Source organism: Acinetobacter sp. CAU_H_78 (assembly GCF_058599365.1).
Genome location: NZ_CM178652.1, coordinates 1,494,791 through 1,610,133 on the forward strand (window position 1 = coordinate 1,494,791; position 115,343 = coordinate 1,610,133).

The 115,343-nt window shown below is 41.0% G+C and carries 112 protein-coding genes and 5 pseudogenes (2 of these 117 running past the window's edge); 51 read left to right on the forward strand and 66 right to left on the reverse strand.

The genetic code is table 11. The features are described from left to right. On the reverse strand, nucleotides 1-681 hold the 5' portion of the coding sequence (locus AC4MCD_RS07275) for an MFS transporter (protein WP_419364326.1). 618 nt of this gene lie to the left of the window's left edge; 681 of the gene's 1,299 nt are visible here — the first part of the coding sequence; its start codon is at nucleotides 679-681; its stop codon lies off the left edge, out of view. Between the two features lie 452 nt (nucleotides 682-1,133). Between AC4MCD_RS07275 and AC4MCD_RS07280 the strand changes: the two genes are divergently transcribed. Genes AC4MCD_RS07280 through AC4MCD_RS07290 form a run of 3 tightly spaced genes read left to right on the forward strand, consistent with a single transcriptional unit; the run spans nucleotide 1,134 to nucleotide 4,667 of the window. Continuing rightward, nucleotides 1,134-1,907: an enoyl-CoA hydratase gene (locus AC4MCD_RS07280; protein WP_004785705.1), complete on the forward strand. Its 774-nt coding sequence runs from the start codon at nucleotides 1,134-1,136 to the stop codon at nucleotides 1,905-1,907. A 2-nt stretch (nucleotides 1,908-1,909) separates the two neighbouring features. Next, nucleotides 1,910-3,430, forward strand: a complete 1,521-nt coding sequence (locus AC4MCD_RS07285) for a 3-hydroxyacyl-CoA dehydrogenase (protein WP_491876808.1) — start codon at nucleotides 1,910-1,912, stop codon at nucleotides 3,428-3,430. A 25-nt stretch (nucleotides 3,431-3,455) separates the two neighbouring features. Further along, nucleotides 3,456-4,667 carry a 3-oxoadipyl-CoA thiolase gene (locus AC4MCD_RS07290; protein WP_104473213.1) on the forward strand — a complete coding sequence of 404 codons (1,212 nt, stop codon included), beginning with the start codon at nucleotides 3,456-3,458 and terminating at the stop codon, nucleotides 4,665-4,667. Nucleotides 4,668-4,788: 121 nt separating this feature from the next. Here AC4MCD_RS07290 and AC4MCD_RS07295 read toward each other — a convergent pair whose 3' ends face one another. Next, nucleotides 4,789-5,226, reverse strand: coding sequence for a PaaI family thioesterase (locus AC4MCD_RS07295; protein WP_491876809.1), 438 nt, complete (start codon nucleotides 5,224-5,226; stop codon nucleotides 4,789-4,791). A gap of 110 nt (nucleotides 5,227-5,336) precedes the next feature. On the opposite strand from AC4MCD_RS07295, the gene AC4MCD_RS07300 reads away from it, so the two are divergent. From AC4MCD_RS07300 to AC4MCD_RS07335, 8 genes are all read left to right on the forward strand, one after another. After that, nucleotides 5,337-6,092 (forward strand): class II aldolase/adducin family protein, encoded by a 756-nt coding sequence (locus AC4MCD_RS07300; protein WP_034704084.1) that lies wholly within the window; start codon nucleotides 5,337-5,339, stop codon nucleotides 6,090-6,092. Then, a complete protein-coding gene (locus AC4MCD_RS07305) occupies nucleotides 6,089-7,012 on the forward strand; it encodes a 2-hydroxyacid dehydrogenase (protein ID WP_491876810.1) in 924 nt (307 codons plus the stop codon). The genes AC4MCD_RS07300 and AC4MCD_RS07305 overlap by 4 nt, the downstream gene beginning before the upstream one ends. Before the next feature lie 37 nt (nucleotides 7,013-7,049). After that, nucleotides 7,050-7,838, forward strand: a complete 789-nt coding sequence (locus AC4MCD_RS07310; protein ID WP_491876811.1) for an enoyl-CoA hydratase-related protein — start codon at nucleotides 7,050-7,052, stop codon at nucleotides 7,836-7,838. A gap of 11 nt (nucleotides 7,839-7,849) precedes the next feature. Continuing rightward, complete coding sequence (locus AC4MCD_RS07315; protein ID WP_491876812.1) at nucleotides 7,850-8,830, forward strand: NAD(P)H-dependent flavin oxidoreductase; 981 nt, start codon at nucleotides 7,850-7,852, stop codon at nucleotides 8,828-8,830. Nucleotides 8,831-9,037: 207 nt separating this feature from the next. Next, nucleotides 9,038-10,840, forward strand: a complete 1,803-nt coding sequence (locus tag AC4MCD_RS07320) for an acyl-CoA dehydrogenase C-terminal domain-containing protein (RefSeq protein WP_491876813.1) — start codon at nucleotides 9,038-9,040, stop codon at nucleotides 10,838-10,840. A 135-nt stretch (nucleotides 10,841-10,975) separates the two neighbouring features. Then, nucleotides 10,976-11,815, forward strand: coding sequence for an alpha/beta fold hydrolase (locus AC4MCD_RS07325; RefSeq protein WP_491876814.1), 840 nt, complete (start codon nucleotides 10,976-10,978; stop codon nucleotides 11,813-11,815). A 15-nt stretch (nucleotides 11,816-11,830) separates the two neighbouring features. Further along, nucleotides 11,831-13,327, forward strand: coding sequence for a flavin-containing monooxygenase (locus tag AC4MCD_RS07330; RefSeq protein WP_491876815.1), 1,497 nt, complete (start codon nucleotides 11,831-11,833; stop codon nucleotides 13,325-13,327). A gap of 77 nt (nucleotides 13,328-13,404) precedes the next feature. Then, a complete protein-coding gene (locus AC4MCD_RS07335) occupies nucleotides 13,405-15,087 on the forward strand; it encodes an AMP-binding protein (protein ID WP_491876816.1) in 1,683 nt (560 codons plus the stop codon). A gap of 58 nt (nucleotides 15,088-15,145) precedes the next feature. Here the strand turns inward: AC4MCD_RS07335 and AC4MCD_RS07340 are convergent. Both AC4MCD_RS07340 and AC4MCD_RS07345 read right to left on the reverse strand, forming a co-directional pair. Further along, nucleotides 15,146-15,331 (reverse strand): annotated as a pseudogene (locus AC4MCD_RS07340) (IS4 family transposase); the annotation flags it as partial. After that, nucleotides 15,320-15,526, reverse strand: a pseudogene (locus AC4MCD_RS07345) (SDR family NAD(P)-dependent oxidoreductase); the annotation flags it as partial. The pseudogenes AC4MCD_RS07340 and AC4MCD_RS07345, both read right to left, overlap by 12 nt. Before the next feature lie 2 nt (nucleotides 15,527-15,528). On the opposite strand from AC4MCD_RS07345, the pseudogene AC4MCD_RS07350 reads away from it, so the two are divergent. Both AC4MCD_RS07350 and AC4MCD_RS07355 read left to right on the forward strand, forming a co-directional pair. Beyond that, nucleotides 15,529-16,167: pseudogene (locus AC4MCD_RS07350) on the forward strand (ABC transporter permease); the annotation flags it as partial. Continuing rightward, entirely contained in the window at nucleotides 16,160-16,891 is a 732-nt protein-coding gene (locus AC4MCD_RS07355; RefSeq protein WP_491876817.1) for an ABC transporter ATP-binding protein, read from the forward strand. The pseudogene AC4MCD_RS07350 and the gene AC4MCD_RS07355, both read left to right, overlap by 8 nt. Nucleotides 16,892-16,954: 63 nt before the next feature. Here the strand turns inward: AC4MCD_RS07355 and AC4MCD_RS07360 are convergent, their stop codons facing one another. Beyond that, a complete protein-coding gene (locus tag AC4MCD_RS07360; protein WP_491876818.1) occupies nucleotides 16,955-17,266 on the reverse strand; it encodes a metalloregulator ArsR/SmtB family transcription factor in 312 nt (103 codons plus the stop codon). A gap of 98 nt (nucleotides 17,267-17,364) precedes the next feature. Between AC4MCD_RS07360 and AC4MCD_RS07365 the strand changes: the two genes are divergently transcribed. The 6 genes from AC4MCD_RS07365 to AC4MCD_RS07390 all read left to right on the forward strand — a co-directional run bounded on the left by AC4MCD_RS07365 (nucleotide 17,365) and on the right by AC4MCD_RS07390 (nucleotide 22,429). Next, nucleotides 17,365-17,781: a YeeE/YedE family protein gene (locus tag AC4MCD_RS07365; RefSeq protein ID WP_491875824.1), complete on the forward strand. Its 417-nt coding sequence runs from the start codon at nucleotides 17,365-17,367 to the stop codon at nucleotides 17,779-17,781. Beyond that, nucleotides 17,782-18,198 carry a DUF6691 family protein gene (locus AC4MCD_RS07370; RefSeq protein WP_419364280.1) on the forward strand — a complete coding sequence of 139 codons (417 nt, stop codon included), beginning with the start codon at nucleotides 17,782-17,784 and terminating at the stop codon, nucleotides 18,196-18,198. It begins immediately after the preceding gene. Nucleotides 18,199-18,200: 2 nt separating this feature from the next. Beyond that, nucleotides 18,201-19,076, forward strand: coding sequence for an MBL fold metallo-hydrolase (locus AC4MCD_RS07375; RefSeq protein WP_419364278.1), 876 nt, complete (start codon nucleotides 18,201-18,203; stop codon nucleotides 19,074-19,076). A 118-nt stretch (nucleotides 19,077-19,194) separates the two neighbouring features. Next, nucleotides 19,195-19,620 (forward strand): hypothetical protein, encoded by a 426-nt coding sequence (locus AC4MCD_RS07380; RefSeq protein ID WP_419364276.1) that lies wholly within the window; start codon nucleotides 19,195-19,197, stop codon nucleotides 19,618-19,620. A gap of 39 nt (nucleotides 19,621-19,659) precedes the next feature. After that, on the forward strand, nucleotides 19,660-21,549 hold the full coding sequence (locus tag AC4MCD_RS07385; protein WP_419364274.1) for a copper resistance system multicopper oxidase: 1,890 nt from the start codon (nucleotides 19,660-19,662) through the stop codon (nucleotides 21,547-21,549). Further along, nucleotides 21,536-22,429: a copper resistance protein B gene (locus AC4MCD_RS07390; RefSeq protein ID WP_491875825.1), complete on the forward strand. Its 894-nt coding sequence runs from the start codon at nucleotides 21,536-21,538 to the stop codon at nucleotides 22,427-22,429. Before AC4MCD_RS07385 ends, AC4MCD_RS07390 begins: the two co-directional genes overlap by 14 nt. A gap of 104 nt (nucleotides 22,430-22,533) precedes the next feature. Here AC4MCD_RS07390 and AC4MCD_RS07395 read toward each other — a convergent pair whose 3' ends face one another. The 6 genes from AC4MCD_RS07395 to cynS all read right to left on the reverse strand — a co-directional run bounded on the left by AC4MCD_RS07395 (nucleotide 22,534) and on the right by cynS (nucleotide 28,341). Beyond that, on the reverse strand, nucleotides 22,534-22,818 hold the full coding sequence (locus AC4MCD_RS07395) for a hypothetical protein (protein ID WP_491875826.1): 285 nt from the start codon (nucleotides 22,816-22,818) through the stop codon (nucleotides 22,534-22,536). After that, entirely contained in the window at nucleotides 22,815-24,374 is a 1,560-nt protein-coding gene (locus AC4MCD_RS07400) for a PepSY-associated TM helix domain-containing protein (RefSeq protein ID WP_491875827.1), read from the reverse strand. The genes AC4MCD_RS07395 and AC4MCD_RS07400 overlap by 4 nt, the downstream gene beginning before the upstream one ends. Nucleotides 24,375-24,377: 3 nt before the next feature. Next, nucleotides 24,378-24,656 carry a hypothetical protein gene (locus AC4MCD_RS07405; RefSeq protein WP_491875828.1) on the reverse strand — a complete coding sequence of 93 codons (279 nt, stop codon included), beginning with the start codon at nucleotides 24,654-24,656 and terminating at the stop codon, nucleotides 24,378-24,380. A gap of 45 nt (nucleotides 24,657-24,701) precedes the next feature. Then, complete coding sequence (locus AC4MCD_RS07410) at nucleotides 24,702-25,313, reverse strand: DUF4198 domain-containing protein (RefSeq protein WP_491875829.1); 612 nt, start codon at nucleotides 25,311-25,313, stop codon at nucleotides 24,702-24,704. 72 nt (nucleotides 25,314-25,385) lie between these two features. Beyond that, on the reverse strand, nucleotides 25,386-27,542 hold the full coding sequence (locus AC4MCD_RS07415) for a TonB-dependent siderophore receptor (RefSeq protein ID WP_491875830.1): 2,157 nt from the start codon (nucleotides 27,540-27,542) through the stop codon (nucleotides 25,386-25,388). A gap of 349 nt (nucleotides 27,543-27,891) precedes the next feature. Further along, the gene (gene cynS, locus AC4MCD_RS07420; RefSeq protein WP_491875831.1) at nucleotides 27,892-28,341 is read right to left on the reverse strand and encodes a cyanase; all 450 of its coding nucleotides are present in this window, start codon (nucleotides 28,339-28,341) and stop codon (nucleotides 27,892-27,894) included. A gap of 280 nt (nucleotides 28,342-28,621) precedes the next feature. Here cynS and AC4MCD_RS07425 point away from each other — a divergent pair, with 280 nt between their 5' ends. The 7 genes from AC4MCD_RS07425 (at nucleotide 28,622) to AC4MCD_RS07455 (ending at nucleotide 36,779) form a co-directional block, all read left to right on the forward strand. Beyond that, complete coding sequence (locus AC4MCD_RS07425) at nucleotides 28,622-29,431, forward strand: formate/nitrite transporter family protein (RefSeq protein ID WP_104426134.1); 810 nt, start codon at nucleotides 28,622-28,624, stop codon at nucleotides 29,429-29,431. A 52-nt stretch (nucleotides 29,432-29,483) separates the two neighbouring features. Continuing rightward, on the forward strand, nucleotides 29,484-31,208 hold the full coding sequence (locus AC4MCD_RS07430) for a bifunctional protein-serine/threonine kinase/phosphatase (protein WP_491875832.1): 1,725 nt from the start codon (nucleotides 29,484-29,486) through the stop codon (nucleotides 31,206-31,208). Nucleotides 31,209-31,385: 177 nt separating this feature from the next. After that, nucleotides 31,386-32,702: a PQQ-dependent sugar dehydrogenase gene (locus tag AC4MCD_RS07435; RefSeq protein WP_491875833.1), complete on the forward strand. Its 1,317-nt coding sequence runs from the start codon at nucleotides 31,386-31,388 to the stop codon at nucleotides 32,700-32,702. A 447-nt stretch (nucleotides 32,703-33,149) separates the two neighbouring features. Beyond that, nucleotides 33,150-33,842 (forward strand): metallophosphoesterase, encoded by a 693-nt coding sequence (locus AC4MCD_RS07440; protein WP_419364257.1) that lies wholly within the window; start codon nucleotides 33,150-33,152, stop codon nucleotides 33,840-33,842. A gap of 285 nt (nucleotides 33,843-34,127) precedes the next feature. After that, nucleotides 34,128-35,126, forward strand: coding sequence for a putative oxygenase MesX (locus tag AC4MCD_RS07445; protein WP_491875834.1), 999 nt, complete (start codon nucleotides 34,128-34,130; stop codon nucleotides 35,124-35,126). Between the two features lie 42 nt (nucleotides 35,127-35,168). Next, nucleotides 35,169-36,197: a methionine synthase gene (locus AC4MCD_RS07450; RefSeq protein ID WP_491875835.1), complete on the forward strand. Its 1,029-nt coding sequence runs from the start codon at nucleotides 35,169-35,171 to the stop codon at nucleotides 36,195-36,197. A gap of 87 nt (nucleotides 36,198-36,284) precedes the next feature. After that, the gene (locus AC4MCD_RS07455; RefSeq protein ID WP_491875836.1) at nucleotides 36,285-36,779 is read left to right on the forward strand and encodes a flavin reductase; all 495 of its coding nucleotides are present in this window, start codon (nucleotides 36,285-36,287) and stop codon (nucleotides 36,777-36,779) included. Between the two features lie 65 nt (nucleotides 36,780-36,844). Here the strand turns inward: AC4MCD_RS07455 and AC4MCD_RS07460 are convergent, their stop codons facing one another. After that, the gene (locus tag AC4MCD_RS07460) at nucleotides 36,845-37,543 is read right to left on the reverse strand and encodes a DUF1826 domain-containing protein (RefSeq protein ID WP_491875837.1); all 699 of its coding nucleotides are present in this window, start codon (nucleotides 37,541-37,543) and stop codon (nucleotides 36,845-36,847) included. A gap of 225 nt (nucleotides 37,544-37,768) precedes the next feature. On the opposite strand from AC4MCD_RS07460, the pseudogene AC4MCD_RS07465 reads away from it, so the two are divergent. Beyond that, nucleotides 37,769-38,233: pseudogene (locus AC4MCD_RS07465) on the forward strand (IS5-like element IS17 family transposase); the annotation flags it as partial. A 168-nt stretch (nucleotides 38,234-38,401) separates the two neighbouring features. Continuing rightward, nucleotides 38,402-39,262 carry an alpha/beta hydrolase gene (locus AC4MCD_RS07470; RefSeq protein ID WP_491875838.1) on the forward strand — a complete coding sequence of 287 codons (861 nt, stop codon included), beginning with the start codon at nucleotides 38,402-38,404 and terminating at the stop codon, nucleotides 39,260-39,262. Between the two features lie 119 nt (nucleotides 39,263-39,381). Here the strand turns inward: AC4MCD_RS07470 and AC4MCD_RS07475 are convergent, their stop codons facing one another. Continuing rightward, complete coding sequence (locus AC4MCD_RS07475; RefSeq protein WP_491875839.1) at nucleotides 39,382-40,302, reverse strand: alpha/beta hydrolase; 921 nt, start codon at nucleotides 40,300-40,302, stop codon at nucleotides 39,382-39,384. 250 nt (nucleotides 40,303-40,552) lie between these two features. Here AC4MCD_RS07475 and AC4MCD_RS07480 point away from each other — a divergent pair, with 250 nt between their 5' ends. Together AC4MCD_RS07480 and AC4MCD_RS07485 are read left to right on the forward strand one after the other, a co-directional pair. Continuing rightward, nucleotides 40,553-41,089, forward strand: a complete 537-nt coding sequence (locus AC4MCD_RS07480; protein ID WP_491875840.1) for a TetR/AcrR family transcriptional regulator — start codon at nucleotides 40,553-40,555, stop codon at nucleotides 41,087-41,089. A gap of 532 nt (nucleotides 41,090-41,621) precedes the next feature. Beyond that, a complete protein-coding gene (locus AC4MCD_RS07485; protein WP_491875841.1) occupies nucleotides 41,622-42,956 on the forward strand; it encodes an ISNCY family transposase in 1,335 nt (444 codons plus the stop codon). Between the two features lie 178 nt (nucleotides 42,957-43,134). On the opposite strand, the gene AC4MCD_RS07490 is transcribed toward AC4MCD_RS07485, so the two are convergent. The 3 genes from AC4MCD_RS07490 to AC4MCD_RS07500 form a co-directional block, all read right to left on the reverse strand. Beyond that, on the reverse strand, nucleotides 43,135-45,249 hold the full coding sequence (locus AC4MCD_RS07490; RefSeq protein WP_491875842.1) for a TonB-dependent receptor domain-containing protein: 2,115 nt from the start codon (nucleotides 45,247-45,249) through the stop codon (nucleotides 43,135-43,137). A gap of 232 nt (nucleotides 45,250-45,481) precedes the next feature. Further along, complete coding sequence (locus AC4MCD_RS07495) at nucleotides 45,482-47,884, reverse strand: glucose/quinate/shikimate family membrane-bound PQQ-dependent dehydrogenase (RefSeq protein ID WP_491875843.1); 2,403 nt, start codon at nucleotides 47,882-47,884, stop codon at nucleotides 45,482-45,484. Nucleotides 47,885-48,050: 166 nt separating this feature from the next. Then, the gene (locus AC4MCD_RS07500; protein WP_419365178.1) at nucleotides 48,051-49,298 is read right to left on the reverse strand and encodes a carbohydrate porin; all 1,248 of its coding nucleotides are present in this window, start codon (nucleotides 49,296-49,298) and stop codon (nucleotides 48,051-48,053) included. Nucleotides 49,299-50,109: 811 nt separating this feature from the next. Here AC4MCD_RS07500 and AC4MCD_RS07505 point away from each other — a divergent pair. Continuing rightward, the gene (locus tag AC4MCD_RS07505; protein WP_034706654.1) at nucleotides 50,110-50,709 is read left to right on the forward strand and encodes a hypothetical protein; all 600 of its coding nucleotides are present in this window, start codon (nucleotides 50,110-50,112) and stop codon (nucleotides 50,707-50,709) included. A 36-nt stretch (nucleotides 50,710-50,745) separates the two neighbouring features. Here AC4MCD_RS07505 and AC4MCD_RS07510 read toward each other — a convergent pair whose 3' ends face one another. From AC4MCD_RS07510 to AC4MCD_RS07540, 7 genes are all read right to left on the reverse strand, one after another. After that, the gene (locus AC4MCD_RS07510; protein WP_491875844.1) at nucleotides 50,746-52,113 is read right to left on the reverse strand and encodes an amidohydrolase family protein; all 1,368 of its coding nucleotides are present in this window, start codon (nucleotides 52,111-52,113) and stop codon (nucleotides 50,746-50,748) included. A gap of 25 nt (nucleotides 52,114-52,138) precedes the next feature. Beyond that, the gene (locus tag AC4MCD_RS07515) at nucleotides 52,139-53,059 is read right to left on the reverse strand and encodes an ABC transporter permease (RefSeq protein WP_491875845.1); all 921 of its coding nucleotides are present in this window, start codon (nucleotides 53,057-53,059) and stop codon (nucleotides 52,139-52,141) included. A gap of 24 nt (nucleotides 53,060-53,083) precedes the next feature. After that, complete coding sequence (locus AC4MCD_RS07520; protein WP_491875846.1) at nucleotides 53,084-54,178, reverse strand: ABC transporter permease; 1,095 nt, start codon at nucleotides 54,176-54,178, stop codon at nucleotides 53,084-53,086. A 15-nt stretch (nucleotides 54,179-54,193) separates the two neighbouring features. Next, nucleotides 54,194-55,795 carry an ABC transporter ATP-binding protein gene (locus tag AC4MCD_RS07525; RefSeq protein ID WP_419374854.1) on the reverse strand — a complete coding sequence of 534 codons (1,602 nt, stop codon included), beginning with the start codon at nucleotides 55,793-55,795 and terminating at the stop codon, nucleotides 54,194-54,196. A gap of 111 nt (nucleotides 55,796-55,906) precedes the next feature. Next, a complete protein-coding gene (locus tag AC4MCD_RS07530) occupies nucleotides 55,907-57,007 on the reverse strand; it encodes a BMP family ABC transporter substrate-binding protein (protein WP_180053304.1) in 1,101 nt (366 codons plus the stop codon). A 620-nt stretch (nucleotides 57,008-57,627) separates the two neighbouring features. Then, nucleotides 57,628-58,113 (reverse strand): nucleoside deaminase, encoded by a 486-nt coding sequence (locus AC4MCD_RS07535; protein ID WP_159123033.1) that lies wholly within the window; start codon nucleotides 58,111-58,113, stop codon nucleotides 57,628-57,630. Nucleotides 58,114-58,236: 123 nt separating this feature from the next. Next, on the reverse strand, nucleotides 58,237-59,292 hold the full coding sequence (locus AC4MCD_RS07540) for a Rieske 2Fe-2S domain-containing protein (protein WP_491875847.1): 1,056 nt from the start codon (nucleotides 59,290-59,292) through the stop codon (nucleotides 58,237-58,239). Between the two features lie 281 nt (nucleotides 59,293-59,573). On the opposite strand from AC4MCD_RS07540, the gene AC4MCD_RS07545 reads away from it, so the two are divergent. Then, nucleotides 59,574-60,515 carry a LysR family transcriptional regulator gene (locus AC4MCD_RS07545; RefSeq protein WP_491875848.1) on the forward strand — a complete coding sequence of 314 codons (942 nt, stop codon included), beginning with the start codon at nucleotides 59,574-59,576 and terminating at the stop codon, nucleotides 60,513-60,515. 39 nt (nucleotides 60,516-60,554) lie between these two features. Next, entirely contained in the window at nucleotides 60,555-61,907 is a 1,353-nt protein-coding gene (locus AC4MCD_RS07550; RefSeq protein WP_491875849.1) for an 8-oxoguanine deaminase, read from the forward strand. Nucleotides 61,908-61,993: 86 nt separating this feature from the next. Here the strand turns inward: AC4MCD_RS07550 and hpxO are convergent, their stop codons facing one another. Further along, nucleotides 61,994-63,151, reverse strand: a complete 1,158-nt coding sequence (hpxO, locus tag AC4MCD_RS07555) for an FAD-dependent urate hydroxylase HpxO (protein WP_419365197.1) — start codon at nucleotides 63,149-63,151, stop codon at nucleotides 61,994-61,996. A 213-nt stretch (nucleotides 63,152-63,364) separates the two neighbouring features. Between hpxO and alc the strand changes: the two genes are divergently transcribed. Together alc and AC4MCD_RS07565 are read left to right on the forward strand one after the other, a co-directional pair. Continuing rightward, on the forward strand, nucleotides 63,365-64,369 hold the full coding sequence (gene alc, locus AC4MCD_RS07560) for an allantoicase (protein WP_491875850.1): 1,005 nt from the start codon (nucleotides 63,365-63,367) through the stop codon (nucleotides 64,367-64,369). A gap of 12 nt (nucleotides 64,370-64,381) precedes the next feature. After that, a complete protein-coding gene (locus tag AC4MCD_RS07565; RefSeq protein WP_491875851.1) occupies nucleotides 64,382-64,879 on the forward strand; it encodes an ureidoglycolate lyase in 498 nt (165 codons plus the stop codon). Between the two features lie 54 nt (nucleotides 64,880-64,933). Here the strand turns inward: AC4MCD_RS07565 and AC4MCD_RS07570 are convergent, their stop codons facing one another. From AC4MCD_RS07570 to ureE, 15 genes and pseudogenes are all read right to left on the reverse strand, one after another. Continuing rightward, nucleotides 64,934-65,647, reverse strand: coding sequence for an outer membrane protein OmpK (locus AC4MCD_RS07570; protein ID WP_491875852.1), 714 nt, complete (start codon nucleotides 65,645-65,647; stop codon nucleotides 64,934-64,936). 122 nt (nucleotides 65,648-65,769) lie between these two features. Next, on the reverse strand, nucleotides 65,770-67,125 hold the full coding sequence (locus AC4MCD_RS07575) for a nucleobase:cation symporter-2 family protein (RefSeq protein WP_491875853.1): 1,356 nt from the start codon (nucleotides 67,123-67,125) through the stop codon (nucleotides 65,770-65,772). A gap of 33 nt (nucleotides 67,126-67,158) precedes the next feature. Then, nucleotides 67,159-67,479, reverse strand: a complete 321-nt coding sequence (gene uraH, locus AC4MCD_RS07580; RefSeq protein ID WP_005235589.1) for a hydroxyisourate hydrolase — start codon at nucleotides 67,477-67,479, stop codon at nucleotides 67,159-67,161. Then, a complete protein-coding gene (uraD, locus tag AC4MCD_RS07585; protein WP_419365207.1) occupies nucleotides 67,476-67,979 on the reverse strand; it encodes a 2-oxo-4-hydroxy-4-carboxy-5-ureidoimidazoline decarboxylase in 504 nt (167 codons plus the stop codon). Before uraD ends, uraH begins: the two co-directional genes overlap by 4 nt. 141 nt (nucleotides 67,980-68,120) lie before the next feature. Next, on the reverse strand, nucleotides 68,121-69,086 hold the full coding sequence (puuE, locus tag AC4MCD_RS07590; protein WP_491875854.1) for an allantoinase PuuE: 966 nt from the start codon (nucleotides 69,084-69,086) through the stop codon (nucleotides 68,121-68,123). An 85-nt stretch (nucleotides 69,087-69,171) separates the two neighbouring features. Continuing rightward, nucleotides 69,172-69,993, reverse strand: a complete 822-nt coding sequence (locus tag AC4MCD_RS07595) for a DUF2971 domain-containing protein (RefSeq protein WP_491875855.1) — start codon at nucleotides 69,991-69,993, stop codon at nucleotides 69,172-69,174. A gap of 175 nt (nucleotides 69,994-70,168) precedes the next feature. After that, nucleotides 70,169-71,237, reverse strand: a pseudogene (locus AC4MCD_RS07600) (IS3 family transposase). A gap of 158 nt (nucleotides 71,238-71,395) precedes the next feature. Further along, nucleotides 71,396-73,096, reverse strand: coding sequence for an urease subunit alpha (ureC, locus tag AC4MCD_RS07605; protein WP_491875856.1), 1,701 nt, complete (start codon nucleotides 73,094-73,096; stop codon nucleotides 71,396-71,398). Between the two features lie 33 nt (nucleotides 73,097-73,129). After that, nucleotides 73,130-73,441, reverse strand: coding sequence for an urease subunit beta (locus tag AC4MCD_RS07610; RefSeq protein ID WP_179992540.1), 312 nt, complete (start codon nucleotides 73,439-73,441; stop codon nucleotides 73,130-73,132). A gap of 9 nt (nucleotides 73,442-73,450) precedes the next feature. Further along, nucleotides 73,451-73,753: an urease subunit gamma gene (gene ureA / locus AC4MCD_RS07615; RefSeq protein WP_395526097.1), complete on the reverse strand. Its 303-nt coding sequence runs from the start codon at nucleotides 73,751-73,753 to the stop codon at nucleotides 73,451-73,453. Between the two features lie 243 nt (nucleotides 73,754-73,996). Continuing rightward, complete coding sequence (locus AC4MCD_RS07620) at nucleotides 73,997-74,872, reverse strand: urease accessory protein UreD (protein WP_419365217.1); 876 nt, start codon at nucleotides 74,870-74,872, stop codon at nucleotides 73,997-73,999. Nucleotides 74,873-74,915: 43 nt separating this feature from the next. Beyond that, on the reverse strand, nucleotides 74,916-75,482 hold the full coding sequence (locus tag AC4MCD_RS07625) for a HupE/UreJ family protein (RefSeq protein ID WP_419365219.1): 567 nt from the start codon (nucleotides 75,480-75,482) through the stop codon (nucleotides 74,916-74,918). Between the two features lie 13 nt (nucleotides 75,483-75,495). Then, entirely contained in the window at nucleotides 75,496-76,110 is a 615-nt protein-coding gene (gene ureG, locus AC4MCD_RS07630; protein WP_004785864.1) for an urease accessory protein UreG, read from the reverse strand. A gap of 81 nt (nucleotides 76,111-76,191) precedes the next feature. Continuing rightward, complete coding sequence (locus AC4MCD_RS07635; protein WP_419365220.1) at nucleotides 76,192-76,857, reverse strand: urease accessory protein UreF; 666 nt, start codon at nucleotides 76,855-76,857, stop codon at nucleotides 76,192-76,194. After that, a complete protein-coding gene (ureE, locus tag AC4MCD_RS07640; protein WP_005235563.1) occupies nucleotides 76,844-77,326 on the reverse strand; it encodes an urease accessory protein UreE in 483 nt (160 codons plus the stop codon). Before ureE ends, AC4MCD_RS07635 begins: the two co-directional genes overlap by 14 nt. A gap of 249 nt (nucleotides 77,327-77,575) precedes the next feature. Between ureE and AC4MCD_RS07645 the strand changes: the two genes are divergently transcribed. Next, on the forward strand, nucleotides 77,576-78,280 hold the full coding sequence (locus AC4MCD_RS07645) for a phospholipase D family protein (protein ID WP_004785869.1): 705 nt from the start codon (nucleotides 77,576-77,578) through the stop codon (nucleotides 78,278-78,280). Between the two features lie 61 nt (nucleotides 78,281-78,341). On the opposite strand, the gene urtE is transcribed toward AC4MCD_RS07645, so the two are convergent. From urtE to AC4MCD_RS07675, 6 genes are all read right to left on the reverse strand, one after another. Then, on the reverse strand, nucleotides 78,342-79,040 hold the full coding sequence (urtE, locus tag AC4MCD_RS07650) for an urea ABC transporter ATP-binding subunit UrtE (protein ID WP_491875857.1): 699 nt from the start codon (nucleotides 79,038-79,040) through the stop codon (nucleotides 78,342-78,344). 11 nt (nucleotides 79,041-79,051) lie between these two features. Continuing rightward, on the reverse strand, nucleotides 79,052-79,870 hold the full coding sequence (gene urtD / locus AC4MCD_RS07655; RefSeq protein ID WP_419365222.1) for an urea ABC transporter ATP-binding protein UrtD: 819 nt from the start codon (nucleotides 79,868-79,870) through the stop codon (nucleotides 79,052-79,054). After that, on the reverse strand, nucleotides 79,867-80,940 hold the full coding sequence (gene urtC / locus AC4MCD_RS07660; protein WP_419365224.1) for an urea ABC transporter permease subunit UrtC: 1,074 nt from the start codon (nucleotides 80,938-80,940) through the stop codon (nucleotides 79,867-79,869). The genes urtD and urtC overlap by 4 nt, the downstream gene beginning before the upstream one ends. 4 nt (nucleotides 80,941-80,944) lie before the next feature. Continuing rightward, the gene (gene urtB / locus AC4MCD_RS07665) at nucleotides 80,945-82,582 is read right to left on the reverse strand and encodes an urea ABC transporter permease subunit UrtB (RefSeq protein ID WP_419365225.1); all 1,638 of its coding nucleotides are present in this window, start codon (nucleotides 82,580-82,582) and stop codon (nucleotides 80,945-80,947) included. 94 nt (nucleotides 82,583-82,676) lie between these two features. Then, nucleotides 82,677-83,915 carry an urea ABC transporter substrate-binding protein gene (gene urtA / locus AC4MCD_RS07670; RefSeq protein ID WP_419365323.1) on the reverse strand — a complete coding sequence of 413 codons (1,239 nt, stop codon included), beginning with the start codon at nucleotides 83,913-83,915 and terminating at the stop codon, nucleotides 82,677-82,679. A 366-nt stretch (nucleotides 83,916-84,281) separates the two neighbouring features. Continuing rightward, on the reverse strand, nucleotides 84,282-85,049 hold the full coding sequence (locus tag AC4MCD_RS07675) for an alpha/beta fold hydrolase (protein ID WP_419365227.1): 768 nt from the start codon (nucleotides 85,047-85,049) through the stop codon (nucleotides 84,282-84,284). A 685-nt stretch (nucleotides 85,050-85,734) separates the two neighbouring features. Here AC4MCD_RS07675 and AC4MCD_RS07680 point away from each other — a divergent pair. Then, nucleotides 85,735-86,016, forward strand: coding sequence for a damage-inducible protein J (locus tag AC4MCD_RS07680; protein WP_419365229.1), 282 nt, complete (start codon nucleotides 85,735-85,737; stop codon nucleotides 86,014-86,016). A 32-nt stretch (nucleotides 86,017-86,048) separates the two neighbouring features. Here AC4MCD_RS07680 and AC4MCD_RS07685 read toward each other — a convergent pair whose 3' ends face one another. From AC4MCD_RS07685 to AC4MCD_RS07715, 7 genes are all read right to left on the reverse strand, one after another. After that, the gene (locus AC4MCD_RS07685; RefSeq protein WP_419365230.1) at nucleotides 86,049-86,417 is read right to left on the reverse strand and encodes a hypothetical protein; all 369 of its coding nucleotides are present in this window, start codon (nucleotides 86,415-86,417) and stop codon (nucleotides 86,049-86,051) included. A 15-nt stretch (nucleotides 86,418-86,432) separates the two neighbouring features. Next, a complete protein-coding gene (locus AC4MCD_RS07690) occupies nucleotides 86,433-86,798 on the reverse strand; it encodes an immunity protein Imm33 domain-containing protein (RefSeq protein ID WP_419365231.1) in 366 nt (121 codons plus the stop codon). Between the two features lie 131 nt (nucleotides 86,799-86,929). Further along, the gene (locus AC4MCD_RS07695; RefSeq protein WP_034706681.1) at nucleotides 86,930-87,532 is read right to left on the reverse strand and encodes a nitroreductase family protein; all 603 of its coding nucleotides are present in this window, start codon (nucleotides 87,530-87,532) and stop codon (nucleotides 86,930-86,932) included. Nucleotides 87,533-87,947: 415 nt separating this feature from the next. Continuing rightward, on the reverse strand, nucleotides 87,948-88,439 hold the full coding sequence (locus AC4MCD_RS07700) for a hypothetical protein (protein WP_034707227.1): 492 nt from the start codon (nucleotides 88,437-88,439) through the stop codon (nucleotides 87,948-87,950). Nucleotides 88,440-88,777: 338 nt separating this feature from the next. Then, nucleotides 88,778-88,951 carry a hypothetical protein gene (locus AC4MCD_RS07705; RefSeq protein WP_419365233.1) on the reverse strand — a complete coding sequence of 58 codons (174 nt, stop codon included), beginning with the start codon at nucleotides 88,949-88,951 and terminating at the stop codon, nucleotides 88,778-88,780. 236 nt (nucleotides 88,952-89,187) lie between these two features. Next, nucleotides 89,188-90,582, reverse strand: coding sequence for a class II fumarate hydratase (fumC, locus tag AC4MCD_RS07710; protein WP_180053664.1), 1,395 nt, complete (start codon nucleotides 90,580-90,582; stop codon nucleotides 89,188-89,190). A gap of 139 nt (nucleotides 90,583-90,721) precedes the next feature. Beyond that, a complete protein-coding gene (locus AC4MCD_RS07715) occupies nucleotides 90,722-91,732 on the reverse strand; it encodes an NAD-dependent epimerase/dehydratase family protein (protein WP_034706304.1) in 1,011 nt (336 codons plus the stop codon). 69 nt (nucleotides 91,733-91,801) lie between these two features. On the opposite strand from AC4MCD_RS07715, the gene tusD reads away from it, so the two are divergent. From tusD to AC4MCD_RS07735, 4 genes are read left to right on the forward strand one after another with little or no spacing between them, the layout of a single operon-like run. Beyond that, nucleotides 91,802-92,170: a sulfurtransferase complex subunit TusD gene (gene tusD, locus AC4MCD_RS07720; RefSeq protein ID WP_004785936.1), complete on the forward strand. Its 369-nt coding sequence runs from the start codon at nucleotides 91,802-91,804 to the stop codon at nucleotides 92,168-92,170. Between the two features lie 44 nt (nucleotides 92,171-92,214). Next, the gene (locus AC4MCD_RS07725; RefSeq protein ID WP_005235449.1) at nucleotides 92,215-92,565 is read left to right on the forward strand and encodes a hypothetical protein; all 351 of its coding nucleotides are present in this window, start codon (nucleotides 92,215-92,217) and stop codon (nucleotides 92,563-92,565) included. Nucleotides 92,566-92,582: 17 nt separating this feature from the next. Beyond that, the gene (locus AC4MCD_RS07730; protein ID WP_419365237.1) at nucleotides 92,583-92,867 is read left to right on the forward strand and encodes a hypothetical protein; all 285 of its coding nucleotides are present in this window, start codon (nucleotides 92,583-92,585) and stop codon (nucleotides 92,865-92,867) included. 14 nt (nucleotides 92,868-92,881) lie between these two features. Then, the gene (locus tag AC4MCD_RS07735; protein WP_005235445.1) at nucleotides 92,882-93,193 is read left to right on the forward strand and encodes a TusE/DsrC/DsvC family sulfur relay protein; all 312 of its coding nucleotides are present in this window, start codon (nucleotides 92,882-92,884) and stop codon (nucleotides 93,191-93,193) included. A gap of 109 nt (nucleotides 93,194-93,302) precedes the next feature. On the opposite strand, the gene AC4MCD_RS07740 is transcribed toward AC4MCD_RS07735, so the two are convergent. The 3 genes from AC4MCD_RS07740 to ybaK form a co-directional block, all read right to left on the reverse strand. Further along, nucleotides 93,303-93,785, reverse strand: a complete 483-nt coding sequence (locus tag AC4MCD_RS07740; RefSeq protein ID WP_419365238.1) for a hypothetical protein — start codon at nucleotides 93,783-93,785, stop codon at nucleotides 93,303-93,305. Nucleotides 93,786-93,849: 64 nt separating this feature from the next. Further along, nucleotides 93,850-95,103, reverse strand: a complete 1,254-nt coding sequence (locus AC4MCD_RS07745; RefSeq protein WP_419365239.1) for a YncE family protein — start codon at nucleotides 95,101-95,103, stop codon at nucleotides 93,850-93,852. 209 nt (nucleotides 95,104-95,312) lie between these two features. Further along, a complete protein-coding gene (ybaK, locus tag AC4MCD_RS07750; protein WP_005235440.1) occupies nucleotides 95,313-95,780 on the reverse strand; it encodes a Cys-tRNA(Pro) deacylase in 468 nt (155 codons plus the stop codon). 1,033 nt (nucleotides 95,781-96,813) lie between these two features. Here ybaK and aroQ point away from each other — a divergent pair. The 3 genes from aroQ to accC are packed head-to-tail and all read left to right on the forward strand — an operon-like array spanning nucleotide 96,814 to nucleotide 99,091. Then, nucleotides 96,814-97,269, forward strand: a complete 456-nt coding sequence (gene aroQ, locus AC4MCD_RS07755; protein WP_004785950.1) for a type II 3-dehydroquinate dehydratase — start codon at nucleotides 96,814-96,816, stop codon at nucleotides 97,267-97,269. 16 nt (nucleotides 97,270-97,285) lie between these two features. Further along, complete coding sequence (accB, locus tag AC4MCD_RS07760; protein WP_004785952.1) at nucleotides 97,286-97,702, forward strand: acetyl-CoA carboxylase biotin carboxyl carrier protein; 417 nt, start codon at nucleotides 97,286-97,288, stop codon at nucleotides 97,700-97,702. Between the two features lie 18 nt (nucleotides 97,703-97,720). Continuing rightward, complete coding sequence (accC, locus tag AC4MCD_RS07765; protein WP_175967543.1) at nucleotides 97,721-99,091, forward strand: acetyl-CoA carboxylase biotin carboxylase subunit; 1,371 nt, start codon at nucleotides 97,721-97,723, stop codon at nucleotides 99,089-99,091. A gap of 61 nt (nucleotides 99,092-99,152) precedes the next feature. Here the strand turns inward: accC and AC4MCD_RS07770 are convergent, their stop codons facing one another. After that, nucleotides 99,153-99,599, reverse strand: a complete 447-nt coding sequence (locus tag AC4MCD_RS07770; RefSeq protein WP_180179365.1) for a hypothetical protein — start codon at nucleotides 99,597-99,599, stop codon at nucleotides 99,153-99,155. A 325-nt stretch (nucleotides 99,600-99,924) separates the two neighbouring features. Here AC4MCD_RS07770 and AC4MCD_RS07775 point away from each other — a divergent pair, with 325 nt between their 5' ends. Next, on the forward strand, nucleotides 99,925-101,355 hold the full coding sequence (locus AC4MCD_RS07775; RefSeq protein WP_180179315.1) for a sensor domain-containing diguanylate cyclase: 1,431 nt from the start codon (nucleotides 99,925-99,927) through the stop codon (nucleotides 101,353-101,355). A 49-nt stretch (nucleotides 101,356-101,404) separates the two neighbouring features. After that, entirely contained in the window at nucleotides 101,405-102,895 is a 1,491-nt protein-coding gene (locus tag AC4MCD_RS07780) for an amidase (RefSeq protein ID WP_419365245.1), read from the forward strand. A 15-nt stretch (nucleotides 102,896-102,910) separates the two neighbouring features. Here AC4MCD_RS07780 and AC4MCD_RS07785 read toward each other — a convergent pair whose 3' ends face one another. The 4 genes from AC4MCD_RS07785 to AC4MCD_RS07800 form a co-directional block, all read right to left on the reverse strand. Beyond that, nucleotides 102,911-104,077: an MFS transporter gene (locus tag AC4MCD_RS07785; protein ID WP_419365247.1), complete on the reverse strand. Its 1,167-nt coding sequence runs from the start codon at nucleotides 104,075-104,077 to the stop codon at nucleotides 102,911-102,913. Nucleotides 104,078-104,355: 278 nt separating this feature from the next. After that, the gene (locus AC4MCD_RS07790) at nucleotides 104,356-105,456 is read right to left on the reverse strand and encodes a protein NO VEIN domain-containing protein (RefSeq protein WP_312331940.1); all 1,101 of its coding nucleotides are present in this window, start codon (nucleotides 105,454-105,456) and stop codon (nucleotides 104,356-104,358) included. 1,633 nt (nucleotides 105,457-107,089) lie between these two features. Further along, nucleotides 107,090-107,431: a hypothetical protein gene (locus tag AC4MCD_RS07795; protein ID WP_419365251.1), complete on the reverse strand. Its 342-nt coding sequence runs from the start codon at nucleotides 107,429-107,431 to the stop codon at nucleotides 107,090-107,092. 270 nt (nucleotides 107,432-107,701) lie between these two features. Continuing rightward, nucleotides 107,702-107,842 carry a hypothetical protein gene (locus AC4MCD_RS07800; RefSeq protein WP_419365253.1) on the reverse strand — a complete coding sequence of 47 codons (141 nt, stop codon included), beginning with the start codon at nucleotides 107,840-107,842 and terminating at the stop codon, nucleotides 107,702-107,704. A 320-nt stretch (nucleotides 107,843-108,162) separates the two neighbouring features. Here AC4MCD_RS07800 and AC4MCD_RS07805 point away from each other — a divergent pair, with 320 nt between their 5' ends. From AC4MCD_RS07805 to AC4MCD_RS07815, 3 genes are all read left to right on the forward strand, one after another. Further along, nucleotides 108,163-108,798 (forward strand): SOS response-associated peptidase, encoded by a 636-nt coding sequence (locus tag AC4MCD_RS07805; RefSeq protein WP_491875858.1) that lies wholly within the window; start codon nucleotides 108,163-108,165, stop codon nucleotides 108,796-108,798. A 119-nt stretch (nucleotides 108,799-108,917) separates the two neighbouring features. Next, nucleotides 108,918-109,475, forward strand: a complete 558-nt coding sequence (locus AC4MCD_RS07810) for a LexA family protein (protein WP_180179319.1) — start codon at nucleotides 108,918-108,920, stop codon at nucleotides 109,473-109,475. Continuing rightward, a complete protein-coding gene (locus tag AC4MCD_RS07815; protein ID WP_491875859.1) occupies nucleotides 109,472-110,770 on the forward strand; it encodes a Y-family DNA polymerase in 1,299 nt (432 codons plus the stop codon). The genes AC4MCD_RS07810 and AC4MCD_RS07815 overlap by 4 nt, the downstream gene beginning before the upstream one ends. 97 nt (nucleotides 110,771-110,867) lie before the next feature. On the opposite strand, the gene AC4MCD_RS07820 is transcribed toward AC4MCD_RS07815, so the two are convergent. From AC4MCD_RS07820 to AC4MCD_RS07835, 4 genes are all read right to left on the reverse strand, one after another. Beyond that, the gene (locus tag AC4MCD_RS07820) at nucleotides 110,868-111,020 is read right to left on the reverse strand and encodes a hypothetical protein (protein ID WP_004785976.1); all 153 of its coding nucleotides are present in this window, start codon (nucleotides 111,018-111,020) and stop codon (nucleotides 110,868-110,870) included. 215 nt (nucleotides 111,021-111,235) lie between these two features. Continuing rightward, nucleotides 111,236-111,637 carry a helix-turn-helix domain-containing protein gene (locus tag AC4MCD_RS07825; protein ID WP_419365257.1) on the reverse strand — a complete coding sequence of 134 codons (402 nt, stop codon included), beginning with the start codon at nucleotides 111,635-111,637 and terminating at the stop codon, nucleotides 111,236-111,238. 1 nt (nucleotide 111,638) lies between these two features. After that, nucleotides 111,639-111,929 carry a type II toxin-antitoxin system HigB family toxin gene (locus AC4MCD_RS07830; protein WP_419365259.1) on the reverse strand — a complete coding sequence of 97 codons (291 nt, stop codon included), beginning with the start codon at nucleotides 111,927-111,929 and terminating at the stop codon, nucleotides 111,639-111,641. Between the two features lie 544 nt (nucleotides 111,930-112,473). Next, nucleotides 112,474-112,620 carry a hypothetical protein gene (locus AC4MCD_RS07835; protein ID WP_491875860.1) on the reverse strand — a complete coding sequence of 49 codons (147 nt, stop codon included), beginning with the start codon at nucleotides 112,618-112,620 and terminating at the stop codon, nucleotides 112,474-112,476. A gap of 303 nt (nucleotides 112,621-112,923) precedes the next feature. Between AC4MCD_RS07835 and AC4MCD_RS07840 the strand changes: the two genes are divergently transcribed. Together AC4MCD_RS07840 and AC4MCD_RS07845 are read left to right on the forward strand one after the other, a co-directional pair. Then, nucleotides 112,924-113,856 (forward strand): IS5-like element IS17 family transposase, encoded by a 933-nt coding sequence (locus tag AC4MCD_RS07840; RefSeq protein ID WP_419365521.1) that lies wholly within the window; start codon nucleotides 112,924-112,926, stop codon nucleotides 113,854-113,856. A 393-nt stretch (nucleotides 113,857-114,249) separates the two neighbouring features. Continuing rightward, nucleotides 114,250-114,591, forward strand: coding sequence for a hypothetical protein (locus AC4MCD_RS07845; RefSeq protein ID WP_491875861.1), 342 nt, complete (start codon nucleotides 114,250-114,252; stop codon nucleotides 114,589-114,591). A gap of 92 nt (nucleotides 114,592-114,683) precedes the next feature. On the opposite strand, the gene AC4MCD_RS07850 is transcribed toward AC4MCD_RS07845, so the two are convergent. Further along, entirely contained in the window at nucleotides 114,684-114,920 is a 237-nt protein-coding gene (locus AC4MCD_RS07850) for a hypothetical protein (RefSeq protein WP_034170363.1), read from the reverse strand. A gap of 155 nt (nucleotides 114,921-115,075) precedes the next feature. Further along, nucleotides 115,076-115,343, reverse strand: partial view of an IS5-like element IS17 family transposase gene (locus AC4MCD_RS07855; protein ID WP_491875862.1) — the final stretch only. Its footprint extends 665 nt past the window's final position; 268 of the gene's 933 nt are visible here — the last part of the coding sequence; its start codon lies beyond the right edge, outside the window; it ends in the stop codon at nucleotides 115,076-115,078.

The following is a 115,343-nucleotide window of genomic DNA, read 5'->3' on the forward strand; positions in this document are numbered from 1 at the left end:
ATCATTATCCACGATCTGACCAGTTCTTTTCATTTCACGGACACGCTTCCATGACTCTGGTTCTGGTACCATGAAATGCATGAGGATACCTAAAGCCAATGGAGCAATCGTGATCCAGTACAGCATACGCCAACCGAATTCAGGAATGATCCAGCCTGAAAGCATGGTGATGACCAGAGAACCTAAAGTGAAACCGGTCATTAATGTTGCCAGTACGGTGGTACGGTATTTAGTCGGTACGTATTCTGACATCAGGGTATTACAGGCAATATATAAACAACCTAAACCCAAGCACGAAAGGGTACGTAAAATCGCAAACTCTTGATAAGACTGGGCAAAACCTGAATAGGCAGATAAAATTGAGAAGGCGATGGTTGCTAATACAATGACACGTACGCGTCCAAACTTGTCACAAGCCCATCCACCGACAAAGCCACCAATTCCCATACCCAAAAGAGAATAACTTCCCAAGGCGCCAGCCTGTACAGAAGTCAGTCCCCATTCCGCTTTCAGACTGGTCAAGCTGAAAGCCAGAATACCAATGTCTGCACCGTCACATAGTAAAATCAAAAAAGCAAAGACAAAGGCCGTCATCCACAGACGTTTAGGTGCCTGTTTAACGGTGCCGTCAGAGGAGACTCCCGTTTTGGTTTCCTCAGCTACGATGGTATCGCTTGTCATTCTTATATCCTCTATAAATTAAAAGTAGCATTTCCTCTGCTACCGCTAAATCCATTTTCTTCCTCACGGAAAAGCATTTTCCTTATCTACGGTCTAAGCGTCTGTGCGCATTCGCTCTGTTAAGATCAGGTTGGATCTGATCTTTGCGTTTTATCCGGGATGAAAAATCACTGAACAACGTAGTATCCTTATGACGGAAATTAATTCTTTTATTTTGCATTGTGGTTAATATTTGCATAAATGAATAACCAAAATTCGAATTAAATAATTAATTCCGTATTGCGAAATCAATTAATCATAAAATAGCCAACTGAACAAGAGTTTTTACTCTATTTTTTATTAAAAAATAACTTTTTTGAGTTTTTGAGAGAAAAAATCTTGATTTATGGGTCTAGAAACCGTAGTTTTATATAAAATAAAATTTCGCTATACAAAATAAATGGAGATTTTTGATGGAACAGGTAGTTCAAGTAGAGCAAATCTCGACACATGTGGCGATGGTCAAGATCCATCGTCCAGAAGCTAAAAATGCCCTGAATACAGAAGTACGTCAGAAACTGGCTGCGGCTTTTCTGCAATTGAATGACGATGAAAATATCCGTGCCATCATTCTCACTGGTGGTGAAACTGATTTCGCAGCAGGCGCTGACCTTAAAGAATTAGCCAATGCTGAAACCATCCAGATGATGCAACGTCGTACTGAGCGTTACTGGCAAGCCATTGCACAGTGTTCAAAGCCGGTGATTGCAGCAGTAAACGGTTATGCATTGGGCGGAGGCTGTGAACTGGCGATGCATGCAGACATTATTATTGCTGGGAAAAGTGCCCAGTTCGGTCAGCCTGAAGTCAAAGTAGGGGTAATGCCGGGTGCTGGTGGTACACAGCGTTTATTCCGTGCCGTGGGTAAATTCCATGCGATGCGTATCATCATGACCGGTTGCCTGGTACCTGCACCAGAAGCGTATCAGATTGGTTTGGTGTCACAAGTAACGGAAGACAGCGAAACCCTGGCAACAGCAATCAAGATGGCTGAAGGTCTGGCAAAAATGCCGCCAATCGCGCTGGAACAAATCAAGGAAGTGGCTTTACTGGCTGAAGATGTGCCACTCAATGCCGGATTAATGCTGGAACGTAAATCCTTCCAGATGCTGTTTTCTTCAGAAGATCAAAAAGAAGGTATGCAAGCCTTTATCGAAAAACGTAAACCAAATTATCAGGGACGATAAGCATGAGCATTCAAATTCAGAAAATCGGTATTATTGGCGTAGGTACCATGGGTGCGGGCATTGCCCAGATCGCAATTCAGTCTGGCCATGATGTCATATTGTTTGATGCCAAAGCGGGTGCTGCTGAACAGGCACAGGAAAAGCTGGCTAAAACATTAAATACCCTGGCTGATAAAGGTAAATTCAGCCATGAAAAAGCTGCTGAAGATCTTGCTCATTTATCCATTGCCCAGCAGATCGAAGACCTGAAAGATTGCGATTTAATCGTTGAAGCGATTATTGAAAATCTGGAAATCAAACAAAAGCTGATGCAGCAACTGGAAGGTATCGTAAAACCGGAAGCAATTCTGGCATCCAATACATCTTCACTGTCTATCAGTGCGATTGCCGCCAATTGCAGCCAACCGGAACGCGTTGCCGGTTATCACTTCTTTAACCCAGTACCACTGATGAAAGTGGTTGAGGTCATTGAAGGCTTTAATACCCGTGCTGATATTGTGGATGCGCTTACTCAGTTATCTACAAAAATGGGACATCGCCCGGTAAAAGCCAAAGATACCCCAGGATTTATCATTAACCATGCTGGTCGTGCCTTTGGTAGTGAAGCCTATGCGATTCTGAATGAAAATGTCACTCCATTTTATGACATTGACCGCATCTACCGTGACGGCATCGGTTTCAAGATGGGGCCATTCGAGTTAGGCGATCTGACCGGGATGGATGTATCTCATCCAGTGAGCGAATCGATCTATCACCAATATTATGAAGAAGCGCGTTACCGCCCAAGCGTGATTACCCGCCAGCGTTTTATTGCTAAACAGCTAGGCCGTAAAACTGGTAAAGGTTTTTACGATTATACCTCGGGGAGCAAAGTAGGTGATGTGGCTCCAACCTTGGTTGAAAAGCTGGATCAACATCCATCGGTTTGGCTGGGTACAGAATATAGCGAAGACCGTCAAGCGCTTGAGCAATATCTACAGCAGTTCAACATCCAGATCGAGCAGACTGACGCACCTTCAGCAGATGCTTTAATTTTAATTGCGACTTATGGTGAAGATGCCACTTCAGCAGCAGTCCGTTATCAAGTGTCTCCGCAGCAAGTAGTCTGCATTGATCTGCTTTACGGCTTAAATAAACACCGTACCTTGATGCCAACGTTTGTGACCAAAGCTGAACTGGTTCATGCAGCACAATCGATTTTCAATCTGGATGGTGTGACCGCGAGCACAATTCAGGAAAGCGTCGGCTTTGTGGCGCAACGTGCTTTAGCAATGATTGTGAATCTTGGCTGTGATATTGCCCAGCAAGGTGTTGCAACCGTAGAAGATATCAACGTTGCCGTGAAGTTAGGCCTTGGTTATCCATACGGCCCAATTGAATGGGGCGATGTACTGGGTGCTGAAAAAATTCTGAAAATTTTAAACCGCATGACTGCGATTACCCGTGACCAGCGTTACCGTCCAAGTCCTTGGTTGCGCCGCCGCGTTCAGCTCGGTTTACCTCTTGTTCATACTACACATTAATTAAAAAGTTAAAGGAATAACACTCATGTTAAATGCATATATCTACGATGGTTTACGTTCTCCAATCGGTCGCCATGCAGGAAGCCTGGCCACTGTGCGTCCAGATGACCTGGCAGCAACAGTCATTAAAAATCTGCTAGAAAAAACCGGTATTCCAGCAGCTGACGTAGAAGATGTGATCTTTGGTAGCACGAACCAAGCCGGTGAAGACAGCCGTAATGTGGCTCGATTTGCAGCATTGCTTGCTGGTATGCCAGTGACCGTTCCAGGTCAAACAGTTAACCGTCTATGTGCGTCGGGCCTGGGTGCTGTGATCGATTCAGCACGTGCCATTACCGCAGGTGAAGGCGAACTGTATATTGCAGGTGGTGTAGAGAGCATGACACGTGCACCGTTTGTAATGGCTAAAGCTGAAAGCGCGTATTCACGTGATGCCAAAATCTATGACACCACGATTGGTACACGTTTCCCGAACCGTAAATTCACCGATCAGTTTGGCGCGCACAGCATGCCGGAAACAGGTGATAACGTCGCTGAAGAGTTTGGTATTACGCGTGAACAGGCAGATACTTTTGCTGCTGCATCACAAGCGAAATATCAAGCTGCAAAAGAAGCAGGTTTCTTTGAAGGTGAAATTACCCCGATTGAAGTTTCACAAGGGCGTAAATTGCCGCCTAAATTAGTGACTGAAGATGAACATCCACGCCCATCTTCAACATTTGAAGCATTATCCAAGCTAAAACCGCTTTTCGAAGGTGGTGTAGTGACTGCGGGTAACGCATCAGGTATCAATGACGGCGCTGCAGCACTGATTATCGGCAGTGAAAAAGTTCAGGAACAGTATGGCTTAAAACCTTTAGCACGTATCCTGTCTTCTGCAGCCGCTGGCATTGAGCCACGCATCATGGGCGCGGGTCCAATCGAAGCAATCAAAAAAGCCGTAAAACGTGCAGGTTTGACGCTAGATGATATGGACATTATCGAGATCAATGAAGCATTTGCCAGCCAGGTATTATCTTGCCTGAAAGGCCTGGATGTTGCATTTGATGATCCGCGTGTGAATCCAAATGGTGGTGGTATTGCGATTGGCCATCCATTGGGCTGTTCAGGTGCGCGTTTGGCTTTAACTGTTGCGCGTCAATTACAGCGTACGGGTAAAAAATATGCCGTGATCAGCTTATGTATCGGTCTGGGTCAAGGTCTTGCGATGGTGATTGAAAACCCTGAAGCTGCATAACCACTTTAGTCATCGTATTAATGCCATGTATAGCTGATATACATGGCATTTTTTATTGGACTATTTATATAGAAATAAAAATCCCTGCATATCGCAGGGATTAATTAAATCAGCGTAAGGATTATTTGCGGCCAGTGACCAATAAAGTTGCTGAACCAAAGGCATAAATTTTACCGTCTTTGTCGATAATTCGGCCTTCTGAAGTCAGCACATTACGACCGATCCGGATTACTTCACCAATGGCAGTATAAGTTTCGCCATTTTTCATGGCTTTAAGCATTTTGACATTCAGATCAATAGTGGAGAAACTCACGCCCGCATCAACTGTAGTATGAACTGCTGCACCGGTTACGCTGTCCAGAACAGTGGCGCAGAATCCACCATGAATGCCGCCTTGCAAATTGAAATGACGTTCATCTGGATAAACTTCATATTCCACATAATTTTCACGAACAATACTGAGTTTCATGGGAATAAGTTGTCCCATTGCTGAGCCAGGTAATTCGCCATTTTTAATTGCGGTTAGATATTCAAATCCATTCATTTGAGCTGTAGTCATATAGCTTCCCTTTAATAAAATATTTCGCTTTATGAAATAATATTCTGTTTTTCTAAAATTATGATATAACAGATAGTGATCGAAATGCTATATTTTTCCAGGATGGAATGATGACAATAAAAAATCTCGTTACAGCTGCTGAATGGCAGGCACGCTGTGAACTCGCAGCGCTTTATCGCATTATTGCGCATTATCGGATGACTGACCTGATTGATACCCACATCAGTTTAAGAGTCCCAGATCAACCAGACTGTTTTCTGATTAACCAATATGGTGTCGCATTTGAAAAAATGCGTGCCTCGACGCTGGTGAAGATTAATCATGAAGGGCAGGTGGTAGAAAGCTATGAACAAGACAAGCCAGTAAATATGGCTGGTTTCGTGATTCACTCTGCGATTCATGAAGCGCATCCTCATCTGAACTGTGTCATTCATACGCATACCGCGGATGGAATTGCTGTTTCTGCTCAGAAACACGGGCTTCTCCCAATTTCCCAGCACGCCATGAAATTTTATCAGCATGTGGCCTATCACGAATACGAAGGCGTTGCGCTTTCAACTGATGAACAAGAACGCTTGATTCAGGACTTGGGCAGTCATCGTGCCATGATTTTACGTAATCATGGCCTATTAACGGCTGGAGAGACTATTGCACGGGCTTTTCATGAAATCTATTTCCTAGAACGCGCCTGTCAGGCACAGGTCAAGGCCTTAAGTGGCGGTGCTGAATTGCATTATCCAGCAGAAGAAGTCCGAATTAAAACAGCGAAGCAGTTCGCCAGTCCTCTCATTGAACCGATATTACAGCGTGCCTGGCAGGCCGCTTTGTCCCTGATTGAGCATCAATATACGGAGTATGCATCATGATTGTTATTTCCAGTTCTGTACCAAATATTGAAGCCATTCTGGTCAAGTCTTTTCAAAAATATGCGCCTGCTGGCAGTTTCTGTACAGTGGACAGTCCTGAAGCTAAGCAGGCAACCACAGTTGCTGCCTGGTTTCCAGATCTGGAAAAAGTGCAGCAGCTACCAAAGCTTGGCCTGATTCATTCGATTGCTGCTGGGGTAGAACATTTAAACTTAAATGCTGTGCGCCCCGATCAAGCCGTTTGCCGGGTGCTGGATCCGCATCATCAAAAGGGCATGTTTGATTATCTGCTTTGGGGTGTACTGTATTTTCAACGTTATTTTGACCGCATGATCCAGCAGCAAAATCAGCAGCTCTGGAAGCAGTATCGCCAGAGCTATAGCCATCATATCCAGATCGGGATTATGGGACTGGGGCATATGGGCGGATATGTAGCTGAACGTTTCTCAGAAATGGGCTATCAAGTCTCTGGTTGGTCGAATTCCCCAAAAGACATTAATCAAGTTAAAAGTTATGTGGGCCAAGAACAGCTTTCCGACTTCCTGGCTCAAACTCAGATTCTAATTAACCTGCTACCCCTTACCGAAGAAAACGCCGGGATTCTTTCTTCTGAATTATTTCAGCAACTGCCTGAACAGGCAGCTTTGATTCATGTCGGGCGTGGCCAGCATTTAATCGAGCAGGATTTATTGGATGCACTGGATTCTGGCCATCTACGTGGTGCGATTGTTGATGTCTTTGAGCAGGAGCCATTACCTGCGGATCATCAGTTTTGGCAGCACGAAAAAATTGTGGTGACACCACATGTGGCCTCACATGCCCCAATGTCTGTGGTGGTAGAGCAGATACTGGAAAATGACCGTCGTTTAAATCAGGGTCTGGATTTGTGTCATCAAGTGGATGTCAATAAAGGCTATTAATTGTAGGGATACAGACAAAAAAATAAGGAAATTGATGATGTGGGAAATGATTCAGACCCAGATTCAGCAAGGCGTCGCCACTTTAAGTTTTAACCGTCCAGATTCACTCAACAGTTTCAACCGGCAAATGCATGAAGAAGTCCAGCAGGTGCTGAACAGTTGGAATACGGATTCAGACATTCGGGTAATTGTGATTCGGGGTAATGGCCGGGCATTTTCAGCAGGACAGGATCTAAAAGAACGGGCTGGAAAGCTCGGCAATGTGCCTTTACCACCAGAGGGTTCGCTGGCCAAATATTATAATCCTTTAATTAATCTGATTCGCAAAAGTCCAAAACCGGTCATTGCAGCGGTAAATGGTGTGGCTGCAGGTGCAGGGGCTAATATCGCGCTGGCTTGTGATCTGGTCATTGCCAAGGAAAGTGCCAAATTTATTCAAGCCTTTTCTAAGATAGGCCTGATTCCCGATGCCGGCGGTACCTGGATGTTGCCGCGTTTGATTGGCTATGCACGTGCTACGGCACTAACTTTACTTGGTGAACCCGTGCATGCCAAAGAAGCGGCTGAAATGGGTATGATCTGGAAAATGGTTCCTGATGCAGAATTTGATGCTTATATCGATGAACTTGCACAGCGACTGGCTCAACAGCCGACTTATGCGCTGGCTTTAACCAAACAGGCACTACAACGCAGTGCGGAAAATAGCATGGATCAACAACTAGAGCTGGAACAAAACCTGCAATACTTGGCCTTAAGTAGCCAGGACTATAAAGAAGGTGTACAGGCCTTTGTCGAAAAACGCCCCGCACAATTTACCGGACGCTAAGGAGAGCATTCATGAAAATTCAAACGCGTATCACCGAGCTTTTAGGCATTCGCTATCCGGTTATTCAAGGCGGCATGATGTGGGTCGGCACAGCGGAAATGGCCAGTGCAGTCTCCAATGCAGGTGGTTTGGGAACCCTGACAGCATTGACTCAACCGACGCCTGAAGCCTTGGTCAAGGAAATTGCACGCTGCCGAGAAATGACGGATCAGCCTTTTGCTGTGAATCTGACTTTATTGCCCGCTGTAAACCCACCGCCGTATGCCGAATATCGACAGGCCATTATTGAAAGTGGGATCAAGATAGTAGAAACGGCAGGCAACAAGCCGCATGAACATATTGAAGCCTTTAAACAGCACGGCATCATCGTGATTCATAAATGTACCTCTGTCCGTCATGCACTTTCGGCACAAAGAATCGGTGCGGATGTGATCTCGATTGATGGTTTTGAATGTGCCGGCCATCCGGGTGAAGATGATATTCCCGGACTGATTCTGATTCCTGCAGCCGCCGATCAGCTTAACGTACCAATTGTTGCTAGTGGTGGTTTTGCTGATGGACGTGGTCTGGTGGCAGCACTTGCTTTAGGTGCTGAAGGCATCAATATGGGGACACGCTTTTGTGCTACTCAAGAAGCGCCAATCCATCCAAACATCAAGCAGTTTTATGTCGACAATGATGAAAGGGCAACGCATCTGCTTTACCGTCAGTTCAGGAATACGGCCCGTGTTGCCAAAAATGCAGTATCTGATCTCGTCGTTAAAATGGGTGAAGATCCAAATCTGGAATTTGAACAGATTCGACCTTATGTCAGTGGCTTAAAAGGTAAGCTGGCTTTGGAAAATGGCGATGTAGATGCAGGCATATTGACTGCGGGTCAAGTGATGGGATTGATCCATGATATCCCGACCTGTCAAACGCTGATTGACACTATCATGCAAGAAGCAGAACAGATTGTTCAGCAACGTCTGCCTCAATTTTTCCCGTGCTAGATCGCTTTATTTTGATCATTTAATCAAAAGCCATTCGATCATGAATGGCTTTTTTATACCAAAGTTTTAATTTTTTAAATGTGATTTTTTATGTCATGACTAGATTTTATCCATGAACTTATATTATATTCGACCTAAAACATAATTTCGTATTATGAAATTAATTGTCATAAATATACAAATTAGAACTCATACAAGGGAATTACGATGAGAAATTATATTGCGCCATTAAAAGACATGAAGTTTGTCCTGAAAGATCTGCTCAATGTTGAACAGAAATACACAGGCTATGCAAAGTTTGCAGACAAAGTTTCTATGGATATTATGGAACAATATCTGGAAGTCGCTGCGGACTTTTGCCAAAACGAACTTCTACCGATTAATGCAACAGGCGACCAGCAGGGCTGCCGTTTGCAGGATGGCGTCGTAACTACACCGGATGGTTTTAAAGCGGCTTATGACAAATATGTAGAACTCGGCTTTACTTCATTAACTGGCGATGAAAAATATGGCGGTCAAGGCTTCCCGACTTTATACCGCATTGCCATTTCAGAAATTATCACAGCGACCAACTGGTCTTGGGGTATGTACCCAGGCCTGTCACATGGTGCGATGCGTACTTTAGAACATCACGGTAGTGATGAACAAAAACAGAAATTCCTGGTGCCTTTAATTGCAGGACGCTGGACCGGAACCATGTGTTTAACTGAATCACATGCCGGTTCTGATCTGGGCCTGATCCGTACCAAAGCGGTGCCAAATGAAGATGGCAGCTACAGCATCAGTGGTGAGAAAATCTTTATTTCTGCAGGTGAGCATGACCTGGCTGAAAATATCGTACATATCGTACTAGCACGTTTACCGGATGCGCCTGCCGGCACCAAAGGTATTTCGCTGTTTATCGTACCTAAATACAATCTGGATGAAGCTGGAAATGTGGCTTCACGCAATGGCGTGGTGTGTAGCGCGATTGAACACAAGATGGGTATTCATGGCAATGCGACCTGTGTACTGAATTTTGACAATGCCAAAGGTTTCCTTATTGGTCCTGAAAACCGCGGCTTGAACTGCATGTTTACTTTCATGAACTCTGCACGTATTGGAACGGCGATTCAAGGTTTAGCTGCAGCTGAATCGTCTTATCAAGGTGCATTGGCTTATGCCAAAGACCGTCTGGCCATGCGTTCACTTGAAGGTGCGAAAGAGCCAAACCTGCCTGCGGATCCAATTATCGTGCATCCGGCAGTGCGTAATATGCTACTGACTCAAAAGGTATTTGCAGAAGGTTCACGTGCCTTGGCTTATTATCTGGCGACTTATGCTGATATTGCTGAAGCAACAGATAATCCTGAAGAGAAGAAAGCCGCAGAAGATCGTCTGGCATTATTAACCCCAATTGCTAAAGCATTAATGACCGAAACAGGTGTAGAAGCGGCCAAACATGGTATGCAGGTTTTTGGTGGACACGGCTATATTGCTGAACATGGCATGGAACAGATTGCCCGTGATGCACGTATTGCCAGCCTCTATGAAGGCACTACTGAAATTCAATCAATCGACTTACTGGCACGTAAAGTACTAGGTTCAAAACTAGGTTTGTTGACTGCCTTAACTGATGAAATCCAAGGTTTTGTGAAAGAGCATCAGCAACATGCCCAGTTTAACCAGCAAGTGGCACAAGTGAGTCAGTTGACTGAGCAATGGCTAGAATTAACCAAAACGATTCAGGCTCAGGCACAACAGTCTGCAAATGAAATCGGTGCGGCATCAGTCGATTACTTATACTTCTCTGGTTATGTGGTGTCTTCGTATTTATGGCTGAAAATGGCGATTACGGCGCAGCAAAAAATTGAAGAGGGCAATACCGATCCGTTCTATGCAGCGAAGATCAAAACCGCGCAATTCTTCTTTGCACGTATTCTGCCAAGAACTTCAACTCACGTTGCCAATATTCAGGTCGGTGGTGAGAGCCTGTTCCTGCTGACTCCTGAAGAGTTTAAATTCGATTAATCCTTTTACCCACGATCAATCTCTCGATCGTGGGTCTTTTTTTCTTACTACTTTTTTTATCCTGCACAAAACTCGATATCGATGGGTACTTTTTAGTATTGCATCGGCCATAAAACAACAAGATCAGGAGTCTATATGGATTTAGACACGATTACGCGACAATGTCCTTATGGTGATCAACAACTGACTTATCATGAAGTCGGACAGAAATCCTCATATCCCACCATCATTCTGATCCATGGTACGGGTGGAAATACCGACAAACATTTCAGCTATATTTTCCCCATGCTCGGTATCCATCAGCGGGTTTTATCGCTTGATTTGCATACTCCAGATAAAGCCGATCTGGCAGTGACTGATTTTAGTCAACAAGTTGAAGCACTGATCCAGCATGCAGTTGCAGAAGATGAAGCAATTACTGTGGTGGGTTATTCACTTGGTGCTGTGATTGCTGCACAAGTAGCCGCGAGTCTTAAACAACGCGTGGCACGTTTGATTCTGTTAGCAGGTTGGGCAAAAACCAGTTCGGTGCAACAACTACGAACCACGATCTGGCAACAGCTATTTAACGATCAATCCGCAACCTTACCACATTTTGTCAATTATTGCCTGTATAGCGATGATTACCTGTCTGCTCGAACTGAAAAACAAGTGCTCGATCTGGCACGCTTTGTAAAACCTTCTCAAGATGCAGCCAAACAGCGTGAACTGAATTATTGCATTGATATCACCGCCATTTTGCCGGACATCTCTGCTGAGACCTTGATCGTGGCCTGTCGTGAAGATCGTATGGTGCCATTAGCCCAAGCCAAATTACTGTTTGCTTCGATTCAGAATAGTCGTTATATCGAAATTTCTTCGGGACATGCGATTCATATTGAAGCACCAGCGGAAGTGGTGCAATTGATCAACCTGTTTAGCCAGCATCCAGAGCAGTATCCGGCGAATCAAAAAATCCAGCCCATGATGCCTTAAAAAAGGAGAAAAATAATGCAAGCTCAAGGACAGCGCAGCAAGATTTTAATTGTAGGCAGCGGTTTCGGTGGATTAGGCATGGCGATCCGTCTTAAACAGCAGGGCATTCACGATTTTAAAATCATTGAACGTGCAGCAGAAGTAGGGGGAACATGGCGTGATAACACCTATCCCGGCGTCGCCTGTGATGTACCGTCACATTTATATTCTTTCTCTTTCATTAAAAATCCCAATTGGTCACGTGTCTTTCCGCAAGGGGCAGAAATTCAGCGCTATTTGATTCAATGCTGTGATCAGGAAAATATCCGGCCACATATTGATTTTCATACACAACTGGAAAAAGCCAGCTGGAATACCGAAAAACGTAGCTGGAATATTCAGACCTCTAAAGGTGTTTATGAAGCGGAATTTTTAATTACCGCTACTGGGCATCTGGCAGATGAACATCTCCCACAAATTCCGGGACTAGAAGAATTCCAAGGTCAGGTGATGCATTCTGCACGCTGGAATCACGAAGTTAATCTGGATAATCAGCGCGTCGTTGTCGTAGGTTCAGGGGCTTCTGCTATTCAGCTTGTACCGGAAATTGCCAAAACAGCAAAAAGTCTGACCGTATTGCAACGCAGTGCACCGTATATTTTGCCGCGACCAGACCGACCTTATTCTGAGTCAGAAAAACAGCTCTTCCGCAAAGATCCGGACAGCATGTCAGCGTTAAGACATTCCTTGTTCTGGGGTAATGAATACAATTTTGCCCAGCGCCGTAATCTGAAAAGCCAGATCGAGCGGGTCAAGAAAAATTGTCTGCAATTTTTAAAACATCAGATTTCAGATCCTGAATTACAGCAGAAACTCACACCGAATTATGAACCGGGCTGCAAGCGTTTATTGCTGTCCAATGATTATTATCCGACTTTTCTAAAACCGAATGTCACGCTTGAAGATTCAGCTTTGGCTGAAATTACGAAAGACGGTGTAATCAGCAAATCAGGCAATGAATTTCCTGCAGATATCATTGTCTTTGCTACCGGGTTTGAAGCAGCACGCCCACCTTATGCCGCAAAGGTGGTGGGTAAACATGGCCTAAGCTTGGAGCAGCAATGGTCTAGTGGGATGCAGGGTTATCAATCTACGACAGTGCATAATTTTCCAAACCTGTTTATTCTGAATGGTCCAAATACCGGAAGTGGGCATAACTCAGCGCTTTATTTCTTGGAGACCCAGTTTGATTTGGTACTGGATGCCTTGCGGTTTTTTGAACAAGAACAGATTCAGGTCTTTGAAGCCGATCAGAACGCTGAAAATCACTATATGCAAGAACTACAGCAACTTTCCCAAGGCAGTGTCTGGTTATCAGAAAGCTGTAAAAGCTGGTATCTGGACCCGCTGAGTCGCAAGCTGACTTTGGTCTGGCCAGATTATGCGCATTCATTCAGAGACAAAAACCAGCATTTTATTCGCAGCGGTTATCACTACCAGTACATCGAAGCAATGCAGCAGAAAGTGGTGTAAAGATCAATCAGGAATAATCGGAACTTCAGAGTTTCAACATACAAAATAGAATCAAATTAAAAGAAAGGAGTGTTGTCATGAACAGCCAGCCATGGATGGAAGAATATAAAAAATGGAACGTCAATCCGGAATTTACCCGGCCTGACCCTGATAAAACTTTGAGCACGACAATTGCTGAGAATCTACTTAAGTTCAAAGATAAGACTGCTTTCTTTTATCTGGATCGAAAGTTCAGCTATCAGGAGATTGATGTTTATAGCCAGAAGCTGGCTACTTACCTACAGAATCTAGGCTTGGCGTCCGGTAGCCGAATCGCGGTGATGTTACCGAATATTATTCAATATCCAATTGCGACTTTTGCGATTATTCGTGCGGGTTATATTCTGGTCAATGTAAACCCGATGTATACCCAACGCGAGCTGTATCATCAAGTACAGGATTCAGGGGCAGAGGCCTTGATTATTCTGGGTTCAACTTTGGAGCAATTGAATCAATTAGATGAATGTCCTGCGCTGAAATATGTGATTTCTACCCATCCACTTGATTTCATTCAGGATCAGCCGATATCAATTTATAGCCAAACGGCGCAATATCCAGAAAAACAGTTTTCTGACTTTAAGCAGGCCATTGACCAGGTACAGGTGATTGATTTTGAAGCCCCTGTACAGCAGCAGGAAGATACCGTTATTCTGCAATATACCGGTGGAACTACAGGTGTTTCCAAAGGTGCTGAGCTCAGTCATCGCAATATCTTATTTAATATCGCCCAGAACAGTACAGTGTTCATCAGCCATTTTGGGGACCGCTATGCGACTGAAGATGAATATGTGTTTTGTGCCTTGCCGCTGTATCACATTTATGGTTTTACCATCTGCCTGTTCAGTTATGGACTAAGTCGCGGTTTTGCCAATGTGCTGATTCCAAATCCAAGAGATCTGGATGCACTGGTAGATCAATATCATAAGCATCCTCCGACGGTGTTTCCGGGCGTGAATACCATGTTTAATGCATCGGCTCATCATCCACGTTTCCGCGAGCTCGATCACTCACGCCTAAAAACCACGACAGGCGGTGGTGCATCTGTTTTAAAAAACACGGCAGAATTATGGTACGAAGTCACAGGCTGTCATATCTATGAAGGCTACGGTCTTTCTGAAACCTCACCAACAGCAACATTTAACCCGCCTTTAAGCAAGCGCTTTAGCGGTAGTATTGGCTTGCCATTGGCAGGAACAGAAATTCAGATTCTGGATGATGAAGGAAAACCTGTAGCACTTCATCAAGCTGGAGAAATTGCTATTCGCGGCCCTCAGGTGATGAAAGGTTACTGGAAGCAACCGGAAGCAACAGCACAGGTATTTACTAAAGATGGTTTTTTCCTGACAGGTGATATCGGTTGTATGGATGAGCAGGGTTATATCACCATTCTGGACCGTAAAAAAGACATGATTCTGGTCTCGGGCTTTAATGTCTATCCAAATGAGTTGGAAGGCGTTTTATCCAAACATCCTAAAGTACTGGAATGTGCCGTCATTGGGGTGGATGATGAAAAATCTGGACAAGTCCCAAAAGCCTTTATTGTAAAACAGGATGACAGTCTGACCGAGAATGAAGTCATGACCTATCTGAGACTACAACTGACCAGTTATAAGCTGCCAAAATATATTGAGTTTGTGTCTGGATTGCCGAAATCCGCAGTTGGCAAAATTCTACGTCGTGAGTTGCCTAAAACCGTGCAGCCGGATGCCAAAGCCTGTTAAGGAATGACATAGTCAAAATAAAAAAGGAATCGAAAGATCATTGCTGTCCCACAATTTTTCACAAGAGGAAGCTCAAATGAGCTTCCTCTTGTTTTATGGGTATTTTATCGGGTGAAAATAAAGCTTTTAAAGTTCTTCTTTCAAACAAATTCACTTGAATTATTCTGAGTAAACGTTGAACTGTCCAACCTGTTTTCCCTAAATGTTGAGCGAAACTCACCAATAAATAGGCGATTTTTTTGATTTCATCAGGATGCTGTAAATCGCATTGAATCAGCAGGCAACGGCGTCCTTCTGCTTCAACCATTTTTTTGGTATCAAGCGCATCCCGGTCTTCATCCAGATAGCAAATGGCAATATCAGCACCTTCGCGGGCAAACAATACTGATACAGAGCGACCAATCCCGCTGTCACCACCTGTAATCAGAGCTACTTTGCCTTAGTACTGTCGTAAATATTGCCGGGATTTTTGAACTCGGGGTACGTGAACTGGATTCGCGCTATGTCTATATGGATTTAAAACAGGCACAGTCTTTACTCAGCCTGCCAGGTGGGATCACTGTAATCGACCTGACGGTAGAAGATATTTTTGAAGCAGAAAATATTGCAACGCAGGTCGGGCGTTTGACTTCATTACAGGCAGAAAGCTGGATTAAAACCAATGGTCAGTTAATGAATGCCATCTCAACGCAAAGCCTTTCAACCAATATGATTATTATCTTTGTGGCCATCTCCGTCGCTTTTGGTATCGCCAGCGTCTTGTCAGTTAGTGTCGTACAACGGACTCGTGAAATTGGCATCTTAAGGGCAACAGGGGCTACACAAAGACAAATCCTGCGCGTTTTCCTGTTTCAAGGCGCAATTTTTGGCTTGTTGGGGTCTATTATCGGCAGTGCAGCCAGTTATTTACTGGTCTGGATCTTTAATGAATTTGGCCCAAGTTTGTTCTATATCCCAATTTCAATCAATCTGCTAGTGCTGGCTTTATTGCTGGCCACATTGACTGGTGTAGTGGCAGCGGCTATACCATCCCGTCGTGCGGCAGCACTGGATCCTGTGGAGGCAATTCGTCATGTCTGATTTATCGAATGAGGTTCTGCGGCTGGAAGCACTACGTAAATCCTATAATATTGGTCAGCCCAATGAGGTTGAAGTTCTGCATGGCATTGATTTGTGTATTGAACGTAATGACTTTGCAGCACTGATTGGCCCTTCAGGCTCAGGTAAAAGTACGCTGTTGAATATTCTGGGTCTACTGGATCAGCCAACTAGCGGTGAACTGTATCTGCTTGGTCAACCCACCAGCCGTATGGATGACGCTGCACGTACCGCATTACGCGGCAGCAGTATTGGTTTTGTATTTCAGTTTCACCATCTGATTCAAGCTTTTAATGCATTAGACAATGTCCTAATGCCATTAATGATGGCACATGGCAAGCCAGATCAAAAAGCTCTAGATCGTGCCCATGAACTGCTGGCTGCAGTCGGACTGGAAAAATATGCACATCGAAAACCGAATGAGCTTTCCGGTGGGCAACAGCAACGCGTTGCAATTGCTCGAGCACTCATTACAGAACCAGCCTTGTTACTGGCCGATGAACCGACCGGGAACCTGGATACCCAAACCGCATCTGAAGTCTTTGAACTGTTCCGTAAAGTAAATAAGGAACAGGGCTGTGCCATTTTATTGGTGACTCATGATCCGCGCTTGTCTGTTAGTTGTGATCGCACCATCAAGTTAGTTGACGGCCTGATTCAAAGTGATACCAGAACAGCTCCAGCAGATATTCCTGAAAATACTTAATCTTTAAATATTTTAAGAATTTGTATTCTGCAATTATGGATAAATGAAGAGTTTTCTTATCACTTAAGCCTTGCAATAAAGCTGATATAAGGTTTGCATCAGGGTGAGTACTTTGGGATCGGAAAGCTGATAGAAAATCTGCTTGCCTTCACGACGTGTGCTGACCATTTCGGTTTTTCGCAGTACCGTAAGTTGTTGCGAAAGAGTAGGTTGGTGAATATCAGTTTGTAGCTCAATCTGTTGCACATTCATTTCATTATCGACCAATGCACATAGAATTTTCAGACGGTCAGAATTCGACAACACTTTTAAGCGTTCGCTCACCACATGAGCCTGAGAAAAATCAATACGTGTCTGAGATTCATCTGCTGTCATATAAAAACCTGTATTAGTCACGCAATATTCAAAAACTGTCTTGATTAATATTTTTAATTATATATTATAAAATTATATATTGTAAGTGGGATATGCTCATGCATGACTTTTTGGCAGCGTTTCTCGGTGGATTACTGCTTGGTCTTTCAGTGGTCGGCTATCTGTATGTCAATGGCCGCATTGCGGGCGTGAGTGGGTTGGTTGGGCAGGTACTCAATCGAAAGACGATCTTCAAAACTCCTGCGGTCTGGTTTTTAGCAGGACTATTTATAGTTCCATTTATCTACGGCGTTTTGTTTCAGCCAGAAATTGAGCTGAATGCCAGCCCATGGATGATGGTCATTGGCGGTTTGCTGGTCGGTTTTGGTACACGTTTAGGTTCAGGTTGTACCAGTGGGCATGGCATCTGTGGAATTAGTCGTCTGTCAAATCGCTCCTTTGTTGCGACCGGGTCTTTTATGCTGGCGGGATTTATCACGGTTTATGTGGTTCGTCATCTGGTTGGAGCTATCTAAATGAAAAATCTATTCGCTTTTCTATTTGGTGGCCTGTTTTCAGTCGGCTTGATGCTCTCAGGTATGTCTAATCCTGAAAAAGTTCTGGATTTTCTGGATCTGTTTGGGGATTGGGATGCGAGCCTTGCCTTTGTCATGATGGGGGCAATTCTGGTGGCTTTTATTCCTTTCCAGAAAGCTAAACATAATCCAAATCCGACCACTTTATTTAATGAACCCATTGATTTACCAAAGAATCAAAAGATTGACCCTAAACTGCTGTCGGGTAGTTTATTATTTGGTATCGGTTGGGGAATTGCAGGCATTTGTCCGGCACCCAGTTTTACCCTGATTGGTTTGGGACATTATCAAGCCTTGTATTTTATTGCAGCTATGCTGCTTGGGGTCTGGATTCACCGTAAATGGGCAGGAGTATAAATATGACACAGCAGCCAAACGTCAAAGCATTTTTTGATAAAAATACCAATACTTTTAGTTATGTGGTGAGCGATCCTCAAACTGCCCGATGTGCCATTATTGATAGCGTGCTGGATTACGATGCTGCGTCTGCCACCACATCGACCGAGCATGCCGATCAGATGATTGCCTATGTAAAATCACAAGGTTTGACCGTGGAATGGATTCTGGAAACTCATGTACATGCTGATCATCTGACAGCTGCCCCATATCTAAAACAGCAATTAGGTGGCAAGATTGCAATCAGTAAGAAAATTGCGCTGGTGCAGGAAACTTTTGGCAAGATATATCATCTGGACATGAAACAGATCAATGCGCATCAGCCTTTTGATTATCTGTTTGAAGATGGTGAGCATTTCAAAATTGGCGAACTGGAAGTTTATAATATTCCTACACCAGGCCATACACCTGCCTGTTTAAGCTATGTGATTGGTGACGCCGTCTTTGTAGGAGATACACTGTTTATGCCAGACTATGGCACGGCTCGTTGTGATTTTCCAAATGGCAGTGCACCGGTTTTATATGACTCTGTTCAAAAGCTGTTTCAGCTCCCGGAAAGTACCCGAGTATTTCTGTGTCATGACTATTTGCCAGAGTCACGTCATGAATATCAATGTGAAACGACGATCCATCAGCAAAAACAGCAAAACGTTCATATCCGTGAAGGGATTAGCAAATCTGAATTTGTACAGATGCGTCAGCAGCGTGATGCAGGTTTAAGTATGCCGAAGCTGATTTTGCCTGCCATCCAGATCAATATGAATGGAGGGCAGTTTCCAATGCCAGAAGACAATGGTGTGTCTTATTTGAAGCTGCCGCTAAATTATTTTAAGAAGTGATCAATTTATCAAGAACGAAATATTAATCTTTAAATTAAGCGCTTATAAAGTTTGCGAATTTTAATATTCCACCCTATGCTATTTGGGTTAACTCATTTTTATATTTTCAGGGTGCATCGTGCTCAGACAGTTCTTTAAACAGATCTGGTTTGTGATGCTTATGGTCTTCGCCGTAGGCTGGAGCAGCATGTCTGTTGCTTCATCAAAAACGATGCATCTGGAAACGTCAGCCAAGCAGATGAGTTCCCATTGTCAGGAAATGGCAGAAATAGAGAAGTTACATAGCCAGCATCAAACTATGCATGGTTCTGCTCATGATATGAGTCAGGACATGGATTGCCACTCCGACTTAAATGACCATAAAGATGACTGTCCGGATTGTATTTATAGCTCTTGCCATAACTTGAGTAGCTGGATCGATGTGGAAATCTCGAAGTTAAATCTCCCTGTGATTCATGCCTTAGAAACTACTTTTATTTCTAATTATCAAGCCAAGCACCTTGCCGGGTATTGGCAGGAAATTCTGCGCCCACCTAAAGCTTAATCCTCGTTATTTATATTTTAATAAATCAAGGATTAAGTTATGTCGATTAAAATTAGTCAAAGCCTGTTATTGGGCTTAAGTTTAGTGATTTCGTCTTCATTATTGGCTGCTGTAAAAGAATATCAGCTGGTTATTGAAGAAGGACCTGTTAATCTCACCGGTAAAACCGTACAGCGTATTACAGTGAATGGAAAATTTCCTGCACCTTTACTGGAATTTGAGGAAGGTGATGAAGCTGTTATTCGCGTCAAAAACAAGCTAAAGAATAAAGAAAGCTCTCTGCATTGGCATGGTTTATTGCTACCCGGTTTGATGGACGGCGTCCCCGGTTTTAACGGTTTTCAGGGCATTGCACCTGATCAGGAATTTGTCTATCGCTTTAAAATTCGTCAGAGTGGAACCTACTGGTATCATGCCCATTCCAAGGGGCAGGAACAGGACGGCCTTTACGGCGCCTTTGTAATCTATCCCAAGAACCCGGTGGAAGTTCCTGCACATGAGCAGACCGAGCGTGATTATGTGGTCATGCTTTCAGAATTTCATGAGCAGTCCGGCCAGCAGATCATGAATAATTTAAAAAAATCTGCCGAGTATTATCAAAATCAGCGTGAAACTCTGAGCGATGTTTTTCAGCAAATCAAACGGGAAGGGCTTAAAGCCACCTGGAATGATCGCAAAATGTGGAATCAGATGCGCATGCTGAAAACTGATCTGTCTGATGTAACCGGCTATACCTTTCTGGTGAATGGAAAAACGCCTGAACAGAACTGGATGGGACAGTTTAAACCGAATGAAAAAGTGCGACTGCGTTTTATCAATGCCTCTGCCATGTCATTCTTCGATGTGCGTATTCCACAGTTAAAAATGACAGTCGTCAGTGCAGACGGGCAGCCTATCAAACCTGTAGTTGTCGATGAATTCCGCATTGGTGCCGCAGAAACCTATGATGTGATTGTGGAACCCACTGCGGAACATTATCAGATTGAAGCTGAATCGATTGACCGTTCCGGTTTTGCGATTGGCAGCTTACAGAATGAATTAAAGCCAGTTCATCATGCCATACATAAACCTATATCCCGTCCTCGTGCCTTATTGACCATGGAAGATATGGGACATGGCAACATGCAGGGTGAAGAACACGAGCAGATGAATCATCAGAATCATGCTAGTCATGACATGAATGTCAAAAAAGATACTGAACATTCGATGGGGCATAAGCAGCATGCATCGGCCAAAGTGATCGAGCAAGGAGAGGACAATCATACCGAGCATTCAGATACTCCATTCGCTATAGATCATGTGAATCACTCAAATATGACTGGGCATATGCAACATGAAAAAGATGCCAAAACTTCTACGCAGCAACCAGTTTACGGCTGGGCCAATGCCTCTACACCGGTAGGGCATAAAGCTTTGCAATATAGCGATCTCAAATCTTTGACCCCGCAAAAAGATATTCGCGACGCAGAAAGCGAATTGGTGATTCGTTTAGGCGGCACCATGGAACGGTATATCTGGACCATGAACGGCAAGAAATTTAATGAAGCAGAGCCGCTCAAAGTGAAATTTGGGGAACGGATCAGGCTGAAATTTATCAATGACAGTATGATGGCACATCCAATGCATTTACATGGCATGTTCATGCAGCTCGAAAATGGCCAGTCTGCAATAGATATGCCGAATAAACATACCGTGATTGTCCCACCTGGAAAAACCGTTACGACTTTGCTGACTGCAGATGAACTAGGTGAATGGGCGATTCATTGTCATCTGCTGTATCACATGACTGCCGGCATGATGAATAAACTGATTGTAGCGAATGTTCAGGAAAATAACGTTTCAACTCAGGATACTGTGCAGGAAAATCATTCCAATCATCACATGCCAAAACCAGCAGAAAAACAAGGAGATGCTCATGCGCACCATTAATCTTTGTTTGAAGCCGGTTTTGGCTAGTGTATTGGCGTTGGGAAATATGGCTGTTTTGGCCGAAGATATATCTCAACAGCATGCTGATCATTCGATGCATCATCAACACTCTATCCAATCGTCAGAGCATCATTTAACTTCAGTATCACTGGAAGTTAATGAAAATTTAATTCCAGATTCAGCTTCAACCTATTCCATTGAACATGATCATCGCAAGGAACATGGAGGGCAAATTTATACGTGGGTCAAACTGGACAATAAATGGATCAAAAATTCAGAAGGTGAGGGAGGCTTACAGTCCGAGAATGAGCTTCGGATTGGCACCGATGAAAATAAACTGTTCATTAAACTCAAAGCTGACAAGCAGGAATCCAGAGCAACAGAATATGCAGTCCAAGCTCTGTATAGCCGGAATATTTCAGATTTCTGGGATGCTCAGGCGGGTCTTCGCTACCATCAGGAAAATTTGGGGCAGCCTAATACTGGGCAAGATATTGAACATGTAGATGCAGTGTTTGGATTCCATGGACTGGCGCCGTATTTCTTTGAAACCAATACACATCTGTATCTTGGTGAAGATGATTTTATCGGGCTTGAGCTAGAAACAGAACGTGATCTGCTACTCACACAAAAACTGATTTTGCAGCCTTATTTTGAAGTTGACCTCATTCTAAAGGATAAGGCAGTCAATGCCAAAAAGACTGGAATAAGTCATGCGGCATTCGGTCTGGAAACTCGTTATGAAATCAATAAGAAGATCATGCCTTATCTTGACATTGCTTATGAATATTCCAAGGGCAATGAGAAAACCTCATGGCAGGACGCATCTGATTCTGAACAAGGCTGGCGTTATGGAATCGGTTTAAGAATGATGTTCTAAACAGATATCTATATAAGCAAGATTTATGAGGCGGGAAAATCATTTTCTCGCCTCATCTATGCTTAGTTAGATCTTATTTTTCACAGTCTTTCATAAGACTGTAATCATGCTTTTGTTTGTTTTAAATTATTCATCTTCAGAATAAATATAAATACGATTGGACTTATAAAAACCCAAAGTGCGATAAAGCTAATACTACTACTGAATTGAGTTCGTAAAAGGAACAATACCAACAGTAAAAGACTACCTGAGATCAATTTAACGATGACCGGATAACTCACCAGAAAAGAATATCGAGATTGTCTGGTTTTTAAAATCTGTTTTTCACTCACGGCATAAAAACCAAAACAGGCTATCCAGATCAATCCTACTATTGCCATCCATATCATGAAGAAGACTCCTGCTGTGCGGTTTTAAGCTTGGTCTGAATTTTATGAACGGCTTTTTGCTGGATAGGTGTAATTTTCTGATGTAGGAAGTAACCGAGAAGTGCCAAGATCCAGAGCATCAGATCGATACGCAAAAACAGCCAATAGTTTGCAAAAGAATCCAGATAATGCTGGGACCATAAATAATATAAGTCGATGAGTGGAAGCATAAAAGCGGCACAGATGAGAATTTTAAGCTGCGTTTTCCATAAGTGCTGTTGTGGCGTTAAACAGGCCAAGATCAAACTGCTCAGCCAAATACTAAAGAAGATATAGATTTCATAATTTGTGGTGCCTACAGGAATGGGAATCAAACGGTTTGCATAAAGATAAGCCAGCATGGCAATAGGTAAACCAATTATCATCGTGATATTCAGACGATTCACCAGATAATGTCCAAAGTGAAAACGATCCGATTTTTTCTGCATCTGTCGTTTCAGGCTCCAGAGCAATAATCCGGAAGCGATCATGGCACAGCCTAATATGCCTGCGAAAAATAGGGCGAAACGTAAAACAGGTTCAGCAAAACGTGCCATATGCAAACCATATACTCCGGCATTCAGGGTAGCAATTGCACTGTCATTACGGGTGTTTTCAAGCAATTTGCCTGTTGTCGCATTGAATACGAGTTGTGCCTGATTGCGGGTAATAGAATGATCTTTCAATTCGGTTAAGGTAATCTGTGCCAGCTGGGTATTCGGCTGCTTCACGGTAATATTGTCAAATTCTGATTTTCCCCAGTGCTGCTGCGCCGTAGTGATAAAATGTTGAATCGGCAACATCTCCGTTTTAATGGGCACAGCAGAGGGAGCAAACACATTTATGGTTCGGATTTCTTCAAAATATTGAAATGGATTTTCTGGATATAGCTGCTTCATGCCAGAAGGCAAAACAATATAAAAGAAAATAGCCAGTCCAGTAAAAGTCATAGTTAAAAAGAACGGTAGTGCAATGACGGAACTGACATTATGAAAATCCAGATAGGAACGTTGTCCTTTAAAAGCTCTCAGGGTAAAGAAGTCAGTCAGAATTTTTTTATGGGTAATGATTCCGGAAATCAGGGTCATTAACATGATGAATGCAGCAATGGTTACAATCAGACGACCAATGGTATAAGGTACGCCATATAGCTGAAAATGAAAGTTATAGAAAAAATCTCCGCCCTGTGTAGCCGAAAGCGTTAATTCCTTACCTGTCATAGCATCCAAGGTTTTAAGTTGATAAGCACCCTCTGCAGTTTGCCAATAAATTTTATTAACCGGTAAATCCTGATTCGCTACCCCGATATACCAGTTCTGTGCATCAGGTGCATGTTGCTGTAAATAGCTATAAGCAGTTTTTAAAGCAATTTCCTGGTTAACCTGCATCGTGGCGAATTGTGGCTGCATCCACATTGTAATTTCATGGCGATAATAAGTGACCGCACCTGTTAAAAAGATCGCGAAGAGGAGCCAGCCAAAACTTAAACCTAGCCATGAATGTAGCCATGCCATAGATTGACGGACAGATTTATGCATGGTTTAACCTATGAAGCGGGAAATGACAAATAAAACAATGAGAGGAATCAGGCTATAGACTGAAAGTGTTTTAAGACTTTGGATACAGAAGATTCCAATCACAAAACAGACATAAAAAATCAGGGCAATAAAGGCAGCCAGATAAACCGATTCAGCCTTGGCTAAACTCGCCTGTAAAAAATAGGCCAGATCGAGAGCAATCAGATAACTACACAAATAACCAACACCAAAGCTCATGCTTAATCGATACAGGATAGCAAGTGGCTGAAGGGTAGAAATCATGGAAAGGCCTTTATATGAATCTGTACAAGTAAATATTGAGGCAACTTAATGCACAAAGCTTAAGGTCGTGACCAGGTACTGTTTCTTATACACTTGCTGATTCAATTTTCCTGTCTTGTCTATTTCTTGACTCACCTCTAGTACATATTGACCCTTCCATGGCGTAGCAATATTAATTTGGCCCTGGTTGTTGGTCGTATAATTTTTAAGCCAGTGCTGTGGGGAATAGACAGTCACTTTGACATCCGCAGCGGGTTTACCCTGATACATGACTGTAAAAGTATTACTGTTCGGTTGAACCGGTACGATATCCAGCTCTGAGTCTGCTTTCAGGTTTTGTCTGCCGGATTTCGCGTGATAGCTGAGTAAGGATTCCCCATAGATCAGTTCATGATGGAGCTCTACATCTGCTTGATCTTTTGTAGAGTAGACCAGATGATCCTGGTGTAGTTGGGGACTAAATTGTTTTTTAGTCTGAATCGCTTTTGCTTGGCTGAATGATTTTAAGGCACCTTCTTGAGTTTCTTTAAGCTGTTCACTATATTCCCCAAAGAATGCATGTGTTTTTGCATCTGAAGCACGTTCTAGCCAAAGCATATGTGCCTGAGCAGAAAGAGTCATTGACAGTCCAAATGTCAAAGTAATGATTCTTTTCATGAATTCTACCTGATTATTGTTTACATATAAGAAAATGAGCTCCGAATATTCTTTCAAAGCTCAAGCGAAAAATTAATATTTGAATTTTACGGCCACACTGTAATTTGCCGGTGCACCATAGAAGCCTTGCTGATTCGGGAAATTAAATAAGTATTTTTCATTGGTCAGATTATTCCCGTTGGCCTGCAAAGTAATGTGATCATTGAGTTCATAACTGGCCATCAGATTTACAAGCGCATATGCATCCTGTTTGATAATGCCTGCTTGTTGGGTAACAACACCCTCTGAAGCAGCTTCAGGAACTTCTAGATAAGTTTTATCCTGCCATTGCACACCAAGGCCCAGTTTCAGTTTTGGAATCTGTGGCACCTGATAGGTGGTCAGAAGATTAAAAGACTGATTGGGATTAAAAGTACGGGCATCACCACCGTTAATCAGATCTTTAAGACTAAACTGAGTGTATCCAAAGCTTAGATTTAAATGATCCGTTAACTCACCAGCCAAACCGAATTCATAACCTTGTGAACGTAGATCACTCACCTGGGTTTTACGTAAAGTCGGTATACCGTCAGAATCTCGCAACGGATAATTGCTTTGCTCTGTTCTGAATACGGCCATGCTGGCGGTGAGCTTATCATCTAGCCAGGAACTTTTAATCCCGGCTTCATAACTTTTACCTTCAACCGGTTTATTAATACTGCCATCCAGAGCTTTGGTTGTTTGTGGACGGAAAATTGAGGTATAGCTTAGATAACCTGTATATTCAGGACTAAATTCATAAGTCAGGCCTGCATAAGGTAATAGCTTATTCTCATCATAAATCGTGTCTGTTCCATAACTACTGCCTGTACTTTCAGCCTGAACATAGTTGGCACCTAAAAGCAGTTTCAGATCATCAGTCATATGTAATCGGGTGGCGGCATATAGGCTTTGGTTTTTTTGCCGGATGTGCATTTCACCACTGGTTTTTGACATATCCCAGACTGGTTCGGGCGGTGTAAAGCTGGATAAATCTGTGGTAAGTGGGTTGGTAAAGCTGCCTGCATAACCTGACTCATTCAGATTGTTTTCAGCCCAGATATAGCCAAAAGATGCTTCATGTTGTTGTCCCCAAAGTGGATAGGTACCACTAAAACTTAGACTAGCCTGCTGTTCCTTGTTGTCATCAATATACATACCTGGATATAAGAAAATACCTGAAGTACCGTCAGTACCAGGTTTACCGGACAGGAATAAAAGTTTTGAATCCCGGTCAGTCTGTTTTTCCTCATAACTCAGTTTAGCTTTCCAATCAGCACCAAGTTGTTGTTCGATCTCGGCAAAATAGTTTTTAATATTACTGTCCGAGTAGGCCCAGTCCGGACTGTAATTATAATTTCTTGAATAGCTTAACTGTTCACCTTCAGTATTGATTAAAGGATTGGAACCCCAATTTACACCATTTGGATTATGATTCGTTTCGGTATAACCAGCAGTTATTAAGGTCGAATCAGTCAGGTCAGCCTCAACAACTGCACCAATGCCATTTTTTTCGAGTTCATAGTGATCCAGATAACTATCACCTGTCTGCTGATAGCCAAATACTCGGCCTCTGATTTTTCCATCCTGTGTCAGGGGAGAGGAAACATCTGCTTCATAACGTTGGGTATTCCATGAACCATAACTGGTATTAAACGCGGCTTGAAGCTCCTGAGTAGGGCGTTTTCGAATCATGTTAATGGTAGCGCCCGGATCGCCAATACCATTATTTAAGGCATTAGCACCTTTAACAATCTCTATACGGTCAAATAAAAAACTGTCTGGATTGTCATTATTGTAGTTATAGCCTTCAAGCGGAATCCCAACGCCATCTACCAGTAGGTTTGAGATTTCAAAACCACGGGATAGATATGAAGTTCGTTCGGTCTCCTGGTTACTTACAGTGATTCCCGGTGAGTTGCGGAGTACATCACGGGTATTATCCAGCGCAAAGTCATCTAATTGTTGACGCGTCACTACATTCACTGTTTGTGGCGTTTCCTTAAGAGGAATATTTAGTTTAGAAGCTGTTGCAGAATTTTGAATAATATAGCTTTTAGTCTGTTCAGAGCTTTCTGTTGTTTGTGCTGCATCAGTGACTATCGTAATGGTAGGAAGCTGCTGACTATTTTCTGCAAAACTTTGCTGTGTCATCAATATGGCAAAACTGAGCAAAGATAGCTTGAAAGTTGGATGATTGGTATAAAACATTTTAATGAATATAAATGATAATAATTATCGCTAATGTTATTGATTAGATATTTTTAAATCAATCTAAATACAATAGGAAATTTAAATTAAAAATTACTCATTGATAGAGGAATACTTTGCAGTTAAAGCAGATTAAAAGAAGAAGGAGTTAAGATTTTGCTTAAAATAAAAGCGATTTATTTTATTGAAATAATTGTTATATTATTGACTTCATATTAATTTTTTGAATTTATAAAATGTATTTGCTAAATATTTTTCATATATAGAATGTGATTAATGCCCAAATATAAAAAGAAAAATGAAATAAAAAAAAGCCATCACATTGATGGCTTTTTATAAATGATATTGATCAATAAGTTTTATAAGGCAAGAATTTGCCAGACAATACGACATTAACGCGGTCGCCATTCGAATTTTCTTCGCGTTGAATATCCATACTAAAATCAATCGCACTCATAATACCGTCACCAAATTCTTCATGAATCAGTTCTTTAATGGTAGAGCCATATACATTCACCACTTCATACCAACGGTAAATCAAAGGATCGGTTGGTACGTTGGTTGGCAGGGAACCTTTATATGGCACGATCTGTAGCCATGCAACGGCTTCATCACTTAAGCCAAAAATCTGACCAATCTTTTCTGCCTGCTCTTTATTAAATGCCATCTGACCTAAACATGCAGCGGTTACCCATTCTTTAGAAAGACCAATCTCTTTGGCAACATCTGACCATTTAATTGACTTTAAAACTTTCGCTGAAATGATCATGTCAGTTACTTGTTGACGATGGGTAATCATAATCCTCTCCAAATTATTCTCAAATGAATGTATGCAGAACGGATAATGCAGATATCATGCCAATAGCATTTTAGAGTTCATGCTAAATAAAAAATGAATATTTAAGCGATTGTTAATTATTTATGGCACAGCTTTTGCTTCTATTTCGATATACATGGCAACGACGCCATTCACCATTACCTGTTCTAATATTCAAGGCAACGGCGCCTAAGGTCTTCAGTGATCTTAGGCGTCTTTTTTTCGAAAAACAGGTCCGTATATTGAAAAAGAGGACGACAACATGGCATATCTTGCTCCTGCGGAGTTTGCAAAAAAAGTAGTAGATGCGGGTGAATCCAAGCTTCATATGGCCACCCGTGATGTTTTGATTCGTGCCTTTATGGCAGGTGCGATTCTGGCCTTGGCAGCCGTATTTGCAATTACGATTGCAGTGCAAACTGGTGTGCCATTGATTGGCGCATTACTGTTTCCTGTTGGCTTCTGCATGTTGTATTTATTGGGCTATGACTTGCTAACTGGGGTATTTGTATTGACACCGCTGGCATGGCTGGATAAACGTCCTGGCGTAACCTGGGCACGCATTTTAAAAAACTGGGGACTGGTATTTTTAGGTAACTTTACTGGGTGTTTAGTCGTTGCAGTACTGATGGCTGCTGTTTATACCATGGGCTTTGCGACTGATCCGAATCCAGTCGGTGAAAAGATTTCTCATATTGGTGAAGACCGGACCTTAGGTTATGCGGCTTATGGTTTCTCAGGTTGGATGACTATTTTTATTCGCGGCATGCTGTGTAACTGGATGGTGTCTTTAGGTGTGATTGGCGCAATGATGTCAACTACGGTGAGTGGCAAGTTCATCGCAATGTGGATGCCAGTGATGCTGTTCTTTGCCATGGGCTTTGAACATTCAGTGGTAAATATGTTCCTGTTCCCATTTGCCATGATGATGGGTGGTGACTTCTCGATTGCAGATTATTTCCTGTGGAATGAGTTACCGGTTGCTTTAGGTAATCTGGTCGGTGGTTTAGCCTTAACAGGTCTGGCACTTTACACCACACATGTACGTACTGGCGCGAAAAAAGAATTCTAATAATGAATCATTTTTAAAGGGATCAATATGATCCCTTTTTTGAGTTTTCAATATGAAAAAAACATTAAAAGTCGCTATTGGACAATATTCTACGGCTGGTATTAAAGATCAGAATCAGGATTTTTATGGCATCTTTTTACCAGAAGGTCATGTACTGAAGCAAAAAGGTATAGCTTGTGCGATTGCCGACGGGATCGGTAGTAGCAATGTCAGCCACATTGCCGCAGAAACAGCCGTTAGCAGTTTTCTCTCTGATTATTATTCGACTTCGGATGCCTGGAGCACTCAGACTTCAGCAGCACGGGTGATTCGTGCCACTAATTCATGGTTATATGCACAAACTCAACAAAGTCAGGGACGTTTCGATAAAGATCGGGGCTATGTCTGTACCTTATCCGCACTTATTTTAAAGCAGCATCAGGCGCATATTTTTCACGTCGGTGATAGTCGTATTTATCGAATCCGAGATGGTGAAATTGAATTATTAACCCATGATCATCGCGTCTGTCTGTCTTCGACAGAACATTATCTCAGTCGTGCCTTAGGCGTGGATTATCGTATTGAAATTGATTATCAAAGCCTTGAACTAAAAGAAAAAGATGTCTTTCTACTCATGACTGATGGGGTTTATGAGTTTGTTACAGACCAACAATTATTAGATTTCACCTTAGCAGCAGATCACTTAAATCAGCTTGCCAAATTCCTGGTTGAACAGGCTTTAAAACAGGGCAGTGATGATAATTTAAGTCTTCAAGTGCTCCGTATTGATCAGTTGCCTGAACCAGATCAGTTTTATATGCACCATGATTATGTCTTTCCACCGCAGCTCAGCAAAGGTGAAGTGTTTGAAGGCTATGTTATTGACAAAATCCTGCACCAAAATCACCGCAGTTGCCTGTATTTGGCACACGATCATGATCGGCAACCGCTAGTGATTAAAACTCTGGCAGTAGATTTACAGCAAGATGAACAGGCTGTTGAACAGTTTCAACTTGAGGACTGGGTGTCAAAGCGTCTTAAGCACGAAAATCTGCTGCAATGTTATCCGCATCAATCAGAGAAAAAATATTTATTCCAAAGTTATGAATATTTACAGGGAGAAACCTTAGATCGCTGGCTGCATCAACAGAAAAAGCCTTTGCAACTAGAAAATATTCTCCCTATTTTGCAGCAAACAGCATTGGCCTTGAATGCAATGCACCGACTGGAAATGTTGCATCAAGATGTACGTCCGGAAAATATCATGGTCTTAAACGTTGATAATACACTTAAAGTCAAACTGATTGATTATGGTTCAACTGCTGTACGAGGACTGGTCGAAATTAATCCTAAACATGTGAATCGGCCACTTGGTACCTTGGCATTTATGGCGCCTGAATATTTCATTGAACATTCACCATCGGTTCAATCTGACCAATTTTCTATGGCAGCAATGGCTTATTATTTACTGACTAAACAGCTTCCTTATGGTACAGATTTGGCTCGTTGTAAAACGCTGAAGCAGCTGAAGAAAGTTCAATATCATTCCATTCAAAAATATCGGCCAGATTTACCACTTTGGTTAGACCGGATTCTAAAAAAGGCACTGAATATCGAGCCGATGCATCGTTATGAGGCATTGACTGAATTGATCCATGATTTGGAACATCCATCTAAGGAATTATTAAAATCCAAAGCTCCTACCATGATTGAACGTGATCCCTTACGTTTCTGGCAAATCAGTTGTGCTGTATTAGGACTTTTACTTTTATTAAGTATTGCATGGCCATTTATTTAAGAAGGTTGGAGTAAATATAAGTAAAAAAATTAGACCGTGTTCTATGCTTTGGACAGCTTGCGTCACTAGAAAATTTACGGCAATCAATCCACAACCAGAAACTACAAGAACTATATCATTACAACTTCAACCGCCTTTTAAAATGGGAGAGATAAAAACAAAAAGTAGGAAACTACCATGGCGACTCAATTTCTTCTATCAGCCTTAAGTACCGTAATCATATTGGGGTTTACCGGCTGTACGGTTTCATCCAAGACACCGGTAACAGACAGTTATGGCTCCCAGCCATCTTTACCTGAACCGAAATCAAGATTGTTTCCGGTCGTCAACATTGCCCCTGCAAAAGGTTGGCCTGAAGGCGTCATGCCGACGCCAGCACCGGGTTTAAAGGTGCAAGCATTTGCACAGGGCCTTCAACATCCGCGCTGGTTATATGTATTACCGAATGGAGATGTACTCGTAGCTGAAACCGATGCTCCGGCTAAGCCCGAAGACAGTAAAGGGATTAAAGGTAAAATCATGAAAATGGTGATGAGAAGAGCAGGATCATCCTATCCAAGCGCCAACCGTATTAGCCTGCTGCGTGACAGTGATCAAGACGGTATTGCTGACCAGAAAACAGTATTTCTGCAAAACTTAAACTCGCCGTTTGGAATGACTTTGGTAGGTAATATGCTTTATGTCGCAAATACCGATGCTTTAGTGCGATTCTCTTATCAGCCAGGTATGACCCAGATCAAGGAAAAAGGCACTAAAGTATTGGACTTACCCGCTGGCCCCTTAAATCATCACTGGACAAAAAATGTTATTGCCAATCCTGCAGGGACGAAGCTCTACATTACGGTAGGTTCCAATAGTAATGTGGCGGAAAATGGCATAGCTCAAGAAGAAGGGCGCGCCCTGATCATGGAGTTTGATTTTTCTACAGGTCAAGCCCGGCCGTTTGCTACAGGCCTGCGTAATCCCAATGGCATGGGCTGGCAGCCTCAGAGTGGAGCTTTATGGACCGTAGTGAATGAGCGTGATGAGCTGGGTAATGATCTGGTTCCTGATTATATGACTTCGGTTAAAGATGGTGCTTTTTATGGCTGGCCTTATAGTTATTATGGCCAGCATGTAGATTCCCGGGTAAAACCGCAAAAGCCTGAACTGGTTGCACAGGCAATTAAGCCAGATTATGCCTTAGGAAATCATACTGCATCACTGGGGCTGACATTTTATAAAGCCAATTTAATGCCGCAATATCGTGATGGAGCATTCATTGGTCAGCATGGTTCCTGGAACAGAAAACCTCATAGTGGCTATAAAGTTATTTTCGTACCATTTCAAAATGGTCAACCTTCTGGTCAGCCTCAAGATGTTCTGACCGGATTTTTAAGCAAAAATGGAGATGCATTTGGCCGACCTGTGGGTGTAGCTACAGATGCTCAAGGCGCAATATTGGTTGCTGATGATGTAGGGAACGTGATTTGGCGAGTATCACCGAATCAATAAATAAGTAGATGCTAATAAAATAAAAGCCTTATAGTCTCTCCCAAAACTATAAGGCTTAGCGGCTGTAGTCTCTACTTTTATCACTTACCATCCCAGTAAGTTCGCTGTCTTTCGACTTTATTATCGTTGTAATGCGATTATTATCAGCTTTCCTTGCTGACTCTTTATGTGAAACATAATGTCAAAAATTGAGGAATCAAGATATAGAGTATTTGCTCCAATCTATGTAAGCCAAAACTTACAAAAAATAATATATTTATACAAAAGTTAACATTATGTGAATATTCTTATATTTTACAAAGGTTTTTGAAGATAAAAATCATTCAAGTGTAGTGTATAAATAACTATTTTCCAGTTATAAACAGCATTAAAATTAAAAGATATGATTTAAGAATCATCTTTTGCTTCAGGTTTAGAATACAGGATTCCATATTATAAAAGATATTTATGAACACTTTCACTAAGGTAATTGATGGATCTGATTTCTCTGCCATATATGTGGTCGGGGATCTGCATGGGTGTTATAGCTTGCTCATGCAAGAATTAGAGAAAGTTCATTTTAATTTTGAGAAAGATCTACTGATTTGTACCGGAGATCTGGTCGATCGTGGTAATGAAAATCTAGAATGCGTTTCATTACTAAGTCAGCCCTGGTTTTATTGCGTTCGCGGTAATCATGAGGAAATGTGTATTAAGGGCCGTGACGATGCATGGATTCAAGATATGCATGCACAGAATGGCGGTGAGTGGTTCTATCTTTTATCTACTGAAAGACAGGATGAACTCAGTGAAATTTTTTCGGCACTTCCTTTGGCCATTGAACTAAACCTAAAACATAAAAAGATTGGCATTTTGCACGCAGATATTGCGCTTAATGACTGGAATATATTTAAAAAGAAAATTGCAAAAGGTGAAAGTAGAATTCCAGGCTTAACTTCAGCATATACCAATGCACTTTGGGGTAGAGGGAGAATTCGCAATCATTCTTATCGCTATGGAACCGTTAAAAATATCGATGAGATCTATCTGGGTCATACGATTGTAAAAGAACATACCCAAATTGATAATTGCCACTATATCGATGTTGGTTCTTCTTATACGCAGAAGTTGTGTGTTGTCAAAATAAAAGATGCAAACTAGGTACTATTGCTAAGAACCAGCTGCAAAAATATATCAATAACTTCTGCCTTTAAAATTAACTTGATAGCTTATTTTTACAAAAGGTGATCTACATTAATTTTTGAATAAGAAACTGTATTTTGTCCTATTTAATTTTGGGCAGGCATTCATCCAATTAATTTGGCTATAGTGAATTTCTCTCATCTTTCACTGAATTTATATCGTTTTACTCATCTTTAGATTCACGTTTAAATGAAGTCATACAGAAATTTGGCTTTATTTAAAAATTTAGGATATTGAATCTCCATGGGTAATCAATTTACATGCTCAATCAAGCGCATCCGTTTTGATGAAAATTATCAACCAGCAGACAACACACGTTTAACAACCAACTTTGCCAATCTGGCACGTGGTGAAAGTCGACAGGAAAATCTGCGTAGAACTCTGGCCATGATTAATCAGCGTTTTAATTCATTAGCGACAAGTGATAATCCTAAAGGCGACCGTTATTCCCTTGAAATTGACATTATCTCTGCGGAACTTGATGTCGAAGGCAATGGTCAAACTTTCCCCTTTATCGAGATGCTAAAAAGTACCGTCATTGATCATCAAACCAATGAGCGCATTGAAGGCATGATTGGCAATAGCTTTTCATCTTATGTACGTGATTATGACTTTAGCGTTGTATTGCCATCCATCAGCGATAAAACTGATGCAAAGCTTGACGACTTTGGCGATTTGCACGGTAAACTTTATCAGCATTTAATTCATTCAGATGTGTTTAAAGCCGAGTTTAAGAAACAGCCGGTGATTTGTCTGAGTGTATCTACCACGAAAACCTATTACCGTACTGCACATGTGCATCCTGTACTCGGTGTGGAATATAAAAATGATGATTATTCACGTACAGATGCATACTTCAAGAAGATGGGCTTAAGCGTTCGCTATTTCAAACCTGAACATGGCAATGCGCCGTTGGCATTCTATTTTGCCGGTGACTTATTGCGTGATTACACGGACTTCGAACTTATCAGTGCGATCAGTACCATGGAAAGTTTCCAGAAGATTTATCGTCCTGAAATTTACAACACCAATTCGCCTGCAGGTTTGATCTATCAACCAAGCCTGAATTATCAGGATTATTCGTTGACACAAATCGTTTACGACCGTGTGGAGCGTAGTCAATTAGCAGTTAAGCAGGGCAAATGGACAGAAGAAAATTTTATTAAGCCGTATAAAGACATTCTTGAAAAGTGGGCCGCAAATTTTACTGTAGATAATGCTCATCAAGTCCATGCTGCCTGAATGAAGAAATAAATTAACGAATATAGAGATAGAAGATTAGACATGAGCATTTTACTCCCAACATCTACAGCTGGCAGCTTACCGAAACCATCTTGGCTTGCCGAACCTGAGCAACTTTGGTCACCCTGGAAACTGGAAGGCGAGCAGCTTCTTGAAGCCAAGCGAGATGCTTTGCGCTTGTCCCTGCATGAGCAACTACAGGCAGGCATTGATATCGTCAGTGATGGCGAACAAACCCGTCAACACTTTGTGACCACCTTTATTGAACATCTGGAAGGTGTGGATTTCGAAAAGCGTGAGACGGTGCGTATTCGAAATCGCTATGATGCGAGTGTGCCATCCGTCGTGGGTGCTGTCGCTCGCAAGAAACCTGTATTTGTAGATGATGCCAAGTTCTTGCGTAGTCAAACTAAGCAGCCAATCAAATGGGCGTTGCCGGGTCCAATGACCATGATCGATACGCTTTATGATGCTCATTATAAGAGTCGTGAAAAACTGGCTTGGGAATTTGCAAAAATCCTGAATCAGGAAGCACTTGAACTCGAAGCAGCAGGTGTAGACATTATCCAGTTTGATGAGCCTGCATTTAATGTATTCTTTGATGAAGTAAATGACTGGGGCATTGCCACATTAGAACGTGCGCTTGAAGGTCTGAAATGTGAAACAGCAGTACATATCTGCTATGGCTATGGTATTAAAGCGAATACGGACTGGAAGAAAACCTTGGGTTCGGAATGGCGTCAATACGAAGCAGTGTTTCCGAAACTGCAAAAGTCCAAGATTGATATTGTTTCACTTGAATGCCAAAACTCTCATGTACCGATGGATCTGATTGAACTGATACGTGGTAAAAAAGTTATGATCGGTGCCATAGATGTAGCAACCAATCAAATTGAAACGCCAGAACAGGTTGCAGATACTTTACGTAAGGCGCTTCAGTTCGTGGATGCTGACAAGCTGTATCCTTCAACCAACTGTGGTATGGCACCTTTATCGCGTCAGGTGGCACAAGGCAAACTGAATGCTTTAAGTGCTGGTGCAGCCATTGTCCGTCAAGAACTGACAGCCTGAGTATTCATTTGTCTTAAGAGCTGTGTAAGGAATACATGTACTTTTACTGCTCTTCATCAAAGCGATAGTCAATTAGGAATTTAAGAGATGATTGAAGCGACTGACTTTAGAAATGCAATGTCCTTACTCACCACAGCAGTGAATGTCATTACAACCTCGGGTGAGACGGGAATGCATGGTTTTACGGCATCTGCCGTATGCAGCGTAACCGATACGCCACCGACATTGCTGGTCTGTATGAATCAGTCATCTCGATCACATGTGCATTTTATTGAAAACAAAATTTTGTCAGTGAACGTCTTGGGTCCACAACACGAACAGATTTCCAATGCATTTGCATCCAGCAAATTCAGTTCTGAACAAAGATTTAAACTAGGTTCTTGGACAACGCTAAAAACAGGTTCACCTGTATTAGGCGATGCATTAGTGAATTTCGACTGTGAAATCGAGAATATCCAACAAGTAGGGACACATAGTATCTTTATGTGCCGAGTGGTTGCGATTCAACGGAGCGAACAGGATCAGAGCCTGGTATATTTTAATCGTGCTTACCATTCCATTGGACAATTAGAATTTGCTTGAATATAAATGAGAAAAATGACAATAAGATAATATGGATTTTCTCATTTTTAAGATTTGTATCGAATTTAACAAATCAAAAGCAATCGGTATTCACCCTCATTTTCAACCGGAGCCCGATGTACACAAGGTAAGGCTCTTTGGGTGGGATGATCGACTGCCAATCGCCAAAGATGGCCTTGACCTAAATTTACAGGTTTTGCATCAGGCTTAGGTTGATAATGCAGATCAAAGAAATATTCTTCCAGAAAATCTTCAAATCTAGCTTCTGGGCCATCATATAATTCTTTCAGCTTTGCCCTGATTTCTGGAATTAGAATCTTTTGTTCCACCTGATCATTGGGCAAGATATCGCTTGCAGCGCCATGATAGGTACATAAGAAAGTATCTGTTTCAATCGGTGAGCGATCGACATGAAATGAGTAGACATCTGTAGTAATAAAATCAAGCTCATCATCCCGTTCATAGCATTTAAGCAGATTGAGTGAAGGAGAAGCGCCGTATTCAGTTAGTCGCTGTATATCTTTTAAAATAATCTCTCTTGCCATATGACCGCTTTGTGAAAGTTGGAGTTTCATCAGATCACGAATCGAAACTTCAGTCATATTTTCCTGTAAATAAAGCTTATTCACGATCTCGGCAAAATCACCCACTAAATTTCTAGACCAGCAAATCGCATTCATCTCACCCTTAAAATGCGAATTAACAAGTTCAGAAAAGTTTGAAACTACACGAATTTGTTTATTGTCTGAAAATTGATTATGCATGCTTAAGTGAAATGACTTATGTATTATGCCTAATATTACTCTTAGATTCCTCACAATAACTTTATGACCCATAAAAAAAAAGAGATTTTAAAACCTAAAATCTCTTTCCTTTCACAGCATCTTAATTTTCAGCTTGTGCTTTGGCTGCAATATTACTTTTATAGGGCTTTGTTGCACAAACCTATCTGTAAAGGCTTTTTCAGCGATATAATTTTCAAATGAAGAAGCCTACAAATACGCGCTATTCAGCTCACAACCAATAATGTCAGTGATTCACAGGTGCTTGGTGATTTACTTAATCAGATTCCACAAGATGAGCAGATTGACTCTGTTTATACCGATGGAGCTTATGACACCAAGCAATGCCGTCAGGTCATTGCAGATCGGCAAGCACATGCGGTGATTCCACCTAGAAAAAATGCGAAACCATGGAAAGATAGAAAGAGTAGCTCGCTAGAGCGAAATGAATTACTTCGAACAGTTAAACGTTTAGGCAGGACATTATGGAAAAAATGGTCAGGCTATCATCGCCGCAGTTTGGTGGAAACCAAGATGCATTGCATCAAATTATTAGGCGATAAATTAATGGCAAGAAGCTTTCCTAGTCAGGTGAATGAAATTCATGCACGTGTAGCAGTCCTCAACCGATTTACGGAATTAGGTCGACCACTTACCCAAATTACGCCTTAAATTTGGCTCAATTAGGGGCGCTTTGCATTTCAAATCTTTGTGCAACAAAGCCCACTCAAATTAATTTCTAAATTATTTGCTGCTTAGTTAGATAATAAGTTACGTAATAAGTGTTTTTTGCACTTATTACGTTCTCATATTAAAAAAATGTATTACAAGGAATGCGTAATGCAGATAAAAAATGTTTTTATTCCTGTCGAGTCTTTTCAAATTCAAGCTGATTTATATTTAAATCATAATGGCTTGCCCTTTGTTATTATGGCACATGGCTTGGGTGGTGATAAAAGTTGCGCTCTAGATCGTTATATTAAATCTTATCTGGAACAGGGTTATAACGTTTGCTGTTTTGATCATCGAGGATTTGGTAAGAGTAGTGGGAAGTATAAAAATCTTGTCGATAAAACTAGTCAATTGAAGGATTGGAAAGCAGTCATTCATTATCTTAAAAATGAGTTTAATTTGACTGAACAGGATTTTATCTTATGGGGCTATTCATTTAGTGGAGGACATGTCTTAACACTTGCAAGTGAGCAGAAGTATTATGCTGTGATTGCCAACTTTCCCCATGTAGACGGATTGGCAAGCCTTTTCAAATATCCGATCCAATACCTTTTACCTGCAACTTTCTTGGCGCTTACGGATATGTGTTATCGTCTTTTTGGAAAAGCTAAAAATATGAGTGTGGTTTCCCCAAAAAGGTTTGCAGTACTTTCAGGTAAAGATTGTTACGATGGCTATTATTCACTGATTTCAGAAAATCAAGACTGGGATAATCAGGTCCCTGCAAGAATTATATTAACAATTCCATTTTATCGACCGATAGCCATAAGCCATAGAATAAAAACACCAACGTTGATTGTTGGAGCTAAGCAAGATTCTTTAATTCCTATTTCAAGAACACGTAAAACAGCGCAACAATCAGAATATATTAAGTATTTTGAAGAGGATTGTGGGCACTTTGATCTCTTTCATCTGCCTTTTATCAATCGTATTCAATCAGAGCATTCGACATTTCTTCAACAGCTTTGATGAATTCAGAGACAGAAAGAAGTCTACAAGATCAGATACATCCTATGAAAACAGCCTAATTGATTATTAGGCTGTTTTCATTGAAGGCATTAGATCAATATCACCCATGTATTAGCTTTTTATGCATTTAAGCTTTTTAAAAAGTCTAATTGATAGCGTACATTTTTTGAGAAATAAGGTTCAAAGTATGGATCAAAATGATCTGCTTCCATTTCCACTACTTGAAGAAATGGATTCTTAACCTTTTCTATTTTTTTAGAAACGAAGGGAGCAACCGTATCTTGTGTTGCGCCAACAATCAACATAGGTACTTCCACTTGCTTTAAACGTTTCCAAGGACGATAAAAACCCATGGTGAGCAGGGAACGTGCAGTTACACGATTATCATATTCGATATTCAGCTTCTCTTTGGCAAGTTCCATTGCATTCCAGGCCTGATCACGATCCATGGCCCCTAATTGACCTGGTTGTGAGACAGTTGGGATACAAATTCGTTCTCCAGGTTTAATTCTATCCGCTAAACCGTAGCCAAAAAATTTAAACATTTGTGGCAGGGGAACAGAACGTACGGTACTGATCCCATCAAGCATAGGAACTTGAATAATTGCCCCTTTTAATTCAGGGTGTTTTGCGGCCAAATCCACTACATGTCCACCACCAAATGAAGTACCCCAAACAATAATGCTGTCCTCATCTACCTGAGACAAGGACTTCAAATGAGCTAATGCCTGGTGAGCAGTTTTTACTCTTTTCCAAGGATTAATATCTTGTCGAGGTAAGCCTGCACTGCGTCCCCATCCAGGATAGTCAAACTCCATCACGGCATAACCTTGGGCAACAAAGTGATTGATAAAAGAATCGGTCAATGCACCCTGAATACTTCCCCAACCACCAACCATAAGAATTGCTGGATGTTTCTGATTTTCTAAATCATTTGGAATATGTAATGTTGCCGAGCAAAGGACATCATCGGTTAAAAATGTAGATTCAAGGACAGATTTCTTGATATGTGAGGTATCAGGATATTTGCGGTCTGACATATATGTTTGCCTGCTCTTAGATTTTTTGATGGCTACCTTCCATCTCATTTTTATTGAAGAATGCACCAGAAAATTAAGCTTATTTTGATCAATCTATAGTGCATTATTATTCTTTTACGTTATCTTGAATGTTAATCAAGATAACTAAATTTAACTATATTCTTGAATAGTATTCAAGAAATATTTACGATGCTGTTTTGATTAGTTTTATGCGATAGCACTTTAATTACTAGAAGAGTGAGAAATCTGAATGGCCCGTAATAAACGTGTACAAGATCGGGAAGAAAAACAACAAGAGATCATCGAGGCTGCACGTTCGTTGTTTCTAAGTGAAGGGTATGATGCGACTTCCATGAGTCGTATTGCTGTTGAAGCTAGAGTTGCCCCAAATACAATTTATTGGTATTTCAAAAATAAAGATGAATTATTGGTTAGCATCCTGAATGCTGAGTTAACCAAGCATGTAAATGAATACATGTTACAAACCTCGCAGGATCTTTCTGAACGTTTAATCTGGGTAGTGGATCAACTTCAATTAGTGGATCGCTTAGTGAGTACTGTGCATGCAAGATTGAAATTTTCATCAGAACTGAAAGAGTGGCATGAGCGATTCCATATCATGGTTGAAGCTTTGTTTCGTTTAGAGTTCCAGCAAATTGGGGTGTCATCAGATCAGATTGAGGCTAGAGTTAAAATTGCAGTTTTTACAATTGAAGGGCTTTTAGCTCATCAGCTACCTGAACAAGAGAAACGGGCAATTTGTTCGGCTTTGAGTGCTAGTTGTTGAGGCCTAATCTAAAAGATTACCAAACAAGAATTTTGAGCAATTAGAATCAAAACCCACATTCGATTAGTTTAAGTTTTGCTCAATATAAAATTTAGACTGGCTTATAAGTATATGTCGGTTGAACTCGTTTAATTTCAGAGCGGGAGAATTATTTTAATTTTATAGATAAGTAAAATATCCAAGTTAGAAATCTTTTCAGATGCGTTTCTCTTGTAGGTAGGCGATACAAGAACCATCAACCCAGTTCATAAGACGAACTGGGTTGATACATTTGATAAAGCTAATTATGAAATTTTGCCAAAATGGGTTTTATTTCATAATTAGCTTTAATTTCTGATGAAAATTTCATAATTAACTTTCATGGACAACAACCACATACAGAAATAGGCTATATGCATAATATCCTATTTAACATAATATACATTATACGAAATACACTTGTTAGAACCCATTTAAAGTGTCTATATTCTCACCAATAAAAATGTCTGGTTTATGATGGTTTTTATCACCATGGACTGGATATAAAATATAGATGCTGATCACTATGTCTGACAAAGAAATTCAACGTCTTGCAGTTCTGCAAGACGTTCGAGATCATCGTATTACCCAAGTCCGTGCTGCTGAAATCCTGAATCTTTCCACCCGTCAAATTACCCGGTTATTGCAGAAGCTCAATCAAGATGGTGTTTCAGGCATGACGCATGCCAGTCGTGGTCAACCGGGCCATCATCGCCATGACGATTTATTAAAATCGCAATGTCTTTCCATTATTTCTGAACATCTGCTGGGCTTTGGACCTACCTTGGCGCATGAGAAGCTCAGCAGCATGTTTGACCTGAATATCCCGGTAGAAACGGTTCGGCGCTGGATGACTGCAAATGACCTTTGGATTCCGCGATCCAAACGTCTAAAACGCCCATACCAGCCACGCTATAACCGTGATTGCTTCGGTGAGCTGATCCAGATTGATGGCTCATATCATGACTGGTTTGAAGGAAGAGCCACCAAATGCTGTTTGCTGGTTTATATCGATGATGCTACCGGCAAGCTGTTGCATCTACGCTTTTGTGAGGCTGAAACGACCTTTGACTATATGCTTTCAACCCGAGCCTACATTGAGCAATACGGCAAGCCCTTGGCCTTTTATAGCGATAAACACTCGGTATTTAGAGTCAACCAGAAATCCAGGCAAGACAGCCAGATCACGCAATTTGGGCGGATTCTGAATGAGTTAAACATTGATATTATCTTCGCCAATTCACCCCAGGCCAAAGGTCGCGTAGAGCGAGCGAATAGAACCCTTCAGGACCGTTTGATCAAGGAGATGCGCCTGGAAGGCATCTGTTCGATTGCAGAAGCAAATGCCTGGTTGCCCTGCTTTATTGAGCAGTTCAATCAGAAGTTCGCCAAATGTGCGCGAAACTCAAAGAACCTGCATCGGCCATTAACCGAATCTCATCTTGAACTGGATGATATTTTTACCTGGCAGGAACCGCGTAAGGTCACCAAGAACCTGACGATTACCTATGACAAATGTATTTATCTGCTTGAACCGACAGAGCTGAATCATAAGCTTGCTGGGCAATACATTTCATTTCTGGAGTATCCGGATGGCACTGTGGCCCTCATGCATGAAGGACGAAAGCTCAACTACAGCATCTTCAATAAATTGGCTGGGCTGCAGCAAAATGAGATTGTTGAGAATAAACGGTTAGGTTCAGTCCTGGCGCATATCCAGCAACAACATGAAGAATTGGAGAAACAGAATAAACGTTCCCGTGCCAAGAAAAGTATGCCGAGCCGTAAAGCTCAGAAAGCCGATATTGAACAAAGAAAGTTAAATCCTGTGCTTGACTCTTGTGGTTAAAAACAGGACATTTTAAATGGTTTATCGCATAGACATTTTAATTGGTGAATAACAACACTATATGTTAGATTCAAATAGAAATGTCCGCCTTAGATTCGCACTTATTGCTGATCTTGGCGGACATACACATGTGAACATGGATCTTGAATAAATTGAGAAAGCTTAAGTCACATTTAAATTAAAACTCTTTTGTCACGCTTAATCCAGCACTCCAGTTACGACCTTCTGCAGGTTCATAGAAACGACCATTGCTTTCATTGACAATGACTGAACCTGAATAATCCTTATCAAACAGATTGTCTACGCGTGCAAACGTTTTTATAGACAAATCTTTGACATTCCAATTATAGCCTACATTAGCCCCAGCCACGGTATAACTTGGTGCAACCTCAGAGTTAATATCATTCACAAAAATCCGGTCTGAATAACGCACATCGAGACCTGCATTAAAGCCATTTTCAGGCTTCCATCCCAAACTAAAGAATGCCTGATTCTTAGCAATTCCAGGAATATAATTACCTGACGAAACTGCAGCTACTGTACCAATAGTTGGAATATCGGCATCAAATGTTGCATCAATATAGCTATAGCTGGCTTGTGCTGCCAGATCACGCCACAGGTCTTTACTCCAGGATAGTTCCAGTCCTTTTCTTAAGGTTTTATCTGCATTACGAAACTTTGCTCGCCCATCTTCGCTCCCAGCAGAAACAATATCATCATCTGTAGTCGTCTGAAAAACTGCGAATATAAAATTACCAAAGCGGTTAGCAGATTTCAGACCAATTTCATAAGTTTCGCTTTCAGCAGCTTTTAAACCAAGGGTTTCATTACTGTCATTTGCTGGGTAAGCCATTTCAGTAAAGGTCGGTGTTTCAAAACCTTGTGCATAGCTTGTATAGGCCATTAATTCAGGAAGAATTTTCCAGCTTAAAGCAACTGAAGGTAAAAGTTTCTCATAAGTAGTTTTACCTGAGTTATCTTTATTTTCACCTACAATATAATGATCTTTAGTTTTAAAATGTACATTGCTATAACGCAATCCAGTATCCAGCGTTAAATCAGGTACAAAGTTATAAGAAGCTTGTAAATAAGGGTCTGCACTCCACAAAGTATTATCTTCATCTCTACGAAGCTCACCTTTAACTCCTAAAGTGCTACCAATGAAGTTTTTATATCCTTTACGATCTTCAGTCATGCCATCAATTGCAACACCTGCAATCAGTTTGGTATTAGGAAGAATATCTTTGCCTGTCCAGCGCAGGTCTGCGCCGTAAAACTGACGGTCAAAGTCAATGACACCACCAGCTTGCTGAGGTTTATTTTGAGCAACATTTTTAATTGATTGATATTGAGTAACTTCACGCTGCCCCCAATATGCCATACTATATAGTTCTTGCTGATCACCAATTGGCTTGTTCCAGGTCAGACCAGTCTGAAATTGCTCAATTTCTTTACGAGCATTATAATCACGTACATTATCAACAACTTGTTTGGGATTAGCCTTCCATTGCTCACGAGTTAAACCACCTGGATCATCTGCTGTAATTTTGACATAGTTATTGACCCAGTTAATTTTAGAGCCATCCTCCAGATCCCAAGTCAGCTTGGCATTATTCAGGACTTTATGTGCACCGCTATGGTCACGGAAACCATCCGTATCAAAATAAGATGAACTGATGATATAGCTTGGTTCAGAAGCATTCTCTGAACCACCTTGTAGCACCAGGTTCGTTTGGCCTTTATTCTGACTGCCACCCGAATATCCTAAAGTGACTGAATCAGGTCCCTGTCCTTCACGGCTTTGTGTCAGGATGGTTCCGCCAGAAGAATTACCATATAGCGAGGAAAATGGACCACTCAACACTTCAATATGATCCAGACTATTCAGGTCAATATTCGAGGTTTGCCCCTGCCCATCCGGCATAGTCGCAGGAATACCATCGACATATAAACGTACTCCTCGAACACCGAAAGTCGAACGTGCACCGAAGCCCCGCATTGAGATCTGTAAATCCTGAGCGTAATTTTCGCGGTTATTCAGCTGCAACCCTGGTACACCTTTTAAGGTTTCAGAAAGGTTTACATTTAAGCTATTTTGTTGTTCCTGATTCAGATAATAGGCAGATGCCGGTGTTTCCAGAATGGCACGGTCTGTACGGGTTGCTTCAACCACAATGGGAGCCAGTCGCTGTACCTCTGTAACCGGTTCTTCCGCATAAATTCCTTGACTGATACAAGCAATCAGACAGGATAAAGTCGATTTCATCGGTAACCGCGTGGTATGAAGATGCATAGCTAATATTCCTGATATCTGGCATTCACTCATGCCATGGGAGTTCAAACGTTTTAAAAGTGTCTTATTAATTTTGAAGACTCAGCATCTGCAAAAGATCAAACTGAATACTTGCAGGAAAGCCGAGCTAAAGGTTCATGATTTTATAATCAAGCTTTATTGTCATAACAGCCTGTATTTTGCATAAAAAAGCCTGACGAATCAGGCTTTTTTACTTAACTATAAAACTTCATTATTTATTGTCAGGTAGTGCATAGGCAACCAAAGAGTCACCCATTTTGGTACCGAAGGAACCATGGCCACCCGCCATAATCACAACATACTGCTTACCATTGGCTTCATAAGTCATTGGCGTCGCTTGACCACCTGCAGGTAGACGACCTTTCCACAGCTCGTCACCATTAGTCACGTTGATCGCACGGATGTAATTGTCTTGAGTTGCACCAACAAACATCACATTACCCGCAGTCGAGATTGGACCACCTAACATCGGTACACCCATTTTGAATGGAGGCAATGGAATACCTGGCATACTGTCACGGATGGTACCGATACGACGTTTCCAAGCGATCTCATGATTGGTCAGGTCAACACCAGCCACATAACCCCATGCAGGTTGCTTACATGGCAAGCCGAATGGAGACAGGAAGGCACTGATTTCTACGCCATAAGGCACGCCATACATTGGTTGTACGCCCGCTTCTGTACCTGCACCTTTGGCAGTTTGCTCACGGTTAGGATCAGCAGGAATCAAACGAGTCACGAATGGCAAACCAATTGGATTGGTCAATGCAATTTGACGATCTGGGTTGACTGACATACCGCCCCATTCGAATACACCGAGGTTACCTGGGAACACCAACGTACCATTTTCAGATGGAGGTGTATAAATACCGTCATAGTTTAATTTCTTGAACGATACACGACACATCAACTGGTCAAACATAGTGGCACCCCACATGTCTTTATCAGTCAATTTATCTTTAGGTGCCAGGTCAAAGTCAGAGAATGGTTGAGTTTTTGAATACCACTCGCCCTTAGTTTGCGGACCACGTTTTACTGACTGAGGTACTGGTTTTTCAGTAATCGGAACGATCGCTTCACCTGTACGACGGTCTAACACAAAGGCATTACCGGTTTTGGTCAGCACATAGATCGCTGGAACCATGTTCCCGTTTTTGTCTTTGATATCAGTTAATGTCGGTTGAGCTGGTACATCCATATCCCAAAGGTCATGATGGGTCGTCTGGAAGTTCCAGATCAATTTACCAGTTGACGCATTCAGTGCCAGCATTGAGTTCGCATAACGCTCATCTAGCTCAGTACGGTGACCACCGTAGATATCCGGTGTACCTACACCTGTTGGTACATAGACAATATCCAACTGTGCATCATAAGCCAATGGTGCCCATGCGTTTGGCGAATTGTTTACAAATTTTTGTCCTGGAGCTGGAATCGCGTTTGGATCTTCTGCGCCAGTATCAAATACCCATAATAATTCACCGGTATTTACGTCATAACCACGGATCACACCTGAAGGTTCTTCAGTTGAGTAATTATCAGTGGTTGAACCCGCGATAATGATGGTTGTACCTGTAATTACTGGAGGTGAAGTCGGGTTATAACCGCCTGGATATGGGAATGGCATATCTTTTTGCAGATCAACTTCACCATTGTTACCAAAGTCAGAACATACTTTACCCGTAGTCGCATTCACTGCAACCAGGCGTCCATCATTGACTGGTAAGATCACTTTTTGAGGACATTCAGCAGAAGTTGTTGAGCGTGCAGCCAGACTGCTTTCAAAACCTGCAGTATTGTTCGCATCATAATAAGATACGCCACGACAAGTTAAATGCTGGAAGGTATTGTCCGCTTTCAGTTTAGGGTCGAAACGCCATTTTTCCTTACCAGTTGCAGGATCGAGTGCAATCAGATATTGGTGAGTTGAACACATGAACAGGTTGTTCCCCACTTTAATTGGAGTCACCTGATTAGTCGTTTCACCAGAGTCTTTATCTGTTTTAGTATCGCCAGTACGGAATTCCCAAGCCAGTTCAAGATCTTTTACGTTTTCAGAATTGATCTGTTTTAATGGAGAATAACGTAAACCTGACTGAGTACGACCATAAGCAGGCCAGTCTTCATCGGCAATACCCGGAATGGCTTGATGGACTGCAGGTTGTTGTGATTTTAATTCGCCACGGATTTCTTGCGGGTCATTAAATACAGAATAAATCATGACAGCAATCGTAATTGCCAGAGAGCCTGTCAGCGCCATTTTTGCAGCTTTGCTGTCACCAAAACCGCGAGTCACTGCAGGAATCAGCAGAGCCAGACCAAACAGGCCTAAAATATCTAGACGTGGTGCCAGTGCAAAGAAGTCTGAACCCACTTCCCAAAGACCCCATACCACTGTACCAAGGACCAATACTGCATAAACAATAAGGGCTGTGCTTTTACGTTTTTGTAATAACACGGCTGTCGCCAGGAAGAACAGACCGGCAATGATGTAGTACCAAGACCCACCAAGTGTTGCCAGATATATTCCTCCAAATAGCAGAACCAAACCGAAAATGGCAGCAATAGCTGCCAGAATCGTTTTCAGTACTGAACCTGAAGACGAAGTATTCATATTGAACACCTTTTTTTTGATTTCTTGAACGTCTAAGCACTTAAGCGGCATAGACACCATATTGTTAAGTTCTTAGTTATAAATACATGAATACTTGGAGTATCAGTTCATCAATACCCCAACGTAATGGAAGAATCAATTGTGTATTTGCAACTAAAAACTCCGATTAGAACGACGTATTAAACTTAATTCCACCCACCCAGACATTTTCACCGTCTTTATATGCACCGACATGATGGACATATTGCAGGTTTGGACGGATGGTCAGCCAGTTAGTTGCATGAATGCCGTAATAGATTTCCGCATCGACTTCTTCACTACGGTTACCCAATACATCATTGTTCATATTGATACGGGCAACACCCAAAGCGATTTCATCCTGTGGACGGGCATCCATCACACCTTTGTAGACAAGACCGATATTTTGCATATCACTAACTTGGTTGGTTTTAGAATCATGAACAGTGACGTTCACGAAACCACTTAAACCACGAGAAGTATCCCCAGGATGTGCAGTGATTTGTTGTTTCGCTACGATCCAGCCCCCGTGATGATGACCTTTAGCATCTGAATTTGTATCAATGACATCTACATCAGCGGTGCTGTAGTAATAACCAGCACGATATTCACCTGGCAGTTTTTGCTCACCCAGTTTCGGTGTCCAGACCACTTCTGCAGGAATGATCGCGCCTTTAGAGCCGTCTGTGCTCAGGTTAAAGCCTTTGCCACGATTCTCAGCATTTTCAGGATTGTATTCATAAACCCCTACCTGAGTATAAACTTCCGGGGTAACGTTATATTTAACCCGCGCAGCCCATTGAGAAACTGGCCAGTTATACCATTGATCCCCTACCCAGTTACCCACTTGTGAACCGCACAATGCCAGATTCTGGAAATCACAATCGAAACTGTTAAAGTCTTCACCTTCACCAAAACGTCCGACTTTGACATCCAGTTTTTGATCCAGGAATTGTTTCTTGATCCAGAAATCTGTTAGACGCCAGGTTTGACCACGACCCCATACTTCCTGTACTGAACTTAAATGTCCTGTAAGCGCATCAGAAGTATTCGAAAGATTACGGCCATCACGATGAGTCACCGTAATTTGTGCTTCAGTGCCTTGCCAGCCAGCAATTTTTTCCAAGTCTAGATGAGCACCCAGGTTTAACTGACCGGTATATTCTGTGCCATGGCTATTTGAGCGTTTCGCGTCAAGTAAAGTCGCCATTTCACCTGTATATCCAAAGCTAAAATCATAGCCCTGCTCTTGAAGCTGGATACGTTGACCATTCCAGTCACCCAACATCCACGGACTTTCTGCACTAAATGCATCAGCGGCCTGGGTAGTTGTATTTGCCAATAGCAATCCAACTAAGGATGTATAGACAGCCTTAGATAAGGGAGAAATAGACATTAAATGCTTCACCTTAATCACGTTTTTACTAAATATAGTACACTAATTTAATTTTATAGTTTCAAATAATGAAGGAAAAGTATTAATAATGTTATGAAGTTTAGCTAATCTAATCCTTTTGTTAATTTTAATTTAAGAAAATTTTAAATTTTAAATTCAATAATTTAAGAGAAAATAAATATAATATTAATAAAAATAATACCACCTATAAATAATTCTTCTACATCAGTTCTTTTGTACAAAAAATTACCAATTCGAATTGCGTAACAAAAAAAACATTTGGTCTTTTGTGCATTTTTCATACTGAAACTTGATGGTCATCGCCTTTCTATTCTTGAGTTTCTTAGCGAGGAAAATTGAAAAAATCTGGTTTTATAAAGGTATCTATAATCATTAAATGAGATAAAGAGTGATCTATACTAAATAAATAAAGTTTAAATATATGTAAAAATTAAAATTATTGGCTCTTTATAGTTGATTATAGATGTATATCTTGTTTAATCTCTTCTATCAAGATTCTTATTGACCACCTTATATAGGCTTTATCTTTTAATGGGTGATATTGAGTAAATCAAGTAATGATCATTAACTTTATTGAATCGCTACAAAATATGTAATGATTCGAGTTTAAAACTAAATAAAAAAATATTTTAATAATAAATATTAAATTTAAAAACAATAATTTGTATCAATATAAATATATTATTTATTTTAGAGTCTACCGAAATATCTTCCTTTATTCCTACTTGCAATTAAAGCTTTTCAGTCACATGATTAAGTGATCAAGGCTGCATATCAAGTGAGTAAAATCATGACGCCTGAACAACGCTTCCAGGCCATTTTGGCCCAATCCAAGCAGCATGATGAAGAAAAATCCCAGCGCTCAAAGCTGGAAAATAATCTGATCGTGCTCAGTCATGAACTGAAGGAACTCGCAGAACGCATTGAGGAACAAGTCACTGATCTCATCTTCGCTGAAATGGATCATTTTCTAGAATCTCAAGGCTGGAATTCAGAATTTATTAATACCAGAAATAAAAGATATACCCTGAATGAAAAAAATATTTATCTCAGCGCGCTTAAGCCAGCGATTGGAAAATTTTTATTTGTGATTAAGCATGACCTGTTTGAAAATACTGAACATCAGGTGGAAGCCTGCTTTAAGGATAGTACGACCTTGAGTCATTTTAAAACTGCCATGCAAGGTGGAGATCTTAAAAATGATATCCCGATCAAGGCGCTTGAAGAATGGTTAAAAGGCTTGCAGTTGACACTGCAAAAATTAAAAGCTGAAAGTAACAACCTTCAGGCTGATGGTCTGACCTATGAAGTGATCAAGGTCGGTCAGATCCATCATAAAAGACTGCCTAACTTTATCGAAGCCTTTTTATCCATTCTGGAGCATAGATAAGTCTGTTTAAAGTTAGGGTTGGTTTTTAAACTTTATTTACAGGCGCTGTAATTCATTGACCGCACTTCCCTGTTCTGCGAGCCATTTCGTGCGTCGCTGGAACAAGGCTGGAGCAGCCTGATTGACCTGATCAATTAAGATTTGCAGATCAGCACGTACCAGTTTCCGGTTTTCTACTACCACTTGGCCATTCACCATCGTCATATGTACATCCTGTCCTTGTACTGCATGCACTAGGTTGGTATGTAAATTAAATAACGGGCCTTGATCGATCAAGGGGGTCATTCTTGGAGTTGCAATATCTACTGCAATAATATCGGCAAGTTTTCCAGCTTCTAACGAACCAATCTGATCCTGCATACCTAAGGCTTTGGCACCTGTCCGAGTTGCCATCTGACAGACTGACCATGAATCGAGTGCTGCGGCATCTAAACCGGAAAACTTCGCCAGTAATGAAGCCGTTTTCATTTCTTCAAACATATCCAGGTTATTATTTTCTTTCTCGCCGTCAGTACCCAATCCTACAGCAATGCCATGTTTAAGCATTTTCGTAATGGGTGCAGCTCCAGAGGCGAGTTTCATATTCGAGATCGGATTATGTGCAACACCAACATTATAGTGTTTTAAGATTTCGATCTCTGTTGAATCGGCCCAGACACAATGCGCTAACAGACATTGAGGCACATCCAGCATACCCATTTGCTCCAGCGTCTGGATCGGGCGCATGCCATAACGTCGAAGGTTTTCTTCGACATCAAACTTGCTTTCGTTGCTATGCGTGTGAAAGCCAGTCTGATATTCATGACACATTTTCTGGATACGTACCAAGGCCTTTTCTTCAGCATAAAACAGATGCTCTAGGCCAACCCAGACCTGAATTCGTCCATTTTCAGCTTGATGCCATTTTTGAATTAAAGCTTCATTGCTGTTGAGGGTTTCAAAATAGTTGTGATCTGGATGTTCAGCCACATAGGGCACCAGCACTGCACGTATACCTAATTGCTGTGCTGCCTCGGCACTACCCTCCATATAACGCCACATATCCACAATGGTAGTCGTGCCGGATAGCAGCGCTTCGGCATAACAGAGATAAGAGGCAATTTTGGCATCTTCCGGAGTCACTACCCGATGCATCGGGTCAATAAACTGTTGCAACCAGTCCCAGACTGGCAGACCCTCGGCTGTACCGCGTAGCAGGCCTGAGTGGCAGTGGGTATTAATCAAACCCGGCATCAATAAACTTTTGGGATACTGAGTAACTGCAGCTTCAGGATATTGCTGAGTTAATTCCTGTAATGTTCCTACCTGTTTAATGAGAGCACCATCAATCAGGATGGCACCATCTTTAATACAGTCCAGGTTGGAATTCATGGTCAGGACATAATCTGCGCTTATAATTTTCATAAAGTAATTCCTGAGATTTGTCCGATTAAAGGCTAAAGGTTTTGCCGAGTGATGCTGGTAAATTGAGTTTCAATAACCTCTTGTCACGTGAAATGAGGACTAAGACGACAATCGTTGCAATGTATGGCAATGCCGATAACAGTTCATTCGGTACTTCTAGACCCAGAGCCTGGGCATGAAACTGTAAAATCGTTACACCACCAAACAGATAGGCACCCAACATCAAACGCGTTGGTTTCCATGCAGCAAAAACGACTAAAGCAATTGCAATCCAGCCGCGTCCTGCAACCATATTTTCAATCCACATCGGCGTATAAACCGTAGATAAAAAAGCACCGCCAATACCTGCCATCGCACCGCCAAACATGACTGCACCATAGCGAATCGCCAGCACGTTATAGCCCATGGCATGTGCGCTTTCCGGAGATTCTCCTACTGCTTTCAATAACAAACCTAAACGGGTTTTACTCAGTACCCACCACACCAGTACAAAAGCAAGAATGGACAGATACACCACATAGTTTTGCTGGAACAGGACTGGTCCTATGAATGGAATATCGGTGAGTCCCGGAATTTTGAGATTTTCCAGACCCGGTAAGGCAGTACTGACATAATTCTGTCCAAGAAAGGCTGAAATCCCGATCCCAAAAATAGTGAGTGCCAGACCACAGGCAGATTGGTTGGTGCTTAAAGACAAGGTAAAAAATGCAAAAATCAGTGCCATCAATGTGCCTGCCAATCCGCCCATAAATAAGGCGCTGGCGACACTGGCTTCATACTGGCTAGCGAAAGCAAATCCGGCAATGGCACCGACCAGCATCATGCCTTCTACCCCAAGATTGATGACACCGGTACGCTCTGCTACTAGCTCACCCAGTCCGGCAAAGATTAAAGGCGTTGCCGCAGCGACAGTTCCGGCAACAATTGCGGTTAATTCAATACTCATGTTGTTATCCTTCTTCTGTCTGGTTCAGGCTGCTTGCGCAGTGGTAATGGTTTTTTTGACTTTCTTTTTGGCAAAACGGTAGCGGTTTTCAATCAGGGCATCTGAAGCCAGCAGGAAAAATAAAAGCAGGCCCTGGAAAATTCCGGTAATGGCGACTGGGAGCTGCAACTGCATTTGTGCCAGTTCACCACCTAAATAGATCAGCGCCATCAGGAAACCTGAAAGTACGATTCCAATTGGATTTAATCGGCCAAGATAAGCCACAATAATGGCTGCATAACCATAACCTGGTGAGATATTCGGATTGAGCTGGCCGATTGGACCTGCTACTTCACAGATTCCGGCAATCCCCGCCATCAGGCCGGAAATCCCCAAACTTAACCAGATAGCTTTTTTAGCTGAAAATCCTGCATATTGAGCTGCCAAAGGTGCCTGACCACTGACTTCTAGTTTATAAGCCATCAGACTCTTACGGATAAAAACCCAGAACAGCACCACTGCGATGATCGTGATAAAAATTGAGGCGTTAATCCGTGTGCCTTCCATAATCAGCGGCAGGGTCGCGCTTTCCGAGAACATTACGGATTGTGGAAAGTTCATGCCATCTGGATCACGCCATGGGCCATTAACCAGATACATCAGCAGAAAAAATGCCACATAGTTCATCATTAAGGTGGTCAGGGTTTCTTGTGCATTAAAATGGGTTTTTAGCAGCGCTGGAATCAGACCCCAAATTGCACCACCAATCGCACCCATAATCACCATTAAAGGTAAAATCCACCAGCCGATCTGCTCATGAAACAGGATGGCAATACCACCGCCAAAGATGGCCCCCATAGCCAACTGCCCCTCGGCACCAATATTAAACAGACGGGCACGAAACCCAACAGCCAGACCCAAGGCAATTAAAATCAGCGGACTGGCTTTAATTATCAGTTCACTCAGATTATAGACTGAAGTCAATGGCTCAATAAAAAAGATATATAAAGCCTGAGCAGGATTCACCCCAAGCATTAAAAACAATAGGCTACCTACTACCAGCATGGCGAGTAATGCAAGCACGGGTGAAAGCCATTTCATCAATTGAGAAGGATGTTCTCTAGGTTCTAATAAATGCATATTTACACCTCTTCTCTACGCATGTACTTCATGGACAGGCTCGGACTCAGCTAATATTGCTGGATCTGCCTGAATACCTGACATGAGCAGGCCAATCTGTTCTGCATTGGTATTTTTAGCCGGAACAGGTGCTGACAGCTTTCCACCAGCCAGAACACAAATCTGGTCGCTAATTTCAAACAGTTCTTCCAGCTCTTCTGAAATCACTAAAATCGCAACACCTTGACGAGAAAGATCAATCAGGGTTTGACGGATAAACATCGATGCGCCGACATCAACGCCCCAGGTTGGCTGGGAAATAATCAGCACTTTGGGCTGTTGCAGGATTTCACGCCCTACAATAAATTTTTGCAGATTCCCACCCGAAAGGCTGCGGGCTTCAGCTTGTGGTCCTGCAGCTTTTACCCCGAATTTTTCGATACATTGCTGGGCAAAAGCGACAGTTTTCTCAAACTGGATAAAGCCCCATTTGTTTAAACCCTGACGAAAAGCAGTCAATAAAGTGTTTTGTGCCAATGTCATATTCGGCACAGCACCCCGACCTAAACGCTCTTCCGGAACAAAGCCCAAGCCTAGATCACGTCGCTGGCCTGCACTGAGTTCAGAAATATCATGATCTAGTAGAAAAACCTGACCTCTTTTCGCCGTTTGCTCACCTGAAAGCAGTGCCAATAATTCAGATTGACCATTACCCGAAATACCGGCAATGCCCAGAATTTCACCCGAATTCAGGTTGAGTTGAATATTGGATAAGGACACGCCAAAAGGATCATCAGTTTCGTAATTCAGGTTTTTCACCAGAAACAGCGTGCGATGTTCGCCTGTATATTCAGCATGCGCATAAGTCGGCAATTCCCGGCCAATCATTAATTTGGCCAGTTCACTGGTACTGTTTTCAGAAGGCAGTACATAGCCGGTGACTCTACCATTACGCAGAATCGTCGCTTCATCACAGAGTTCTTTGATTTCATGCAATTTATGGCTGATATAAAGAATTGAGACACCTTGCGAAGCCACCAGTCGCAAAGTTTTAAATAACTGACGTACCGCTTGTGGAGTTAAGACTGAAGTCGGTTCATCTAAAATGAGTAAGGACGGATTTTGGAGTAGACAGCGGATAATTTCGACCCGTTGTCGCTCACCAACCGATAAAGAAAAAACTTCACGCCGTGGATCTACCGGCAAGCCATATTGTTCTGATACTTCGGTAATTTTAGCCGCTAAGCTTTTTAAATCTATTTTCTCATCCAGACCTAATAAAATATTTTCAGCCACGGTCATGGTTTCAAATAGGGAAAAATGCTGGTACACCATGCCGATGCCCAGTTTTCTGGCCATCGACGGACTTTCTATCTGTACTTCTTTGCCATTCCAGACGATATGACCGCTATCCGCTTTGGTCGCGCCGTAGATGATTTTCATCAAGGTACTTTTACCAGCACCGTTTTCACCCAGGATGGCATGAATTTGCCCAGGTTGGACTTTTAGATTAATACTGTCATTTGCTTTCAATGAGTTATAGCTTTTGCTGATATTAATCAGCTCCAGTCGTGGAATTTGCTGCTCATTGAGCGATGACGTTTCGATGTCATTTGACATGTGAGGCAGATCGCTCATAACTCAGTCTCCACTCATTTTGGCCCAGTCCATAAAGTGATTCATGGACTGGGGGATGATTTTTCAGGATTTACTTTCTTTTATTTTTAAGTCATACACATAGTGAAAGAATTATTTAGGTAATGAACCTTCAACCCCTTTCACATAGAAGTTCATTTTTCCAAGCGCTTCATCTGTCATTTTGCCGCCTTTGGCAATCACCAAAGTTCCATCCTGTTTATAGATTGGGCCCTGGAATGGATGTAATGTGCCTTTATGAATCGCACTTTGTGCATTTAAAGCAGACTGTTTCACCTTGGCAGGAACAGCAGGTCCGAAGTTTTCAATTTTCACTGCATCCTGTTTTACGCCATACCAGAGAGCGGCAGGTTTCCAGGTTTTATTAGCCACTTGCTGCATGGCTGGGGTATAAATTTTTTCCCAGTGCAATACTGAAGCAGCCAGATGCGCTTTAGGACCAAATTTGCTCATGTCTGAATCCCAACCAAAGGCATATACGCCTTTTTGCTGGGCAGCTTGCACGACTGCTGGCGAATCTGTGTTCTGCATCAGCACATCAGCTTTTTGAGAAATCAGCGCCAAAGCCGCATCACGTTCTTTACCCGGGTTAAACCATGAGTTCACCCAGATGACTTTGGTTTTGACTTTAGGATTGACGCTTTGTGCACCTAAGGTATAGGCATTAATATTACGAACCACTTCCGGGATCGGGAATGAAGCTACAACGCCCAAGGTGTTGGTTTTGGTGGTTTGCCCTGCCACTACACCCAGCATGTAAGCACCTTCATAAGTACGCACATCATAGATGCCTAGGTTTTTCCCCTGCTTATAACCGGTCGCGTGCATGAATACGGTATTTGGGAACTGTTTCGCGACTTTTTCCATCTGGTTCATATAACCAAAAGAGGTCGCAAAAATCACTTTATTGCCCTGCTGTGCCAGATTACGAATCACACGTTCAGCATCGGCCGTTTCAGGTACATTTTCGATATAAGTCGTCTTAAATTTTCCGCCCAAAGCTTTTTCAGCTTTAATACGCCCCTGATCATGAGAATACGTCCAGCCATGGTCACTGGTTGGTCCAATATAGACAAATGCAGCTTTATCGACTGCAAAGCTCTGACTGCTGATCCCCAAACCAATAATTGCAGCCGCAATTACAGGCAGTGAAAATTTTTTCATTATCTTTTTATGTTTGGACATATTCAGCATAAATTGCCTCCGTGAATGCCATTTGAGTTTTATAAATAGCGGCTTTAAAAGATCTGAATCGACATCAAAAATTTTACTGATTGCTATATTTCTATTAATTAGCAACTTCTATTCCAATTCGGTTCAAAAAATAGAACAGGCGGATTGCAAGACACTTATAATTTTTAGAATGATCTGTTCTTTTATTTATTTTTATTAATTACAGAGATTTAGAGAAAATTATTGGTATAAAAAAGTTTAATAATTAAGAAAGTAAGCCGAGAAATATAGATTTCGGTCTTAGCCAATGAGCAAAGCTGCTAGAAAACTAGGCTCAACTCAAGACTGAGAAATTAATAAGACCGAATATTTAAAAATTCTTGTGATTTTCTTTTGATCTGCGCTAGATAAGTGCGTTAGCTCTAAATCGTGTGCGCTAATAAATGGCGTATAATTGGCAATGCACTGAATGAATAAAATGGATTTTTAAAAATAGAAAATTAAGGAAAGTATTTTTAGAAAATAGAGACTGGATTGCAGGGTTTTAAATTGAGCCTACAATCCGGAAAATCTGTTTTTATGGTCTTATAAATAATATAAATAAAATGAAGTAGAATTATAAAAAGAATAATTTCAAATCTTCACCGAGATGACCAGAAGTCTTTTTGCAATTGAACCGTTTCCTGTTCAAGTTCCATGATTGGTCCAATCAGCTCAATATTCTTCTGACCATGAGCAAAAACATACTCAGCAGAAACACTCATAGTCGGATTCTCATTATGGTTTCCAGTACATTGCAATAATTTTTCTTCGGTCATGGCATAGACCACCCGCCCGATATTGGCCCAATAAATCGTTCCAGAACACATGCAGCAAGGTTCAACTGCCGTATATAAGGTGCATTCAGCCAGATAATCCGGCGTAAAATTGCTGGCTGCGATCCGGGCTAAAGTACTTTCTGCATGGTTGACCGTATCAATATTACATTGGGTCAGTAAAACCGTTTCATGATCAGGCGCGACCAGCACCGCACCAAAAGGATGATGGCCTAAAGACATTGCCCGCTTGGCAACCTTATTGGATAATCTTAAAAAAGATAGCATTTGCTCATGGCTAGGCTGTGGCATAAATTACTCTAACAATCGAAAGTTCAAAGGTCATATGTGCTTATAAAATAGGACTTTGAACAGATGGCATGGAATAAAAAAAGCACCCCAACAGACCAGGGTGCATAAAGGAGGAAATTTAATTTAAACAATATAGCGCTTGCTTAGACCCCATTCCGCCAGAATGCGGCGATAAGTTGTCGAAGACCGGTCAGCTTCAAAATGTGCTTCCATCGTAATATCCAAAGGTAATTCTTCTGGTTTCTGGCTTTCGACCATGTCCTGATCTTCAGCAAAAATCTGTGCGTTAAAGTCATAAACCGCTTGCAGATCACCAGTCGTATCAAAATTACGGGTCAATGGCACAAATAAACGGGTTTTATTGTGAGATACCGGACAGCAGGCATTCAGAATTTTCAGGATGCCATTTTCCGGAAAATGCACTGTTAAAATCGCTGAAAATGGTGGATAAACATCAAACTCACGTTTCCACAAAAATCCTTCGGGTGCCAGATGCTGCAAGCCATGTGGATAGTTGCTGACATCGCTGACATATTCTGTATGCAAGCCATAAGGAGTGCGCACAGTGGAATACTTTTGCACGATCGGATTATCACGTGAAGCAAACGATTCATGATGCACCCAGGCAAAATGCGCCACATCAATAAAGCCTTCCAGCTGCCGGCCACTTGAACCACCGATATCAACAAATGGCGGTAAGATGGATTGGTGCTCTTCACTGTCCCAGGTATCCAGATCAGGGAAATTAGCTTCTGATTCATCCCGGCTAAACAGGCTGGTCCAGACCAGACCATATTTCAAGACCACTGGAAACTTGGTTAAGGTAAAACGATCCGAAATGTTGGTTAGTTCTGGTTGAGCCGGTATTTTGGTGCATTTTCCTTGCGTGTTGTAATGCAAGCCATGATAAGGACAAATAATTTCTTCACCCTTTACCCAGCCTTTGGTTAATGGTACACCACGATGCGGACAGATATCACGAACCAGATGAATGCTGCCACTCTCAGTTTGATATAGGGCCATCTTCACATCCAGAAGTTGTACCTGCTGTGGCGTAGTACTCACATCCTGAATACGGGCAACTGGATACCAATGCTGAGCCAGGATATTCCAGTCTGATGGGTCAAAGCCGCTACAGTGCGGTTGACTGAATAAATTAAGCACCGGGATCGCATTCATAGTTCACTCACAAATATTTATCGCATGACAACGGCTTAAATTTTTATCTCATTAAGCTGCCTAGTTGTTCTTTAATAAAATTAGCCAAATGCCTGTTCTGCTGTCTATTAGAATGTTTCGTAGCCCATGTTCCAAAAAATAGAACACAAAACTTTTACCGTTCCATTTCTTTGAAAATTGGCACAGAAATCGCTTGTCCACTTGCATAGAACCAGAATCACTTAGTTTCCAGCTGAAAATTATGTGATTAAAACGATGTGCAGGTGGGTTGATGTGATTTTATGAATATTACTTTTTCAAGATTTTCAGAATATTTTATTGCCGTAGCCAAAACAGGCAGCCTCAGAAAAGCAGCTGATCAGCTTTATATTTCCGTCTCCGCGATTCATCGTCAGATCGCTCTGGCAGAAGAAGAATTTGGCATCGTGCTTTTTGAACGGTTGCCGAGTGGCCTGAAGCTGACATTAGCGGGTGAATTGCTCTATGCCGACCTACTCAAATGGCAAAAAGAATTCCAACAGACCTGTATACGTTTTGATGAAATTCAGGGTTTATCGCGCGGCAGCATTGAACTCGGGCTCATTGCGGCACTCAGTGACGGTTTCGTTTTAGATTCCCTGCAATACATGTATGAAAACTATCCCTGGATCAATTTCAATATCCAGATTCAGGAAAGTGATACTGTCTCTAAAATGATTATGGATGCTGAAGTTGATTTTGGCATTCTGCTCAATCCTAAAAGTCATAATCAGCTCGAAGTCATGTCTTTTGTGGAAATCCCGGTTGGATTTGTGATGGCCAAATCTCATCCTTTGGCTCAGGCAGAAAAAATCTATTTTTCCGACACTTTAAACTTCAAGCATCTCATTCCCTGCGCCCCTTTAATCATTCATGACTATGTTTATAGCCTGTATAAACATCACCAATTTATGCCACAGCAAAAGCTGGAATGTAATGACATTCGCATGATTACTTCTCTGGCAGAGCGCAACTTAGGAATTGGGGTACTTTCCTATATCGACGCCTTGCCTTATTTAGAACGCGATGAACTGATGTTTAAACCGATCATTGAAAAAGGTATGCATCCACTGACCCTTGCCCTTTGTGTGGCACCGAAACGGCAAATTTCCCGTATCTCACAAATCATGATGAACCATCTGATCGACCAAATGGAAGATTTGAAAATCAAATTACAACAGCTCAATGCCTCATGTGCTGCCTGATTCATGTGCAGCACAAATAAAACTTATGGGAAAAAAGATATGACAACCTTATGGATTAAAAATCCTCTTGCTGTATTTACCGCAAATGATCTGGATGCCCGTGGTGGCTTGGTCATTCGCGATGGCAAAATTATTGAACTGGTGGCTTTGGGACAAACCCCAGCATCGCCTTATGACCAGTTCTTTGATGCCCAGAATTTGGTGATTACACCGGGACTGATTAATAGCCATCATCATTTTTATCAGACCTTGACCCGCGCTTGGGCTCCCGTGGTCAATGCTCCGCTATTTCCATGGCTAAAAACCTTATATCCGGTCTGGGCCAAATTGAATACTGAACAGCATTATCTAGCCACTCAAATTGCATTGTCTGAATTACTGCTTTCCGGTTGTACCTTTGCGGCGGATCACCATTATCTGTTTCCACAGCAGCTGTCCGATGCCATTGATGTTCAGGTTGAAGCATCAGAACAATTAGGGATTCGGGTCATGCTGACCCGAGGTTCCATGAGTCTGGGTGAAGATTCTGGTGGCTTGCCACCGCAGCATACCGTACAGGATATGGACACCATTCTGCTGGACTCAGAACGGTTGGTGCAGAAATTTCACCAGCGTAGTGCTGATGCGATGGTCAATATTGCGCTTGCACCATGTTCACCATTTTCAGTCACCCAAGAGATTATGCGAGAAAGTGCGGCACTGGCAGAAAAACTGGATGTACGTCTGCATACCCATCTGGCCGAAACACTGGATGAAGAACAATTTTGCCTGTCCAAATTTGGCATGCGTACCGTCGATTATCTGGAAAGTGTAGGCTGGCTCAATTCTAGAACTTGGCTGGCGCATGGCATTCATTTTAATGCCGATGAGATCCAACGCTTAGGACAGGCTCAGGTCGGTATCTGTCATTGTCCGCATTCCAATATGCGTCTGGCTTCAGGGATTTGTCCAACCATGGATTTACTGGAAGCGGGTGCAGTCATTGGTCTGGGTGTGGATGGCTCTGCTTCGGGTGATGCGTCCAATCTGATTCTGGAAGCTCGGCAGGCGATGTATTTACAGCGTTTAAAATATGGTGCAGAAGTGATTACCCCTGAATGTGCTTTAACCTGGGCCACACAAGGCTCGGCACAGTTACTGGGACGTGAAAAGCATCTAGGACAAATCGCAGCAGATTTTCAGGCAGATTTAGCTTTTTATAGTCTGGATGATGTGCGTTTTTCAGGGATTCATGACCCGATTGCCGGCCTGTTGCTGTGCGGTGCAGACCGTGCCGAACATGTCATGGTGAATGGACAATGGGTCGTTAAAAACCGGGAAATCCTGAATCTGGATCTTGAAGCGGTTCAGGCTGCACATCGGCAGGCAGCGAAAGCTTTACTTGCGGCCTAAAAAATCTATTAGCGAATCCCTCATATTTAAATATAAAAAAACCCTTCATCATTGAAGGGCTTTTTGCCAAGAGTGTAAAGGCAGAATTAATCTAAAGGATTGCCAATAATATTACTGATAATGCCTTTCATGATATGTGGTCCCTGCTCTTTACGCAGTTCTTCATACCATTCTTTGGTCACGGCTTCATCTTTCATATGCGTGACATCACAGCGTTTACGTGCACGCAATACCAGCTCATTGGCACGCTCATTGCGTTTGTTCTGATAGCGTTTCAAGGCATCTTCCAGCCCAAGGGTATTAATCTGTAAAGACCGAGCCAGATAGATCGCATCTTCCATGGCCTGACAACCACCCTGACCAATATCCGGTGTGGTGCTATGTGCGGCATCACCAACAATTACGACACGACCTTTATAGAACTGAGCAAACGGTTCAATATCATGAATTTCAACCCGATTGGTTTTCTGTTCATCCAGCGCATCAATCAGATGCTGAACCGGCGCACACCAACCTTCAAAGTACTGTTTCAACAAGGTTTTATATTCTGCCCGATTATTCTCTAAACCGGCTGGCAACGGCACATCAAAGAAGAAATAGAATTTTCCGTCTGCTACAGGCATCAGCGAAACGCGCTTACCTTGCCCGACAAATGTGGTCCATTGATCTGCCGGAGTGAGATTTTCTGAAATTTCTACCAGACCATTCCAGTTGACATAACCGGCATAGCGACGAGAAACCTGTTCACCCAGTACATAGGCACGGGTAATGGAATGAGTTCCATCTGCGCCAATCAGTAGATCCGTTTTGATTTCTGTACCATCCGCAAATTTAACCAGGACACCATCTTCTTGTTCTTGCAGCTCGATCATTTTCTTGCCAAGCTGAATATCTTCATGGCCAAAATCGTCCATCAGCATGTTTTGTAAATCTGCACGTGCCACCGGATATGGACGTTGTCCCACTTCTTCAATTAACGGCAATAAACTGAACTGCGTCATGGTATCGCCCGTCAAGCCATCAATATAGGCCAGCTGATCCATCTGGCCGCCAAGATTGGCGACCTGTTCAGTTAAGCCCAGATAATTCAAACATTTTACCCCATTTGACCAAAGTGAAATTGCTGCGCCCACCGGTAAAATCTTTTCTGCCTGTTCATAGATGGTGACTTTATGCCCAAACTTTTTTAGTGCAATTCCTGTGGTCAATCCCCCCATCCCTGCACCAATAATTGTAATCTCCATCTATTTGCTCCTCTCAAAATTGTGTTTCTTCCTCCCTGTGTAGCTAAAAGCGTGCCATTTCGAAAATAATGCACTGATTTTTCTCAAAAGTTGGCACAAGCCGTGCATTCATCTATTCATTAAAAACCTGTTTTTATAAGGTCTTTCAGCAGAATTACAGACTTTTATAAAAAATTAGATTCACGTTAAACATAATTTGAATGGAACATAGTTATGGCAAGATTATTTGCACCCATTTTCGAGATCCCTGCCCATATCCAGCAGCTTACCAACTTGGCTGATAGCCGGATTGGTGCAGAAATTCTTGAATGTTCAGATGATTTTTTTGCTGAAGCAAAACGAATGTTGCAATTTGATGCACCAATTTTTGTTGAAGATAAATTTGATGATCATGGCAAATGGATGGATGGCTGGGAAACCCGCCGCAAGCGCCATGCCGGCTATGACTGGGCCATTGTTAAACTAGGTGTGGCTGGAACCATCAAAGCACTAGATATTGATACCACGTTCTTTACCGGTAACTACCCAGCTTCTGCTGCAGTTGAAGCCTGCTATGCACCAAATGGTGACTTAAGCACTGCAACCTGGCACTCAGTTTTACCAAACAGTATATTAGGTCCGAGCCAGCATCATATTTTCAATGTTGCTTCAGACGAGGTCTTTACGCATGTACGTCTAAATATTTTCCCTGACGGGGGCGTGGCGCGCTTTAAAGTCTATGGTGAAGTAAAAATCCAGGTTCAGGACAGCAATCAGGTGATTGATCTGGTCGCTCTGGAAAATGGCGGTCGTGTCATTGCCTATAGTGATGCGCACTTTGGTCATCCACGTAATTTGATTAATCCGGGGCGTGGCATCAATATGGGGGATGGCTGGGAAACTAAACGCCGTCGTGCACCCGGTTTTGACTGGTGTATTCTGGCCTTGGGTCAAAGTGGCCAGATTGAAAAAATTGAGATTGATACCGCACATTTTAAAGGCAACTTCCCTGCTCAAGTCTCTATCCAAGCGATTTATATTGAAGATGCGACTGATCAGCAGTTAATTCCGCAAAGTATGTTCTGGCCATTCCTGCTTGAAGCACAAGATATGCAGATGGATCATATTCATAGCTTTGTTAAGGAAATCTTAAAACAGGAAAAAATTTCTCATATTCGGGTGAATATGATTCCGGATGGTGGCATTAGCCGGATTCGTCTATGGGGAAAAGTTGTCTGAGTAATTACATCTATGAGCATGCAAAGCATAAAAATACAGCCCTTAACTGCTGAAAGTTTCTTGCCTTATGGCGAGGTCATTGCCTGTGAAGGCAATGATTTTTTCCATATTAATGATCAGCAGACTGAGCGTTATCATGCTCTGGCTGTTGCTGAAACAGATGCAAAAGTTGGTCTAAGTATTTTTAGAAATATTCAGACTACAGCCATTCCCTTTGCAATCGAAATGCTGGAGCGTCATCCTGTCGGTTCACAAGCGTTCATCCCGATGCAAGGCCAGAAATTTTTAATTGTGGTTGCACCTAATCTGGATCATGAAAAACCTGATCTCAGTCAAATTCAGGCTTTTATCAGTAATGGTACACAAGGCGTAAATTATCGTGCCGGCACCTGGCATCATCCTTTGCTGACCTTTGAAGCTCCGAGTGATTTCGTGGTGATCGATCGTATCGGCACTGGTCCAAACTGTGATGTTTATACTTTTCCTGAAAAGATTTTTATCGAAAATTAAGCCCATTAAAAAGCCCTTATCAATAAGGGCTTTTTAATTTCTTATTTGTTGTATTTAGAAATGATATTTCACTAAAGCACTCACGTTGTTTTCATCTGCATCCGGAATACCGTATTTGTTATTCCAAACCGAATGCTCAATACCAAGATATAAATTGGTATCAGGAGAAATGTGCTTGCCGACATTCCATTTCCACTGAGTCGTCCAGTTCATCTCGCTCGCATGATCATCTTCAGCAGTTGACCAGTCCAGGAAGCCATCTACCAGGAATTCTTCTGTACCTAGTTTAAATGGCACACCATAGGTCAAGGTGAGCTGATAGTCGTCTTCCATATTTTCGTTATTTACACGATAGAGATTCACGCTGGCATAATTGAATTTTGGAATTGCCAGATCGAAACCTACACCGTACAGGAAGTTATCAAAACCTTCACCACCTTCCCAAGTCGTTGCCACCAAAACATCTTTCACTGGACCAAATGCCAGCTTTTGACCTGAAACTTCACCCAGACTTAAACGTGGTGAAAATTCAAAATAGCTTGATTTAATATCATCGGAACCACGCATACGGTCAATGAAAAAGAAGACATCTGCATATTTAACTTTTGCAGCGTATTCAACAGTTAGGGTTGCCTGTTTTTCATCTACAACTTCATAGTTTTCCCCATAAAGCCCAGTAACGCTAAAATCCTGCCAGACTGGTTTTGCCTGTGCAGATGCTGCACCCAATGCAAGTAATGTTGCAGCAGAAACTTGAGTAAATTTCATAAATAAGGTTCCCCAATGGAATTAAAAATTTCACACTGGATTAAGCAAAAACAAAGCCAACTTTTTTAATTTTTGATAAAAAAAGCCCATGACTGGCATGGGCATATGGAGGAAATCAAACTTTAATGCAGCGTTTCTGCGACCTTTTCCGGAACCTCTGTTTTCGACTTAAACATTGGCAGATGATTAAACAGAATATTTAAAAGGATCGCCATTAAACAGGTTGAACTGATGCCAGAATGGAACAGGGTTTGGAACCATTTTGGGAAATTGGCATAGAAAGAATAGTCAATAATCGGGATCATGCCGGCTGCAATTGAAGTTGCAACAATGATCAAATTCTTCTGCTCGTTATAATCAATTTTTGCTAGCGTACGAATGCCGCTTGCAGCTACTGTACCAAATAACACTAGACCTGCACCACCAAGTACCGGAACCGGAATTGCGGCGATTAGTCGGCCCATAATGGAAAGTAATCCCAAAACTACTAGAATCATACCGCCTGCAGCGACTACAAAACGGCTTTTAATCCCGGTAATGGCAACCAGTCCGACGTTTTGCGCAAAAGCACTTTGCATGAACGAACCAAAAATCGGTGCAACTGCACTTGAGAACATATCTGCACGCAGACCATTCGAAATACGTTCTGAATCTACTTTGGTTCCAACAATCTCACCTACAGCAATAATATCAGCCGTCGTTTCAGTCATAATCACCAACGTCACAATCAGCATGGAAATGATTGCACTGAGTTCAAAGGTCGGCATGCCAAAAGCAAAGAAACTCGGAAATTGTACCCATGCACCATGGCCGACTTTACTAAAATCGCCAAAACCAAACAGATAAGCCAGCACTGAACCCATTACGATCGCCAATAAAATAGATAAGCGACGAATCGAGGCATTTCTGCTCAAGTTTAGACAGATCACAATAGCCAAGGTCATCACGGCCAGGCTGATATTTTCAACACTTCCCCATTCAGGTGCATTTTTATTACCCCCCATCATCCAGCGAACGGCTACGGGTAAAAGTGATAAACCGATAATCGTGATCACACAGCCGGTCACGACTGGCGGGAAAAAACGGATAATTCTAGAAAAATAAGGCGCAAGGAAGAAACCAATTAATGAAGCTATGATGACTGCACCATAAACAGCTGATAAGCCGCCACCTGTAGTTACAATCGCCACCATCGTCGCCACACCCGCAAAGGAAACCCCTTGTACCAGTGGCAATTTAGCCCCGATATATTTCACTCCAATGGTTTGTAAAATCGTAGCCAGACCGCCAACAAACAATGCAGCCGCAATCAATAAACCGACTTGTGTAGCTTCCAAACCTGCGGCAGTACCCACAATGAGTGGTGGTGCGATAATACCACCGTACATGGTCAATACATGTTGCAAGCCATAGGCTGCACTTTTGCCTGCGCCCAGATATTCATGTTCTGGTGAAATGTTTGTGCTTTGTTCTGTCATTCTTTTTCTCTCCCTGAAAGCTTAAATAAAAAATCAGCTTCCGCGATATGTGGAGTACGCGAATGGGCTGATCAATAAAGGAATATGAAAGTGCTGGGAGGCATCTTTCACCTGAAAATGAATGACTGCTTTAGGAAAGAAAGTTTCTAGACCTAAGCCTTCAAAATAATCAGAAGTAGCAAATTCAAGACTGTATTTACCTTCCTCAAATTCGGTTAAACCAAAATCTGTGACTCGACCATCTGCATTGGTAAATGCTTTTCCGAGTAATTCACCTTCTTCATCAAAGAGTTTGATTAAAACATGTGCTGCAGGTTTGCCGAGATGCGTATCTAAAATATGAGTGCTGATCATGCTTGCAGCTCCTGTGACAGTCTTAATAAAGCGATTTCCGCCAGTTGCGTATGAACAATACCTTTTTCAGTTTCCGGATCATTAGCTAAACGATCTTTCAAGGCATTCAGCACTTCTTGGCTATTTAGACCAGCCGCTTTAATCAGGAAGATATAACCGTATTTTTTTTCATAAGCGATATTGCCTTCTAGCAAAGCTTGCTGAGTTGCTTCGTCCTGAGTTATCGCAGCCTGTTCACGATTGGAAAAGTTTTTTTCAACTTCGCTTAATTCAGCCTGTGCCTTTTTTTCACCAATACGTGGATGATTATCCAAAGCTGCTTTGATTTCGTCCCAGGTCCAGGTTGCAGCCTGTTGTCTGGCTATATTCAATACATCTTCAACAGATATATAAGGACGCTTTGCTTCAATCTGGGTCGACCAGCTCGGTATTTGCACACAGTGCTTTAAAAAGGTAATGGCCTCTTCTAGAGATGCCTGATTAAATTCAACGAGTTGCACTATTAAATCGCCTGATGATATTCATTTTTTGTTCAGTACAGGTTTTGCAATAACAGTGCCAAATCGTCTTGATCTTCTATTTTTATATGATGTATAAAGCAAAAAAGAGAGCTCAAGGTTCTCTTTTTTAATATATTTTTCTCATTTTGGTGCGTGATATTTATACCAATGCGCTGCAATATCACCTCGGCGGCAAATCCAGACTTTTTCATGACCTTGCACATAATCGAGGAACTTTTGTAGGGCTTTAAAGCGTCCCGGCCGCCCTAAAATACGACAATGCATCCCGATCGATAGCATTTTTGGTTCAGTTTCACCTTCAGCATAGAGCACATCGAAGGCATCTTTTAAATATTGATAGAATTGTTCCCCGCTATTAAAGCCGCCCGGTGAACTAAATTTCATATCATTGCTTTCTAAAGTATAGGGGATGATCAAATGAGGGCGTGTTTCCCCTGCCTGATTGGTCAATGTGCTCCAAAATGGCAAGTCATCGCCATAGTTGTCGCAGTCATATTGAATCTGAGGAAATTCAGCCAGTAATTGACGGGTATTTGGACTATCCCGACCGGTATACCAGCCAATCGGTGATTTGCCGAAGAGGGTTTCCAGTACGCTAATCGCCTGATCCATATACTGGCGTTCAAGTTCAATTGGCATGTCCTGATAATGCACCCAGCGCTGACCATGTGAAACTACATCATAATTGGCTTCTTTAATCGCTTCGACTATATAAGGATTACGAATTAAAGCCATCCCAACCCCGAATATGGTCATCGGCAGATTACGCTTTTTAAACTCGTTATGAATACGCCAGAAACCTGCACGTGAGCCATATTCATACATAGAATCCATCGACATGTGTTTGTCTGGAAAGCTGGCTGCGCCAATAATGTCAGATAGAAACTGTTCTGAACCGGCATCACCGTGTTCTACGTGGTTTTCACCACCTTCCTCATAATTCAGTACAAATTGAACTGCGACACGGGCCTGATTAGGCCATTCTACTTTTGGTACATCGCCATGATAGCCAATCAAATCACGTGAATAAGGCTGGTTTCGAATTTGATCTATGAGTTCTTGTCCGCGTAGATATGTGCTGGTCACGTTTAATCCCTGATGTGTTATATCAAACAGTAAAATTGAATAAGCGTGACAAGCAATTTATGCGCCAAAAAGGATCATTAAATTTTCATGAAGTTTCATTAATAGTTCGATCTAATCTAGGATGATTAGGAACTGTTAGACCATAATTATTGAATATTCTTTCTACTCTAAAATAGGGAATTTTATTTTTACTACATATCTTTTTAAGTTTTTCCTCATCTTTGGATGAAATTTTAATTCCACCAATTACAGTACAAATTAAATCTGTATAAGGAATTTTTTGGATCGGTTCATTTGTATAAGGTCTTAAAATTCTGAACTCTTTTTCATAGCTCCATTCTTCAGATTTCGTTGTATAGATCTCTAATATTTTTTCTTCTGATTTTAAACGATCTTTTAATGTAACTAATGGCATTTTATTTGAATAATTTACAGAAATAGGAAAAAACTTCGCATAAACTGAATTCGATTTTAGTAAATCTCTTTTCAGAAATTTAAATTCTGTTAAAAAGCCTTTATGAAAATCTGCATAATGAGACCACATAAGAATATTAAGTGGGTTGTGGTTTAAGCAGCAGATTCCCATGCGATCATTCATTTCTTTGAAATAGCTTAGATCATGTATCTTTCTTTTTTCAGAATCCTTATATTTCTTAGCCTTTTTTTCTGCCTTTTTTCGACTTATCTTTGCCCCCCTATCTTTAAATATTTTCTTTATTTCTTCTGCTGAATAATGATGACTCTCATCAATATTTCCTACACAGTCCAAAGGGTCATTAAAATTTTTAGGATTTGTAAAACTTATAGTCCCTTCTGTAAGAAGCTTTAGTCGACTATCAGTGATGGGCTGATGTTTATATAAATATATATAATTTTCATCTTGATAAATGAATGGGTATTCTGACATATTGAGCAAATTAGCAAACTCTATCTAATCTATTGAATTAGTAATCTATATATTTTTTAAACATACTCATCAAGATCAAAAAATAAGAAAATACCCCTCATCCTAACCTTCTCCCAAAGGGAGAAGAAACTTTCCAAGAGTGGACTGCTCCCAGTATCCTAGACACGAGACGGCCTCATTTTGAAGCTGCCTCAAAGGCTTCCGGACTCATCCCATCGAGATGCGAATGACGCCTGATTCGATTGTAAAACATCTCGATGTAATCAAATACATCTGCACGAGCCATTTCTCGTGTTTTATAGATCCTCTTTTTAATTCTTTCCTTCTTCAAGCTGCTAAAAAAGGATTCAGCAACAGCATTGTCCCAACAGTTTCCACGACGACTCATACTCGGAACTAAATTATGCTTCTGACAGAATTTCTGCCAGTCTCCGCTACTGTATTGTGAGCCTTGGTCTGAGTGTATGATCACAGGTTCATTGACCAACCGATGACTTTTCTCGAATATAAATCGAGAACCACAGCCAGATATAACCAGCCTTGCCAGGTGCGGATGTAGGTAATATCAGTCACCCAAGAGGTATCCGGTGTGTTTACAACAAATTCTCGATTTAAATGGTTAGGTGGCACAATCTGAGGACGACCACGACCATAGCTTTTATGCTTCTTATATCCTCGAACAGCGGCAATACCATTGTGCTTCATGATCTTCAGCACACGATTAGGTCCACAGCTTTCACCTAGCTCTTTAAGATCCAGCGTAATGCGACGATAACCGTAGATGCCATAACTGGCATCATAAGAAGAACGGATGAGCTGTAATAACCGCTTATCTTCAATAGTCCTGCCTGATTCGGGTTCATGCAACCAAGCATAGTAGCCAGCACGAGCAATCTTAAGAACCCGACACATCGTTTTAATCTTAAATTGATGGTTGTATTCCAGGATAAACTGATACTTTACTCGGGCAGGCTTGCAAAGTACCTTGCGGCCTTTTTTAGAATATCCCGTTCCTCTTCAGTTTGTTTGAGCTGACTTTTAAGGCGAAGGATTTCTTTCTTTGCTTCGAGTAGTTCATGTTCATCAGGGTTGTTGCGTAAAGGCTGTACGGCCTTTAGCCATTTATAAATGCTGTGCTGTGATACACCTAAACGTTCTGCCACATCGGTGACAGAATATCCACGTTCAGTAATCAATTTAACAGCTTCATCTTTAAATTCTGGGGTGTATCGTTGTCCACTCATAATGTTCTCTCCTATGCAAAAAGAATAGACGAAATTTGTCTAGGAGAGTGGTGGCAGTCCAAAAGATGATTATGTGTGTCTAGAATTTTGGTGGCTATTCAGTTTATTTAAATAGTGGAAATTCCCTCTCCTTTAAGGAGAGGGTCAGGGAGAGGTAATTAAAACAAGAAATAACGTTGAGCCATCGGCAACACTTCTGCTGGCTCACAAGTCAAATGCATACCATCGGCACGAACCTCATAAGTTTCTGGATGCACTTCTATGACAGGACAGTAACTATTATGTTTCATGTCCTGTTTAGTTACCTGGCGTGTCGCCTTACATGGTGAAATCAACTTTTTCAGACCTAATTTTTCATGTACGCCATCATCAATTGCAACTTGTGACAGGAACGTAATACAGGTGTTATGCACACCACGCGGATAAGCCCCAAACATTGGACGATAATGCACAGGCTGTGGCGTTGGAATAGAAGCATTAATATCACCCATCGGCGCTGCTGCAATCATGCCGCCCTTAATAATCATGGATGGTTTGACTCCAAAGAATGCAGGCTTCCACAGCACTAGATCGGCCAATTTACCTTCTTCCACCGAACCAATTTCGTGGCTCAAACCATGAGTAATTGCAGGATTAATCGTATATTTGGCGATATAACGTTTGACCCGGTTATTGTCTTTATAGGCAGTGTCACCTTCCAAAGGCCCACGTTGCACTTTCATTTTATGCGCCGTTTGCCAAGTCCGTAAAATTACTTCACCGACACGTCCCATCGCCTGAGAGTCTGATGACATCATGGCAATTGCGCCCATATCCTGCAATATATCTTCTGCAGCAATGGTTTCACGGCGGATACGACTTTCTGCAAATGCCACATCTTCTGCAATCGCTGGATCTAAATGGTGACAGACCATTAACATGTCCAGATGTTCATCAATGGTATTGACGGTATATGGACGGGTTGGATTTGTTGAAGATGGTAATACGTTCGGTTGACCAATGGCTTTTAAAATGTCCGGCGCATGTCCGCCACCTGCACCTTCAGTATGATAAGTATGAATGGTTCGATTTTTAAAAGCTGCCAAAGTTTCTTCTAGAAAGCCACTTTCGTTTAGTGTGTCAGTGTGGATGGCGACTTGTACATCATACTGGTCGGCTACAGTCAGACAGTTATCAATCGCTGCAGGTGTAGAACCCCAATCTTCATGTAATTTTAAACCCACTACACCTGCTTTAATTTGTTCTGCAATTGGCTCTGGCTGGCTTAAGTTACCCTTACCTAATAAACCAATATTCATCGGTAAATCATCAATCGCTTGCAACATAGTGGCAATATGCCAAGGTCCTGGAGTTACTGTGGTCGCAGAAGTTCCAGCTGCCGGACCCGTACCGCCACCGACCATCGTGGTTGTACCAGACATCAGTGCCGTTTCAACTTGCTGCGGGCAGATCCAGTGAATATGGGTATCAATTCCGCCAGCTGTTAATATTTGTCCTTCGCCAGCAATGACTTCTGTAGCTGCACCGAGTGGAATGGTAATATTTGGCTGGATATCCGGGTTACCGGCTTTACCGATTTTCCAGATTCGACCATTTTTTAGGCCTACATCGGCCTTTACAATACCCCACCAGTCAACAATCAGCACATTTGTAATGACAGTGTCAGCTACATCGGATGACAAAAGTTGTGATTGTCCCATACCATCACGAATGACCTTGCCGCCACCAAATTTAACTTCTTCACCATAAGTGGTGAAATCCTGTTCGACTTCAATGAATAATTCAGTATCAGCTAGACGAACACGATCCCCGACTGTCGGTCCAAACATTTCGGCATAAGCACGACGTGACATTTTCATGATTTATAAACCTTTATAATTCTGCTGCAATTTTTATGAATCGAGCTTGCCCATGACCCGCCCGGCGAAACCATAAACTTCACGTTTCCCAGCCAGTGCGACCAGTTCCACATCACGTTTCTGCCCTGGCTCAAAACGAATCGCCGTACCGGCAGCAATATTTAAGCGAAAGCCTTTGGCCAGCTCACGATCAAACTGCAAGGCATCATTTGCTTCGGCAAAATGGAAATGTGATCCGACCTGAATCGGTCGATCACCAATATTAGCGACAGTCACCTTCAAAATTTCCCGACCGACATTCATTTCAATATCGCTCTCAGGTGTAAAAATTTCCCCTGGAATCATGTGCTGCTCCTATATGATCGGTTGATGGACAGTGACCAGCTTTGATCCATCTGGAAAGGTTGCCTCGACCTGCACTTCTGCAATCATTTCCGGAATGCCTTCCATGACATCATCACGTGTCAGTAAAGTCGTACCGTAATGCATCAATTCACTCACCGTCATGCCATCACGCGCACCTTCAAGCAGTGCCGCAGAAATATAGGCAATGGCTTCTGGATAATTCAGCTTTAAACCTCGGGCTTTACGACGCTCTGCCACCAGACCCGCAGTAAAAATCAGCAGTTTATCTTTTTCTGTAGGATTGAGTTCCATAACTGGTTCCTCATTGATATATATGTATTTCTAAGCAAAATATGTGCAAGATTTAAAATCTTTCCCATTTCAACTTTATAAAAGAGATGAGCTTTTCTCCTCCCTTTATCAAAGGGAGGTCGGGAGGGATTTGACCTGCTCTTAGCCTTCTTCCAGTCAAAGGAATCCTTAATTTTTTTTGCGGAGCAACGCTTCTCACTCATCTTTAAAAGAGGACATTTTTTAAGACGATTATGAAGACTTTTACGTCCGCCAAATCCTCGGAAATGCCTCATCCAGACCGAACCAGTAACGTCTTAATCGAGCGCGAATTGCAGCAAAACCATCATGGCATTGACGGACATCATCTCCCAGAAAACGTGCACTAATTACATCGCCAAGCAAAGTCAAGGTAATCGGTACATCCATCCGCATAATAAGCTCACGAATTAAATCGAGATGCTGTTCCAGATAAAAACTCGCGCGGTATTTTTCAGGCGGTACAGCCCAGAAGCTACCCATCACCGCATGTCCATTCATACCTAGACATGAACTGAGCCAGCGGTCATTGCCTTTAAAATTCAAGGTATCTACAACCAGCAATTTGTCTTTACGCCAAAGCTGAAACCGGTTTTGATAAGCCCCCTGTGCAAACTGCTCATCTCGTGCCTGACGGCCGATCACCAGCATATCCCAACCAATAAAACTGGCTGCCGCATCTAAATGGACGATTGTTTCGGAACTGGCATTAGCCCCATCAAACAGCATGGTTTCTTGAGGTAGCCATTCAAAAATCGCATTGTCATTTAAACGGATATGAATGTGCTGAAAAGCCTGCTTGCCATTGGTTCTGTACCATTTACCCGCACCCGGTGTGGTCACCAAAGCATGAGCATTGGCATCCACCTGCATATCAAAAGTGAGATGATCTCCACCGGCGATCCCTGCTGGCGGATGCACGATAATGGCATGGCAAATCCCATTGGCTTCTGGCCATAACATTTTCTGGATGCGTACCGGTCCATGATGCCTGCGATGTTGCAAAATGGTTCGTGCAGTCTGTTGCTGCGCCTGAAATCCCATTTCCAGACGTGCATACCATAAGTTCTGCTGTGTGCTTTTTTCTGCCAGTTCATACATCAACAAATCAACTCAATTTCATCTGCAAATGATTTTTCAGGCATTAAGCCAGGCCAATGACAGCGACAACTGCAGCTAACCCACCAATGATCTGCTTGCCATAAGGTACATATTTTTTTACGAATGCACCTAGAGCCAAGCCTGTACCATAAATCAAAGCCATTGCTGAAACCATACCGACAATTAATAGCGATACATGTCCACCTTGCCCCAATTCACTTCCATGCGCTACGCCGTGGAAGCTAGCCAATAAGATTGCAGCGACAGGCAAAACCTTATTCGATTTAGTCCACAGCGCAACAGCTAAAATGACCAGTGAAGCGATGATGCCTGACTCAGCCAGTGAAGTTGAAAGCAGACCCTTGCTACCGAGCACAAAGCCTGCAACCATCGCTACTGCCAGACCGATGAGACCCGAAATTTTCCAGCGTTGATTTGCAGTCCACATCAATACACCAAAGGCAATCGCCATCATCAGGTGATCTAAACCAGTAAAAGGATGGACAAAGCCAGACCAGAATCCACTGTGATGGTCATGTCCCGCGTGAGCAAATGCCAACATCGGTAAAGCTGCCACGCTTGCAACCAGTAACTGTTTGAATAGACGCATGATGAATTTCCCCTTAAGACTTAAATAAACCTTGTTTTTCGATAAAGCTGATAATTTCGTTCAAGCCATCTTGTGTTTTCATATTAGAAAATAAAAATGGTTTATCGCCACGCATCCGCTTCGCATCCTGATCCATCACCTCCAGGCTGGCACCGACCATTGGCGCCAAATCCGTTTTATTGATAATTAGCAGATCCGACTTGGTAATACCGGGACCGCCTTTACGTGGAATTTTCTCGCCACCAGCCACATCAATCACGTATAAAGTGAGATCAGATAATTCCGGGCTAAAGGTTGCCGCAAGGTTATCGCCACCACTTTCAATAATGATAAGTTCTAGTCCATCAAACTTTTCACACAAATCATCAATCGCAGCCAGGTTAATGGACGCATCTTCACGAATCGCAGTATGTGGGCAGCCGCCTGTTTCTACACCGACAATACGGTCTGGCGACATCGCTTCATGACGGGTTAAAAAGTTCGAGTCTTCTTTGGTGTAGATGTCATTGGTCACCACTGCCATATTGTATTTTTCACGCAGTGCAAGACATAAATTCAGGGTTAAAGCAGTTTTACCTGATCCAACCGGACCACCAATTCCAACGCGTAATGGACTACGTTCTGACATGTTGATTTCCTTTATTACATTTTCTGGGCACCAGTTTTAATGATGCTTTTCAATCTTTTTACTACTGCTCTGGTCTGAAGATTACGACCGGAATAAGCGTGAATACTGGGTTTCATGAGACATGCTCAACATGGCATATTGCGGTAATGCGCTGCTGATTTCATGATCATATAAAGCTAATGCTGCCTGTACAGCTTCAGGAATTTCCTGATGTAGTTGCCATATAATCCGCTGCCCACTCATTTGCCCGAGTGGAATGGTTTTTACTGCTGCCAGCAGCTGATTTTCCAAAACTGTAAAGCTATAAGCAGTTAAGACATCGGCAAGATCTAAACCCAGCTCACCACATAAATGTGCATACACCGGCACAAACCCTAATTGCTTTTTTACGCTCGGTGGTTGTTTTAAAACATCTCTAATCCATGCATTCAAAGAAAATGCCAATTGTTGTGATTCAGCCAGTAATTCTTTGGATTCTCGGCTGGCCCGATACAGTTCTGCCCAATACTGAAACTGTTCTGCATCATCAAAAGTCTCTACCAGACGCTTGAGTACTGGAAGCTCAAAACGCACTAGTAGCATTTCCAATACTTCCTGAAAATAGCTCACACAGGAGACTTCATCATGCACCATGCCTTTTTCGATGGCGCTTTCCACCCCTTGCGAATAACAGTACGCTCCAATCGGCAATGCCGTTGAAGATAAAGTCAGCAAGCTGAGCAGTTGAGACGCATTAGTGATGGACATGATGTAAAGCCTTGATTGGGCTTAAGCGGTGGTCATGCTGATGCTGTGCATAAGCACCACTTTCAGGTTCAAATGGGTGCATGACTTCCTGAACTTCAAGACCTAAGCCTTGTACCATTTCAGCCAGTACATGATCTGGTTCAAAGTACAATGCTGTAGGTGTCAACATTAATGGAACATGACGATTCCCTAGATGATAGGCTGCTTTTAATAAGTCAAAGCTATTGTTTGTAGTCACCTGCATCAATTTTTCAGGCTTCGCATCGACCCGAAGAATGTCACCCTGTTCAGTTGCTATAAAAGAACCACTACGCAAAATTCCTGTACGTGGTAAATCTGCACCAATATCGACACCATTTTTTAAAGTTGCACGAAAACGGCTCTTTTGTCGTGTATCGAATGTGAGTTCAAGAGACTCAAAATCACTTTCTGGTGCAATGTTTTCCAAACGTTGCGTATAAATTTTCATAACTACCCTACTGATGCTGATAAATCCTGTATTTGTTCCAAATTGAAACCAAATAATTTTTAGCATTTAAAATTTGCATCAAAATAAAGCAGTTATCGTGCCAACTTGGTTTGTTAAAAGATCTAAAATTGAATGAAAGATAAAATCTCAAAAGTTTTCGTTGAGCTAATCCGTAAGTTAAATTATTTTCTTGATTCAAAAATTTAAGCTAATATCTCTACAATGATTAAATAAGAATATGAGAAATAAATGGCAAAATTTTTAAACACAAGCGGAACAAATTTCTTTCTAGAAGAACTTATTAAAAATGCCAAAGAGCGTTTAATTTTAATTAGTCCATATTTGCGTCTCAATGATCGTATTAAAGAGCTATTGGAAGACAAAGATCGGCTAAAAATTGATATCCGTATTGTTTACGGTAAAAGTGATCTGCATCCTGATGAAATTAAATGGATGCAAAAACTGGATTATGTGCGTCTAAGTTTTTGTAAAAATCTACATGCAAAATGCTATTTGAATGAATCAGAGTGCATCATTTCAAGCTTGAATCTCTATGAATTTAGCCAAGTGAATAACAATGAAATGGGGATTCTAATCCGCAAGTACGAAGATAATGATGTATTTAAAGAAGCTTATGAAGAAGCACAACGGATTATTCGAATTAGTGATGAAGTCCGCATTACTTTAGATGAGGTAAAAGCAGAGACCATCCCAACTGAAGAGAATAAATCAGAAGAAAATACAGCGTTCACAAAACTGACCACAGCGAAGCTTGCCGCAAAACTAGGCTTAAAAACAGCAGACACTTTTGAGAAATTGATTGCCAAAGGTTATCTAACACTCAATGAAAATGGAAAGCATTTTTTAACAGATGAAGGTAAATCTGCAGGTGGAGAATTCCGGACTGGACAATATGGCATGTATTTTTTATGGAGTGAGAATACAGAGATTTAATTATATTTATAAATCCCTCCAAACCTCCCTTTTACAAAGGGAGGCTTTAAAAGCAGTATGACTAAATCGCTACCAAATCCCGAATCCCTTTTTCTGGCATTTCGCTTCCGACACCTTGAGCAATCACTTGCCCACGTGCCATGACGGTATAACCATCTGCCAGTTCTTCAGCAAAGTCATAGAACTGCTCCACCAGAACAATCGCCATTTCACCGCCATCAGCCAGCTTACGAATCACGCGACCAATATCTTTAATGATAGATGGCTGAATTCCTTCAGTCGGTTCATCCAAAATGAGCACACGCGGTTCAGATGCCAATGCGCGGGCAATCGCCAGTTGCTGTTGCTGGCCACCGGATAAGTCACCGCCGCGTCGATACTTCATTTCTTCTAATACCGGAAAAATCTCATAGAGATGTTCCGGAACTTTACGGGTTTTGGCTCCTTTAAATTTTGCCATACCAATCAGAATATTTTCTTCAACGGTTAAAGTCGAAAAGATATCCCGGCCTTGCGGCACATAAGCCAAACCTGCCTGAACCCGCTGTTCAGGACTCAGTTTGGCAATATCTTTGCCATCTAAAAGAATCTGACCTGATTTGATGGGCAAAATCCCCATCAGACATTTCAGCAGTGTCGTTTTACCAACGCCGTTACGACCCAGTACGACAGAGCACTCACCGACAGGCGCATTGAAAGACACATCACGTAAAATGTGACTACCGCCATAAAACTGATTTACATCTTTAACTTCTAGCATCAGTCAGCCCCTTAACGTCCAAGATACTTTTCAATGACCTCTTCATTGGCCTGGACTTCTGCCAATGTACCCTCAGCCAAAATCGCTCCTTGTGCCAGTACCGTTACTTTTTCACTAATAGTATCGATGAAGCTCATATCATGTTCGACCACTACCAGCGTATGATTTTTTTTCAGTTCCAGACACAGTTCAGCAGTCCGTTCAGTTTCAGCATCGGTCATCCCAGCCACAGGTTCATCCAGTAAAATCAGTTTTGGACGTTGCATCAGCAGCATGCCAATTTCCAGCCATTGTTTCTGACCGTGTGATAATAAGCCTGCAGGTTTGTGAATAAATTCCTGCAAGCGGATTTGCTGTAAGGATTCATCCAAGGCATTTTGTGCATCCGGATCGAGCTTGCTGAAAAAGCTTTTTTTAACACGTTTATCTTTAGGTGCAGCCAAGAGCAAATTTTCCATCACGGTGAAATTTTCAAACACCGTTGGTTTCTGGAATTTACGCCCGATGCCAGCTTCTGCAATTTCTTCAGTACTCATTTTCGCCAGATTATAGGTTTGGCCAAAAAATGCAGAACCTTCAGTAGGACGGGTTTTCCCGGTAATGACATCCATCAACGTGGTTTTACCCGCGCCGTTTGGCCCAATGATGCAGCGCAATTCACCTTCTTCGATATACAGCGATAAATCATTTAAGGCACGGAAAGCATCAAACCAGACACTGACTTTTTCCAGATAAAGTGCGACCCCATGGCTAAAATCTGGCCCTTGCTCTTTTGGTCGGCCATAGCCTTCAGAAGCATGGCCGCCATGAGGTTGTAAAATTTCACTCATTCGCTACGCTCCTTTTTAAAACGGTCAAATAATCCAATCACGCCTTTAGGCAGGAAGATGGTGACCACAATAAATAATGCCCCCAGAATTAATAACCAGGCTTCTGGATAAGCGACAGTAAAGTAAGTTTTAACTGCATTAATTAAGCCTGCACCCAGGATCGGACCGATCAAGGTACCGCGACCGCCAGTCGCTACCCAGACTGCCATTTCAATCGAGTTCACCGGATTCATTTCGCTCGGATTAATAATCCCGGCTTGTGGTACATACAGTGCACCAGCGATACCTGCAATCACAGCAGATAATACCCAGGCTGAAAGCTTGTACCATAAGGTGCGGTAACCTAAATATTGCAGACGGTTTTCACTATCACGAATCGCGCCAAGCACACGACCATAAGGTTTATTCATTAAATGGCGTAGACCAACAAAGCACAGCAATAACACCAGAGCCGTGATAAAACATAGGCTGGCACGCATCGGTGCTGATGTGATGTCCATGCCTAAAATGGTTTTGAAACCGGTAAAACCGTTATTCCCGCCAAAGCCTGTTTCATTGCGGAAGAATAAAAGTGCTGCTGCAAAAGTCATCGCCTGAGTAATAATCGAGAAGTAAACGCCTTTGATTTTTGAGCGGAAAGCAAAGAAGCCGAAAATAAAGGCAATCAGTCCTGGTATCAGAACCACAAGCATCATGGCCCACCAGAAATGATTAGTCCCCACCCAAAACCAAGGTAACTCAGTCCAGCTCAGAAAACGCATGAAGTCAGGCAAACCATCACCTGCTGATTGACGCATTAGGTACATGCCAAAGGCATAACCACCCAAGGCAAAGTACAGGCCATGACCTAAACTTAAAATACCGGCATAGCCCCAGACCAGATCAAGTGCTAAAGCCACCAACGCCAGGCACATGATCTTACCGATCAAAGTTACCCAATAAGCAGACAGATGCAGGCTCGAATCTGCTGGCAATAAATGCAGCCATGGCAATGCCAGCAAAATAATAAAACAGATCGCAATTGCGAGTGCGCTATAAGGTTTATCTGAAAGTAATAATGTGATTTTCATAGGCTTACTCCACAAAGCGTCCTTTAATGGCAAACAAACCTTGTGGACGTTTCTGAATAAACAAAATCACAAGAACCAAGAGAATAATTTTTGCTAGTACTGCCCCCATACCGATTTCCAGTACGGTACCGCTGACACCCAGACCCAAAGCAGCAAGTACAGCTCCCCATACTTGGCCAACACCACCTACAACGACGACCAGGAAAGCATCAATAATGTAATTCTGGCCAAGATCTGGCCCGACATTACCGACTTGAGCCAAGGCACAACCGGCAAGACCCGCAAGACCTGAACCCAGACCAAATGCCATCATGTCAATCCGGCTGGATCGGATACCGACAGCACGAGCCATTTGACGGTTTTGCGTTACGGCACGGACAAATAAACCAAAACGGGTTTTATTCAGTAGATAAACAAGTAGCAGCAAGACAGCTACAGTAAAGACAATAATTGCAATACGGTTATAAGGCAGCATCAGGCTTGGAGTAATCGAGATCCCGCCTGAAAGCCATGAAATGTTAGAAACTTCGACATTTTGTGCCCCAAAGATCATCCGCACCACTTGCATCAGGATCAGGCTCACCCCAAAGGTTGCCAATAAGGTTTCCAGTTGACGGCCATATAAAGGACGAATCACGGTACGTTCGATCAGCATGCCAATCGCCGCACTGACAATAAATGCCGCAGGAATCGCTGCAATCAGGTACCAATCCACCAGACCACTAAAATGCGATTTGAAGAAACTTTGCACCACATAAGTGGTATACGCCCCGATCATGATCAGCTCGCCATGCGCCATATTAATGACACCAAGCAAGCCATATGTAATGGCTAATCCTAAAGCCGCAAGCAATAAAATACTGGCAGTACTTAAACCGGAAAATACATGTCCAGCCCATTCACTGGCCTGAATTCGGGTTTTGATACTACTTCTGGCATCGACCAGCGCTGCTTTTAAATCAGGATGCAGATTTGGCTGAGCCAGTTCATTTTGAACCAGTGCAAGAACGTCTGGTCTGTTGGAATCTTTTAAAACTTTTGCCGCTTCTATTTTGGTCAGGACATTTTCAGATTGATAATCCAGACGTGCTTTTAACTGGGCAAAACGTGATTTAACCGTATTGTTTTTTTCATTTAAATACATCTGATTGATGGCTTTAGCATCAAGTTCAGACAAGTTATTTTCTAGAATATCAATCGCCTCAAGGCGCTGAGAGGCTTCGTCTGAATTTAATTTCTTTTTTGCTAAACCGAAGGTCAGTGCTTTATTTAAAGTATTTACCAATGTAATTTGCGACAAATCAGATGGCCAGGTTTCAACAGCTTTTCCATCAGGATAGCTGACTAGTTTGTCTTCTGCTTCCAGAATATAAGTATTACCTGCACTGTCAGTATAAAGCTGATCTTTTTCAACAAACTCTGCTAGTTGATCAAGTTGTTCAACACTGGAAGGCCACTGGTTTAATAAAGCACGACGAGTGGCAAAGTCCCCACGAACAAACTGCTGAATGGCATCAAGTGACTGTTGAGATGATTGCGATACGGTTGTTTCGCTAGATTGAGTTTCTGCATGCACCATATTGAGACACAAACACTGACTCAAAATTACAAAAATGGCCGCGAGATTTAGGCGAGTGGACATGAGTGTCCTCCCTATTTATATATTTAACGCTATCCCGTCCGGGAGATGAAAAATAAGAAAGGCCTACTGCCGAAGCAGCAGGCTTTGGAGGAAATTATTTAGGAATGTATGGGCTCCATGGCTCAGCAGCAATGGTTTTCGGAGTTTTATAAACCACATCAAACTGACCATCGCCACGAATCTGACCAATCATCACCGGTTTATGTAAATGATGGTTGTTAGCATCCATTTGTAACTGATAGCCAGATGGTGCATCAAAGGTCTGACCTGCCATTGCTTCACGAACTTTATCTACCTCAGTAGAGCCGGCTTTTTCTACCGCCTGTTTCCACATATTGATACCGACATAAGTCGCTTCCATCGGGTCATTGGTCACAAACTTTTCTGCATTAGGCAGTTTGTATTCCACGGCATACTGTTTCATCTTGCCGCTGAATTCAGTATTTTTCGGATTTTTTACGGACATGAAGTAGTTCCACGCCGCTAAATGGCCGACCAATGGCTTGGTATCAATACCACGAAGCTCTTCTTCACCTACAGAGAATGCCATAACCGGAATATCAGAAGCTTTTATGCCCTGGTTACCCAATTCACGGTAGAACGGTACGTTTGAATCGCCGTTGATGGTTGAGATCACCGCAGTCTTTTTGCCTGCAGCAAATTTTTTCACATTGCCGACAATGGTTTGATAGTTACTATGACCAAATGGTGTGTACTCTTCCATGATGTCAGCATCAGCGACGCCTTTAGATTTTAGGAAAGCACGAAGAATTTTGTTGGTGGTACGCGGATAAACATAGTCTGTACCTAGTAATACAAAGCGTTCAGCTTTACCGCCTTCTTCACTCATCAGATATTCAACTGCTGGAATCGCTTGCTGGTTAGGCGCAGCACCGGTATAGAAAATATTTTTAGACTGTTCCTGACCTTCGTATTGGACTGGATAGAACAATAAGCCATTTAACTCTTCAACCACTGGCAATACCGATTTACGTGATACTGAAGTCCAGCAACCAAAGATGACCGCAACTTTATCTTGAGTGATGAGCTGACGTGCTTTTTCAGCAAATAGTGGCCAGTCAGATGCTGGATCAACGATAACCGGTTCAAGCTTTTTACCTAAGACCCCCCCATTGGCATTGATTTCATTAATCGCCATCAATGCTGTGTCTTTTAATGAAGTTTCAGAAATGGCCATCGTGCCAGATAAAGAATGCAAAATACCAACTTTAATCGTTTCCCCACTAGTTGCAGCTGCTTTCGGCTCAGAGGTAGCGGCCGTTTTATCTTCAGGCGACTTCGAACAACCTGTTAAAGTCAGTGTCCCCAACATCGCAGCAACAATTAAATTTTTAGAAAACTTTTTTTGTTCGACTTTCATGTACTTCTCTCCAATCCTAGTTAGGCTTTTTTAGAAAATTTGAGAGAAGCTATTCAAATACTGTGCCACTTTTAGTTTACAATTTTAAGCCACTGAATTTCATTATGATTATCTATTTTGAATAAAAATAGAGATTAAATTTTGCACCAATAAATACATGTTGCCCTAAAATAGAAAATAAAGTCTGAGGCTGAAAATCAATTAATTAGCCTAAAAACTCATCAAAATAGCGCAGGCTTTTAAATCAAAATATTAAGAATGCTTACTAAGGATGCATAAATAAAATGAGCAGAAAATACATCTGCTCATCAATATAATTTATTTTTCATCAATAAAATTTTGCATATGCTGCAAAACTTCCGCCGTCTTTTCTCCATGTAGCCAGTGCCCTGCATTTTCAATCACTTCAATCTGTGCATGAATAAACTGCTGATTGATGGCTTCAAAATGTTCAGGTTTAGAGATATATGATGAATTTCCACCTCTTAAGAATAATGCTGGAAGTTCATTTTTTTCTATCTTCTCCCAAGCAGTAATATCTTCATAATGATTATAAAGTGCTTGCACATTAAACAACCACTGTCCTTTATTGAATGATTTTAAAAGAAACTGGATGACCATTTCCTCTTGAATATATTTACGCATAATTTTTGCTGCTTCATTTCGTGAAGCGACTTGCGCCTGCTGCACTGCAAACAAGGCTTTAAATATTTGAGAATGATGATTTTCTTGATATTGAATTGGCGTGATATCTAATACAACCAGTTTTTCAATCTGATCAGGCGCCAGGTCTGTCAGCTTCATGGCAATTTTTCCGCCCATTGAATGCCCGACTGCAATAAATTTTTTAATATTTAAACTAGCTAAAGTTTCTAAAATATCTTCGGCCATGATTTGATAATTCACTTCATCAGAATGGCCAGATAAACCATGATTTCTGACATCAATTTGAATCGTAGTTGCCTGCTCTGAAAAATGTCGGGCTAACATACCTAAATTACTTAAGCTACCAAATAAACCGTGAATAAATACCATTGGGGCTAAAGTTGATGTTTCATGGGTTTGTATTTGATAGTTCAGGATCATTTGAGAATTCCGTGATTTTCTATGTTATGTGTTAATAGTGGAGTTATATTGGAAGTTAATCAATTGCCAATGACATAATTTAAAATTTTGCTTAGGCTATTTTTATGGAAATAAAATATGCTTAGCCTAAATTGGCAAGATCTGCTCATAATTGAGTGTCACACTAGATCATTAATAAAAAAAATATTTTAAAATTTTTAGGAAATATACGAGTTTTAGAGGTTTATTTGGTATTAAATTTTAATTATGGGATATGGATTTTGCGAGAATAAATATAAAGTAGAAAATTGCTTAGGCTATTTTAGCGTGCAATGATTTTACTGCCCTTTGTTTAAGTAAAAAGAAACATATAAATATTTAATAATTCTTAATAAATTTCAAAATTAGCTGATATATATCCGGTAAAATTTGTATATAAATAGATTTTTTATAAAGTTTATTTAATGAGTAATTTAAAATACAATGAAATCCATATACTACGTATCAGAGTATTTATGCATTTTATAAGCAAGCTGAGAGTCGAAAAAACGGGCTAATTTTTTGGCCCTACCCTTTTTTATCCGTCTATACCTTTATCAAGATCAACATCCCTAAATAAGATATGAATATTTAATTTTATTAGCTTGTATATGCTTCATATCCGATAGTTTAAAGTAGTGTATAAAATGTATTCTAAGGCTATCTTATGAACAATTTAGTTAAAAAAAGCATTGAATTCTTAGTGGAACAAGACGTTGTTGAATCAGCAGAATGTGTGATCGCAGAAGCCGGATTAAGTCCAGCAGAATTGATCACGATAGTTTATGCCAAAATTGTTCGAACAGGTCAAATACCTATTATCCCTCAAATAGGAACTAAGGATTTTAATATCGCTCGATTAACAGCAGCGAGTTCGTCTATTCCAACTGTCAAAGTTTCCACTCCAGAACAGAAGGATGCATTTTTAAATGATGATGGTGGCTATTAAAACTGAAAACATTGCTCTTGCTTTTGGCCTAATTACACTTCCCTACTCTTACAAAATACTGCGGTGATCATACCTGAATTATTCATACTCTGTGCTTGTCGATCCAGAAAGCTTTTAGCAATCATCGCCATTGTAGGCGCCATATTGAGTTCATGATTTTCTTCAGAAACTTTTTGAATCTCTTCATAAGCCGTTAAACGCTGACAGAATGCCTGACGTTGACTTTGTGCATCAGCATTCTGATCTGGCTCATCTAAAATATGTTTGGTTTCATTGACTATTTTTGTTTGCGCAGCAATAAACTGATCATAATCTGCTTGTGAAAGCTTTTCGGCAAAAGCCATATTGTTCAATTGCATGCAAATAAAGAAAGTACATATTAAAGATGAGGATTTGATCATTTCGAAGGTCTTCTTTTAGTTTTCTTCTTTCCAGACATCTTCATAATCATCTGCATCAATCATGAAGCGGTAGCCCTGCTCTAAAGCCAGATAAGGTAAAACTTCAGGGGCGACATCCTGTAACTCACGTACAGTCATGGTTTCAAAAGCATCTTCATTTGAAGCCAGTTCACCACCATAAATATACCAGCTAATATTTTCGTCTGTCTCAGGCTTTCTACGGATTCCGACAATTGGATCCTGCTTCAAGGTATGTACAGCCACTGCAACGACATCATCACCACTTACTTCTATATAGGCAGAACCGACCTCTTCACACAGCAATTTCTGCTCTGCAATCAGTTCCTGTAATGGTGATAATTTTTGCGTGTTTTTCGACATTCGGTTTAACTCATTAAATTCTTTAAATACCGCTTTAGTTTAGCCTAGTTTTAAAAAATCTAATGCGTATTTTTATAAACTACCTGAAGATCTGTCCTTAAAAAGGATTAAAGACAGATCGGAAATAAAGCTTATTGGAAAACTTTGAAGCGTTGATCATCTTCAAGATAATCTTTCGCACGCGCTTCGCCTTCAACTGAACCAAATACCAGTTGAGCACGAAGTTTCCAGTTTTCTGGAATATCCCACTCTGCATGAACCTGCTCATCTACAATCGGATTATAGTGTTGTAAAGATGCACCCAGGCCTTCAGTATGCAACGCTGTCCAGGTAGAGAACTGAGCAATAGCAGTTGAATGTTCTGCCCAGATTGGGAAATTCTCGGCATAAGATGGGAATTGCTCTTGCAAGCCTTTTACTACATTTTGATCTTCAAAGAATAAAACTGTACCCGTACCTGCAGCAAAGGTTGCCATTTTTGCAGTCGTTTTTGCAGCACTTTCTTCATCTTTGGCATAGCTTTTTAATTTATCAGCGACAAAGCCCCAGAATTTTTCATGTTCGCCATTAAATAAAATAACGGCGCGAGATGATTGCGAGTTAAAAGATGACGGACTTTGCTTAATCGCATTTTGAATCAAATCAGTTAAATATTCAGGAGACTGTTCTACATTTTTACCAATGGCATAAATAGTACGGCGTTTTGTAATTAAATCTAAAAACTGATTCGACATTCGGTTAAATCCTTGGATATATCTTCGGGAAAAATGGAACCTTCACTTATTTTTATGAAGGAATTCTAATGAATAAGAACTCTATGATTCATTTACTCACAAGTACTGATAGCTTAAAAAAATATGACTGGAATAGCTATATTATTAAAGTAATATCTTTATATATTCTTTTGATAAAGAATAGTTTTTTAATTTATTTTTTATCAAATGATAAAATAAATGCCCTTTTCTGAGTCAATTTCTGTTTTAAAATAAATCACTATGTTCAATGATGTAGCAGAAAGTTTTTTTGATGATAAATATAGAAATTTGCTTAGGCTATTTATTATGAGGGAAATGTCAATCCTAAGAAATCGCTATATAAAATCATCCCCCAATTTGGAGGATGAAATTGAATGAATCAGCTTAAATTTTCTTAGAATTTAGCATTAAGCACTTGAGCAGAGACTTTATTTTTCCAAAGATCACGTAAGGTTGGTAAATAGAATTTTTCACCTAGTTCTACCAGTTCAGCATCAATCAAGCCATGCACATCATGCATAAATAGATAATCCAGATCCACACTAGAAAGCTTAAGATGTTTCTTCTGATATTCTCTGCGTTTTTGCTGCGCCTCTTTCACCAACTGATCTGCAAATGTCTTATCTTTATACTGGGTGATCGCATTTAAACGCAATTCAATAATGCCCCAGCCTGTTAATAACATCTGAAATGTCTCAAAGTCCTGAGTGGTTGATTCCCAGGTCATTTCATCAAGATTTTCATTTTCCGGGAGAACAGGTAAAAGAAGTTCCATTACACTTGGAAAAATCTTTTTAAAATTCAGAATAAATTTAACAGGATGCTCACCTGGATAATCCTTGAATTGAATCTTTTTTTGAACATCTGTTAAATAAATATCAAGCATTAAATTTTCCTTAAACAACCTGCCATTTTATGGATGTTTATTCATAAGCCATAGAAACTCATGCTGAATAAACGACAAAACAGCAGTAAAAACGAACTGCATTTTAGCAGCTATATACGCTTATTCAACGTTAATTCGGTATGAGAAGCCATGTGAATAGGCTTTAACACTAAAAAAACTTCAATAGTTATCTCTAAACATCCTTCTAATACGATTTCACCCGTAATTTTAGATTCTTTCTTTTATTTGCTCATGAATCTTCAAAACTAAGAACTCCTGATGAGCAGAATAAAAAAGCCCACTCATAGAGCAGGCTAAATAAACAATTATGAGTTGAGTTAATCTATCTCACCTGTTTTGCCGGTTCCCATACATTCGATACACTGTTTAGCTTCCACAACGTTATAGCCGGTACCGCTACAGCTGCTACACTTCTTTTTTGTATAATCTGGATATAGATCCTCATCTGGATAGGGCTCTTCCAGATCAAAATCATCATCAAAGTCAGTCATCACCCTTACCTCATTTTTCTAGTTATCAGGGAATTTCTATTAGTAATCCTTCGTTGTATATCTGTCAAAACCTGAACGATAGATGGTTCATAGCATTTAATAAACAAGCTCAATTGAATAAGAATTTTCTAGCAAAAACATGTGCTTGTTATTTTATTAAAATTTGTATGAATAATCCTTAGATATAATAAAGCCCACATTTAGAGGGCTTTATTATTTAACCATAATTAGAAGACTTATTTTACGTTTGGAGCCACCATATTTTCAGGACGAACCACCTGATCAAACTGTTCTGCAGTTACCAATCCGAGTTCTACTGCGACCTGTTTTAAGGTTTTACCTTCTTTATAGGCAGTCTTGGCCACTTTAGCTGCATTCTCATAACCAATCACTGGATTTAATGCAGTGACCAGCATTAATGAATCATGCAGGAAGTGCTCAATCTTGTCACGGTTAGGCTCGATTCCGACTGCACAGTTATCGTTAAAGCTGTTACATGCATCGCCAAGCAGTTGAATAGACTGCAACAGGTTATAAGCAATCACTGGCATAAAGACATTCAGCTCAAAATTCCCTGATGCACCGGCCACATTAATTGTCGTGTCATTCCCTAAGACTTGGGCAACTACCATAGTCATGGCTTCACTTTGAGTCGGGTTCACCTTACCCGGCATAATACTTGAACCCGGTTCATTTTCAGGAATACGTAATTCACCAAAACCACAACGTGGTCCACTCGCCAACCAGCGAATATCATTGGCAATTTTATTCAGGCTAACGGCTAAAGTCTTTAAAGCACCTGAAGCAAAAACTGCTGCATCACGGCCGGCCAAAGCTTCGAACTTGTTAGGAGCGGTGACAAAAGGCAAGCCTGTTAATTTAGCCAGAGTATCCGCAGCTTTAACAGCATAATCTGGATGGGCATTGAGGCCTGTACCGACGGCGGTTCCGCCTAATGGCAGTTCATATAACCCTTGCAAAGCCTGATACAGTCGAATTAAGGCATGATCCAGTTGAGAGACATATCCACTGAATTCCTGACCTAAAGTTAAAGGAGTGGCATCCTGAAGATGGGTACGACCGATTTTTACAATCTCGGTAAATTCCTGAGATTTGGCATGCAAGGTATCACGTAAACGTGTCACTGCCGGTATTAGCAGTTCATTGATCTGTAAGCTAGCTGCTACATGAATCGCAGTCGGAAAAGAGTCATTGGTCGATTGAGCGCGGTTGACATGATCATTTGGATGCACAGGCTTTTGTGCACCTAAAGGATTACCCAGCTTCTGGTTAGCAATATTGGCAATAACCTCATTACAGTTCATGTTACTTTGCGTGCCCGAACCGGTTTGCCATACCACTAGCGGGAACTGGCTATCCCATTGACCGCTGATCACTTCATCCGCAGCACCGATGATATAGGTCGATAACTCATGAGGAATCTGGTTTAACTCGGCATTGGTGATCGCAGCTGCTTTCTTGACCAAGCCCATGGCACGAATCATGGCGCGTGGCAAATGCTCATTGCCAATCTTGAAGTTCTGTAGACTACGCTGAGTTTGTGCGCCCCAAAGTGCTTCACTCGGTACAGCGACTTCTCCCATCGTGTCATGTTCAATACGTGTTTGCATGCTCAACCTCAATTGTTATTCCATGTTTTACTCATTTAGACAGCAGCTTCAATGCTGTACTCAATTCATTCATCTTAATGAGTTTGATTACTTTTGCAAATGATAATTATTATCAATAATTAACTTATAGGATTCTTAATCACTGCCCTCTTAATGTATTCTGATAAAACAGCCATTCATCCTCTAACATTTTCCTTAAGGTATAGCGTGGCTGCCAATGTAACAACTGTTGGGCTTTATCCGTATTAGCACCCAGTTGATCCATTTCGGCATGCGGATATGGCAAAGCATCTACTGTAGGAACTGCGGATTGGGTGACTTCTGCAACCTGATCCAGCAAAGTCTGCATTGAGATTAGCTCTCCAGCAATATTAAAGGCTTCACAAGTCCATTGTTGCTGCTGCGAGAGCCAATGTAGCGACTTGAATACCGCATCACAGACATCCATCACATGTAGAAAGCTGCGTTCTACCGTATAGTCTTCGGTCTTGGCCTGACGGCGCAATTCCAGATATTCACGCTGCTTCGCACCCACCTGCATGGCCAGAGGCACAATATTCTTTGGTAGAGGTGGTACCCATTCACCTAAAATGCCATTTTCAAAAGCACCCGCAACATTGGAAAGACGTAACATCGCAATACGCCATTCATTATCCGTCTTGGCAGTATCCCGGATGATTTCTTCCACCATCTGCTGTGATTTAATATAAGGGTTTGGATAAGTGTAATTGAAAGCCTGATCTTCTTTTAAATCCGTTCCGGAATGGCCATATACAGCCAATGAAGATAAATGTACCAGATTTCGCACTCCGGTACGCTGCATGGCACGCATCAGACTCATGATACAGCTGACATTATCATTATAATATTCAAGTGGTTTTAAAACTGATTCTTCTAATGATTTAAAGCTTGCAGTATGAATGACAGCCTGTACCGAATTCTGTTCAAAAACTTTATTTAGTGCTGGAGTGTTACGGATATCAATTTTGACAAAAGGCACATAGCGGCCAGAAATAAATTCAAGGCGTTCTAAGGTCTGGAGACTGGCATTGGCCAGATTATCGACCACAATGACCTCTAGTCCTTGTGCCATCAGACTTAAAGCAATATGTGAGCCTAAAAAGCCTAAACCACCCGTCACTAAAATCATTGTATACTACCTACTTTCTTTGTAGCCAAGATCATCATCCCGCGTTGATCAAGCCTGTAGTGAATTTCGATGAGCACCTTAATTCTTGTTACCTCCGCACCGACTTCTATTTATGCCTGGCATGCGCTTGGACTCGCCCAAGCTTTACAACATAAACAAGAAGCTTTCCGTGTATTTTTCTATCAAGATGGCGTGTCGGTCGCAAATGCATTGCAATGGGTGCCCGACGACCAGCGTCATCTCACACGTTCCTGGCAGGATCTGAATATCCGCTTACCCGTTTGTGTCAGTGCAGCCTTAGCGCGTGGGATTACAGATCAGGAAAATGCTCAACGTCACAATATTCAGCAACATAATCTTGCTGATGGTTTTGAATTGGTCGGTCTAGGTGAGCTTGCTGATGCTGTTCAGTCCTCACAACGTCTAATTCAATTCTAGATGCTTCATTTTTCAGGATGTGTTGCTTTTAAAAGGAATCTTGTGTGAAATCTGTACTTGTTATATTAACCCAAGCCAACCTAAACAGTTTGCAGGTGCATGAAAGCCTGTCTGCCACGATGGTACTGGCGACCTTCGGGGCTGAAGTTAAAGTATTACTCCAAGGCGCGGCCTTGAGCCTTTTACGTTCTGAGCTGCAATTTGATCAGCTGAAACATGCCTTTAAACTGGCTTCAAATCTGGTGGATAGTTTCGAATTTTATGACCTAACCCCAATTCTGGTTGAACAGAAAAATCAGGATTCTCCTTTTGTAAAGCAAAGCGAACAGGAGATTGAGTTGATTGAACTCAATTCAGAATTCGTTCAAAAATTTGATCACGTATTGTATTGGTAAGGACGAAGGATAAATAAATGTCAGATCAAACCCTTTACCTGATCCAGTCAGATTATGCAGCGACGGCGTCAGTCCTTGATCAGTTAGCACAGCTCCATGCTTTAGATGATCAGGTGGTCCTGATGGGAGAATCTATGCTGTATCTGGACCATGCCTTCGTACAGCAACTACCGCAAGTTTATATCCTAAAAAATGATGCAGAAATTCTGATCTCACCTTTATCGGAAAATGTTGCTTTACTCGACTACTCCGAATTTGCAGATCTATGTCTGAAGTTTAATCGTTGCATCTCAATGAAATAATCCATGAGTCAAATATGAATCTAGAACTGGACCAAGATGGTCATTTAGTCGATTACACCATCTGGAATGAAGACGTTGCCCAAGTACTGGCAGATACACTAGAACTTCAACTTACTCCTTGGCATTTTGAAGTGCTACAGGCAGTCCGTCAATTTTATCAGCAGTTTGGGCATTCTCCTGCAACCCGCCCGCTAATTAAGTTTTTGATGAAGACAGTCAGCCCGGAAATTAACAATGCCTTATTACAGGAAAAGTTTAATACGGGTTTAGTGGCACGTCATTTAAGCCGACTGGCTGGCATCCCGAAACCCGCGAACTGCTTATAAGTTTTACTCTAAAACATGAATGAAGAAAAAGCCCGTAGAAACGGGCTTTTTCTTATTAAGCTTATCTATGATCTGTATTCACAACTAAATAAAGCTTTAAACCGGAAGATTAAAAACTTTTCTGATCCAATGCATTTAAAGCTTGATCCAGCTGTGGAGAGATTTCAGGCAGAACTTTTTGCAAAAATTCTATTTGAGCTCTCGCCTCTTCTGGAGCAACGACCTGGGCATTCACCAGATTCTGCTGTTGTACCAGCAAACGATCTAGCTGGCGATAGTCTGGTTTTTCACCTTGACTTAAGCCATTCATCATTTGGGTAAAATCCAGATAAAGCTGCTCTCGCTGTTGTAATAAGACCTGCTGTTCAGAATCCACTTCCGGGTGTCCAGCCGTTCTTGCCGGTACAGCTGTTTTAGGATTTAAATTCGAAGTAATCAGTGACTTTGCTGGAAAAGTCATCTGATCATCAGGTTTCAGTATATTGAATTCTGCCTTATAGATATCCTTATGAACCTGATAAGCAATCCCAACCAGAATACCGGTCAATAACATTCCCGCCAGCAGATATAAAGTAAGTGTTTTGTTCCTCATATATGCCACCTACAATGCTTAGAGCAACGTTCATAACACATTGCTCTTTTTAAGCCATTATTTGCTACGGCGTAGACCAGTCTGCTGGGGCATAACCGATCCGGACACGCTGTGGATGATTGCCTACAGGTACACTGGTCACTTTATTGCCTGTCGCGAAATCAATTACGGTCACCACATCCGTTTCACTTTCTGAAATGATACAGCTACGGCCATCCGGACTTCGGGTAGCCCAGTATGGTTTACCTGCAGGAATCAATTTTCCGGCAGTCAGACTCTGACGGTCGACAATGGTGGCGTAATTATCCATCGTGCCCGCAACACAGAGCTTTTCACCGTCTGCACTGATCGATAACCCATGATGACGGGAATCATTTACCCATTTGGTGCGGGCTTTGGGAATACTATCGCTACCTGGCAACTGCCCAATACGGGTCACTTTATTCTGGTTTAAGTCATACTCAATCAAACCATTAAAAAATGATACCTGAGCATAGAGTTTACTTTCATCCTTGCTAAAGACCATCGGCCGCACTGAATTAGATAAATCTTTTCGACCAAACGCATCCAATGCCGGTCTAAAGTCAATTTTCTTAAGCACCTGATGGGTATTGGCATCTGCAATGGTGATATAGCGTTTACCCTTGGTGAAATCCTGCCACTGCGCATCAAGAGAGGTTTCTACATTACCAATGGCCGAGTTCAGAATTTTTCTGCCATTATCAAAGTAGATATTTTCATGCGGTTTATCACCCGTCGCAAATCGACCAAGTTCCTTACCAGTATGAATATCCAGTACATGCACCACATTTCCGGAAGATGCGGAAACCGCGACACGCTGGCCATCTGGTGAAACTGCCATATGATCCGCGCGGAAGCCTTCAACTGGAGTACGCCAGTTAATCTTGCCTGTCTTGATGTTAATCGAGACCACATCGGCAAAACTTGGACGGGATGCGACCACTGACTGTCCATCTGGTGTGGAATACATATCGTCGACCAGCTGATCATTACCTTCACCCGCAGTAGCTTGAATATAGGTATAGGCAATCAGTTTGATTGGATTGAGATGAATCTCCTTCAGACGCTCCTTACGATCAGGAATCATGTTGATCACACCAACCTTGCCAAAGTCACCTGAAGATCGAATCACTGTGACTGTTCCATCCCAGTTATTACCTACAAAGAAAACTTGCTGGGAATTGGGCGGTTGAGGCAAGGTAGACGAATCTGCCTGTGCAGTTGAAAAGACTGAGAGCATGGCCATCGCGGACAAGCTCATACAGAACCGTGATAATTGTTTTTTCTGGATTTCCATGCGGTATTCTCCATATTTTCTATTTTATTATTTTTATCTTTGTTCAATCCACAGTCAGGCCGTGGATCTCAATCATCCACTATACAATGAAGAAAAAACCATGCTGAATTTTCCGACAGAATAGAAATATAAGAATCCAGAAAAGTTGAAGCGTCCATTGATATGAACGCTTCTCAGTAAGATAGTTTTATTGAAGAATACTTAAAATTTTAGATATCCAATACATCCACAAATTTTGCATCTAGGACCTTAGCCAGATCCGCAGGTTTTAAACCAATATCCAGCCCACGTTTACCCCCACTGACATAGATTTTATTCAGCTGTTCTGCAGATGCATCAATGACAGTTTTTAAGCGTTTTTTCTGCCCAACTGGACTAATTCCACCGACAAGATAACCCGTTAGACGTTCTGCCTGTTTAGGGTCAGCCATTTGTAACTTTTTACAACCAAAGGCTGATGCTACTTTTTTCAGGTTTAACTGATGGTTGACTGGAAGAACTGCCACAAAATACTGCTTCTCATCCGTGACTAATAACGTTTTAAATACTTCTTCTACTGCTAGCCCTAACTTTTCTGCCGCTTCCAGACCAAAGCTTTTGGCATTAGCATCATGTTCATATTCGTGAATGCTATATTCAATTTTTTGAGATTTTAATAATTTGCATGCAGGTGTCATAACAGCTTCGATAGTATTTTGACGGAATCTTCATTATAGCTTATCAATTCTGCTTGGGTTTTATTCTGTGATTCTCCATAGTCTATACAATCAATATATGTTCAAAATACAATCAGATACCATTACCTTTTAATCCGGCATATCTATTCATATCGCACTTTAACCGAACTTAGCTATCTCATTTATCCTTCTAATTCCTCATACCATCCTGGTATTAAGCTTAAAAATTCATCATTTAAAAACTTAGGCAATATTCAGATGAATAACAACGCCTATACATGAAGTGCCATTTTGCCAATGTTATTGAGCGAACATAAAGAATAAAAAATAAAGGGAATACTTAGAAAATTGAGCACATTCGTCAATATTAGACGAGGCCAATAAAAGATTAATGAAGAATCATAAGTTTTTAATTTTACGTTTGTGATCAGTATCATTTAGCCAATGTTTAGTAGCAATGAGCCTATCTTTTTTTGCAGAAAAATAATGTGTTATTTGCTTTACTAGCGACATAAAATCCATTTAATACTAAACTTCAGTTCATACCATTTATCAAATAACTTTTTGATTTTTATTCCAAGTTTGATATTTTAGTTTGCATAATAATGAATAGAATAAAATTTTGATTCATCCAAAAATATAATGAAAACCCGGTCTTTTACTGATCACCATAATTTTTGATATGAGCAGAGACTTCGACTAATAATTTTTATTTTTGACAAGCCATTGCCGAATAAACACCCAATTTAAAAGAATTATGAATAAACATTGAGGTCTAACTTACACAGCATAAATGTAACAATTCAGCCAATTCATCTAAAATATAAAAATGATGTAAAAGACAAAGATTTGGTAGTTTTGAACATTGCTAAATGCTTGCAAAGTTTTCATTATATGGCCACTGCGTGGTACATGCTTTTCTATGTCAATTCAAAGAAATTATAAAAATAATGTAGGAATTCATGCCATAATAGGCGAAGTTTGTAGACATCTTGCAAACCTATCCTGAAACTTTTTAACTGGAGCACCATAGATGACTTCGACCATTTTGGTTATTCATGGACCGAATTTAAATTTGCTAGGAAAGCGCGAACCCGAAGTTTATGGTTATTTAACTCTAGAAGATATTAATCAACAGCTCACTGCTCAGGCTGAAAAAGCTACTTTACAACTTGACACTTTCCAGAGCAACTGGGAAGGCGCAATTGTTGACCGAATTCATCAAGCCCAACAAGACGGCGTGCAATATATCATTATTAATCCTGCTGCCTTGACGCATACCTCAGTTGCAGTTCGTGATGCACTTCTTGGCGTGGCAATCCCGTTTATTGAAGTCCACCTGTCTAACGTCCATGCACGTGAGGCATTCCGACATCATTCATATCTATCCGATAAAGCTATTGGCGTGATCTGTGGTCTAGGTGCAAAAGGCTATGCTGCCGCACTCGACTATGTCATTGAAAAAATACAATCTTCTAAACAATCTTAATTAGGAATACTGTCTCATGGATATCCGTAAAATCAAGAAGCTCATCGATTTGATGATTGAATCTGACTTACAGGCGATTGAAGTTAAGGAAGGTGATCAGTCGATCGCTCTGACTCGTCGTAATCCAGTAGTTGCAGCAGCTGTTCCTGCAATGCCTGCACCTGCAGCTGACGTCCCTGCAGCTAAATCTCCTCGTGGTGCAGTTGAAAAATCTCCAATGGTTGGCGTGTTCTATGCAGCTCCAAGTCCAGGCGAAGCACCTTTTGTAAAAATTGGTCAAACTGTTTCTGCTGGCGAAACACTGGGTATCATTGAAGCAATGAAAATCATGAACCCGATTGAAGCAACTCAAAGCGGCGTGATTGAAGAAATTCTGGTGAAAAATGGTGAAGTGATTCAGTTTGGTCAGCCACTTTTCCGTTACCGCGCCTAATCACTTCGGGGATTCATAATGTTGCAAAAAGTTTTAATTGCAAACCGAGGTGAGATTGCCCTGCGCATCGCCCGAGCTTGCAAAACTTTAGGAATTAAAACAGTCGGTGTCTATTCAGACGCTGACAAAGACCTGATGCACTTACGCTTCTGTGACGAAGCCGTGTGTATTGGTCCTGGCGCGAGCAGCGACAGTTACCTGAATATTCCAGCCCTGATTACAGCCGCTGAAATCACCAGTGCAGATGCCATCCACCCTGGTTATGGCTTTTTATCTGAAAATGCTGAATTTGCTGAAATCGTAGAAAGTTCTGGTTTTATCTTCATTGGTCCACGTCCGGAACATATTCGCCTAATGGGGAATAAGGTTTCTGCGATTATTGCCATGAAAAAAGCGGGTGTACCAACTGTACCTGGCTGCGATCATGCCGTGACGATTCACAATGCGCTTGCTGAAGCCAAAGAAATTGGTTTCCCGCTCATCGTGAAAGCGGCTTCCGGTGGTGGTGGTCGTGGTATGCGTATTGTAGAACGTGTAGATACCCTGCTTGAATCAGTACAAGCCGCACAGCGTGATGCAGAAATGTGGTTTGGCGATGACACGGTTTATATGGAACGTTTCCTGCAAAAACCGCGTCACGTCGAAGTACAGGTTCTAGGCGACGGTAATGGTCATGCGATCCATTTATATGACCGTGACTGTTCTTTACAGCGTCGTCACCAGAAAGTGCTTGAAGAAGCGCCAGCGCCTAACCTGCCAGAACAGGCTCGTGCTGACATTCTTGAAGCCTGTGTCAATGCTTGTAAATTGATGCAATATCGTGGTGCCGGTACATTCGAGTTTCTGTTTGAAGAAGGTGAATTCTTCTTTATTGAAATGAATACCCGTGTTCAGGTAGAACATCCTGTGACTGAAATGGTCACCGGTATCGACATCATTGAGCAGCAGTTACGTATTGCGGCTGGCTTAGGTCTGGATATCCAGCAAGAAGATGTACGCGTACAAGGTCATGCGATCGAATGTCGTATCAACGCAGAAGATCCATCGAACTTTATGCCATCTCCAGGCAAAATCGAGACCTTCTATGCGCCAGGTGGTGCAGGTATCCGTTTAGACTCTCATATCTATCCAGGTTACAGCATCCCGCCATATTATGATTCTATGATTGCCAAGCTAATTGCCCATGGTAAAGACCGTAAAACTGCAATAGCACGCATGAAGCAGGCCTTGGATGAAATGATTCTGACAGGTGTGAAGACCAATATCCCATTACACAAAGATCTGATTCTTCAGGATGAAAATTTCTGTGAACAGGCAATGGATATTCACTATCTGGAAAAACATTTGTTGAAGCAGCTTGAAGGTGCTGAAGACAAAGAAAAAGCTTGATCCGAGACTTGATCTAATATAAAAACCGCTGAATTCAGCGGTTTTTATATCTAGCCTTCAATCAAGGCAAAATGCGTCGAAGTACAGCAAAACATTGCTCTGCTTTTTCATTGGCACAGAAATTAATGGTATTTGAGTTCTGCCACTTCACAAAATACTGCGAAATCTCGCCTGACTGATCCACCTGATTGCCGGAACAGTCTTTTTCATTATTGTCGTATTTCACCTGCATAATCAGCGCTGGAATCTGTGCAGCCGGATCTTGTGAAGGCTGATAGTCATACAGCCCTGTGGTCCATTCTGAACCGCTTTTAATCACGACGTTGTTATTGCCTTTAAAATTATAGTATTCAACACATTTCTTATTATCTGGAATTTCCATTCCCCATAGCCCAACAATTTCAGGACGGGTATTAATAGTAAAGGTATTCGGAACTTCGATAGGTTTCGTAATACTACTTGCAGCTTGATTATTGTTTTCTGTTGCCATTAGCCAAGATGAGTTCATGAGCAAGACAAGGCTAAGACAGGTTTTTTTCATATTCACAGGCTTCGTTTCAATCCTAATAATTAATTTTAACTTATCATATTTTTCGGGATCATATTCTGCTCTGCATCAGTTTAAATACCGAAATAAAACAAATTTTTATCATTATAGTTTAAAAACATGGATTTCCTTTTTTAATTTTTTTGTATATATTTCGTATACAAACGTATATTGATAACGTAAGTAAAAACAGATTATTCCAAGAATAAAGTTGTACTTTTGGGTAAAAAGCATTTCCCAAACAAAGTGATATTTCACAAATAAAAATTAGATACAGGACTTAGATTTGCGAATACCTCGAATCACAGACCAGAACTTGAATCCTGAAACATATGCCTACTTGGTCATTCTTTTCATTATTTTAGTGACTTGTTTGATTGGCATTATGACCAGAACACAGGATTACTTAGCCATACTCTGGCCTGCTAACGCTGCCTTGCTGGCCATGTTCTTACGCTTCCCGCATTTAAACAATATGGGCGGGTGGCTAGGTGCTTTCTGTGCATTTATGTTTGCTGATCTGGCGACAGGTAATAATCTATTACAAAGCCTGTTTCTAACACTTGCTAACCTGATTAGTACGATTGTATCGCTATTTTTTATCCGATATTTCCAGATCAATTATAAGTACTACAATACTGGTTTCACTTTCGTGCATATGTTTGGCATCTGCGCATTCGCAGGATGCTTGGCCAGTGCAGCTTTTGCCGTGGCTACCTTACCCAATCTTCCTCATTCCTTTATGACCAAGGAAAATTTATGGATAGATTTTGGGCTGTGGTGGACAGGTGAAATGGTAAATTACATTATTGTCCTACCGCTTTTTCTAGCCTTTCCTAGAACCAAAGATCTCAAGTATTTATTTAAAAACCGCAGAAAGAAGCAGAACTCTTTTAGCTATCTGCTGCCAGCAGGTACGGTAATCCTGTGTATTATCCTGAGTAATATTTTTGTCGGTCCAGGTGCCCTGCTTTATCCGTTGGCAGCTTTAATCTGGGCAGCACTGACCTATCGCATCTTCACAATTGCAATTATTAATGCCTTTGTAATCATTTTGATGTATTACAGCCTGACCCAGTTCTATGCCACTACACATGATACGTTGGCAGACTCGACCATTTATATCTCATTAAGGATCGGACTATTTATGCTAGCATTATCACCGCTGATCCTGTGTATCATCAGTCAGAACCGCAATGATCTGTTTAAACGGGTATTGTATTTGGCCAATCATGACAGTCTGACGCGTACCATGAACCGGCATTTTTTCTTTCAGAAAGGTGAATATTTACTACAACATTCCAAGAGTGTGCAGTTTTCCCTGATTATGCTGGATATTGATCATTTCAAACGTTTAAACGATCATTTTGGCCATCATGTGGGCGATAAAGTACTGCAACACTTTGCTGAAATCATCCGTTCTAATTTACGTTCTCAGGATCTGTTTGCGCGTATTGGTGGTGAGGAATTTGTGATTTTGCTTTGGGATACCAAACCATCTAAGGCCCAGTTTATTGCCGAGCGTATTCGTGAACTGGTAGCTAAAACGCCAATGTATCAACCTGATGGATCACCTTTATCGATTACTGTGAGTCTCGGGATTACGCATCAACATGCCCCGCTTTCTCAGGATTTACAGCAACTGATCAATACCGCGGATCAGGCCTTATATCAAGCCAAACACTTGGGACGTAATCAGGTGGTGCTTGCATCCTGAACTGAAACCCTCTACAACCTTATAACAATATCAACGCTAGGGAATGCAGATGAAATTTGAAGAATACTTACAATACGATGGATTAGGACTGGCTGAACTGGTTAAAAATAAACAGGTGCATTCAAGTGAACTTTTATCAGTTGCCTTAGAACGCAGTGCAAATATTAATCCTGAAATCAATGCCATTATTATTCCCATGCATGAGCATGCCTTGCAACGTACCCAGCAAGATCTGTCTGGTCCGTTTGCCGGTGTTCCATTTCTGGTCAAAGACCTGTTTCAGGAATATGCAGGTTATCCGACGTCTTATGGATGTCAGGGTTTAAAGCGCATCGGTTATATCGCCGAGACTAATGCTGAAATTGTTAATCGTTGGGAACAGGCAGGTATTGTGACCTTTGGCCGTACCAATACGCCTGAATTTGGAATTAAAGGCATTACCGAGCCTGATGCCTGGGGGAGCTGTAAAAACCCATGGAATTTAAGACATAACAGTGGTGGCTCGTCAGGCGGTTCTGCTTCTGCTGTGGCAGCCGGCATTGTGCCAATTGCTGGTGCAGGTGATGGTGGTGGCTCAATTCGTATTCCGGCTTCCTACTGTGGTCTGTTTGGTTTAAAACCAAGCCGTGGACGTACGCCGTGGGGACCGCAAATGAGTGAAGCAATGCATGGTGCTGCCATTCAACATGTACTTACCAAGACTGTTCGGGATAGTGCAGCAATGCTGGATGCCACCCATGGTGAAGATCGCAGTTCACTGTTTACCATTCAACGTCCGCATACACATTATCTGGAAGTGATTCAGCAACCACCAAAAAAATTAAAAATCGCATTTAATACCCGTTCCAGCATCGATACGCCTGTTTCTCAAGATGCTATTAAAGCGGTAGAACAAACTGCCCGTTTACTGGAATCTTTAGGTCATGAAGTCGTTGAGGATCAACCGCAGATTGATGGCATGCAACTGGCTAAAGATTTTATTACGACGTGGTTTAGCCAGTTTTCTTATATGCTGGACGAAATCCAGAAAGGCTATCCATCCAGATCAGGCGATTTTGAACTAGATTCTCTGGCTCTGGCTGCTTTTGGTGCCAAAACAACGGCGATTGAATATATCCAGAATCTGACTAATTGGGGACAATATGTAACCCAGATGAATCATTTCTTTGATGATTATGATCTCTACCTGACACCAGCCACAGCCACTGTTGCACCCAAAAATGGCGAAGTCAAAACACCAAACTGGCAGAAGCCGATTCTTAAAGCTCTATTAAAAATGAATAAGGCACATTTATTGGCACAAGGTAAGCTGGTCGATCAGATTGTAAAAGAAAACCTGAAATGGGTGCCATTCACGCAGCTAGCCAATATTACCGGCCTCCCAGCAATGTCTATACCGCTTTACTGGAATGAAAATAACTTACCTTTAGGTTCACAGTTTATTGCACCATTTGCCCGTGAAGATTTACTGTTGCAACTGGCCGCTCAATTAGAACAGGCTCAGCCCTGGTTTGATCAATATTCCAAAATCCGCATTTAATTATTCAATCGTATCTTAAACCTGCTTTTGCAGTTCGACTTTGTTGGGTAAGCCAAATACCAGCAATAGGCCCAGCAAGGTCGAGAGCGCAGCAGCAATAAAGATTGATGTTCCACCGACCTGATCCCAATAACGACCAGCTAGAATGCTGCCACTCGCTACGCCTAAGCCCCACATGGTGCTATACAGTGCCTGTCCACGGCCTTGTTGCCCAGCCGAGAAGTTCTGGAAAATAACCCGCATGGCAATCATGTGAAATAAGCCAAAACTCAGGGCATGAATGGTCTGAGCAAAAAACTGTGCCAGAAATGACGATGGAAATAAGCCTACAGTCAGCCATCTTAAACCGGTCATTAACAGGCATAGCATCACCAGATGACGCCATGACCAGCGTGTCAGAAAAAATGTAGCGTAGGCGAACATAATGATTTCAGCAATGACCCCAACCGACCAAAGCAATCCGATCTGACTGGTACTAAATCCATTCTGGCTGAGATAGTTACTATAAAAACTATAAAACGGCGCATGTGAAAACAGCATGATCAGTTCAATCAGGAAAAAACTGTATACCACCGGACGCTTAAAAATCGGCCATAAGGCTTCGAGTTTTTTCTGGGCTGTGGGTGCTGCTGTTGGTTCCTTGATAGTGAACGACCAGAGAAAAGCCAAAAATGAAATACAGAGCAATAAGACTGGTAGCATACTAATGCTGATAATTTCAAAAATTGCCCCTAAACCAAATACGCCAATAATAAATCCAATAGATCCCCACTTACGGACTTTGCCATAGAGCTCTGCCCTTTTTTCACCTAACCAGAATAAAGTTACGCCTTCAAACTGAGCCAAAATCGCATTCTGAAAGAAACTGAAAATCAGCATAAGCAAAGCGACTGACTGGAAGCTATTTGGAATGATAAAAATCATGAACCAGATACAGGCTTCCATCCAGGTAGCTATACGCACCAGCAACATGCGTTTCCCGGATTTGTCTGCAATCCACCCCCAAATAAATGGCGCAAAAAATCGGGTGACAATCGCAATCGAAGATAAAATCCCAATTTCCTGATAATTAAAGCCTTGATCTTCCAGATACAGACTCCAGAAAGGCATGAATGCGCCCACAATCGCATAATAAAAAAAGTAGAAAAAACTGAGTCTGTAATGAATAGCTAGAGATTGCATCAGACTAGATACTCATTTATTTCTGATAACTTAAAATAAATATAAGTCGCGCTGAGTTGCATTGATTGGGTCTCGGTCATATTTAAATTAACTATAGATTTATATTCATGGAATTTTAAAAGGCTCTTAAATCTTCGAAATAAATACTAGGTTACTTGACTTGAATCATAGAAATACCTAGGCATAGACAGTTTCATTAAAAGAATTAAAGAGCCTATAGCTGTTTTACAAGGCTTATGGGTCATGCATGAAAGCGGTATAGAAAGCTGTGAAGAAAATTAAAACTTATAAAAATATGAAATTGGTGTAAGTTTATTTTGATCTATCTTCCAAGGATTATATACAGATATCTCTCCGGAATTCTCTACAATTGTTAAGTCGTCTGATACTTGAATTGAATGGACAACACTTAAAATAATGTTACTGTTTCCTTGATAAAGTTCGACTTCATTTTTAGTAAAAATTACTTGAGCACCTAATGACCGAGTACCTTTTACTTCTACATAAAATTCTTTACCATTTTTATATGCTAGGAGGTCATAGGGTTTATATGCGCAGACTTTTTGCTTTTGCTCGTTATATTCTTTTACCTTAAATCCTTCATTTTCTAAATATTTTATAGTTACTACAGTAGAGTACTTTTCAATAGATTTTCTTATCTTTTCATTTTCCTCAAACCCTAATCCTTCAATCTTCTGATTTTTTGTATTCTCTTTTTCCATAATAATATCAGTATTACTTTGAAGAACTATTCCTTCATACATATTTACATATTCAATTGCTTTTGGTATCCATTCATAAATAACTGTATTGAAGTTCTTTAAAGTTTTGTCTTGTTCATACAAATAAAAACTATTAGATTGGCCAGGATTTCCTTTTCTCTCCCCATAAATTGAATGCCCTATACGATAAGCTCTATTTTTTTTAGGTAAAAGAAAAGCATCACTAGCTTTAACTTTTAAGAAATATCCATTAAGTTCTGAATTAATACCTGGTCTTGAAATATATTGTCTTTCTCTATATACCGTTGCATTTTTATACCAACCAACTATCACTGCACGCGTTACTGGGCCTCTAGCATTAACCTCTAACTCAGGGTCAGTTGTAAAAAATATCACGAGTACATTATCTACTTTAGTTTCAGACTTTCTTATTTTGGGATCAATACGTTGTAAGTTAATACTTCCAAAATTCACTCCATCTGGTTTATATCCTCCAGGCTGAAAGTAACCATAAATATAGTTTTCAACACTCAAAAAATTACATGCTTCAAAACCAATATTATCTTCATTATATTTTCCTCCACCAACAGGTCTTTCATCAGCTGCTCCTTGGTAATAACCCATATTTCCAATACGAGCAAATAATACTTTTTGCATTCTTTATATTCCCTTAATTTTAAATACATTATAGTCATAGGTTTTCTATTTTAATAATTATTAATTTGCTAAATCAGTTTGAAGTAAATAAACCTATCTGACTACTCAATGCCACCTTTCCATAATTCAGATACATATCTGCATCCTTTGACTATATCTTTCAGTACCTATTCAGGCTATGACTCTTTAAGCTTAATCCTCATGATATTATCAATATCCATAGACTTAATTGAGCATTAATTTAGCTTATTTGAGATTCTAATATTTAGACAGCTTAGCACTGTAAGATTATAAGTCTTATTAAACCTATGCTTTAACTGTTATAACATCTATCAATGTAACATTCTTACCTATTCTATGAAATTAACTTGTATATTCTTATTAATTTGAACAGGCATTCTTAATTTTACTCAAAAAAAACCCACATCATTGGGGACGATGTGGGCAGAACTCTAAATTCAAAACGTGGAGATTTTTGAACATATGGTAAAATATAGTAAAAATATTGCATGCAGTCAATCACACTTTGATATTAAGTCGATGATTAACAATCATATCGACCGATAAAATAGAAATAAGTCACTTATTCAAATTTCTAGTTAATCTCAGTCTCTTTGACCAGATCTATTACTTAGCTTAGCTAGGCTATTCAAGCCAGATACATAATAAGAAATTAAGCTAAACTTTTCTTTAGGCAATAAAAAAGCCCACATTGCTGTGGGCTCTTCCCCTTTATCATTTTGCGCTGATTCAGGATTGTTGACGAAATGTACAACGGTCAAACAATAGCCAATTCATGACAAATATAAATATATATAGAAATTAAATATCTATCCATACATAAAAAGTCTAAATTGTGATCTTTGGAGTCAATAATTTCTAGTTTGAACTTGATAAAGCTTTATTTTAGGCAACAAAAAAGCCCATCTTTCGATGAACTTCTGCAAAATAACACCTAGTAATAAGTGTGTTATCAGATCATCTGATCAATCTAATCCCCATGACTAGTTGCCCATATAAGTCTTCCTTATTCCGCTTGTTGATCTAAAAACTCTTTAACAAGATTACTTTTTTAAATTGTTGATTCCATCTCGGTGCATAATATTGATCGCTATCACCCTACTATTCACCTTGATCTCTAGTCCAAATCTTTAAACTTTTACATGAAATAAGCGATCTAAAAGTCAGCAAGACTTTCCTTGATCATGGAAAATAATAATACTGCGCAAACCGCGAACAATAGCCCTATCAAAGCAAATAAAGGATCCTGATAAATAAGACCTAAAACCATGAGAGAAACAGCAAGGATGACGAGGAAAATAATGCCGCATATTTTAAAGAGATACATATCCAGAACCTAAAGCAAAAGCTATGCTTTCAAGAAGCAATATTTATTCCTTTTTAAATAATTTTTATATTTATTATCTATATAAATTGATCAATATTCTATTTATGGGTACGAAGCTAGAGTATGAAATACGGATCTACTCAGTAACCATATTTCGAGCAAAATTCAGAAATCCAGACATTAAAAAGCCACTCTAAAGAGTGGCTCAATGATCAAATATTTTAATTGATATTCAATTATAGCGGTCATTATTTTCAAATAAGAATTTTAATAAATATTCATTCTTTACCCGAAATAATCTCGACATGCATTCCTCCATGAAAGATCAAAATATTCCTGATCTACCTGCCGTCTTTCAATCAGCACAATATTTTTATTTACTACAATAAACCTCCGATGCTTCATTTCATTCGTAGATTTATCTCTGAAACTAACCTCACCACATTCTCCCTCTTGTTGATGAAATTGAACCAGATCTGAATTGGGTAAAGCATTCCTTACCATCTCCCTAATTTTTTTTAAATCCTCATCCTGTAGGATCTTAGAGTCAGCTTCTTGCTGTGTATTTGGTTGACTACACCCCAGAAGTATTAAAGCTACAAGAGGCAAGATAATTAGTTTTTTCATAAGCTGTCCTCCTGAGAAAGAGGATCACATTATTTTTAAAGTATGGCTATTATTAAAATGAATAGTTTTGTAAACCATTCAACTTTATCAATAAATTTAATCAGGACAATTTAGAACAGATGAAAAGGAAAAATAGCTAAAAAGAGTTTGCTGTTTCTCTGAAAATAGCAAAGTTCTGAAAATTATATAAGACTTGTCAAAGATGACTTTACTGAAAGAATGAGAGACCTCACAACCTTCTCTTGCTAGTGGTGAGGTCCTTTAAAGGAATTATTCAACAGGATTTGGTGCTTGGCTATCTACCTGTTCATTCTGAGGAGCAGGATTGTTTGAACCGTCCTTTTTGTATTTCATTTTCTTATAACAATAACCCGCAAGTACACCTGCACCAATTAACGTTAATGACTTCATCTTTCACCTCATGCTCATAAATGCAAGCCTATATAACTAACATCTATATTTGTAGCTTTCCAAAGCCATTTAGAGTGTTTTTTTAAATAAAAAGTTAAATTATGTATATCTATATAGATCAAATAAAATTTTAATTTTTTTATAATATTAAATTTACTTAAAATATTCTTGAGTTAAATATTTTTAGGCTCTAAATATATACTTATAAAATAAAAATCCTGCTTGCTGATTAAAATCTAACTTACGATATTCAAATTGTTTTGCACTTATCTCTCTTATATTTTAATTATCATGATAGATCATAATGAGAGCATTCGCCCATGTGTTCAAACTATGAATTTCCCTCAAAAAGCCGTCTCTCTTTATTAGATATTCATGAAGAACAGCTCGAACTGGATATGAAAACACATGTATATCCTTTGGCTCCCGCTCCCATCATTATGCGCGGTGCTGACGAGTTTGAACTGGATATTGCACGGTTTGGGCTTATTCCTTCCTGGGCCAAAGAATTAAAGTTTGGCCGGCATACTTATAATGCCCGGACTGAAACAGTCGCCTCAAAAGCAAGCTTTCGGCATGCCTGGAAAAACAATCAGTTTGCTTTGGTACCTGTAGATACATTCTATGAACCCAAATACATTGATGGCAAATCGTATTGGTATTCTGTTTCTCGTGAAGACGGCGATCCTTTTACTGTTGCAGCCATTTATGATGATGCAATTATTGAGGGTGAAAAAGTTCGGTCTTTTTCAATGCTTACGATTAATGCAAATCAGCATCCTTTTATGAAACAGTTCCATAATCCGAATGATGAAAAACGCTCGATTATTGTGATACCGGAAGAGTCAAGACAGGACTGGTTGCACTGCGATCATAAAGAAGCAAGTGAGTTTTTCTTCGAAATGCGGGATGAATTTATTGCAAAGCCACGAGATCCCCGTTTGTCGGAAAACTGAAATATAAAAGCAGTTTAATCACTAATATCTGATTTTAAATCATTTATTTTATTTGTATAAAAATAAAGCAATCATTACAATCTTGATTAATGTAACAACAATCAAGAAGTAGCAGATTTATGACAAATTCGCATGGGGGCTTTAGAATTGGTGCAGGCAGAAAAAAGGCCGAAGAAACTAAAGTAATTCGTGTACCTGAATCTAAAGTCCTGGATATCAAAGCATACTTAAAATCACTTAAAAAAGAAAGTGAAATCAGTGATATTCGCCAGTTTGATCCCGTTACTCAAATGGAAATTCCTTTGGTCACTGAACGCGTTCAGGCTGGTTTTCCCTCACCCGCACAAGACTATATTGATAAAAAACTCGACCTGAATGAATTCCTGATCAATAACGCTAATGCTACTTTTATCGTTCGTGCCAATTCGCTGTCGATGCTGAATGCAGGCATTGATATCAATGACGCATTGATTGTAGATCGTAGTATTGAAGCGCAACATCGAGATATTGTGATTGCCTGTGTAGATAACGAATTTACGGTCAAACGGCTGATTGTCGATGTAAAGGGTTGCTGGCTAAAAGCTGAGAATGACGATTATCCCGATATTCATCCTGTAGAAGGTCAGCAATTTGAAATCTGGGGTGTGGTCACCAACGTCATTAAAAAATTCAGATGAAATATCAGCAGGAAATCTATGCGCTGATTGACGTCAATAACTGCTATGTCAGTTGTGAGCGCATATTCAATCCGAAACTAAATCATGTACCTGTGATCGTGCTATCAAATAACGATGGCTGTGTAGTCTCACGTTCGCAGGAAGCAAAAGATCTCGGCATTAAAATGGCTGTTCCATTCTTCCAGATTCGCGATATTGTCGAGCAGCATCAAGTTCAAGTGCTATCCAGCAACTATGCCCTATATGCAGAAATGTCCAAACGCTTTCATTCCATTCTGTCTGAATATGTAGCACCTGATGAACAAGAGGTTTACTCCATAGATGAATGCTTTCTGAAAATTACAGCTTATGCAAAAAATCATGATTTAACAGAATATGGTCAGGATATGCGACAGCGTATTTTGCAATGGATTGGCTTACCCGTTTGTGTCGGCATTGGCCGTTCCAAAACCGAAGCTAAATTAGCTAACCATATGGCCAAGAAAGCCAAACGCTTCAATGGGGTTTGCGACCTTTCTTCAATGCATCCACAACATAGAGATTACTTCTGGAGCTTGATTGATGTTGCTGAAGTCTGGGGGGTTGGGCGCCAGCAGAGTAAAAAGTTAAAGAACTTAGGCATACATACCGTTCTTGATTTAGCTCAGGCCGATTGTCATCGAATCGGAAAATTATTTTCAGTTGTTATGCAAAGAACTGTGATGGAATTACAGGGAATTTCCTGTATTGAACTGGAACAGGCGTGCCAGCCTAAGAAGCAGATTATTTCTTCACGCTCATCTGGTTCTCGAGTGACGGATCTTGAAGCTTTAACGGAGGCTATGAGTGATTACCTGCAAAATGCCGTCAAACGCTTGAGAGAGGATCAATCCTTATGTGGTTGCATCATTGCTTTCGCTCAATCCAATCCTTTTGACAAGAACAGACCCTTTTATCATAAATCTATCAATATCGCCTTTCCTGAACCCACTGATTCCGCTGTTGTAATGAACCGGGCATTGATGCAACAGGTGCATGAGCTATTTTCAGAAGGTGTAGAGTTTAAAAAATGCGGGGTTATTTTGACGGCGCTTGAACCTAAATCGGCCTATGTCTATGACTTGCTCTCGGACCATGCTCAGATCGAGAAAAATGAGAAGCTTCAACAAGCGCTAGAGAAAGTAAAAGAAAGATTTGGCGATCAAAAGCTGGCGATTGGAGCAGCTAAAATTCCTAACCGGACTTGGACCATGTCTCAACAGCACCTAAGTCAGAATTATTTTAGTTGGGATGGACTGTTAAAGATTGATCGTTAATTTCATCTTCCCAGTAAGGTAAAGCAGAAATTTTCCGAAACTTAAATCAAAATCTAAAAAGCCCTAAATTTAATTAGGGCTTTCTGATATTAATATCTTACTTTTGCTCCCTCAGTGGATGCTCTGGCTCGGCATTAGGCTTTTTCTCAGGTTTTACACCCTTATAGGTTGCTTGATTGCCTTTATCATCATTAGATTCTTTTTGCGGATTATCTTCTTGCTCTGTTTGGTGGTCTGCATGAGTTGTCATATATATTCCCTTTCCTCTAGATGCTTAGAAAATTATTAGGACATATAAGGTTAAACATCAATAATATTTATGTTTTCCATACATTTTAATAAACATATATTCTTCTAATCAGAGCTTATATAGACTTCTTGTTCTAATCAAAATCTGTCTGGCTGTGCAACCTGCTTCCAGAAAGCACAGCTCATAGATCAATTTAAAATTTGGTTTCTTATTACTTAAAAGAAAGTATCTGCAGAAACGTTAAAACGTTCAGACAAAGCTTTAATATGGCGGATATTGAGCTGACGTTTACCATTCAGGATTTCAGAAATGATCGACTGGGTAGCTATATCAGATAGGTCTGATTGGCTGAGGCCATGCTGTTCCATCAGGAAAGCGAGTGCAGTACGACCATCGCCTTCTGGCATTGGCAAATGCTCATGTTCATAAGCTGAGACTAAATCACCCAGTTGAAGAATCAGTCCCATTAAGGGATGCGACTCATCATCACCTACAATATCCAGAAGTTCATCTAAAGCTTCAGTAAGGGTATTAAAGTCTTCTTCAGTTTCTGGCTTGCTGAGCAATGGTGCAACATAACGCCAGTGATCAACGGCCTGTTTAATCATTGCATTCATATTAAGCCTCCTTCCAATGACCTTTATCATATTCCTGATGGGATAAGACATGGCGAATATAGACCCGTTTTGCCTGGTAGATTACAACTGCGATCAACCTGATCTTGTTGCCACCAATATCAAAGACATGAAATTTTCCGACTTTATCGACTGCGGGAAATAATCGCTTCATGTCGGCAAAATCCTTAGGATCATTGGCCTTGATAATTCGATACCAACCATCCAATGCCGTTTCAGCGTGTGGCCACTTTTGCATTGCTTCCAGAATCCGAGCGTGAGTGATCACATGCATAATTATTTATCGCATTTTGCTATATTCAAAGTATAATCTAAATATCGCATATTGCAATAACACTTAAAGCATGAATTTAGTTGAGATGAGTATTGTTATGGTCAAATCACAAGTTAAAATTAAATAAACCCTTATTTTTAATAATCTTTATTAATTATCAATATTTATGAATTAGCGTGGATATGTTGGTTCTATTTTCAAATAGCAATGATAAAAAAATGAAAACCCCGTCAATCTAAAATCTAACGGGGGTTCAACATCCATCTAAACTACGAAAGTCTAGAGAGTTAATTTAAATCTTTCAAGCAATCACGACACTTTTTGACTTCGAAATCATCGACTGTGTAATCAATTTCAGTCGCACCATGAAGACCAAATAAACAACATATAAATTGGAACATGTATTTCTCCTGACTGTGAACAGCTCGATCATAGATCGAGCTTTGTTGCTTTAAAGATAATGGCTTACAGCTCCACGATTTATTTACCTTGAAACGATTGAATCACTCACCTGTATTGCGATCGCACAGGCAAGTTATAGCCTCTAAATTTGTACACTCTCTTCATGTTTTGGCGCTTGGTCTTTGGTACCGTGATCCTTGCTCATCATCCGGCACATTTTTTCTTTACAAGATTTAAAGCAACATCCCACCATGACACCCATACCAAATGCACAGATAAATCTCATCATAGCTCTACCCTGTCTTTTCATGAAAAGAGATATATAAATAACATCTATTCATGTTTCACACTTGAACGTATTTTCAGGTTTTATGTTGTATATGAAAACTTATGTGAAGGATAAATATCGGAAAATCATCTATTTTTGACATATTTATGATCTAAAAAATAGGCCCTGTTTAACTGTCTGGATTAAACAGGGCTTTTTAACTTGCTGATTTTAAATTATTTTATCTGAGTTGTTGTAGTGGTGATAAAGGGCTTTGTTGCACAAACCTATCTGTAAAGGCTTTTTCAGCGATATAATTTTCAAATGAAGAAGCCTACACATAAAATCTACCGCACAACCAATTGGCCCGCATATAACCGAGTACTCATGAGTCGCGGAAATATTGCCATTTGGTTTGATCCTGCTACGCAATGGTATGCTCCATCAAAAGGCAAACAAGGGCGAAATCAAACCTACTCCGACGCAGCTATCCAATGCTGCTTAATGATTAAATCCTTATTCCGTCTATCTTTACGTATGGTCACTGGCTTTGTGCAAAGTCTGATTGAACTTTGCGGATTAAATTGGACCGCACCAGATTACAGTACGCTTTGTAGAAGACAAAAGCATATTGATATTGCAATCAGCTACCAAAAAAGTAGCGAGGGGCTGCATCTACTTGTAGACTCTACAGGCATGAAGTTTCTAGGTGAGGGCGAATGGAAACGCAAGAAACATGGAGCTGAATATCGTCGCCAATGGCGTAAACTACATATTGGTATAGATGCCAAAACCCTACAAATACGCGCTATTCAGCTCACGACCAATAATGTCAGTGATTCACAGGTGCTTGGTGATTTACTTAATCAGATTCCACAAGATGAGCAGATTGACTCTGTTTATACCGATGGAGCTTATGACACCAAGCAATGCCGTCAGGTCATTGCAGATCGGCAAGCACATGCGGTGATTCCACCTAGAAAAAATGCGAAACCATGGAAAGATAGAAAGAGTAGCTCGCTAGAGCGAAATGAATTACTTCGAACAGTTAAACGTTTAGGCAGGACATTATGGAAAAAATGGTCAGGCTATCATCGCCGCAGTTTGGTGGAAACCAAGATGCATTGCATCAAATTATTAGGCGATAAATTAATGGCAAGAAGCTTTCCTAGTCAGGTGAATGAAATTCATGCACGTGTAGCAGTCCTCAACCGATTTACGGAATTAGGTCGACCACTTACCCAAATTACGCCTTAAATTTGGCTCAATTAGGGGCGCTTTGCATTTCAAATCTTTGTGCAACAAAGCCGTGATAAAGTATCACTTGTCATGCATCTAATATGTATATGAAATATAGAGGCTTTTTTACCAAATGTTGAATATAGGTTATGTTTTATATTTTATTGACTATTTTTCATCAACTTAGATGCAATTAAATACAAAAAACTTTGGTTCATGTGATTTTCATTCAATCAAGTGAGTCATAAAAGCAGAGATGCAACTTATACATATTGGTAGATATTTTATTTATTTTATCAAAGTCCTTTTCATTTTTTATTTTCTCAGCTGTCAATGAGTTTAAAGGTAGGTGCTCTTTCACTCATTTCTCTTTATAATTTTTCCAACGACTGATAACAATATATTGTTGCCATGAAAATATCATTATTCATAATTGCCCTATTGGCATTGGCCATCACAGGCTGCCAAAAACAACAGGCAGATGTATCAGCTGAACCTGATCCGGCAGTGAAAGCTCAGTTTGAACAATCCGATGCCCGATTGAGTGCTTATTTAGATAAATTAGATTCTTCTACTATTAGCCTTGAGGAAAGAACACATATTTTATGTGAGGATTATCCTAAAGAATATAAAACTTATTATATGCCGGCCCTAATAAAACTGATGCCACAAGAATATGATAAGCAGGAACTACTGAAAGATCTGAAAAATGCGCTCGATTTTTATAAAGTAAAAGCCAATATTCAATGCTGATTTATTCTGAACAAGAAAAAACCGCCTTAAAGAAGGCGGTTTTTTGTAGAGATTACACAGCTTAGATATAAACGCTGTAGCTTTAACTAATCTTATTGATTACGCAAATTTTGCTGCTGGTTATCTTGTTGTGGCTGTTGCTGTTGTTGCTGATTGCGTTGCTGGTCCTGTTGGCCCTGCTGACGCTGTTGGTTTTGCTGTCCCTGCGGCTGTTGTTGCTGCTGGTTCGGCTGTTGCTGATTTTGATTCTGGTTTTGCTGACGTTGTTGGTCTTGCTGTTGTTGTTGGTTCTGTTGGTCTTGCTGATTTTGCTGTTGATTATTAGCCATGGTGTAACTCCTTACTATTTGCTTTAAATCGCCGATGATTAGGTTTCGACTTAATATTTACTCTACCTATTTTTAAAAATTCGCCAAGTTATTACCTGTTACAGGCTTTGTTGCACAAAGATTTGAAATGCAAAGCGCCCCTAATTGAGCCAAATTTAAGGCGTAATTTGGGTAAGTGGTCGACCTAATTCCGTAAATCGGTTGAGGACTGCTACACGTGCATGAATTTCATTCACCTGACTAGGAAAGCTTCTTGCCATTAATTTATCGCCTAATAATTTGATGCAATGCATCTTGGTTTCCACCAAACTGCGGCGATGATAGCCTGACCATTTTTTCCATAATGTCCTGCCTAAACGTTTAACTGTTCGAAGTAATTCATTTCGCTCTAGCGAGCTACTCTTTCTATCTTTCCATGGTTTC

Coding starts and splice junctions, on each gene's coding strand:
- AC4MCD_RS07835 (WP_491875860.1), bottom strand. CDS start 112,620: ATGATGAGATTTATCTGTGCATTTGGTATGGGTGTCATGGTGGGATGT.
- AC4MCD_RS07520 (WP_491875846.1), bottom strand. CDS start 54,178: ATGCATTTATTAGAACCTAGAGAACATCCTTCTCAATTGATGAAATGG.
- accB (WP_004785952.1), top strand. CDS start 97,286: ATGGATATCCGTAAAATCAAGAAGCTCATCGATTTGATGATTGAATCT.
- AC4MCD_RS07830 (WP_419365259.1), bottom strand. CDS start 111,929: ATGCATGTGATCACTCACGCTCGGATTCTGGAAGCAATGCAAAAGTGG.
- AC4MCD_RS07540 (WP_491875847.1), bottom strand. CDS start 59,292: ATGAATGCGATCCCGGTGCTTAATTTATTCAGTCAACCGCACTGTAGC.
- AC4MCD_RS07335 (WP_491876816.1), top strand. CDS start 13,405: ATGAACAGCCAGCCATGGATGGAAGAATATAAAAAATGGAACGTCAAT.
- AC4MCD_RS07840 (WP_419365521.1), top strand. CDS start 112,924: ATGAAGAAGCCTACACATAAAATCTACCGCACAACCAATTGGCCCGCA.
- cynS (WP_491875831.1), bottom strand. CDS start 28,341: ATGATTACCCATCGTCAACAAGTAACTGACATGATCATTTCAGCGAAA.
- AC4MCD_RS07740 (WP_419365238.1), bottom strand. CDS start 93,785: ATGAGGAACAAAACACTTACTTTATATCTGCTGGCGGGAATGTTATTG.
- tusD (WP_004785936.1), top strand. CDS start 91,802: ATGAGCACCTTAATTCTTGTTACCTCCGCACCGACTTCTATTTATGCC.
- AC4MCD_RS07410 (WP_491875829.1), bottom strand. CDS start 25,313: ATGAAAAGAATCATTACTTTGACATTTGGACTGTCAATGACTCTTTCT.
- AC4MCD_RS07610 (WP_179992540.1), bottom strand. CDS start 73,441: ATGATTCCAGGGGAAATTTTTACACCTGAGAGCGATATTGAAATGAAT.
- AC4MCD_RS07685 (WP_419365230.1), bottom strand. CDS start 86,417: ATGATCAAATCCTCATCTTTAATATGTACTTTCTTTATTTGCATGCAA.
- urtC (WP_419365224.1), bottom strand. CDS start 80,940: ATGAAAATCACATTATTACTTTCAGATAAACCTTATAGCGCACTCGCA.
- AC4MCD_RS07625 (WP_419365219.1), bottom strand. CDS start 75,482: ATGCGTCTATTCAAACAGTTACTGGTTGCAAGCGTGGCAGCTTTACCG.
- AC4MCD_RS07790 (WP_312331940.1), bottom strand. CDS start 105,456: ATGCAAAAAGTATTATTTGCTCGTATTGGAAATATGGGTTATTACCAA.
- AC4MCD_RS07370 (WP_419364280.1), top strand. CDS start 17,782: ATGAAAAATCTATTCGCTTTTCTATTTGGTGGCCTGTTTTCAGTCGGC.
- AC4MCD_RS07675 (WP_419365227.1), bottom strand. CDS start 85,049: ATGATCCTGAACTATCAAATACAAACCCATGAAACATCAACTTTAGCC.
- AC4MCD_RS07535 (WP_159123033.1), bottom strand. CDS start 58,113: ATGCCACAGCCTAGCCATGAGCAAATGCTATCTTTTTTAAGATTATCC.
- AC4MCD_RS07575 (WP_491875853.1), bottom strand. CDS start 67,125: ATGACAGAACAAAGCACAAACATTTCACCAGAACATGAATATCTGGGC.
- AC4MCD_RS07845 (WP_491875861.1), top strand. CDS start 114,250: ATGAAAATATCATTATTCATAATTGCCCTATTGGCATTGGCCATCACA.
- AC4MCD_RS07455 (WP_491875836.1), top strand. CDS start 36,285: ATGATTGAAGCGACTGACTTTAGAAATGCAATGTCCTTACTCACCACA.
- fumC (WP_180053664.1), bottom strand. CDS start 90,582: ATGCAAACACGTATTGAACATGACACGATGGGAGAAGTCGCTGTACCG.
- AC4MCD_RS07355 (WP_491876817.1), top strand. CDS start 16,160: ATGTCTGATTTATCGAATGAGGTTCTGCGGCTGGAAGCACTACGTAAA.
- ureC (WP_491875856.1), bottom strand. CDS start 73,096: ATGAAAATGTCACGTCGTGCTTATGCCGAAATGTTTGGACCGACAGTC.
- AC4MCD_RS07320 (WP_491876813.1), top strand. CDS start 9,038: ATGAGAAATTATATTGCGCCATTAAAAGACATGAAGTTTGTCCTGAAA.
- AC4MCD_RS07770 (WP_180179365.1), bottom strand. CDS start 99,599: ATGAACTCATCTTGGCTAATGGCAACAGAAAACAATAATCAAGCTGCA.
- AC4MCD_RS07515 (WP_491875845.1), bottom strand. CDS start 53,059: ATGAGTATTGAATTAACCGCAATTGTTGCCGGAACTGTCGCTGCGGCA.
- AC4MCD_RS07310 (WP_491876811.1), top strand. CDS start 7,050: ATGTGGGAAATGATTCAGACCCAGATTCAGCAAGGCGTCGCCACTTTA.
- uraH (WP_005235589.1), bottom strand. CDS start 67,479: ATGATCAGCACTCATATTTTAGATACGCATCTCGGCAAACCTGCAGCA.
- AC4MCD_RS07385 (WP_419364274.1), top strand. CDS start 19,660: ATGTCGATTAAAATTAGTCAAAGCCTGTTATTGGGCTTAAGTTTAGTG.
- AC4MCD_RS07690 (WP_419365231.1), bottom strand. CDS start 86,798: ATGTCGAAAAACACGCAAAAATTATCACCATTACAGGAACTGATTGCA.
- AC4MCD_RS07435 (WP_491875833.1), top strand. CDS start 31,386: ATGGCGACTCAATTTCTTCTATCAGCCTTAAGTACCGTAATCATATTG.
- AC4MCD_RS07305 (WP_491876810.1), top strand. CDS start 6,089: ATGATTGTTATTTCCAGTTCTGTACCAAATATTGAAGCCATTCTGGTC.
- AC4MCD_RS07505 (WP_034706654.1), top strand. CDS start 50,110: ATGACGCCTGAACAACGCTTCCAGGCCATTTTGGCCCAATCCAAGCAG.
- AC4MCD_RS07485 (WP_491875841.1), top strand. CDS start 41,622: ATGCTGATCACTATGTCTGACAAAGAAATTCAACGTCTTGCAGTTCTG.
- AC4MCD_RS07300 (WP_034704084.1), top strand. CDS start 5,337: ATGACAATAAAAAATCTCGTTACAGCTGCTGAATGGCAGGCACGCTGT.
- AC4MCD_RS07445 (WP_491875834.1), top strand. CDS start 34,128: ATGGGTAATCAATTTACATGCTCAATCAAGCGCATCCGTTTTGATGAA.
- AC4MCD_RS07745 (WP_419365239.1), bottom strand. CDS start 95,103: ATGGAAATCCAGAAAAAACAATTATCACGGTTCTGTATGAGCTTGTCC.
- AC4MCD_RS07325 (WP_491876814.1), top strand. CDS start 10,976: ATGGATTTAGACACGATTACGCGACAATGTCCTTATGGTGATCAACAA.
- AC4MCD_RS07705 (WP_419365233.1), bottom strand. CDS start 88,951: ATGACTGACTTTGATGATGATTTTGATCTGGAAGAGCCCTATCCAGAT.
- AC4MCD_RS07405 (WP_491875828.1), bottom strand. CDS start 24,656: ATGATTTCTACCCTTCAGCCACTTGCTATCCTGTATCGATTAAGCATG.
- AC4MCD_RS07680 (WP_419365229.1), top strand. CDS start 85,735: ATGAACAATTTAGTTAAAAAAAGCATTGAATTCTTAGTGGAACAAGAC.
- AC4MCD_RS07315 (WP_491876812.1), top strand. CDS start 7,850: ATGAAAATTCAAACGCGTATCACCGAGCTTTTAGGCATTCGCTATCCG.
- AC4MCD_RS07290 (WP_104473213.1), top strand. CDS start 3,456: ATGTTAAATGCATATATCTACGATGGTTTACGTTCTCCAATCGGTCGC.
- AC4MCD_RS07375 (WP_419364278.1), top strand. CDS start 18,201: ATGACACAGCAGCCAAACGTCAAAGCATTTTTTGATAAAAATACCAAT.
- AC4MCD_RS07430 (WP_491875832.1), top strand. CDS start 29,484: ATGAAAAAAACATTAAAAGTCGCTATTGGACAATATTCTACGGCTGGT.
- AC4MCD_RS07400 (WP_491875827.1), bottom strand. CDS start 24,374: ATGCATAAATCTGTCCGTCAATCTATGGCATGGCTACATTCATGGCTA.
- AC4MCD_RS07295 (WP_491876809.1), bottom strand. CDS start 5,226: ATGACTACAGCTCAAATGAATGGATTTGAATATCTAACCGCAATTAAA.
- AC4MCD_RS07530 (WP_180053304.1), bottom strand. CDS start 57,007: ATGCTGAATATGTCCAAACATAAAAAGATAATGAAAAAATTTTCACTG.
- AC4MCD_RS07365 (WP_491875824.1), top strand. CDS start 17,365: ATGCATGACTTTTTGGCAGCGTTTCTCGGTGGATTACTGCTTGGTCTT.
- AC4MCD_RS07480 (WP_491875840.1), top strand. CDS start 40,553: ATGGCCCGTAATAAACGTGTACAAGATCGGGAAGAAAAACAACAAGAG.
- AC4MCD_RS07595 (WP_491875855.1), bottom strand. CDS start 69,993: ATGTCAGAATACCCATTCATTTATCAAGATGAAAATTATATATATTTA.
- AC4MCD_RS07785 (WP_419365247.1), bottom strand. CDS start 104,077: ATGCAATCTCTAGCTATTCATTACAGACTCAGTTTTTTCTACTTTTTT.
- AC4MCD_RS07800 (WP_419365253.1), bottom strand. CDS start 107,842: ATGAAGTCATTAACGTTAATTGGTGCAGGTGTACTTGCGGGTTATTGT.
- urtA (WP_419365323.1), bottom strand. CDS start 83,915: ATGTTGGGGACACTGACTTTAACAGGTTGTTCGAAGTCGCCTGAAGAT.
- AC4MCD_RS07470 (WP_491875838.1), top strand. CDS start 38,402: ATGCAGATAAAAAATGTTTTTATTCCTGTCGAGTCTTTTCAAATTCAA.
- AC4MCD_RS07695 (WP_034706681.1), bottom strand. CDS start 87,532: ATGTCGAATCAGTTTTTAGATTTAATTACAAAACGCCGTACTATTTAT.
- AC4MCD_RS07545 (WP_491875848.1), top strand. CDS start 59,574: ATGAATATTACTTTTTCAAGATTTTCAGAATATTTTATTGCCGTAGCC.
- AC4MCD_RS07360 (WP_491876818.1), bottom strand. CDS start 17,266: ATGACAGCAGATGAATCTCAGACACGTATTGATTTTTCTCAGGCTCAT.
- AC4MCD_RS07565 (WP_491875851.1), top strand. CDS start 64,382: ATGAGCATGCAAAGCATAAAAATACAGCCCTTAACTGCTGAAAGTTTC.
- AC4MCD_RS07805 (WP_491875858.1), top strand. CDS start 108,163: ATGTGTTCAAACTATGAATTTCCCTCAAAAAGCCGTCTCTCTTTATTA.
- AC4MCD_RS07825 (WP_419365257.1), bottom strand. CDS start 111,637: ATGAATGCAATGATTAAACAGGCCGTTGATCACTGGCGTTATGTTGCA.
- AC4MCD_RS07730 (WP_419365237.1), top strand. CDS start 92,583: ATGTCAGATCAAACCCTTTACCTGATCCAGTCAGATTATGCAGCGACG.
- urtE (WP_491875857.1), bottom strand. CDS start 79,040: ATGCTAGAAGTTAAAGATGTAAATCAGTTTTATGGCGGTAGTCACATT.
- AC4MCD_RS07490 (WP_491875842.1), bottom strand. CDS start 45,249: ATGCATCTTCATACCACGCGGTTACCGATGAAATCGACTTTATCCTGT.
- AC4MCD_RS07570 (WP_491875852.1), bottom strand. CDS start 65,647: ATGAAATTTACTCAAGTTTCTGCTGCAACATTACTTGCATTGGGTGCA.
- AC4MCD_RS07390 (WP_491875825.1), top strand. CDS start 21,536: ATGCGCACCATTAATCTTTGTTTGAAGCCGGTTTTGGCTAGTGTATTG.
- AC4MCD_RS07330 (WP_491876815.1), top strand. CDS start 11,831: ATGCAAGCTCAAGGACAGCGCAGCAAGATTTTAATTGTAGGCAGCGGT.
- AC4MCD_RS07715 (WP_034706304.1), bottom strand. CDS start 91,732: ATGATTTTAGTGACGGGTGGTTTAGGCTTTTTAGGCTCACATATTGCT.
- AC4MCD_RS07285 (WP_491876808.1), top strand. CDS start 1,910: ATGAGCATTCAAATTCAGAAAATCGGTATTATTGGCGTAGGTACCATG.
- AC4MCD_RS07510 (WP_491875844.1), bottom strand. CDS start 52,113: ATGAAAATTATAAGCGCAGATTATGTCCTGACCATGAATTCCAACCTG.
- AC4MCD_RS07280 (WP_004785705.1), top strand. CDS start 1,134: ATGGAACAGGTAGTTCAAGTAGAGCAAATCTCGACACATGTGGCGATG.
- AC4MCD_RS07525 (WP_419374854.1), bottom strand. CDS start 55,795: ATGAGCGATCTGCCTCACATGTCAAATGACATCGAAACGTCATCGCTC.
- AC4MCD_RS07850 (WP_034170363.1), bottom strand. CDS start 114,920: ATGGCTAATAATCAACAGCAAAATCAGCAAGACCAACAGAACCAACAA.
- ybaK (WP_005235440.1), bottom strand. CDS start 95,780: ATGACACCTGCATGCAAATTATTAAAATCTCAAAAAATTGAATATAGC.
- AC4MCD_RS07495 (WP_491875843.1), bottom strand. CDS start 47,884: ATGAATACTTCGTCTTCAGGTTCAGTACTGAAAACGATTCTGGCAGCT.
- AC4MCD_RS07425 (WP_104426134.1), top strand. CDS start 28,622: ATGGCATATCTTGCTCCTGCGGAGTTTGCAAAAAAAGTAGTAGATGCG.
- AC4MCD_RS07635 (WP_419365220.1), bottom strand. CDS start 76,857: ATGTCCATCACTAATGCGTCTCAACTGCTCAGCTTGCTGACTTTATCT.
- alc (WP_491875850.1), top strand. CDS start 63,365: ATGGCAAGATTATTTGCACCCATTTTCGAGATCCCTGCCCATATCCAG.
- AC4MCD_RS07500 (WP_419365178.1), bottom strand. CDS start 49,298: ATGTCTATTTCTCCCTTATCTAAGGCTGTCTATACATCCTTAGTTGGA.
- AC4MCD_RS07620 (WP_419365217.1), bottom strand. CDS start 74,872: ATGTATGAACTGGCAGAAAAAAGCACACAGCAGAACTTATGGTATGCA.
- AC4MCD_RS07780 (WP_419365245.1), top strand. CDS start 101,405: ATGAAATTTGAAGAATACTTACAATACGATGGATTAGGACTGGCTGAA.
- AC4MCD_RS07475 (WP_491875839.1), bottom strand. CDS start 40,302: ATGTCAGACCGCAAATATCCTGATACCTCACATATCAAGAAATCTGTC.
- AC4MCD_RS07460 (WP_491875837.1), bottom strand. CDS start 37,543: ATGCATAATCAATTTTCAGACAATAAACAAATTCGTGTAGTTTCAAAC.
- urtD (WP_419365222.1), bottom strand. CDS start 79,870: ATGAGTGAAATTTTACAACCTCATGGCGGCCATGCTTCTGAAGGCTAT.
- AC4MCD_RS07810 (WP_180179319.1), top strand. CDS start 108,918: ATGACAAATTCGCATGGGGGCTTTAGAATTGGTGCAGGCAGAAAAAAG.
- ureE (WP_005235563.1), bottom strand. CDS start 77,326: ATGAAAATTTATACGCAACGTTTGGAAAACATTGCACCAGAAAGTGAT.
- AC4MCD_RS07395 (WP_491875826.1), bottom strand. CDS start 22,818: ATGATATGGATGGCAATAGTAGGATTGATCTGGATAGCCTGTTTTGGT.
- AC4MCD_RS07440 (WP_419364257.1), top strand. CDS start 33,150: ATGAACACTTTCACTAAGGTAATTGATGGATCTGATTTCTCTGCCATA.
- AC4MCD_RS07820 (WP_004785976.1), bottom strand. CDS start 111,020: ATGACAACTCATGCAGACCACCAAACAGAGCAAGAAGATAATCCGCAA.
- AC4MCD_RS07700 (WP_034707227.1), bottom strand. CDS start 88,439: ATGCTTGATATTTATTTAACAGATGTTCAAAAAAAGATTCAATTCAAG.
- AC4MCD_RS07550 (WP_491875849.1), top strand. CDS start 60,555: ATGACAACCTTATGGATTAAAAATCCTCTTGCTGTATTTACCGCAAAT.
- AC4MCD_RS07645 (WP_004785869.1), top strand. CDS start 77,576: ATGGCAAAATTTTTAAACACAAGCGGAACAAATTTCTTTCTAGAAGAA.
- aroQ (WP_004785950.1), top strand. CDS start 96,814: ATGACTTCGACCATTTTGGTTATTCATGGACCGAATTTAAATTTGCTA.
- hpxO (WP_419365197.1), bottom strand. CDS start 63,151: ATGGAGATTACAATTATTGGTGCAGGGATGGGGGGATTGACCACAGGA.
- AC4MCD_RS07450 (WP_491875835.1), top strand. CDS start 35,169: ATGAGCATTTTACTCCCAACATCTACAGCTGGCAGCTTACCGAAACCA.
- ureA (WP_395526097.1), bottom strand. CDS start 73,753: ATGGAACTCAATCCTACAGAAAAAGATAAACTGCTGATTTTTACTGCG.
- accC (WP_175967543.1), top strand. CDS start 97,721: ATGTTGCAAAAAGTTTTAATTGCAAACCGAGGTGAGATTGCCCTGCGC.
- AC4MCD_RS07735 (WP_005235445.1), top strand. CDS start 92,882: ATGAATCTAGAACTGGACCAAGATGGTCATTTAGTCGATTACACCATC.
- ureG (WP_004785864.1), bottom strand. CDS start 76,110: ATGTCAGAACGTAGTCCATTACGCGTTGGAATTGGTGGTCCGGTTGGA.
- AC4MCD_RS07815 (WP_491875859.1), top strand. CDS start 109,472: ATGAAATATCAGCAGGAAATCTATGCGCTGATTGACGTCAATAACTGC.
- AC4MCD_RS07795 (WP_419365251.1), bottom strand. CDS start 107,431: ATGAAAAAACTAATTATCTTGCCTCTTGTAGCTTTAATACTTCTGGGG.
- AC4MCD_RS07415 (WP_491875830.1), bottom strand. CDS start 27,542: ATGTTTTATACCAATCATCCAACTTTCAAGCTATCTTTGCTCAGTTTT.
- urtB (WP_419365225.1), bottom strand. CDS start 82,582: ATGTCCACTCGCCTAAATCTCGCGGCCATTTTTGTAATTTTGAGTCAG.